Source organism: Xanthomonas sp. BRIP62411, assembly GCF_003993525.1.
GTDB lineage: Bacteria > Pseudomonadota > Gammaproteobacteria > Xanthomonadales > Xanthomonadaceae > Xanthomonas > Xanthomonas euroxanthea.
Window position 1 is genome coordinate 115344 of record NZ_QEZI01000005.1, and the last position, 115343, is coordinate 230686.

A 115343-nucleotide genomic window follows, 5' to 3' on the forward strand; every position below is an offset into this window, starting at 1 on the left:
CAAGCTGCAGAACGTCACCGTGCAGGATGGCAAGGCGTTCGTCATGGGCACCACGCCGGGCTTCCGTGCGGCGGTGGATCTGAACCAGCCTGCCCCCACGCTGGAGCAGACCAGTGCGCAATTGCTGGCTGGCCAGGCTTCGCAGCAGCGCGCTCAGGACGAGCAGCAGAGGGTCGCGATCGGCGGCCGCTGAGGGCTCAACGGTGCAGCAAGAAAAAACCGGCCAGGTCTCTGGCCGGTTTTTTTGTGCGTGTCCTTTCGGCATTGCCGCCGAGAGCGATGCGGCAACCGTGCCTCGGCACACACGCATCAGCGCGTTGCTTTCGCCATTCGCCGTTGGCCGATTGCCTGCCACCGGAGATCGACACACCTTCCAGACGTCGGTTAGACACGGCCTGCAGCGCTGATGACGTCCCACACGCAGCGCCACGTCGGGCGCTCTGCGATGCCCTCCACATCGCAAAGTGGCGCGGCGCACAGAACGCAACACAGCTGTAACTTTTCCTACTGCGCTGTCATGGACTGTGCAAGTTTATCTGCAGGCACCTGTTGCCAGTCGCGATCGGCCGTGATGCGTGTCGCCGCCGATCTTTGCATTGCACGTTTTCGGGGAGAGAGTCGTCATGCAAGTTCATGTCCTGGGCGCGGCGATCTGCTGCGCGCTATCGTTGTCTGCTGTCGCCACTGCCGCGGATCTTTCCGCAAATGCCGCGGTGTCGCGCGCGCAAACCTTGTTGGGCAATCACGCTGCGGCGCTGGCCAACCGTGCAACGGCCGATGCGTTTGTCGCGCGCGACAGCATCGTCGATGCCGACGGCACCGAGCATGTGCGCTTTGATCGCACCTATCAGGGCCTGCCGGTCATCGGCGGCGATGTGGTGGTGCATTCGCGACGCGGAGTGATGCGTCAGTTGAGCCAGAGCATGGACACCAGCGTGCGCCCGAGCATCGTGCCGGGCATCGATGCGGACACGGCTATGCGTGCGGCCGGTGCGCAGTTCGATCTGGCACCCGATGCGGCGCCGCGCGCAAGCCTGGCCTTGTATGCGCGTCAGGGGGCACCGCGTCTGGTTTATGAAGTGATCTACAGCGGCATCAAGCCCGACCAGACGCCGACCGAAATGCATTACATCGTCGATGCAGTCAGTCAACGCATTCTCGAGTCCTGGGACACGGTGCATACCGCCTGCGCGGGCGGCACCAGTGCGGCCGGCACCGGACGTTCGCTGTATGCAGGCAGCGTGGCATTGGCAACGACGCGTTGCAGCAGCGGGTATGAATTGACCGATCTGAGCCGCGGCAGCGGCGCCACCTACAACATGCGCAACAGCACCTCCGGCAACGGCACGCTGGTCACCGATGCCGACAACACCTGGGGCAGCGGCGCCAATAGCGATACGGTGACTGCGGCGGTGGATGCGCATTACGGCGTCGCATTGACCTGGGACTATTTCCGCACCGCCCATGCGCGCAGCGGCATCGCCAACGATGGAGCCGGTGCACGCAGCCGGGTGCATTACGGCAGCCGCTACAACAACGCGTTCTGGCAGGACAGCTGCTTCTGCATGACCTTCGGCGATGGCGACGGCAGCACGTTCACGCCGTTGGTGTCGGTGGATGTGGCCGGTCACGAGATGACCCACGGCGTGACCAGCCGCACCGCGCGCCTGGTGTATTCGGGCGAGTCGGGCGGCTTGAACGAAGCCACCTCCGACATCATGGGCGCGATGGTGGAGTATTCCGCCAACAACAGCGCGCAGCCGGGCAATTACCTGATCGGCGAGAAGATCATCCCCGGCAACAGCAGCGGGACGCTGGCGCTGCGCTACATGTTCAAGCCCAGCCTGGATGGCGACTCGCCCGATTGCTACAGCAGCAGCCTGGGCTCGCTCAACGTGCATTACAGCTCGGGCGTGGCCAACCATTTCTACTATCTGCTGGCCGAAGGCGCGGTGGTGCCGAGCGGCTTCGGGTCGGGCACCAGCTGGAACGTGACGCCGGCCGGGTTGGTCTGCAACGGCAACACGGCATTGACGGCGATCGGCCGAGCGGCAGCCAGCCGCATCTGGTACCGCGCGTTGACGGTGTACATGACCTCCTCGACCAACTATGCGGCCGCACGCCGGGCGACGTTGAGCGCGGCCACCGATCTGTACGGCAGCAGCTCCACGCAGTACCGCGCGGTTGCCGCAGCGTGGAGCGCCGTGTCGGTCAACTGATGGATGCCGCTCCCTGTCACGCGCGCTACGCGTGGCAGGGGCGCGTCTGCCACTGTGCCATCCGCGCGCGTATGCTTGGGTCATTCCTGGGAGGGAACATGACCGAACGCACCAAGACCGCGCGACCGATCGACCGCTATTTCGCCAGTTATTCCGACGACCATCGCAACGCGACCAATCAGCAGATCCATGTGCTGGCGGTGCCGGCGATCCTGTGGTCGGTGGTGGGCCTGCTGTGGTGCATCCCGGTCGGCGGCACCTGGTTCAGCAGCGGCGTATGGGCGGCGTTGTCGATGTTCGCGGCCTGGTCTTACTACAACCGCTTATCGCGTCCGCTCGGGCTGGGCATGCTGGGGATCTTCTTTTTCTTCGGCTGCCTGTGCCGGTTGATCGAAGGCAGGCTCGGGCTCAGCGGCCTGTTCACCACGGCGCTGACAGTGTTCGTGCTGGCCTGGATCGCGCAGTTCGTCGGCCACCGGATCGAAGGCCGCAAGCCGAGCTTTCTAACCGACCTGACCTATCTGCTGATCGGGCCGATCTGGGTGCTGGCCAAGTTATATCGTCAGTTGGGTTGGCGGTATTGAGCACGGCCGACACGCCCAGCGCACAGCCCGGTGCCGGCGTGGTCATGCGTTGAAGCGGCGTATTACGACTGCGCGCCACGCAGCGCTGCATGGCACACAGGTGCACCTGCGGGGTATCACTCGCCGATGCCGAGCTCTTCGGGCAGCGGACGAAAGGCGCGTGGCGCGTAGCCGAAGTCGCGACGCGCCGGTTCCAGGTCGAACACCAGGTCATCGCGCATGCGCTGCAATGCGGCCGCATTGATGCCACGCAGGCGCCCCAGCCGCTGCGCGGCAGTGAGGGCAAGGCCGAACAGGCCGGGCGGCACCTGATACAGCCGCGCCGGTCGCGGCAGCGCCGCCAGCACGCGCTCCACCATCTGCGTATAGGCCAGCACCTCGCCGCCGCCGACGGCATAGCTGCGCTGCTGTGTCGCCGGCTGGGTGAGCACCGCCAGCGCGGCGCTGGCCAGATCGTCCACATGCACCGGCTGGCGCAGCCCGGTTGCGTTGGCCGGCAGCACGAAGGCGCCGGTGCGCTGCGCCAGCCCGGCGATCTGGGTGAGCGTGCGGTCGCGCCCGGCCCCATAGACCAGCGTCGGGCGCAGCACCGTCGCCGTGGCACCACGCGCCTGGGCTGCGGAGAACAGCGCCTGTTCGGCATGTGCCAGGCGCTGTGCGACATCGCGCTCGGCCGCGTCGATCGAATGTTCCTTGACCTCCAGGCTGGTGGAACCGAACGCCACAATGCGCGGAGCGCGCACCGGATTTTCGGCATACCAGCGCGCGAAATGGTCCAGCGGGCCGCAGCTGAAGATCACCTCGAAGGCCTCGCCTGCGGCAGCCGGCGTGGCCAGGTCGCCCTGCCGCCAGATCAGCCCGGAGCGCGCCGCGCGCGGCTGGCGCGACCATGCCGTCACCTGCCAGCCGCGGCTGAGCAGCCGCGTCAGCAGGCGTTCGCCGATCTGACCGCTGCCGCCGAACACCAGGGCGCGCGGCGCAGAAACGGCAGGGGACGGAGCGGGATCGGCAGCGGTCACGGGGCTCGGATGCGGTCTGGGTGATCCCAGCATAGCGAGTGACACGCAGCGGCGCGATGCTGCTGCGTTGGCGATTTGCGCATGCGCGCAGCCACGGCGTTGACGCGGGCGTCAGTCAACGGTTTGTTAAGCTCTCTGGCCTGCTCGCGAATCTTGTGTTCCCTGCATGCCTTTTCCGCTGGAAATCCTGCTCGCGCTGCCATTTGTGATGGCGGCCGCCACTGCGCTGCTCTGGCGCGTCTCCCGTTCGATCACTGCGTGGTTGGCTGCGGCCGCGCCGTTGGGCGGGCTGCTCATCCTGGCAACGCTCACACCGGCCGTGCTGCGCGGCGAGGTGGTCGGCAGCCAGCACGCGTGGTTGCCGCAGATCGGCCTGATGTTCTCGCTGCGGCTCGATGGCCTGGCGTGGATGTTCGCGTTGCTGGTGCTGGGCATCGGCGCGCTGGTGGTGCTGTATGCGCATTACTACCTGAGTGCACGCGACAGCGCCTCGCGCTTCTTCGCCTATCTCATGCTGTTCATGGGCGCGATGCTCGGCATGGTGTTGTCGGGCAACCTGCTGTTGCTGATGGTGTTCTGGGAGCTCACCAGCATCAGCTCGTTCCTGTTGATCGGCTTCTGGTCGCACCGCAAGGACGCGCGCGAAGGTGCGCGCATGGCCTTCGTGCTGACGGCCGGTGGCGGCCTGGCGCTGCTAGGCGGCATCCTGATGATCGGCGGCATCGTCGGCAGCTTTGAGCTGGATGCGGTACTGGCGGCCGGCGATCTCATTCGCGCCAGCCCGCTGTATCCGTATGCGTTGGGATTGGTGCTGCTGGGCATCTTCACCAAGAGCGCGCAGTTCCCGTTCCACTTCTGGCTGCCGCACGCGATGGCCGCGCCCACGCCGGTGTCGGCGTATCTGCATTCGGCCACGATGGTGAAGGCCGGCGTGTTCCTGCTGGCGCGCCTGCATCCTGCCCTGGCCGGCACCGATCTGTTCTTCTATACGGTCACCAGCATCGGTGCGATCACGCTGCTGCTTGGCGCCTGGCACGCGATCTTCCAGCACGACCTCAAGGGCGTGCTGGCGTACTCGACCATTTCGCATCTGGGCCTGATCACGATGCTGTTCGGCCTGTCCACGCCGATGGCGGTGGTGGCCGGCGTGTTCCACATCCTCAACCATGCGGTGTTCAAGGCCTCGCTGTTCATGGCCGCCGGCATCATCGACCACGAAACCGGCACGCGCGACATGCGCAAGCTGGGCAATCTGCGCCGCCTGATGCCGGTCACCAGCGCGCTGGCGATCACCGCCTCGCTGGCGATGGCCGGCGTTCCGCTGCTCAACGGCTTTCTGTCCAAGGAAATGTTCTTTGCCGTGGCGCTGGAAACCGACGCGCCGCAAACGATGCGGGTGTTGGCCAGCATCGCCGCCCTGCTGGCCGGCCTGCTCGGCGTGGCCTACAGCCTGCGCTTCGTGCACGACACCTTCTTCGGCCAGGGCCCACGCGATCTGGACACCACCCCGCACGAGCCGCCGCGCTGGATGCGGATTCCGGTGGACGTGCTGGTGCTGATCTGCGTGGCCGTGGGCATCGTGCCGGCCTGGACCATCGCGCCGGTGCTGCGTGCCGGTGCCAGCGCCATCCTTGGCGAACGCCTGCCCGACTACAGCCTGGCGCTGTGGCACGGCTGGAACTGGCCGCTGGCGATGAGCATCGCCGGCATGGTGGGCGGTACCCTGTTGTACATGGCGCTGCGCCGCACGCTGGACATGTACGCGATCCAGAACCGCTCGCCGGGCAAGGCGCTGTTCAACTGGAACCTGCGCGCCCTGTTCGCCGGCACCGTGCGCATGACCGATGCGGTCACCAACGGCAATCTGCAGCGCATGCTGATGCTGCTGGTGCTGAGCGCGGTCGTGGTGGCGCTGGTGCCGTTCCTGCAGGGCGGCGCCTTGCCGGCCTGGCCGGCGCCCACCCCGCTGCCGCTGCTGGGCTGGGCGATCTGGCTGCTGATGATCGCCTGCGCCCTGGGCAGCCTGTTCCTGTACAAGCAGCGCCTGCTTGCCGTGCTGGTGCTGGGTGGCACCGGCCTGGCCGTCAGCATGACCTTCGTGTTCCTGTCGGCACCGGACCTTGCGTTGACCCAGCTGCTGGTGGAGATGGTGACGCTGGTGCTGATGCTGCTGGCGATGAATTACCTGCCCGAGCGCTCGGTGCCCGAACCTGCGCGCCTGCGCAAACTCCGCGATGCCGGCATCGCCGTGGTCGGGGGCGCCGGGCTGGCTGCGTTGGCCTACACCTTGATGACCCAGCCCAGCCACACGGTCGCCGGCGAGCTGCTGCAGCGTGCGCTGCCGGAAGCCTACGGGCGCAACGTGGTCAACGTGATCCTGGTGGATTTCCGCGGCTTCGATACCTTCGGCGAGATCACCGTGTTCGCGATCGCCGGACTGGTGGTGCACGCGCTGCTGCGGCGCTCGCGCATGGCACCGGAGCGCACCATGCCCGGCCCGCCGATCAAGTTGCCGGTGCCGGCCGACCTGGCGCAGATCATGTTCCCGCTGACGCTGACGGTGTCGTTGTTCCTGTTCCTGCGCGGCCATAACGCGCCCGGTGGCGGTTTTATCGCCGGGCTGGTGCTGGCGGTGCCGTTGCTGATGCAGTACGTGATCCAGGGCACCGCGTCGGTGGAATCGCGCTTCGGCTTCGACTACATCCGCCTGATCGGCATCGGCCTGCTGTGCGCGCTGGTCAGTGGCGCCGGTGCACTGGTCTTCGGCATGCCGTTCCTGAGCAGCGGGCATCTGGAGATTCCGTTGCCGCTGCTGGGCGATCTGGAACTGGCCAGCGCGCTGGGCTTCGATATCGGCGTGTATCTGGTGGTGTTCGGCGCGGCGATGTTGATGCTGTCGATGATGGGCACGATCAAACCCTCGCGTACGCGCAGCTCGCAGCGCGGCGAGATCGACCCCACCCAGCGTTCGACACGCACCGCGGAGCAGCATTGATGGAACTGGCAGTGGCAAGCGCGATCGGCGTCCTGACCGCATTGGCGATCTACCTGTTGCTGCGCGCGCGCAGCTTCGACGTGATCCTGGGCATGACCTTCCTGTCGTATGCAACCAACCTGCTGATCTTCGCCGGTGGGCGGCTGCGTAGCGGCCAGGCGCCGGTGCTGCGCGAGGGCGTGCCGGCCGACCTGATGCACTACACCGACCCGTTGCCGCAGGCGCTGGTGCTGACCGCGATCGTGATCGCCTTCGCGATGACCGCCGTAAGCCTGGTGCTGGCGATCCGCAGCCGCAGCGACAACGGCAGCGACCATGTGGATGCGCATGAAGACGCCACCACCGGCGTTGACACGCGCGAGGCACGGCGATGAATCATCTGCTGATCCTGCCGATCCTGATCCCGATGCTGGGCGCATCGGCGTCGCTGTTCGTCGAACATCGCCGCTATGGGCCGCGCGTGCAACGCACGGTGGCGTGGACGAGCATGGTGTTGCTGGCGGTGTCGGTGATCGCCCTGTTCGCGCGCGCCGCCGACGGCCAGGTGCTGGCGTACCTGCTCGGCGACTGGCCGGCGCGCATCGGCATCGTGCTGATGGGCGACCGCCTGTCGGCGTGGATGCTGTTAACCACCTTGATCCTGGGCGCGGCCTGCCTGCTGCATGCCTGCGCGGGCTGGGACCGGCGCGCGCCGCATTTCCATGCCTTGTTCCAGTTCCAGTTGATGGGCTTGAACGGTGCGTTCCTGACCGGCGACATCTTCAACCTGTTCGTGTTCTTCGAGGTGATGCTGATCGCGTCCTACGGCCTGTTGCTCAGCGGCGGGCGCGGGCTGCAGATGCGTGTGGGCCTGCATTACGTGGTGTTCAACGTGTGCGCATCGACCCTGTTCCTGATCGCGCTGGGCCTGCTGTTCGGCGTGTTCGGCACCTTGAACATGGCCGAGCTGTCGCAGCGCATCGCCACGTTGCCGGCGCAGGACGTGCCGCTGGCCAAGGCCAGCCTGGGCCTGTTGCTGCTGGTGTTCTGCAGCAAGGCCGCGTTGCTGCCGCTGTACCTGTGGTTGCCGGAGACCTATTCGCGCGCGCCGGCGGCGGTGGCGGCGTTGTTTGCGATCATGACCAAGGTCGGGCTGTACGCGACGCTGCGCGTGTCGGCGCTGTGGTTCGGCGCCGGTGCCGGCGCGCTGCAGGGCTTCGGTCGCCACGCATTGCTGTGGCTGGGCATCGCCACGCTGTTGATGGCCGCCTTCGGGGTGATGGCCGCATCGCGGCTGCGGGTGATGGTGTCGTATCTGGTGGTGTTCTCGGCGGCGACGTTGTTCATCGCCTTCTCGCTGGACGATGCCGGCGCATTGGGCGCGGGGCTGTACTACCTGCCGCACAGCAGCTTCGTGGCCGCGGCGTTGTTCATGGTGTCGGACCTGATCCGGCGTCGCCGCGGCAGCGCCAGCGACCGCAAGGAGGTGGTCGCGCCGCTGCCGCGGCGCGGGATGCCCGGTGCGATGTTCATGGTCGCGGCGGTGGCGGTTGCCGGGCTGCCGCCGTTGTCCGGCTTCCTGGCCAAGGCCGCGTTGCTGCAGCACGTGCCCGCCGGCCTGGTCGGGCCGGTGTGGGTCGCCATCCTCGGCAGCAGCCTGCTGGTGGTGATCGGCCTGACGCGTGCCGGCGTGCGCCTGTTCTGGCGCGTGCCCGAAGCGGTGCAGGATGTCCCCGCGCTGCAGCCGCAACGCCGTGCGCGCATGCGCCCGGTGGAGACCGCCGCCACGCTGCTGTTGCTGGGCGGGCTGGTGGCGATGACGGCCGGTGCCGGACCGTTGATGCGCTACACCGACGCGGCCGGCGTGCAGCTGCGCGATCCCGGCGCCTACGTGGAACAGGTGCGCGCCACCACGCCGCAACGGAGGCAGCCATGAGCACGCGCATGCCGCTGCGCAGCCGGCTGCTGCCCTCGCCCTCGCTGAGCGTGACGGTCTTCATTTTCTGGCTGTTGCTCAGCGACAGCTTCGGGCCGCAGCAATGGGTGCTGGGCCTGCTGCTGGGCTGGGTGGTGCCGATCTTTGCGGCGCGCCTGGACCGCGAGTTCGCCCGCATCGGGTCGCTGCGCTCGGTGCCGCGCATGTTGCTGGTGGCCGCCGGCGACATCGTGCGCTCCAACCTCAAGGTGGCCGGCCAGGTGCTCGGCCCGGAGTCGCGCATCCACCCCGGTTTCATCTGGGTGCCGCTGGACATCGCCAACATCCACGGCATCGCCGCGCTGACCAGCATGATCACCCTCACCCCCGGCACGGTGTCGGCGGCGCTCTCGGATGACCGCAAGTATCTGCTGGTGCACGTGCTGCACCTGGACGACCCGGACGCCCTGATCGCCGAGATCAAGACCCGCTACGAGAAGCCCCTGATGGAGATCTTTCCATGACCGGCCACATGTTCATCGAATCGACCATCGTCATCTGCATGCATGCGGTGGGCCTGGCCATGCTGATGGCGCTGTGGCGCCTGCTGCGCGGGCCAAGCGTGCCCGATCGCATCCTGGCGCTGGACACCCTGTCCATCACCGCCATCGCCGAGCTGATGCTGCTGGGCATGTACCTGGATTCGCCGATCTACTTCGAGGCCGCGCTGGTGATCGCGATGCTGGGCTTCGGCAGCACCGTGGTGCTGAGCAAGTTCGTGCTGCGTCGGGACATCGTCGAATGATCGCGCTGACCGAATATCTGCTCAGCGCGCTGTTGCTGGTCGGCACCTTCTTCATCCTGATCGGCGCGTTCGGCCTGGTGAAGCTGTCGGACTTCTTCAAGCGCCTGCATGCGCCGACCAAGGCCAGCACGCTGGGGGTGGGCTGCGTGCTGCTGGCATCGGTGGGCTATCACCTGTTCCTCGGCGTGGACCCGCAACCGCGCGAACTGCTGATCACCGTGTTCCTGTTCATCACCGCACCGATCAGTGCCCATCTGATGGCCAAGGCCGCGTTGTCGCTGATGATGGAAGACCGCCCGGAAGTGCCCAACCACGGCGACATGAAAAAGGAAGGCCTGCCCACGCCGCAGACCCAAGGCGATGTCGGCGAGAACGCCGACACCGCCAGCCAGCACGCCGGGCCGGACAAGCATCCGCACTGAGGCTTCCTGCTGCCGCGTCGGCCGCCACCGCCGTGCTGGCCCCGGCGCGGTTGCAGCCGGTCAGCGACAGCAGTGCGCGCATCAAACCGGGCAATCCGGTGGTCATGCATGGCGTCCCTACGGGTCCGCCACAGCCCAACGGCGCACATCGCGGCGGCGTGCAGAACGCCAGCGCGCCTTGCAGCGTGCCGATGTCATCGGCGCTTCATTGGCTGCGGGCAAGCTGGGCGCCTCGCAGGACCGCCGCCATGACCCCACGCAAGACCGAGCTCGCCCTCACCGCGCTGCAATCGCACCGCAGTCCCCTCACCTTGCTGCAGCGACGCGCGCTGATCCTGGCAGACGGGCAGCGCGATCTGGCAACCCTGGCAGCACTGCTGGGCGGCGACGGCGCCGCCTTGGTGCAAGGGCTCTGCGCGATGGGCTATCTGGCCTTTGGCACGCCTGCAGGCGACGCGACAACGCCACTCGCGCCCCCGGCCGCTGCGCTCGCTCCCGTCGTTGCGGGCGATTGCGTGCCGCCGCCAGCTGCACCACCGAGCGAGGAGGACCTGCAACGCCAGCGTCGCCGCGCGGCCACCAACGCGCGGCTGTACCTGCTCGACATCCTGCAGCTGCAACGCAACCCGGTGGCCGTGGTGCTGCACCGGCAGCTGCACGCCGCACGCACCGAAGACACCATCAGCGCCGCCATCGCCGAGGCGCTGCGCGCGTTGCCGCAGATCACCTCGGCAAGCTATGCCGAGCGCGTACGTGCACGGATCGGCGAGCTGCTGCCGGATGCGTTGCAGGCTGCCTGACCGGCAACTGACACCGACATGGCGTGGATGGCATGATCGGCCAGCGGCAACGGATGCCTTGCAGTTGGCGTGATCCGACAATCGCAGCCGGTACCGTGCAGGCTGCTCGAGCACGCGCCTGCGACTGCTGCGTTGCGGACGGCACGTTTCCGACAACCACGCCTCTGCCGTGCCGTACTGCCTGCTCAGCCCCCCGGCTGGCGGCCTGAGCTACGGTGCATCACCTGACCTGGGCGCCTGGAACGCTGCGCGCAAGCCGGACCAGCATTGCTGGTAGTCGCCCTGCCGATGCGCGGCCTGCAATGCCTGCTGCGTGGGGCGCAGCACCGCGCGCGTTTCGAACATGAAGGCCATGGTGTCGGCGATCACGTCCGGGCGCGTCAGGTCGGCATGCGAGGCCTTGTCGAAGGTCGCCGCATCCGGGCCGTGCCCGCTCATGCAGTTGTGCAGCGAGGCACCACCGGGCGCGAAGCCGTCAGCCTTGGCATCGTAGACGCCGTGCACCAGCCCCATGAACTCGCTGGCCACATTGCGATGGAACCACGGCGGGCGGAAGGTGTGCTGCGCCACCAGCCAGCGCGGCGGGAAGATCGCAAAATCCATGTTCGCCGTGCCATGCGTGTCGCTGGGCGAGGTCAGCACGGTGAAGATGCTCGGGTCCGGATGGTCGAAGCTGATCGAACCGATGGTGTTGAAGCGGCGCAGATCGTAGCGATACGGCGCGTAGTTGCCATGCCAGGCCACCACGTCCAGCGGCGAGTGGCCGATGTCCGCGCGCCACAGATAGCCCTGGAACTTGGCCACCAGTTCGAACGCGCCTTCGCGCTGCTCGAAGGCCGCATGCGGCGTTTCGACATCGCGCGCATTGGCCAACCCGTTGGAGCCGATCGGCCCCAGGTCGGGCAGCCGCAGCAATGCGCCGAAGTTTTCGCAGACATAGCCACGCGCCTCGCCATCGGGCAGCTCGACACGGAAGCGCACGCCGCGCGGTATCACCCCGATCTGCTGCGGCTCCAGTTCCAGCACCCCGAGCTCGCTGTGGATGCGCAGGCGCCCCAGCTGCGGCACCAGCAACAGCTCGCCATCGGCATCGTAGAAGAAGCGATCGTGCATGGAGGCATTGGCCGCATACAGATGCACGGCAACGCCGGACATCGCCTCCGGCCCGCCGTTGCCGGCCATGGTGTAGAGGCCATCGACGAAGTCGGTTGGTGCCGACGGCAGCGGCAACGGGCTCCAGCGCAGTTGATCCGGCGGCACCGGGCCGCGCCCGAAGTCGTTGTGGAAGTGCGTCTGTGCGATCAGCGAGAACGCGCCATGCACCGCCGCCGGGCGGATGCGATACAGCCAGCTGCGCCGGTTCTCGCTGCGTGGCGCGGTGAACGCGGTGCCGGACAACTGCTCGGCATACAACCCGTGCGCCACGCGCTGCGGCGAGTTCTGCCCCACCGGCAAGGTGCCGGCCACCGCTTCGGTGGCGAACGTGTTGCCGAAACCGGTCATGTACTGCGGGGTGTTATGCATGGCATGCGTCCGGATCTTGGCCCTCCCTCCCCGGATGCAGAAGGTTGGGATTGAGTTGAATCAGGCCTTTCCTACCGAAGAAGAGCTAAGGCCTGGCGGATTAAGCCCCTCTCCTCGTGGGGAGAGGGGCTTTAACGACGTGCGTCTTCGTTACTTTGTGTTGTCGGAAAAACACCTTGCCTGAGCGCGCTTGATTGCGACCACTTGCCGCCCGCTTCGTTGGATCCGTACCGGAACCACATCCGACGTTACGGGCAGCCAGGCTGGACATCGCAACACTTTGCACCACTCAAACCCGCACCGACCCAGTTAACCGCACCAACCACAAATCCCGAATCCCGAATCCCGAATCCCGAACAGCGAATCCCCAATCCCCGCCCTCAAAGCACCCCACGCTTCATCTGATCGCGCTCGATGCTCTCGAACAGCGCCTGGAAGTTGCCCTCGCCAAAGCCCTCGTTGCCCTTGCGCTGGATGATCTCGAAGAAGATCGGGCCGATGCAGTTGGTGGTGAAGATCTGCAGCAGCTTGCGCTGCTTGGTGTCCACATCCGCATCGATCAGGATCTTGTTGCGCCGCAGGCGTTCGACATCCTCGCCGTGGTCGGGGATGCGCAGGTCCACCACGTCGAAATAGGTGTCCGGCGTGTCCAGGAAACTCACCCCCGCCGCGCGCATCTTTTCCACCGAGCTGTAGATATCGTCGGTGAAGCAGGCGATGTGCTGGATGCCTTCGCCGTGGTAGGCGTCCAGATATTCGTTGATCTGGCTCTTGGGGTCGGAGGATTCGTTGAGCGGGATGCGCACGATGCCGTCCGGGGCAGTCATCGCCTTGGACACCAGGCCGGTCTTGGCGCCCTTGATGTCGAAGTAGCGGATCTCGCGGAAGTTGAACAGGCGCTCGTAATAGTCCGACCAGCGCTGCATGTTGCCGAAGTAGAGGTTATGGGTCAGGTGGTCGATGAAGGTCAGCCCGAAGCCGGCCGGCTGCGGGTCGGCGCCTTCGATCGGCTCGTAGTCGGCGTCGTAGATGCTGCCCGCATCGCCGTAACGGTCCACCAGGTACAGCATGCAGTCGCCGATGCCCTTGACCACCGGGGCCGGGACAGCGCGCGTGTCGGCCTTGTCCTGCACCGCTTCGCCGCCGTTGCCCAGCACGGTCTGCAGCACCGTTTCGGCCGGGGTGCGGAAGCGGATCGCAAAGCCGCAGGCGCTCGGGCCGTGCGCGGCGGCGAAATCGGCGGCAAACGAATCGGGCTCTCCGTTGAGCAGGAAGTTGACCCCGCCCTGGCGATAGACGGTAATGGCGCGGCTGCGGTGACGCAGCACCGCGCTGAAGCCCATCTTGCGGAAGTAGTCGTGCAGCTGCGCGGCCTGGCCGGCGGGCGCGGCGAATTCGACGAACTCGAACCCGTCGATCCCCATCGGATTGTCGAAGGTGGTGACCTGCATGCCCAGGTTCGGGCGGGTTGCGGTACTGCTCGGTTGTGCGCTCATCGTCGTTTCTCCACGCTAGGCCGTCCGCAGGGCTATGCGGGGTGGCAGAAGACCCGCGAGAATGCGCAGGCCACCCAAGGTTTGTAGTTGCAAATGAAACCAAAATCAAGACACAGTGCAACATGAGCGATCTCGACGCCCCTACCCCGCCGCCACATCCTGTGCTGCTCAACCTCGAGCAGTTCCTGCCGTATCGCCTGAGCGTGCTGTCCAACCGCATCAGCAGCAATATCGCCAAGGTCTACGGTGATCGTTACGGCATGGCCATTCCCGAGTGGCGGGTGATCACCATCCTGGCGCTGTATCCGGGTTCCTCGGCCAGCGAGGTCTCCGACCGCACCGCGATGGATAAAGTTGCAGTCAGCCGCGCCGTGGCGCGCCTGCTGGAGCGCGGCTTCATCCGCCGAGAAACCCATGGCGACGACCGCCGCCGCTCGATGCTGGCGCTGTCGCCGGCCGGGCGCCAGGTCTACGAGACCGTCGCCCCGCTGGTCAACGAGATGGAACAGCGGCTGATGTCGGTGTTCAGCGCCGAGGAACAGCAGATCCTGGAGACGCTGATCGACCGGCTGGCCAAGGACGGGCTGCCGCGCATGGCCGGCAAGGACTGATAAAAAAACCCCCGCAGTGCGGGGGTTTTTGCATGCCACGGCAACGACGGGTCAGGCCTGCGGCGGCGCCCACTGCTTGAGGAAATCGAACAGTTTCCTGCGGTCGAAGCCCTCGCCCTTGCGCAGTTCCGGGCCGGACTGGGTGGTCAGCAGCTTGCCGTCGTTGTCCAGCACCAGCAGCGACGGGTAGTCGTTGAGCTGGGCGAACTGCGACAGGAACGCGGCGTTCTCGTTGGTCGCATCGCGATTGACCTTGACCACCACGAAGTGCGCATCGCGGAAGCTGCGCAGCTCCGCATCGCCGCCCATCAGCTCGTCCAGCGCCTTGCACGGCTCGCAGGCCGCATTGCCGACGTTGAGCACGATGCGCTTGCCGCCGCGCTTGGCCTCGACCTTGGCGGTCTCCAGATCGGCGGCCGGATCGCGCGAGGGGTCGTATTGCGCATTGAGCGCCGCCGCCGCAGCGATGTCCGCCGCGGTGGGCGTATTGCCCGAGGACACCGGCTGGCTGGGGTCGGCGCTGGGCGGCTTCTGCATCGAGGTGTCCAGCGGCCGCGGCGCCTCCTGTTGCTCGGTGGGCTGCCCGCAGGCGCTCAACAGACCTGCCAGCAGCAGGCCACAGACAGTGGGTTTGATCGGCATTGCAGTTCTCCTCACTTCACACCATGCATCAGTTTGTTGATCAACGGCGCGATCAGGAACAGCACCGCGCCAGCGCCCAATAGCGCCCAAAACCCGAAGGTATACCCGCTCAGGGCCGAGGACACGCTCATCCCTTCGCTTCCGCTGACATGCCCGGCAAAGATGCCCGACAGGTTGTTGCCGATGCCGGTAGACAGAAACCAGCCGCCCATTCCGAAACCGACCAGACGCACCGGTGCCAGCTTGGTCACCATCGACAGGCCGATCGGCGACAGGCACAGCTCGCCTACCGACTGGATCACGTACACCATGAACAAGGTCCAGAACGGCACCTTGCCAGCATCGTTGACCAGGCTCGACAGTGCAAACATCAGCAGCAGGAACGCCAGGCCGTTGAACAGCAGGCCCAGGCCGAACTTGCGCGGAATCGACGGATTGAAGCGGCCGGCCTTGACCCAGATCCAGGCGATGATCGGCGCCAGGGTGATGATGGCAATCGAGTTCACCGACTGGAACCAGGCGGTCGGGAAGGTCCAGTCGCCGAAACCGCGGTCGACGATATTGTCGGCCAGGAAGGTGAACGAGCTGCCGGCCTGTTCGAAGAACATCCAGAACAGCACGTTGAAGGCGAAGATGATCAGCATCGCGATCACCTTGTCGCGCTGCACCTTGCCTTCGCGGATGCCTTCGACCAGCAGCATCACCGACAGGCCGACGAACAACACGGTCAGCACGATCTGCAACACGTCTGCACCGACGGCGAGCAGGAGGTACACCACCGGGATCGCCAGCACGCAGCCGACCAGCACCATCAGCACCCGGCCGATGCCCTGCGCGTTCGGCGCCGGTGCGCCGATGCCCTTGAGCTGCGCGCGGCCGATCCAGAACCACACCAGGCTGATCAGCATGCCCGCACCGGAGGCCATGAACACCATCTTGTAGGACGGCATGGCCTGGGTGCCGAACACCTTTTCAGCCAGCAACTGGGTCAGCACCGGCGAGATCATCGCGCCGAGGTTGATGCCCATGTAGAAAATGGTGAAGCCGCTGTCGCGGCGCGGATCGGCCACCGAGTACAGCTTGCCGACCATGGTGGAGATGTTCGGCTTGAACAGCCCGTTGCCCACCACCACGGTGGCCAGGCCGATCTCGAACATGGTGTGGTCGGGAATGGCGATCAGGAACAGGCCGGTGGCCATGACGGCCGCACCGACCAGGATCGAGCGTTGGTAGCCGAGCACGCGGTCGGCCACGTAGCCGCCGAAGATCGCCGCCGCATACACCAGCGCCAGATAGGCGCCATAGGTGCGTCCGGCCGGCGCCTGGCCGGTGGCATCGCCGCTGAAGAACTGCGCCACGATGTACAGCACCAGCGCCCAGCGGATCCCGTAGAACGCGAAGCGTTCCCAGAATTCGGTCATGAACAGCATCCACAGCGGCCGGGGATGGCCGAGCAGCGTGGGGAACTCGGGCGGTGCAGGCGGCGGCGGGGTGGCGGAAGTCGGCGCGGTAGCGTCAACGCTCATGGAATGTCCCTTGCGTATTCAGGAATGGCTGGGTGCCCAGGGCGTACCCCGGGAGACGCGCGAGGATCACTTAGACGTCATGTACGCGTCAAATTCGCAGCACTCCTCGACCTGATGGCGGCCACTGGAGCGCCACCGGCCTCAACTCCAGCGAGCCACTACCGCCCCGCCCGCTTCCGCTGGCCCGCTCAGCCGTTCTCCGGCTCATCGCGGCCACCCTTCATCGGCTCGCGGCTTTCCATGCCCACCGACGTGCGCACGTCGAACAGCTCCGGGAAGAAGGTCAGCGCCAGCGCCTGCTGCAGGAATCCCACGCCGCTGGAGCCACCGGTGCCACGCTTGAAGCCGATCACCCGCATCACCGTGCGCATGTGGCGGAAACGCCATAGCTGGAACTGGGTTTCCACATCGACCAGGTCCTCGCACAGCGAATACTCGCGCCAGTAGCGGTCGGTGTTTTCGTAGATGCGCTCGAACACCGGGCGCAGGCTGTCGTCGGCCACATGCGCGCAGGTCCAGTCGCGCCCCTGGTATTGCGGCGGGATGGCATGTCCGAAGCGCGCCAGGTAGCGCAGGAATTCCTCGTACAGGCTGGGCGCTTCCAGCACCTGGCGCAGCCGTGCCTGCCCCTGCGGGTCGTACGCGAACACCTGCAGCATCTGCGGGTTCTTGTTGCCCAGCAGGAACTCGATATAGCGGTACTGCAGCGACTGGAAGCCGGACGAGGGCCCCAGCACATCGCGAAACCCCATGTACTCGCTCGGGGTGAGCGTCTCCAGTACCGACCACTGTTCGGTGAGCTGGCGCAGCACCTGCTTGCTGCGCGCCAGCACCTTGCGGCACTGCCAGACCTGATCGTTCTGCAGATGCACCATCGCCGCGCGCAGCTCGTGCGCCAGCAGCTTCAGCCACAGCTCGGAGGTCTGGTGCTGGATGATGAACAGCATCTCGTCGTGGTGCGCCGGCTCGGACAGGGGCTGCTGCGCCGACAGCAGCTGGTCCAGCCGCAGGTAGCCGCCGTAGGTCAGCCGCCCCTCCAGATCGGTATGGATGCCGGGTTCCAGGTCACGCAGGTTCTTGTCGACGGGCATGGCAGTGCAGATGGATCGGGCCGGTCAGGGTAGCTCAGTGGCGGGGATTGGGGATTGGGGATTGGGGAATCGGGAGCGGAGATTGGATATCGACGGCCTGGCGGCTGAGGGCGGCGCTGGAGGCTGGGTCTTCGACACGTGATCTCCGGTGTGTGTCGCATCGTTCTACCGTGCAGACCTTCTGGCTGGACCGACGCCCTTCCGGATTATTCCTTGTGCAGCGCGCGGCCTCCCTGCATGTCGTTGCAGCGCGCCTGCATGGCGCTGTAGCGAGCCTTTGCCGCAGCGCCCGATCTGACTGGGTGACCGCCGGCTCACGCGGGCAGCCTGACAACCCGGTGGCGTACGCGACTGGTACTTCACACCTGAAAAAGCCAACCGCTTTCGACTGCGCAGTCGCAGCAACTGCGCCGGTGTCACCGTATCGTCAACCTAGGTCTGCAAATTCATGCAGAATCGAACGGCGCTGCCGGCCAGGGACGTGGCCGGACCAGGGGAGCGTTTCACGTCTCACGGATCAGGGGACTCTCATCTCATGCATGTGTTGCAGCGTCGTGCAGCCTTACTTGTCTGTGCGCTGGCGGTTGCCGGCCACGCCAACGCCCAGGTCGTCATCAGCCAGGTCTACGGCGGTGGCGGCAACAGCGGTGCCACCTTCCGCAGCGATTTCATCGAGCTGCACAACATCGGCAGCACCACGGTCAGCCTGGACGGCTGGTCGGTGCAGTACGCCTCGGCCGCCGGCAGCAGCTGGCAGGTCACCCCGTTGGCGGGCAGCGTTCCGGCCGGCGGCTACTACCTGGTCAAGCAGGCCGACGGCAGCGGCGGCAGCGTTGCGCTGCCCACGCCCGACGCCACCGGCACCATCGCCATGGGCGGCGGCGCCGGCAAGGTGGCGCTGAGCAACAGCGCCTCGGCGTTGAGCGGCGCCTGCCCCACCGGCAATGCCGATCTGGTCGGCTATGGCAGCACCGCCAGCTGCGCCGAAGGCAATGCGCCCACCCCGGCGCCCAGCAATACGCTGGCGGTGCTGCGCGGCGGCGATGGCTGCACCGACACCGACAACAACGCGGCCGACTTCGCCACCGGCACGCCGGCTCCGCGCAACGCCGCCAGCCCCGCACGCCTGTGCAGTGGCGGCGGCCAGCCGATCGCCACGCTGGCCGATGTCAGCCAGGCCGAGGGCAACAGCGGCAGCCGCAGCCTTGTGTTCACGCTGAGCCTGAGCCAGCCGGCCGGTGCGGGCGGGGTGAGCTTCACCGCGGCCACCGCCGATGGCACCGCCGTCGCTGGCAGCGACTATGTCGCCCTGCCCGCGTCCAGCGTCCGCATCGCCGCCGGCGAGCGCAGCGCCAGCATCAGCGTGGAGGTGCTGGGCGACACCACGCCCGAGCCCGACGAGACGTTCGCGCTGCAGATCAGCGGCCTCACCGGCGCGTTGCCGGCCACGCTGAGCGCCACCGGCACCGTCCTCAACGACGACTTCAGCCTGCTGCCGATCCACGCCATCCAGGGCAAGGGCGCACGCTCGCCGCTGGAAGGCCAGGTGGTCGCCACCTCGGGCATCGTCACCGCCCGTCGCAGCGCCGGCTTCTTCCTGCAGGCAGCAGATGCGGAAACCGATGGCGATGCGGCCACCTCCGAAGGCGTCTACGTCTACACCGGCAGCGCACCGCCGGACGCCGCTGCCATCGGCAACCGGGTGCGCGTGCAAGGCACGGTGCTTGAGTACGTGCCCACCGCCGACCCGACCCAGCCGCCACTGACCGAGATCGGCGGCAGCCTGACCGTGCTGCTGGATTCCACCGGCAATCCGTTGCCGATGCCGGTGGCGTTGAGCGCGAACTTCCCCAACCCGAACGGTGCCTTTGATCAGCTCGAAGCGCTGGAAGGCATGCGCGTTACCGCCGCCAGCCTCACCGTCAATGCGCCCACCGGCGGCAACGTCAACGAGACCAACGCCACCGCCACCAGCAATGGCGTCTTCCATGCGGTGGTCACCGGCGTGCCGCGTGCCTTTCGCGAGCCCGGCGTGCAGTTGCCCGATCCATTGCCGGCCGGCTCGCCTGCCGGGGTGCCGCGCTGGAACACCAACCCGGAAGTGATCGCGGTCGGCAGTGCCGGCGTCGGCGCCGAGCGTCTGGACCTGGCATCGGGCTGCGTCGTGCAGGATGTCACCGGCCCGCTGGACTACAGCTTCCGCCGCTACACGCTGTATCCGGAACGCACCCCGCAGGTGAACTGCAACGGTGCCGACCAACCGCGCCCGGCACCGCGGCCGCAGGCCGACGACGTGGCCGTGGCCACCTACAACATGGAGCGCTTCTTCGACGACCAGAACGACCCGGCGACCGGCGAGCCGGTGCTCACTCCGGCTGCGTTCCAGGCCCGCCTCAACAAGGCCTCGCTGGCGATCCGCAACTACCTGCACACGCCCGACATCCTGGGCACGGTGGAAGTGGAAAGCCTCGGCGTGCTGCAGACGTTGGCTGCGCGCATCAACGCCGATGCCATCGCTTCCGGCCAGCCCGATCCGCAGTACGTGGCCTACCTGCAGGAAGGCAACGACGTCGGCGGTATCGACGTGGGCTTCCTGGTCAAGACCGCTGCGGTGTCGGCCGGCGTGCCGCGCGTGGAAGTGGTGTCCATCGCCCAGGAAGGCAAGACCACCACCTGGACCGAACCGGGTGGCGCGGTGAGCCTGCTCAACGATCGCCCGCCACTGGTGCTCAGTGCCAAAGTGCACCAGCCCGATGGCCGCGTGCTGCCGCTGACCGCCGTCGTGGTGCATCAGCGCTCGCTCAACGGCGCCGAGACCGACGATGCGGCCGGCACCCGCATCCGCGCCAAGCGCCAGGCCCAGGCCGAGTACCTGGCGCGCCTGCTGCAGACGCGCCAGCAGCTCGACCCGGCCGAGCAGGTGCTGGTGATGGGCGACTTCAACGCCTTCGAGTTCAATGACGGCTACGTGGATGCGATGGGTACCGTCACCGGCAGGCCGGCGCCGGATGCGCAGACCGTGGTGGGCGGCGATGGCGTGGACCTGGTCAACCCGGACTACACCGACCTGACCTGGTTCAACACGCCCGACCAGAGCTACTCGTACGCCTTCGACGGCAACGTGCAGTCGCTGGACCACATCCTGGCCAACGAGGCGCTGATGCGCGCACCCAACATCGCCTCGCTGTCGGTGGGCCATGCGCGCATCAATGCCGACTTCCCCGGCACCGCGCGCAACGATGCCAATACGCCCACGCGCTTGTCCGACCACGACCCCACCGTGGTGCTGTTGCGCATGGCGCCCGCGCGACGTGCCGACCTGGGCGTGATGGTCAGCGCGGCACGCGCACAGGTCACCGAAGGCGAGCGCATCGACTTCAGTGTGGATGTGGAGAACCGTGGGCCCGACAGCGCAGCGTTCGCAGCGGTGGCACTGGCCTTCGATGCCGCGGTGCGCCCACGGGTCACCGCGGCACCGGGCTGGAACTGCCAGCCGCCGGAAACCGGCGCCCAGACGGTGGTCACCTGCACCATCGCTGCGCTGGCATACGGCAATGCACAGCGCTTTGCGGTGCAGGTCGACGCTGGCGCGGAACTGGCAGGACGCAGCCTGACCCTGGCCGCCTCGGTTGCCTCGCAAACGCCCGACCCGCAGCCGGACAACAACACCGACACCGCCGCAGTGACCGTGCAGCCGCAGTTGCGCAGCGATCTGGCGGTGCGCCTGGAAGGCCCCGCCACGCTGCCAACCACTGCCTTCAATGCCACCTACCGGGTATTGCTGGACAACCGCGGCAACGCAGCGGCCACCGGTGCCAGCGTGCGGATCGAAGGCAACACGGTGTCGGCGCTGTCGCTGCTGGTGCCGCCCAGCGGCTGGCGCTGCGCCAGACAGCTGCAGGCGCTGCGCAGCGCCAGCTTCGTGTGCAGCACCGCCGCGGCGCTGCAACCGGGGGCGCAGGCCACCTTCCAGCTGACCGTCGCGGCCAAGCCGATCCCATCCGGGCGCGCGGTGCGCGTGCAGGCCAGCGCCACATCGACCTCGCCCGATGCCAACCCGGCCAACGATTCGGCGCTGATCGTCACCCCGATCGGTGGAGGCGCCGACCGCCGCTGATCGCAGTGCACCACGTCGCAATTCTGTACTGCGACAAAGGGCGCGGCCTGGTCCGCGCCCTTTTTTTTGTGCAAGCCAGCATCATTGTGTGCTGCGGTGCAGGACAGCTTTTTGCTGTGTGGTCCTTAACATCGCAACTCATATCATTTGAAACTTCTTGGTGAAGGTGTCGCCGCAATGAGCGTAGCCGCGCAGTTCGAGATCGAATATCTGCAATACATGGACGCGGACGGCCAGATCGTCCGCGACGACCTGCCGGCCGACGCCGCCAACCCGCAACAGCTGCTCGCCCTGTTCAAGCGCATGCTGTTCGTGCGCACCTTCGACAGCAAGTCGGTCGCGCTGCAGCGCACCGGCAAGTTGGGCACCTATGCGGCCTGCCTCGGTCACGAAGCCACCCACGTGGGCATCGGCGCGGCGATGCGCAGTGGCGATGTGTTCGCGCCCAGCTATCGCGAGTACGGCACCATGTTCGAACGCGGCGTGCGCCCGCGCGATGTGCTGCTGTACTGGGGTGGCGACGAACGCGGCAGCGACTATCCGCGCGATGCCGATGCGGCGATCGACTTCCCGATCTGCGTGCCGATCTCCACCCAGTGCCTGCATGCGGCCGGTTCGGCGCTGTCGTTCAAGCTGCGGGGCAAGCCGCAGGTCGCGGTGGCCTGCTGTGGCGATGGCGGCAGCTCCAAGACCGACTTCTATGCCGCGCTCAATTCGGCCGGCGCCTACAAACTGCCGCTGATCCTGTGCGTGATCAACAACGGCTGGGCGATCTCGGTGCCGCGCTCGGCGCAGACCGGTGCGCAGACGCTGGCGCAGAAGGGCCTGGCCGGCGGCCTGCATTGCCTGCAGGTGGATGGCAACGACCTGATCGCGGTGCTCGAAGCGATGCGCCAGGCGCGCGCGCGCGCATTGGCCGGCGACGGCGGCACGGTGATCGAGTTCCTGACCTATCGCCTGTCCGATCACACCACCGCCGACGACGCGCGGCGCTACCGCGGCGAAGAAGAGGTCAAGCAAGGCTGGGCGCGCGAGCCGCTGCTGCGCCTGCGCCGCTATCTCACCGCGCAAGGCCTGTGGGACGAGGCGCAGGAAACCGCATGGAAGGCCGAATGCGGTGCGCGCGTGGACGCAGAGGTCAATGCCTATCTCAACACCCCGGTGCAGCCGGTCGAAGCGATGTTCGATTACCTCTACGGCGACCCGCCGGCCGAGCTGCTGGCCCAGCGCGCCGAGGTGATGGCGCAGGAGGCCCGCCATGGATGAGCTCAACCAGTCACACCTGGCTGCGACACAGCAGGCCAGTGCCCCTTACAACGCCGCAGCCACGCGCGGAGAGAGTGCCATGAGTTCGCCCATCACCCTGATCGAAGCCATCACCCAGGCGCTGGCCTGGGAACTGGAACACGACCCTGCGGTGCTGGTGCTGGGCGAGGATGTCGGCGTCAACGGCGGCGTGTTCCGTGCCACTGCCGGCCTGCAGCAGCGCTTCGGCAGCGAGCGGGTGCTGGACACGCCGCTGGACGAAACCACCATCGCCGGCCTGAGCGTCGGCCTGGCCGCGCAGGGCATGAAGCCGGTGGCCGAAGCGCAGTTCGACGGCTTCGTGTATCCCATGGTCGATCACCTGATCTGCCATGCCGCGCGCCTGCGCAACCGCACCCGCGGACGCCTGCATTGCCCGATGGTGCTGCGGGTGCCGTGGGGCGGCGGCATCCGCGCGCCGGAACATCACAGCGAAGCCAACGAAGCCATCTTCACCAACGTGCCCGGCCTGCGCGTGGTGTTGCCGTCCTCGCCGCAGCGCGCCTACGGTCTGTTGCTGGCCGCGATCCGCGACCCGGATCCGGTGATCTACATGGAGCCCAAGCGCATCTACCGCCAGTACAAGGAACTGGTCGCCAACGACGGCGAAGCGCTGCCGCTGGATGTGTGCTTCGTGCTGCGCGACGGTACCGACGTCACCCTGGTCACCTGGGGCGCGCAGGTCAAGGAAGCGCTGGAAGCGGCCGACAAACTCGCTGGCGAAGGCATCAGCGCCGAAGTCATCGACGTGGCCACGCTGCGCCCGCTGGACTTCGACACCATCGCCGAATCGGTGGCCAAGACCGGCCGCTGCGTGATCGTGCAGGAAGCCCCGCGCACCGCCGGCTTCGGTGCGGAGATCGCCGCGCAGCTGGCGGAAAAATCGATGTACGACCTGCTCGCACCGGTCGAACGCGTCACCGGCTACGACACGCATATCCCGCTGTTCCGGCTGGAAATGAAGTACCTGCCGAGCGTGGAGCGCATCGTCACCGCTGCCCGTCGGGCGGTGGCTGCCGGCTGACATGCGCGCCCGTCTGCTCTGCGATTACCGCGCCGCGTACGCCAACCCGATCCGCTTCCACGCTGGCCAGCACGTGACCATCGGCGTGCGCGACGAGGAATGGCCGGCCTTCGCCTGGGTCAACACCGGCGACGGTCATGCCGGCTGGGCCCCGGTGGCCTGGCTGCGCCCCCTGGGCGACGGCCAGGCCGAAGCCCTGCGCGACTACGATGCACGCGAACTCGACGCCCAACAGGGCGAGGACGTGTTGCTGCATTACGAACATGGCGGTTGGTGGTGGTCCGAGCGTGCCGATGGCATGCAGGGCTGGCTGCCGGCTGCCGACCTCGAACTCCTCGACGACACCACGCCGCCACTGCCTGCGGCGCAAGAGAACCTGCCATGAGCGAAGCCAAGAATTTCCACCTGCCCGACCTGGGCGAAGGCCTGCCCGATGCCACCATCGTCGAATGGTTCGTCAAGGAAGGCGATAGCGTGCGCCTGGACGATCCGCTGGTCTCGATGGAGACCGCCAAGGCGGTGGTCGAGGTGCCCTCGCCGTTCTCCGGCACCGTGACCAAGCTCGCCGGTGCCGCTGGCGATGTGATCGTGACCGGCGCGATGCTGGCGCAGTTCGCGCTGGACGCCTCGCAGCCGCAGCGCGCCGACGGCCAGGACACCGGCCACTCGCATGGCCCTGCACCCACGCACACGCCCAGCACCGGCGACAGCGCGGCCGGCCCGACCGCGCGCGTGGTCGCCTCCGACAACGGTGGCGAGATCGCCGACGCCGACGCCAGTGGCCAGAGCGAGCGCGACGACGCCGGCACGGTGGTCGGTGCGATGCAGAGCTCCAACGCGGTGCAGAGCGAACAGGCGATTGCCGTCGGCGGCGTGCGCGCGATGCCGGCGGTGCGTGCGCTGGCGCGCAAGCTGCGGGTGGACCTGGCACAGGTGCGCGCCACCGGCCCGGACGGCACGGTGACGATGGCGGATGTGAAGCAGGCCGCAGCCGCGGGCACCGCGCGGCTTTCAGCCGGCGCGCAGGGCGTGTCGGCCTCTTCGGCCAGTGGCCGAGGGACCGCCGCTGGCGGCGGAGCGACCGCAGGCAACAACGCGCACCAGTCAGACGGTAGCGTGCATCCTTCGGACAACAGCGCGAACCATTCGGACGGCGGCGCGCGTTCCCTTCTCCCGCCTGCGGGAGAAGGTGCCCGCAGGGCGGATGAGGGCACCATTGCCCGCTCGCCGCTGTCGGCCAGCGGCAAGCCGATGCGCACCCAATCGCCCGGCACCAGCGTCAAGGGCCAACCCGAACAGCTCAAGGGCGTGCGTCGCAACATGGCGCGGGTCATGGCCGATGCGCACAGCAAGGTGGTACCGACCACGCTCAACGACGATGCCGACATCCACGCCTGGCAGCCCGGCAACGACGTCACCGTGCGCCTGGTGCGCGGCATCGTGCGTGCCTGCCAGGCGGTGCCGGCGCTCAATGCCTGGTTCGACGGCGAGGCACTCAGCCGCACCCTGCACCCCCAGGTCGATATCGGCATTGCGGTGGATACCGAAGAAGGCCTGTTCGTGCCCGCGCTGCGCAATGCCGACATGCTGGACGCACACGGCATCCGCGAGAGCGTCAACCGGCTGCGCCAGCAGGTGGAAACCCGCAGCATCGCCGCATCGGAACTCAGCGGCTACACCATTTCGCTGTCCAACTTCGGCATGTTCGCCGGCCGCTACGCCACTCCGGTGGTGGTGCCGCCATGCGTGGCCATCGTCGCCGCCGGGCGCGCGCGCTACCAGCTCACCCCGGTGATGGGCGGCGTGGAAACCCACAAGGTGATGCCGCTGTCGCTGACCTTCGACCACCGCGCCGCCACCGGCGGCGAAGCTGCGCGTTTCCTGCGTGCGCTGCTGGACGATCTGGCGCTGGCCAACTAACGCGCGGACAGCAAGACGACCGGCGCCCACCGCCAGGTGGGCCCGGCAGGTCTTGCGGATCTCATTCGCACGCGACCGGGTCGGCGCTTGCAGTGCACGCGCTGCTTGGGAACCGTTGGCGGCAGGCCACCATGTCGCCATCCATGGATGAAGTCGCGACGTGTCACACGATCGGTTGAGGGCGCCGCGCAGTCGACCCACCGTTTTTTTTCAAGCATCTGACCGCGGCGGAATGACGCCTTGGTCGAAGTAGTGGTCGCTTTGCGTCGTGCCCCGATGAGGCTTGAACACTGCGGATGGATCAGTTGCAGAGCAGCCGATCTGCGGGATTTCTGCAGGGCCCTCGCCTGCCCACCATCGCGGGACACGCCGTGAATCCGTCCATGGAGGCTCTTACGCGGCATCCATGCCGCGTAAGGTCCCGCGACGGTGAGCGGGCAAGGACCTGTCGAGATGGTCGGTGTGTCTAGTTGCAAGCAGTACATGATGCGCACGACGTGCGCTGGTCGGATCACCAGGCGTTCGCTCAACTCCCACCATTGCGCCGTCGCAAGCCGAGCGGCAGACAAGCCTCCTACACGCAACCTGCAAACGTCTCGTCTGCCACGCAAGCCGAGCATGCTTTCAGGAAAGCTGCCGACCAACTGTCTGGTGCGGTGTCCTTGCCGGTTGCGGGACCGTGTGGCGGCATGGATGCCGCCACCGAGGCCCCAGGGATGGATTCACGGCGTGTCCCGCAAGCGGTGAGGACACGGCGACCTCGACTCACCAAGCTTTTGACTCAAGCATCCGATCGCGACTGAACAAAACCACTGTTCCAGGTTTCGACTGCTTTATGCGGTGTGCCGCGATGGACGTGGACGGTGGAAAAATGAGCTGCAGAACAGCGGACTGCGGCCTGGCTGCAGGCCCTTGCCCACCCACCGACGCAGTGCCCGCGGCGGCCCCGCATGGGTCTCACCGACCATTGCAGTGCAAATGCCTGGATAATCGGTCCATGTCATTTGCCCATCTTTCGCTGTCGCCGCAGCTGCAGCCATTCTTCGACACCGCGCTGGCACGCGCCGGCCACCACACGCCCACGCCGATCCAGCAGCAGGCGATTGCGCCGATGCTGCAGGGCCGGGATCTGATTGCGATGGCGCAGACCGGTTCGGGCAAGACATTGGCCTATGCGCTGCCGCTGCTGCAGCAACGCTGCCTGGCGCCGGATGTTGCCCCGCGCGTGCTCGGCGCGCTGGTGCTGGTGCCCACGCGCGAACTCGCCGCGCAGGTCGAAGACACCTTGCGCCAACTGGCCGCGCATCTGCCGCGGCGGCTCAAGATCGTTGCGGCCACCGGCGGCAGTTCGATCAATCCGCAGTTGCTTGCCCTGCGCGGTGGTGCCGATATCGTGGTCGCCACGCCCGGCCGGTTGCTGGACCTGGTGGATCACAACGCGCTGCGCCTGGGTGAGGTTGCCACGCTCGTGCTGGATGAAGCCGACCGCCTGCTCGAACTGGGCTTCGGCGCCGAGCTCGATCGCATCCTGGCCCTGCTGCCGGCGCAACGGCAGAGCGTGCTGTTCTCGGCCACGTTTCCGCCCGGCATCGCCTCGCTGGCCAAGCGTCGCCTGCGCGACCCGCTACGCATCACCGTCGATGCCACCCCGGAAGCTGCGCCTGCGATCGAACAACGCGCGATCGCCGTCGATGCCGGCCAGCGCACGCAGTTGTTGCGCCACCTGCTGCAGGAGCATGGCTGGTCGCATGTGCTGGTGTTCGTCGCCAGCCGGCATACCGCCGAGAAAGTTGCCGAAAAACTCACCAAGACCGGCATCAACGCGCAACCGCTGCATGGCGAACTGAGCCAGGGCCGCCGCGAGCGTACGTTGCATGCCTTCAAACAGCGCGAGGTGCAGGTGCTGGTGGCCACCGATCTGGCCGGGCGCGGCATCGATATCGATGCGCTGCCGGCAGTGCTCAATTACGACCTGCCGCGTTCGACGGTGGACTACACCCACCGCATCGGCCGCACCGCGCGCGCAGGCGCCAGCGGCCTTGCGATCAGCTTCATCACCGCAGAGAGCCAGCCGCAATGGCGCCTGATCGAAAAACGCCAGGGCCTGCGCGTGCCGACCAGCGTGGTTGCCGGTTTCGAGCCGACCCTGGCGGCAACTGCGCCTGCGACGCAGACGCCAAATGTCGGCGCGCGCGCTCCGGACGACAACGGCGGCATCAAGGGCAGGCGGCCGAGCAAGAAGGACAAGCAACGCGCAGCGGCGGCGACGCAGGCTGGCAAGCCCGACTGACAGCAGGGAGTGCCACCTGACGCGCCGTCGTCACGCGAAGGTGGACGGTGCGACGATGCCTCAGTCCTGCTCGAAATCCAGCTCGCCGCCCGGCGCGTTGTCGCCATCCGCACGCGGGGTACGCTTGCCGGGCTTGCGCAGGATTTCCACGAAGAACTGTTCGCCACCTTCGCTGGTGAGCGCATTGATCGAGCGGATCAGCTCGGCCGGCGGCAGCGGCGCGGCACTGGCCTCGTCCGCCCCGAAGCGCATGTCGAAGTCCCAGTAATCCGCGCCTTCGGGCAAATCCTTGCGGCGCTCGCGGCGGATGTACTTGCGGATATCGTGCTTGCTGGACTCCAGCAGACGATCGCGGTTCTTGCCTTCGAGGTTGAGCTGATAGGTCTTGCGCATGGCGACATCGGTTGGGAACTGGCCGCCTATTGTGAGGCCATGCGGCCAGTCTGGGTGAATCGCCGGCCATTGGCGTGGACCGAGCAGGCACCTGCGTGTGCATGCGCTCGATTGCGTGGTCGCGTTCGTGCCGGGATGCACGCCGATGCCAGGCAGCACCATGTGCAAGCTTCTGCCACCTCAACTCGTCATCACGCACACGTGCATCAGCCGCAGTCCCTCACCCCACCGTTGCCGTTGCCGGCGCCAGCGCTTGCGTGCCCGCGACGAACGCCTGCTCGGCCGCAATCACCTCATCGGCGTGGTCCTGGCACCAGTGCAGCAGCGCCATCATCGGCGCTTCCAGGGTGTCGCCCAAGGGCGTGCGCCGGTATTGCACGGCCACTGGAGACGAGGAAATCACTTCCCTGCTGATCAAGCCGATCCGCTCCAGCCGCCGCAGCGCTTCGGTCAGCGACTTGTGCGTCACCCCGTCCAGTTGCCGCTTGATCTGATTGAAGCGCGTCGGCCCGTTGCACAGCACCGTCATGATCATGATCGACCACTTGTTGGCGATCGGCTCCAGCACGGTGCGGATATCCGAGATGCGATAGAGGTCGCAGGGCGCAGCGGTTTCCTCGGCCATATCTAGTTACCTCAAAGTGCGTAATTGAAACTAAGTATAGGATGGATATCATCTCGCCGGTACCGAAAACCGACTGGACGCGGTATCGCCGCGTCCAATCCCGTATCGACAACCAGCGAGAAACTGTCCATGTCAACGAATGAGCTCCACGGCAAAGTGGCCCTGATTACCGGCGCCTCCAGCGGCATCGGTAGCGCAACGGCCAAGAAACTCGCAGCGGCAGGAATGAAGGTGGGCCTTGCCGCACGTCGCATCGACCGGCTGCAGGCATTGAAGGCAGACATCGAGCAGGCGGGCGGCCAGGCCGTCGTGCTGGAAATGGATGTCGCCAGCAAGGACTCGGTCACTGCCGGCGTCGCAGCACTGATCGCCGCTTACGGCGCCATCGATGTGCTGGTCAACAACGCCGGCATCATGCCGCTGTCCAGCATCGATGATTTCCACACCGACGAATGGGAACAGATGATCGACGTCAACGTGAAAGGCGTGCTCAACGTGGCCGCCGCGGTGCTGCCGCAGATGATCAAGCAGCATTCCGGCCATGTCTTCAATACTTCCTCGATCGCCGGGCGCAAGGTCTTTGGCCAGGGATTTGCGGTGTACTCGGCAAGCAAGTTTGCGGTGACCGCGTTCACCGAAGGCCTGCGCATGGAAGTCGGCAAGAAGCACAACATCCGCGTCACCAGCATTCAGCCGGGCATTGTTGCAACCGAGCTTCCGGCACAGACCACCAGCGCGGAATATCAGGCAATGATGGCCGGTTATGCCGGCACGGTGCGGATGCTGGATCCGATGGATATTGCCGACACCATCCTGTTCGCAGCGCAGGCACCGGCGAACGTCAATATTGCCGAAGTGTATGTGGTGCCCACCGACCAGGTGTAACGGATGCTCGACCACTCCATGCAGCCGGCTCCCCGGCGGCATGGGGCACGCGACGCTTCGGAGCAGCTAGCAAACCCCCTGTGCGCACCGCCACCCGGGCGAGGTCGGTGCTCGAAATCGGTGCGTTGGTCATCGCTCGGCACGCGGTTGACCTAGCCGCCGCTGCCAAGCGTTGAGGGGTCGCCTCACATGGGTGGGGCGACACACGCAAGGCCGGCGATGGACAGGCAGTGCGTGGCGATTGCAGGCACCACCCGCATCTGCCCGCGCCGCGCAGTGCTTGTCGATGCGCAAGGTGTCACGCATCCACCCGCAGGCGCGCTACGTGCGTCAGCTCAGCCCAAGCTGCTTGCGCAAACTGCCATCCACCGCACTGGCGGGCATGAACCGGCGCAATTTGCTCAGCAGCGATGCCTGGCCGGGCGGGGTGCGACGCATGCGCCACTTACCCAGTGCGGCCTCCACCACGGTGGTGGCCACGTCCTGCGGTCCCGGCGCATTGTCGATGTAGCCGGTGACCGCACGGCCAACCATGTCACGTTCGCGGTCGTACTCGGCGATGGTGCTCTGCGCCACCGGCGAATTGCTGCCCAGGCTGGTCTTGGTGTACGCCGGCTCCACCAGCGTCACCCGGATGCCGAACTGGCGCAGCTCGTGGTCCAGCGTTTCCGACAGCCCTTCCACCGCGTGCTTGGAGGCGGCATACACCCCCATGTACGGTGCCGGCAGGAAACCCAGCACCGAGCTGACATTGACGATGCGCCCCCGGCGCTTGTCACGCATGTGCGGTGCCACTGCCTGGACCGTGCGCAGAATGCCCAGCACGTTGGTATCGAACAGCACGGCAGCTTCTTCGGGGCTGGTTTCCTCCACTGCGCCGATAAGGCTGCTGCCTGCGTTGTTGACCAGCACATCGATGCGGCCGCTGCGGCCGACGATACCGTCGACGGCGCGCCGCACCGAGGCAGCGTCGCGGATATCCATCTCGACCAATTCCACATTGGCCAGCGGCGCGGCGCCGGAAAGCGCGCGCACGCTGCCGTAGACGGTGCAGCCGCGCTGGGCGAAGCGCTCTGCGGCAACGCGGCCGATGCCGGAGGACACACCGGTGATCAGCACAACGGACTGCTGTTGCATGGTAGTTCCTTTATCTATGAGAGGAGAGCGGCCGGCCAGGTGCGCAGCCGTTGGCGGCGTGCGGATCGAACGCGAGGATGACAAGCGCCCTGTAGCGAAAGGCGACGGCAGCATGGCCGCCGTCGCCCATGGCGCTCAGGCGTGCTGCGCAACCGCCGGGGTGCTGCTGCCGTTACCGTTGCCGGTATCGGGGCGGATCTTGAACCAGATCGAATACATCGCCGGCAGGAACACCAGCGTCAGGATCGTGCCGGCCAGGGTGCCGCCGATCAGCGTGTAGGCCAGCGTGCCCCAGAACACCGAGTGCGTGAGCGGGATGAACGCCAGGATCGCCGCCAGCGCGGTCAGGATCACCGGCCGGGCGCGCTGCACGGTGGCTTCCACCAGGGCATGGAACGGGTCCAGACCCTCGGCCTCGTTGTGGTGGATCTGCCCGATCAGGATCAGCGTGTTGCGCATCAGGATGCCCGACAACGCGATCAGGCCCACCAGCGCATTGATGCCGAAGGGTTGCTGGAACAGGATCAAGGTCGGCACCACACCGATCAGGCCCAGCGGGCTGGTCAGGAACACCATCACCATCGCCGAGATCGAGCGTACCTGCAGGATGATGATCAGCAAGGTGGCCGCCAGCATGATCGGGAACAGCGGCAGCATCGCGGTGGTCGCCTTGCCGGATTCCTCGATGGAGCCCGCCTCCTTGATCTGATACCCGCTGGGCAGCTTTTCGATGATCGGCTGCAATTGCTTGGTGATCACGGCCGAGACATCCGGCGGCTGCAGCTGGTCATCGACATCGCCGCCCACGGTGATCGTCGGCACCCGATCGCGACGCCGCATGATCGGCTCTTCCATCCGTACATCCACCTTGCCCACCTGCGCCAACGGCACCCGCTGGCCATTGGCGCCGGCCAGGGTGAAGTCGGCGATGCGCGCCGGATCGAAGCGCGTGTCGCCGGCCGAACGCGCCATCACCTGCACGCTGCGGATATCTTCGCGCACCAGCGTGACCGGCACGCCACTGAGCAGGAACTGCAGTTGCTGGGCCACGGCGGTCGAGGTCAGCCCCACTGCCTGCAGGCGGTCCTGGTCCAGGGTGAAATGCAGCGTGGGGGTGCGCGTGCCCCAGTCGGTGTTGACGGTGCGCAGCATCGGGCTGTCCTGCATCACCTGCCTGACCTGCGCGGCGATGCCACGCAACACCTGCGGGTCCGGCCCGCTGACCCGGTACGCCACCGGGAACTGCGAGTACGGGCCGAAGGTGAGCTGGGTGACACGCACGCGTGCTTCGGATGCGAGGCCTTCGGAAATGGCCTTGCGCAAACGCAGCTTCAATGCATCGCGCTGGTGCTGGTCATCGGTGCGGATCACGATCTTGGCAAACGAGGGGTCCGGCAACTCCGGGCCCATGGCCAGGAAGAAGCGCGGCGCGCCCTGCCCGATGTAGGCGGTGACGATCTTGGCTTCGTCCTGCCTGGCGAGCCAGGCTTCGACCTTGGCGGTGGCCGCGCTGGTCTGGTTGATCGAGGTTCCGTACGGCATCTGCACTTCGACCAGGACTTCGGGGCGATCGGAGATCGGGAAGAATTGCTTCTTGACGATGCCCATGCCAACGATCGCGAGCACGAACAGCCCCACCACCGAGCCGGCCACCAGCCATTTGCGCGCGATGACGCGCCCCAGCGCAGCGCGGAAGCGGTTGTAGCGCGGCGTGTCGTACATCGCGGCGTGGCCGCCTTCGATCTTCTTCAGGTCCGGCAGCATCTTGACGCCCAGATAGGGCGTGAACACCACCGCCACCACCCACGACACGATCAACGCAATGCCCACGATCCAGAACATGTTGCTGGTGTATTCGCCGGCGGTGGAGGCGGCAAAGCCGTTCGGCATGAAGCCGACGGCGGTCACCAGCGTGCCGGACAGCATCGGCGCGGCGGTATGGCTCCACGCATAGGCCGATGCGGCGACGCGGCTGTAGCCTTCCTCCATCTTCACCACCATCATCTCGATGGCGATGATGGCATCGTCCACCAACAGGCCCAGCGCCAGGATCAACGACCCCAACGTGATGCGGTCGAAGTTCTTGCCGGTGGCCAGCATCACCACGAACACCGCCGCCAGCGTCAACGGCACCGCCGCCGCCACCACGATCCCCACGCGCCAGCCCATGCTGACGAAGCACACCAGCATCACCACCAGCAATGCGACGAAGAACTTGGTCATGAACTCGCCGACCGATGCGTCGATGTTGACCGCCTGGTCGGTGACCTTGCTCAGGGTCATGCCCAGCGGCAGCTCGGCATTGATCGCGCTGACTTCGCTGTCCAGCGACTTGCCCAGATCCAGCCCGTTCCAGCCATCGCGCATGATGATGCCCAGCAACAACGCCGGCTCGCCGCCGCTGCGGATCATGAAGGTGGACGGATCCTCGTAGCCGCGCTTGACCGTGGCGATATCCGACAGCTTCAGGGTGCGGCCCTGCACCACCAGCGGGGTGTCGCGAATCTTCTGCAGGCTGTCGAGCGCACCATCCAGGCGGATGAACACCTGCGGCCCGCGCGTTTCCACCGAACCAGCCGCATTCAAGGCGTTCTGCGCATTGAGCGCGGCAAACACGTCCTGCGGGCTGATGCCCAACGTGGCCAGGCGCTCGTGCGAGAACTCGACAAAGATGCGCTCGGGCTGTTCGCCGATGATGTTGACCTTCTTGACGCCCGGCACATGCAACATGCGTTGGCGCAGGGTCTCGGCATCGCGCGCGAGCAGGCGTTGCGGCTCGCCCTTGGCCTTGAGGGCGAACAGCGCAAAGGTGACGTCGGCATATTCGTCGTTGACCATCGGCCCGATCACGCCGGCCGGCAGGTTGCCGACTTCGTCGCCCACCTTCTTGCGTGCCTGGTAGAACTGCTCCTGCACCTGGCTGGGCGGCGTGCTGTCCAGCAAGGTCAAGGTGGTGAACGCAAGGCCGGGGCGCGTATAGGTTTCGCTGCGGTCGTACCAGCGCAGTTCCTGCAGGCGCTTTTCGAGTTTCTCGGCCACCTGGTCCTGCATTTCCTGCGGCGTGGCACCCGGCCAGGCAGTCACGATGGTCATCACCTTGACGGTGAAGGCCGGGTCTTCGGCGCGGCCCAGCTTGAGAAATGCGACCAGGCCGGCCAACGAAATCAGGAAGATCAAAAACAGCGTGATCGAGCGCTCGCGTACCGCTAGTGCCGAGAGATTGAATCGGCCCTCGCTCACGGCTGCGCTCCTGCCGCGGACGCGGTTTTGGCGCCGGTCGCGCTGCCATCGGCAGGCGCGATCGTGTTGGCGACCCGCACCCGTTCGCCGTCGCGCAACAGGTGCGCGCCCAGCGCCACAATGCGCTCGCCACGCCCCAGCTTGCCGGCGACATTGGCATGGTCATCGTCCAGGCCCAGCACCGTCACCGGCCGCCAGCTCACCCGGGTCGGGTTGCCGGCGATGACCCACACGCCCGGCCCCTTGCCGGCATCGAACACCGCGGCCAGCGGCACCTGCAGGCCGGCCTGGGTGCCGGTGGCGGTGCCGGCAGGCACGCGGACGCTAACGGTGGTGCCCAGCGGCGCCTGCGCCAGCGCGCCGTTGAGCACGTACCGCGCCTCGAAGGTGCGGGTGAGCCGGTCTGCGCTCTCGGAGAGCTGGCGCAAGGTGGCCGGCACGCTGACCGCGGCGTTGCCGAACAAGGTGGCCTGGGCCACCGAGCCAACCTGCGGGCGCAGGGTTTCCGGCAACTGGATCACCGCCTCGCGCGGCCCGGCATGCGCCAGGCGCACCACCGGCTGCCCGGCAGCAACCACCTGGCCCGGCTCGACCAGGGTCTCCATCACCACGCCGTCGGCATCGGCCAGCAGGTCGGTATAGCGATTGGCATTGCGCGCGACATCGGCCTGGGCCTGGGCGGCGCTCAACTGCGCCCTGGCCGCATCGGCGGCCGCCTTGATCTGGTCGTAGGCCGAGGCGGAGATGGCGCCGGTGCCGCGCAGGTCGCGATAACGGGCTTCATCTTCGGCGGTCTGCAGGGCACGGGCGCGGGCAGCGGCCACTGCGTCCTGCTGCGCACGCGCGGCCAGTTGCAGGTCCACCGGGTCGATGCGCATCAGCGGCTGCCCACGCTTGACGCGCTGGCCGGCATCGACCAGCCGCTCGGACACCTTGCCGGCGACGCGGAAGCCCAGGTCGCTCTGCACCCGCGCGGCGACGGTGCCGGAGAAACTGCGCGCGCCTGCGTCGGCGTACGCGACGGTGGCCACCCGGACCAGCGGCGCGGCGGTCCGCGGGTCAGCAGGAGCATTGCCTCCGCAGGCGCTCAGCGCCAGCGGCAGAACACACAGTAGGGCGAAGGGAATCGGGAGGCGCGGCAGCATGGTCGTCTCAAAGCGAGCTGTTGATGGCTCGCATCTTGAGACTTGTGACCAAATCAGTCAATAGTCACAAACGAACTAGGGCGCCAGACTGCGCAGTACCAGACTCGACAACAGCGCCGGGACCTCTTCGGCGTACTCCAGGCTGTGCTGCAGCAGCAGCGGATTGATGTATGGCCGCATCACCAGGTAGATCGCCCGGCTCGCCTCGTCCAGCGGCGTCTTTCGCTCGAAGTCACCACTCAAACGCCCCTCCACCAGGATCTCCTGCAGCAGCGCCTGCAGCTGCGCTTCGTAGACGAGGACCGTGGGCCACCGCTCGATCGAGGCAGACGTGGCAATCTCGTACAGCTTCGGTCCGCGTGCGTGCAGGCGCAGGCTTTCGTTGACTACCACCTTGAAAAGACTGCGTAATTTCTCCTGCGGCGTTGTTGCCTGGGCAACGGCCGCGGCCGTCTCGAGCTTGATTTCCTGCAGGCACTGGCCACAGATGACCTCGCCGATGGCCTGCTTTGAGGCGAAGAACTTGTAGATGTAGGCCTTGGAGAATCCAATCTCCTTTGCCAGATCGGACACGGCGGTCTTTTCGTAGCCATAGCGACTGAAGTGGTCGGCTGCTGCGGCCACGATCTGGTCGCGCACGTCGTGATCGACCGGGCCCCGGCCCGCAACTGGGTAACTGGATGCTTTGTTCATTTGGACAGCTTAGCGCTGTCGTCCCCGACTTACAAAAGTGACCATTTCGTATTACAGTCACTCACCGTTTCGCCACTTTGGTCTCCTCATGCCACTCCGCACCCTTGCAGCGCTTATTGCCGCCAGCCTCGCCGCAGGTTGTGCGGTCGGCCCCGACTACGCCCGCCCGGACGCGCCCGTGCCGGATCGCTACCTTGGCCAGGCCGCCGTGGCTGAACGCCAGGCCACCGTGCAGGCCGACCTGGCCACCTGGTGGACCGGCTTCAACGACCCGGACCTGAGCCGCTACGTCACCCAGGCGCTGGCGCAGAACCTGGACCTGGCCCAGGCCACCGCACGCGTCACCCAGGCCCGCGCCGGGCTGACCGCCGCCACCGCCGCGCTGCTGCCTTCGGGCAACATCAGCGGCAACGCGACCCGCGCCTACCAGTCGCTGGAAACGCCGCTTGGCCAGGTGCTCAGCAGCACGCCCAACTTCGACCGCTATGCCAGCACCTACGAAGCCAACCTGGGCGCGAGCTGGGAACTGGATCTGTTCGGCGGCCTGCGTCGCGGGCGCCAGGCCGCCCTGGCCGACTACCAGGCCAGCGAAGCCGGTGCCGCCGCCACCCGCCTGGCGGTGGCGGCGCAGACCGCCGATATCTACATCAGCATCCGCGGCCTGCAGGCCCGGCTGGAGGTGGCCCAGCGCCAGGTCGCCACCCAGCAGGGGCTGGTGTCGATGGTGACGCTGCTGCATGGCAAGGGACTGGCGCCCGAGTTGCAACTCCAGCAGGCGCAAGGCGCGCTTGCGCAGGCGCAGGCGTCGGTGCCCGGCATCGAAAGTGGCCTGGTCGCGGCGATGAACGCCCTGGACGTGATGTTGGGTGTGCCGCCCGGCACGCACCGTGCGGAACTGGCCGCCACCAAGCCGATTCCGCTTGCACCGCAGATCGCCGCCACAGGCACGCCCGGCGACCTGCTGCGCCGCCGCCCCGATCTGATCGCCGCCGAACGCAGGCTGGCAGCGTCGAACGCGCGCATCGGCGTGGCGATGAGCGAGTACTACCCCAAGTTCTCGCTCAGCGGCCTGCTCGGCAGCGCCACGGCCATCTCCGGCGGCAACCTGTTCACCGGCGATGCCGCGCAGTCGTCCGGTGTGCTGGGGCTGCGTTGGCGGCTGTTCGACTTCGGCCGCATCAATGCGCAGATCGCCCAGGCCAAGGGTCAGGAAGCCGAGCAACTGGCGGCGTATCGCCTGGCGGTCCTGCGCGCCACCGAGGACGTCGAAAATGCATTCACCGCGCTGGTCAAGCGCGAGCAGCAGGCGGCGGTGCTGTCGCAGGGAGTGGAGGCGCTTGGCAAGGCGCGTGGCGCCTCGGCGCTGGCCTATGAGAAAGGCGCGGTCAGCCTGATCGAAGTGCTGAATGCCGACGACACGCTGCTGCGCGCGTCCGATGCGCAGGTGCAGGCGCGCACGGATGCAGCGCGCAGCGCAGTGGCCACCTTCAGGGCACTGGGCGGAGGCTGGCAATCCAGCGCCGCCGAGGCGGTGGCAGTGCAGCAGTCGTCACCGCGGTGACGTGACCCAGGCAAGACCCGAGCATGCAATCGCCAGCCGCGGCGATTGCATGGCATCGGCACGCGACCCGACCGCTGCAGGCCGCAGGGCAACGCGATGGCGCTGCACTGCAGCCTGCAGCCTGCAGCCTGCAGCCGTCACGGTGCAACGCGCTCAATCGGCGTGGAAGCGGATGCCTTGATTGATCGTGCATTGATACGCCAGCACCGGCCCACGTTGCTGCAGGCCCGGCAGGTCGTACATGTAGGTGGTGAAACGCACGCTGCCATCCGGGCGCAGTTGGTAGCGCATGAACTGCTGGATCGGCTTGCCGTCGTTGGCCACGGTGAAGTGCGAACCGGAGAACGCGGCGGTGCCGTCTTCGGTGATGCGGTACGCGTCGATATGGCGGCCGCCACGGGTCTGCGTGACGGGCGTGCCTTCTTCGGGTGTGCAGCGGCCAAGGTCGGTGGTCAGGCTGACGTCGTAGCCGGATTCCAGGGCTGCGAGCACTTCAGCACGCGTATTGAGCGATTCGCTGGCCCAGGCGGGCAGCGCACAGGCGCACAGCGTGGCGAGCAAGGTGGCGGGAGCAAGACGGGGCATGGCGGACTCCAGGCGGACGGGGGAATCAAACGCCCTGGACGGTCATCTGCCCAGGGCGATCACCATGACCTAGTCCTGTCTGCACCGCTGCGCTTCGCTACGCATCACGCGGCATGATTGCGCTGTTTGGCGAAGCCCGCACGCAATTGCCGGATGGGGGCTATGCCCGTGCGCGCAGAGGCTGCTTGCAGCGTGATCGGGCGTCTTCCGCGCCGGAAAAAAATGACAGGGCGAAGACGGCAGTTGGCAGTCGGCAGTCGGTATGCGCATCACGCAAGTGTCTGATGCACGCGTAACGCGCTGCGCGGGTGCCGGTCACGCCCCAGTCGCGGCCAGGTCCGCTCCTACGGCTGGCGCGTCGACCGGAATGACCTTTTTCAGAGAATCTTTAACCACACGAGGCTGCGCGCGTACCCTCATCCGGCGCGGGCGCGTCACCTTCTCTCGATGGGAGAAGGGCTAGAACCCGCGATCGTCGAAGCTTCAACGCCCGGCCGTCCGTAAAGACGTCGGAATGAACGCACATCTCGCTACAAACGCCCATTGACCTCGCGCGGCACCTGTTCCGGCTCTGGCTGTAACGCCGGCATCGCCCCCAGCAACAGACGTTCTGCCAGGGCGCGCGTGGCCACGCGCAACTCCGGCACGGCGGTGATTTCCCAGTAACGCCCGCGCAACAGCGGGCCCACGCAATACAGCCCCGGCACGATCTGCCCGGCACCGTCGCGCACGCGCAGTTGCGCATCGGTGTCCACGCCCAGGCCCAGCGGGTCGGCACGCAGCAGCCCGGCTTCGCGCATGCCGGCGATCAGCGGGTCACTGGTGCGGTCGATATCGGTATCCAACCCTGTGGCGCGGATCACCGCATCGTAATGAGCGGTCTGCGCGTCGGCCGATCCACGCGGGCGGATCACCGCTTCCACGCCATCGGGCACCCAACGTGCACGCAGCAGCCGCGCTGCAACGATCTGCAGCTGCCCCGATTCCTGCAATCGTGCCAGCTGCTCCGCCGCGCCTGGCGCAACCCGATGCCGCGCCACTTCCCAATACGGGCGCAGATGGCGCAGGAAACGCGCACGCTGCGGCAACGCCAGCCGCTGCCACAGCGGTTGCAGATGCGGGCGCAAGGCATCCACCACGCGTCGCCAGTCGTCGACCACGGCGCTCAGCTGACGCACGCCGCGCAGCAGGCCGCGCAGGTCGGCATCCTTGAGTGCGCGCTGCAGATGCGGCGGCAACTCCAGCGCCGCGCCCGGCTGGCGCAGATGCGCCTGCGGCGCCAGGCCGCGCCGCGAAATCGCCAGCAGGCGACCGCGATGCCCGCGCGTGTGCAGGGTCAATGCCACGTCCACCATGGTCAGCCCGGTGCCGACGATCAGCACGTCGTCGTCCGGCGCCAGGCGCGCCAGGGCATCGCCCTGCCACGGCCAGCCGATATAGCGCGGATGCACGCTCAGCCGCGGGCCGATGCCGGCCAGCGCCTGCGGCTGCAATGCGCCCACCGCCAGCACCACCCGGTCGCTGTGGAAGGCGTCGCCATTGGCCAGGAATACGCGGAAGCCCTGGCGTGCACGCTCCACCGCCACCGCTTCCTGCGATAGCCGCACGATCGACGCCTGCGCGCCGCTGACCGCGGTATCCAGCTCGCTGCGCAGATAATCGCCATAGGCAAGCCGCGGCAGGAATTCCAGCCGCCCGCTATCGCCCAGGTGCAAGGTGTCGGCGAAGGCGCCTGGCGCCTGCGCATCAATTCCCAGGTCCTTGGCGCGCACGTTGAGCAGGTGCTCCGGCCGTGCGGCGCCATAGGCGATGCCGCTGCCGAAGGTGTCGGCCACGCCGACCAGGGTGATGCGCACCTGCGCATCGGCCGTCTGCGCCAGTGCACGGACCAGCGCGGTGCCGCAAAAGCCGGCACCGATGACGGTGATATGGGTTTCCATGTGCAACTCCCACTGAATGACCCGCACGTTTTGCCCGCAGCGCGATGCAAGCGTGTAAACAAATGGTTAGTAGCGAACAACCGAAAACGCATGAGCTGATCATGCTTGGTGATGAGGCTTGCGTCGCAAGCTGCGCGCACACCGTGTTGCACGCAGATGACAGCGCACGCGACCGCAGACAGGTGCCGGTGCATGGCTTCCAAGCTGGCGCGTAGCGCAGTGCTGCGCACCGCCATTAGGGTGACTGACAAAACGTAGCGAGCAATCGCTCGGGGCGTGTGGACGGCGCGCTCAGAACCTGAGTCCACGCGTGGCACATGGCAATTCCGGGCACCGGCCGGCGCGCGCCTGGGGATGAGCGCAGTAGATCGCCAGCCCGCTATGCGCGCTGGCCAGCGCCTCGTTGGCAGAAGCGGTGGAAGAGTGGAACGGACAGCAGACATTGCGATGATGCATTCAACACTGCAACGGCACCGGGCACCGCGTCATGACCGGGCTGCTCGATAATATCGGTTTCCGATCGAGTGTCCGCCATGTCCATTTCCGCAGCACCCACGCAAATTTCGCCGCGCAATCAACGCGTGCTGATCGCAGGCGGCAGCCGTGGCATCGGCCTGGCCATTGCCGACGCGTTCGTGCGCAACGGCGCGCAAGTCTCGCTGTGCGCACGCAATGCCGATGGCCTGGCACAGGCCGCACAGGTGTTGGCACCACATGGCAGGCCGGTCCATACCTTCGCCTGCGACCTGTCGGATGCTGCGCAGATCGAGGCCTATGTGCAGGCCGCAGCACAGGCGCTGGATGGCCTGGATGTGGTGATCAACAACGCCTCCGGCTATGGACACGGCAACAACGATGCCAGCTGGCAGGCCGGCCTGGAGATCGACCTGATGGCCGCAGTGCGCTGCAATCGCGCCGCGCTGCCCTACCTGCGCAGCAGCGCTGCGGCGGTGATCCTCAACATCAGCTCGATCAATGCGCAGCGCCCCACGCCACGCGCAATCGCCTATTCCACCGCCAAGGCGGCGCTGAATTACTACACCACCACGCTGGCCGCCGAGCTCGCCCGCGAGCGCATCCGCGTCAACGCGATCGCGCCCGGTTCGATCGAGTTCCCCGACGGGCTATGGGCGCGGCGTCGCGACGCAGAGCCGGACCTGTATGCACGCATCCGCGACAGCATCCCATTCGGCGGGTTCGGGCAGGTGCAGCACATCGCCGATGCGGCGTTGTTTCTTGCATCGCAACAGGCGCGCTGGATCACCGGGCAGGTGCTGGCGGTGGATGGTGGGCAGTCGTTGGGGGTGTGAGTGGCGTGCGTGTGCTAGCGAAGACCCCTCCTGTTGCAGATGCATTTGTAGGAGCGTGCCTGCGCGCGCCGGAGCTTTATCGGTAACGCCTCATCGCGCGCCAGCGCGCTCCTACGAAACAGCGGACAACCAGGCCTCTATTCTGCTGCACGTGTATCTGTAGGAGCGTGGCTGCGCGCGATGGCGCTTTATCGGTAACGCCTCATCGCGCGCCAGCACGCTCCTACGAGACAGGCGACAACCAGTCCTCCATTTCGCTGCACGTGCAGTTGTAGGAGCGTGCCTGCGCGCGACGGAGCTTTATCGGCAACACCTCATCGCGCGCCAGCGCGCTCCTACGAGGCAGCCGACCCGACGCTCCATCTGACTGCCTCGCGACGCGGCCGCGAGGCGGGAACGACGGCGACCTTAGTCAGCCAACTCCGCCGCCTCGACACTGTGCTCCCCTCGCGCCGGTGCCAGCGCGGCGCCCACCATGGCGGCGGCGATGCGTTCGGCCGGGTTGAGGCGGAAGCGGCGTGGCAGCAGCGGACCGAGCGCGCCCAGCACGAGGCTGCCGATGTGTTCGCCGGTGCGCCGCTGCTCGCGTTCGCCGCCGATCAGCCCCGGGCGTACGAAGGTGAGCGAGGGAAAGCCGACCGCGCGCAGGTCGCGTTCCAGCTCGCCCTTGACGCGGTTGTAGAAGATGCGCGAGTGCGCATCGGCACCGGCGGCCGAATTCAGCACGAATACCGAGGTGCCCTGCGCGCAGGCCGCGCGTGCCAGCGCCATCGGATAATCGTGGTCGATGCGGTAAAACGCCTCGCGCGAGCCGGCCTGTTTCATCGTGCTGCCCAGGGCGCAGATGGCCGCTTCCATGCGCGGTGCGGTCCAGTGGTCCAGGCGATCGAAATCGATCACCTGGTTGCGCAGCTTGGGGTGGATCTGGGACAACGGCCGGCGCGTGATCGCCACCACGCCGGTACAGCGCGCATCGGCCAGGAGTTGTTGCAGGACATGTCTACCGACCAGACCGGTGGCCCCTGCCAGCAACACATCCATCAGATCACCCCCGCCATCAGCGCGCGCCCTCGGAGACGATGCGCGCGCTGCTGGCGATGCGATCGCGCTCCACTGCGAGCAAGGTCAGCGAGTGCGCCGGGGCCTTCCATTCGCTGCCGCCGGCCACCACGCGGCCGCCGTGGCGCGCGGTGTCGACCAGCACGCGCCAGTGCTCGTCATGCATCGCCGGCAGCGTGAACGACACGCTGGTGGAGGCGGCATTGATCAGCATCAGCAAGGTCACGTTGGCGGCGATCTCGCGCAGGCCGGTGGTCGGCGAGCGGCCATCCAGCCGCAGCATCAGCGCGCGCGCTTCCGGGTCGTGCCAGCTGGCTTCGTCCATCTCGTGGCCGTCCGGCGCCAGCCAGGTGAGATCCTTCAAACCCAGCGCTTCATCGAACTTGCCATCGAAGAAGCGGGCGCGATGCAGCAACGGATAGCGCTGGCGGATGCGGATCAACCGCCGCACGAACGCAGCCTGATCGGCGGCGGCGGCCTTGGTGGCAGCAGTCCAGTCGATCCAGGTCAGCTCGTTGTCCTGGCAATATGCGTTGTTGTTGCCGTTCTGGCTATGGCCGAACTCATCGCCGGCCAACAGCATCGGCGTGCCTTGCGAAAGCAGCAACGTGGCCAGCAGGTTGCGCATCTGCTGACGGCGCAGCTGCTTGATGGCCGGGTCGTTGGTGTCGCCCTCGACACCGTAGTTGGCCGAGATATTGTGGTCGCTGCCGTCCCTGCCCTCTTCGCCGTTGGCGAAGTTGTGCTTGCCTTCGTAGCTGACCAGATCGCGCAGAGTGAAGCCATCGTGCGCGGTGACGAAATTGACCGATGCGGTGGGGCGACGCCCACTGTGGTTGAACAGGTCCGCCGAACCGGTCAGGCGCGTGGCCAGTTCGGCCAGCTGGCCGCCGTCGCCACGCCAGAACGCGCGCACGTTGTCGCGGAACTTGTCGTTCCACTCCACCCAGCCCGGCGGGAAATTGCCCACCTGGTAACCGCCTGGACCGATATCCCAGGGCTCGGCGATCAGCTTGGTCTGGCTCAGCACCGGATCCTGGCGCACCGCGTCGAGAAAGCTGCCCGATGGATCGAAGCCGTAGCGCTCGCGCCCGAGGATGGTGGCAAGGTCGAAGCGGAAGCCATCGACATGCATTTCCTGCACCCAGTAACGCAGCGAGTCCATCACCATGCGCAGCGCGCCGACATTGGTCAGGTCGAAGGTGTTCCCGGTGCCGGTGTCGTTGATGTAGAAGCGGCGATCGTCGGCCAGGCGGTAGTAGCTGGCGTTGTCGATGCCCTTGAACGACAGCGTCGGCCCAAGCTCGTTGCCTTCGGCGGTGTGGTTGTAGACCACGTCCAGCAGCACTTCCAGCCCGGCGTGATGCAGCCGCGCCACCATCTGCTTGAACTCGGCCACGGTGCGCGTGGACATGTAGCGCGCCTGTGGGGCAAAGAACCCCAGGGTGTTGTAGCCCCAGTAGTTGCGCAGGCCTTTTTCCAGCAGGTATTGATCGTCGACGAAGGCGTGCACGGGCAGCAGTTCCACCGCGGTGACGCCGAGTGAGCTGATGTGGTCGATCAGCTCGTCGGTCTTCAGGGCCGAGAACGTGCCACGATTTTCCGGCGGCACCGACGGGTGCAGCATGCTCAGCCCACGCACGTGCGCCTCGTAGATCACCGTGCGGTTCCACGGCGTCTGCGGTGGGCGATCCTGGCCCCAGGTGAAGGCCGGGTCGATCACCGCGGATTTGGGCATGAATGCGGCACTGTCGCGGCGATCGAAGCTCAGATCCTTGTCGCGGTGGCCAATGGTGTAGCCGAACAGGTGCGGCGCCCATTTGAGCTCGCCGACGATCTGCTTGGCATACGGGTCCAGCAGCAGCTTGTTGTGGTTGAAGCGATGCCCGGCATCGGGCGCATAGGGTCCATGCACGCGATAGCCGTACAGCTGGCCGGGGCGTGCGTCGGGCAGATAGCCGTGCCAGACCTCGTCGGTGTATTCGGGCAGCGCCAGGCGCTCCTGCTCGCGGCCACGCTCGTCGAACAGGCACAGCTCCACCCGGGTGGCGTTGCGCGAATACAGCGCGAAATTGACTCCCAGGCCATCCCAGGTGGCGCCGAGCGGGTTGGGACGGCCTTCGCGGATGCGCGAGCGCTGAGTGAACTTGCGGGTGGCCATCGGTAACTCCTGAGAACGGTGAACTCAAAACGCTGAGCGAATGCGGCTGCCTGCGTGCCTGTGCACGCTCACCCTGACATGGCGCAGCCTGCAGGGTGAACCATGCAAGGTGACAGAGTGACCGTTACTGGCGTGCACTCGCCGGCGGGCCGGCCTGCTCGGCGGCGCGCTCTTCGGCATCCACCAGGCGCTCGGCCATGGCCCAGTGCCGATCTGCGTGGCCGTCCGGGCGGCCTTCGGCCTCCCAGATCTCCTGTGCCAACTGGCGAAGCCGCGCCTGCCGTTCCGTGTCGTTCATTGCGTACGTTCTCTTAGGGGGTCAACAACACTGCCACTGGCGCACGTGCAAACAGCGTGGATATCGCCACGCGGCCGCCTTGCGGCTGCACCGTGCTGCCATCGAGCACATTACGGTAACTGGCCTGCGGCAATGCCAACGCCGCCTGACCCCAGCTGGCCGGCGGCACCAGCAGCGGCAGATCGCCATCGCCCACGTTGCCGGCACCCAGCCGCGTGACTGCCACCACCAGCGACTGCCCGCGGTACTGGCGGCGGAACGCCAGCACCTGCGCATCGCCGCTGCCGGTCGCGGTCAGGGGCTGGTAGTCGCCCTTGGCGAACAGCGCCGGATGTTCGGCCCGGAACTGCAGCAGCAGTGCGGTCAGACGTGCCTTGACCGCACCATCGCGCCAGCTGCGCAGCAGCGTGTTCCAGTCGCGTGCCTGCGCCAGCCACTGCTGGCGCTGCGCGTAGTCGACCGGGCGGCGGTTGTCCGGGTCCACCAGCGACAGATCCCAGCCTTCGGTGCCCTGGTACAGGTCGGGCACGCCCGGCACGGTCAGGCGCAAGGTGGTCTGCACCAGCGCGTTGCGCGCACCGGCCGCGGCGATGTGGTTGCTGGCGCGCAGCAGCGCCCGCCGCAGCGGCAACCCGGCGCGGCTGCACAGCACCTGCTCCACGGTGGCCTGCACGGCCTGTTCGTAGGCCGGCGAGCCATCGGTCCAGCTGGTGTGCAGCTTGGCCTCGCGCACGGCCTTGAGCAGCCACTGCGCAATGCGCTCGGCGTACTCGGCCAGCGGCTCGGTCTGGTCGGCACCCAGGCCGATCGGCCAGGCGGCCACCAGGGTCTGCCAGAGCATCTGCTGGTCGCCGCCGGCCAGTGCCGGTGCCTCGAGCGTCTCGGCCAAGGCATCGAACCGGGTGCTCTGCTCGATCCACCAGCGCGGTTGCTCGGACAGCACCGCCAGCCGCATGCGCAGGTCTTCGCCGCGCTTGTGGTCGTGCGTGGCGGTGGCCAGCAACGCGCGCGGGAAGTGCTTGGCGCGTTCGAGATTCTGCGCGTGGAACTCGGCCGCCTCGTTGGCGAAGTGGGTCGGATGGCTGCCGACCTCGTTGCGCGACAACAGCACGCCGTGCCGGTAGAACGCGGTGTCTTCCACCGACTTGGCATTGAGCGGTGCGGACAACTGCTCCACGCGACGACGCAGGATGCGCCGCAGGGCGACCTGCGCGCGGTCGGCGCCGGCATCGTCGAGCAGCCAGCGTTCGATCGCATCGACGGCCGCAACGATGGACTCCGGCATGCCCTCGCGCGCACGCGCGGCGGTGGCGCGCAGGCGCTCGGCTTCGCTGCCGGTCACGCCCTTGGCACCGGCATAGGTGCGGTACACCGGGAACCAGCGCAGCAACACGCACAGGCCGCGCGCAAGCATCTGCGGGCTGAACTCGCGCGTGGGCGGGTCCAGCCGCGCCAATGCCGACAACGCACCGACGGCGCGATTGAATTCGGTCTGCAGCGGGCCACGCAGGATCTCGTCGCGGGCGGCGCGTTCTTCCTGTGCGAAGTCGCCACTGCGCCCGCTCACCTTCTGCCAGGCACGCGCCAGCGGCTTGAAGCCGCCCGCGTCGTGCAGCACGCCGCCGACCTGGTCCATGAAGTCGTAGCCGGTGGTGCCATCGCAGGGCCAGTCGGCCGGCAGGTGCTCGCCGTGCGCCAGGATCTTTTCCAGATACAGGCCCAGCGTGCCGGGCTTGAGCCCGCGGGTGCGGCCGGCCGCATCCAGCCGGCTGCGCAGCTTGCGCACATAGCCGGTGGGATCGGTCAGCCCGTCCACATGGTCGATGCGCAGGCCGTCCAGATGGCCCTCGGCCACCAGCCGCAGCGGCAGCGCATGCACCGCGTCGAACACCGCCGGCAGCTCCACCCGCAACGCCACCAGCGAGGTGATGTCGAAGAAGCGACGGTAGTTGAGCATGTCGTTGCCCACGCGCCACCAGTTCAGGCGGTACGGCTGGCGCTCGATCAGCTTGTGCAGACGGCCATCGCCGCGCTTGGCGCCGTCGTTGTAGTCGCGCAGCCATTGCGCACGCGCGGCCTTTTCCGGCACCTCCAGCGTCTGCGGACGGATCGGGTACCGCTGGTCGTAGTGCGCCAGTGCCGCGCTGCCGTCGTCCTCGACCACCAGGGTGATCAGGCCTTCGGCCAGTGCGGTGGCATACGGGCGGTCCAGCACCGCCAGCCACAACTTGCCGTCGCGCCCGGGCGCGCGCCAGTCGATGTCGAACCAGTCGGCATGCTTGGCGCTGCGGCCGTTGCGCAGCACATCCCACCACCACGCGTTGTCCGCATGCGTGGCCATGTGGTTGGGCACGATGTCGGCGATCAGGCCCATGCCGTGCGCGCGCGCGGCCTGCGACAGGGCGATGAGCGCGTCTTCGCCGCCGAGCTCGGGATTGACCACGGTCGGGTCGATATTGTCGTAGCCGTGCGTGGAGCCGGGCACTGCGGTGCCGATCGGCGACAGGTACAGATGGCTGATGCCCAGCCCGGCGTAGTACGGCACCTGGGCGAGCGCATCGTGCAGGGTGAAGCCGACATGCAGCTGCAGGCGGGCGGTGGCGCGAAGCTCGATCATGGATGCGGTTCCGAAACGGCCGCGACGCGACGCGCCTCGGCAAAGCCCTGCAGCGCCGTACTCAGGCGCGCATGCGGCAAGGGATCGGGCAGGCGTCGACGCCAGTTGGGATGGACCTCGACGGTACCCGGCAGATTGGGTTGTTCTTCCAGCGCCAGCGCATCTTCCACCGGCAGCAGGGCCAGTGGCGACACGCTGGTGGCGGTGAAGCGCAGCGCGCCCAGCAGCGGGTCGTCCGCAGCGCTGAGTCCGGTGTGTTCGACCGCTGCATCCAGGCGTGCCACATCCTGGATCCGGGCCGCGGCATCGTCCTTGGCCTGCGCGGGCTGGATCAGGTCCAGCCTGCGCCGCCAGTCGATATCACGGCCTTCGCGCCAGCCGGTCAGCGTCGGCAGATCGTGCGTGGTGGTGGTGGCCAACGCGTCCGGCCGCCACAACGCCGGCGAGACGAAGGCGCCGTCGTCGTCGCGGGTGAACATCAACACATCGATGCCCATCACTCCGCGCCGCGACAGTTCCTCGCGGATGCCGGGCGGCACCACGCCAAGGTCTTCGCCGATCACGATCGCCCGGTGCCGCCACGATTCCAGCGCGAGCAGATTGAGCAGGTCGTGCAGCGGATAGGCCAGATACGCGCCTTCGTTGGAGCTGGCCCCTTCGGGCACCACCCACAGCCGCATCAAGCCCAGAATATGGTCGATACGGATGCCGCCGCGGTCGCGCAGCACCGCGCGCAGCAGCGCGATGTACGGCGCATAGCCGCTACGCCGCAATGCGGTGGGCGAATACGCACCGATGCCCCAGTGCTGGCCGTCGGCATTGAAGGCGTCGGGCGGCGCGCCCAGCACCAGGCCACGCAGCACGGTGTCGGCGGCCGCCGCGGCTTCGGCGCCATTGGGATCGAAGCCGACCGCCAGATCGGCGATCAACCCGATCTTCATGCCGCGCTCGTGTGCCTCGCGTTGCGCATCGGACCAGCTGCGCGCCGCCAACCATTGCGTGAACACGTGCAGTTGCGGATCGCCATCGCCGAAATCCTGCGCGGCAAACCGCGCAAAGCCTTCCAGCGCCGCGCCGCCCTCGCTGCGGAAGGCGAGCAGATCGGGGTGATCGGCGGGCACGCGGGTGTACAGATGACGCAGCAACTGCCACTTGGCCTGCGCGGAGGCCGGCCAGTCGATCAGGGCGCCGTGGTGCAGCGTATCGAAGCGCTCGCGCAGGCCGGGCACCTCGTTGATGGCCTCCAGCGCGCGCTCGCCCAGCACGCGCACCGGCGCGGCATGCAGCGGATCCAGGAAGCGCCGGTCGCTGGGCGAATACGGGCTGTAGCCGCCAGTGACCGGGCGCGCGGCATGCACCGGGCTCAGCGCCAGCGCATCGGCACCGGCCAGTGCGGCATGCCGCACCCATTCCACCGTGCCCGCAGCATCGCCAATGCCGGCATCGTCGATGCTGCGCGCCGAATACACCTGCAACGCCATGCCCCAGGCACGCGGTGCCGGCAGGCCACAGGCATCGGCCACGCTGAAACAGCGTTGCGGGGCAACCGCGACCTGCTGGGTCAGGTTGCCGATCTGCAGCGTCCAATAACCGAAACGCTGCGGCGCACGCACCTGGCCCTGCGCATCGGCACGCGCCGGCTCGCTGGCGCCGCTGTCGTCCACCCAACGGCCGCTGGCGTTGGCGGCAACCGACACCGGCAACAGCTCGGCCACCTGCACGGTCAGCAGCGGCGCCGGCTCGGTGGCTTGCGCCTTGCAGCGACGCAGGCTGTCTTCGCGTTGCGTGGCGGTGCCGGCAGGCAATTCCAGCGCGGTGAGCACCGCATGCAGCGATGGCTCGGCCACCTGCCGCGGCTGGTCGCTGGCATCCACCCAGTCCACCATCACCCCGGCCGCGCCGGCCAGCGCATGCAGATCGCTTCTGCTCAGATCGCGCGTACTCATGCGCGCGCCTCATGCCAGGCGATGAAGCCATCGACCGGCAACTGCTGCGCGTCGGCGGCGACGTTTTCGGCATGCGCCACGCGTCCGCGCAGCGGCGGCATCGGCACCGCCGCGGCACCCACGTTGAAGGCGACATGCCACAGCCCGTCGGGCAATTCCCAGCTGGCGGTCACTGCACCGTCGGCCAGCACCTCGGCGCCCACCGCGCGCGCCTGTGCCAGCCCCGGGACCAGCCACTGGCGGCGTACGCCCAGCAGCGCGGTGAACCAGGCTGTCCACTGCACGCCATCGCCGCGGGCGGCGTCTTCGATCGGCGCGCGCGAGGCAGCAAAGGTGTCGTGGCTGTTCGGATCGGGAATGGTGGCGCGCTGCGCTTCGTCGGCGAATGCGGCGAAGTGCGCAAATTCACGGCGCCGCCCTTCGCGCACAGCATCGTCCAGCGGCGGGCCGAAATCGGTGAAGAACAGAAATGGCTGTTCGGCGCCCCACGGCTCGCCCATGAAGAACAGCGGAATCATCGGCGTCAGCGTCGTCAGCGCCAGCGCAGCGCGCAGGCGCTGCGGCGAGACCAGCACGCTCAGCCGCTCGCCGCGCGCCCGGTTGCCGATCTGGTCGTGGTTCTGCGCGAAGACCACGAACTTGTGCGGCGGCAGCGCCCCGCTCGGCTCGCCACGCACATGCCCGCGCGGGTCCGGCTCGCCCTGGTAGGCGAAGCCTTCGCCAAGCACGCGCGCCAGGTGCTCGGTGGGCTTGTCGGCGAAGGCGGCGTAATAGCCTTCGGCTTCGCCGGTCAGCAGCACATGCAGGGCGTTGTGGAAATCGTCGTCCCATTGCGCGGTGTAGCCGCGTTGCAGCTGCGAGGCCTGGTTGGCCTCGTTTTCCAGCACCAGGTGCACGTGGCGGCCGGCCGGCAGGCTGGCCTGCACGGTCTGCCGCAAGGTATCCAGGAACGCGTTCGGCGTGATCGCATGCACCGCGTCCAGGCGCAGGCCGTCAAAGCCGTATTCGTGCAGCCACATCAGCGCATTGTCGAGAAAGTAACGCTGCACCTGCGGCTTGCGGAAATCGATCGCCGCGCCCCACGGAGTGGGCTTGTCCTCGTTGAAGAACGGGGCGGCATAGCTGTGCAGATAATTGCCGTCCGGGCCGAAGTGGTTGTAGACCACATCCAGCAACACCATCAGGCCGTGTCCGTGCGCGGCGTCGATCAGCGCCTTCAACTGGTCCGGCGTGCCATAGGCTTCCACCGGCGCGTACGGCAGCACGCCGTCGTAGCCCCAGTTGTGCGCGCCCGGGAATGCGCTCAGCGGCATCAGCTCGATCGCGGTGATGCCCATCGCCGCCAGCTGCGGCAATTGCGCCTGCACGCCGGCATAGCCGCCGCAGGTGCCGACATGCAGTTCGTAGATCACCACCTCGTCCCACGGCCGTCCCTGCCACTGGGTGTTCTGCCAGGCGTAGCCGTCGGTTGGCTGCACGGCGCTGGGGCCATGCACGCCCTCGGGCTGCCAGCGTGAGGCCGGATCCGGCACCGGTTCGCCACCATCGACGCTGTAGCGATAGCGCGCATCGGCCGCGCAGTCGATCGCCGCACTGAAGAAGCCATCCTGCGCGGCCTGCAACGCGACGCGCGCGCCGTCGTCGAAGACCACCTCCACGCTCCTGGCATCCGGTGCCCAGAGCGTGAAGCGCACCTGTCCCTCACCCGCTGGCCATGCGCCCCATGCCGGCGTGGTGTCATTGCGCTCGTTCATTGCTATTTCTCCGCTTGCAGATAGATCGTGGCCAGCGGCGGTAGGGTCAGGCGCAGGCGTTGTGCGTGCCCGTGCATGCCCATCGGCTCGGTCGCCAGGCGACCGCTGTTGCCGAGGTTGCTGCCACCGTAATGGGCACTGTCGGTGTTGAGGATTTCGCGCCAGCCGCCGGCACGCGGCACGCCGACGCAATAGTCGTGGTGCGGTTGCGGAGTGAGGTTGCTCACCGCCAGCAAGGGTGCGCCGCCCTCGGGATCGTGGCGGATGAACGCCAGCACGCTGTTGCGCGCGTCGTCGGCCACGCTCCAGTCGAAGCCGTCGGCACGATGCGTGCCGCGATACAGCGCCGGCACCCGTCGCAATGCGGCATTGAGATCGCCGACCAGTTGCTGCACGCCGCGATGCGCGGCCCCGTCGAGCAGATGCCAGTCCAGCGACTGATCGTGATTCCAGTCGTTCCACTGGCCGAATTCGGCGCCCATGAACAGCAGCTTGTCGCCCGGATGCGCCCACATCAGCGCCAGATACGCGCGCAGGTTGGCAAAGCGCCGCCAGTCGTCGCCGGGCATCTGCCCGAGCAGGCCACCGGTGCCGTGCACCACTTCGTCGTGCGAGATCGGCAGCACGAAACGCTCGGAGAACGCGTACACCAGACCAAAGGTGAGCTGGCTATGGTGCTGCGCGCGCTCGGCCGGATCGCGCTGCATATAGTGCAGCGTGTCGTGCATCCAGCCCATGTTCCATTTGTGGGTGAAGCCCAGCCCACCCTCGCTGATCGGCGCGGTCACGCCTGGCCAGGCGGTGGACTCTTCGGCGATGGTTAGTACACCGGGAAAGCGCGTGGCAATCTCGCTGTTGAGCTGGCGCAGGAAGGCAACGGCTTCCAGATTCTCGCGGCCGCCATGCGCGTTGGGCACCCACTCGCCTTCGGCACGGCCATAGTCGCGATACAGCATCGAGGCCACTGCATCCACGCGCAGGCCGTCCAGATGGTAGTGGTCGATCCACTCCAGCGCGCTGCCCAGCAGGTAGGCGGTCACTTCGGGCCGGCCGTAGTTGTAGATCAGCGTATTCCAGTCGCGATGCATGCCCTCGCGCGGGTCGGCATGCTCGTACACCGCCGCGCCGTCGAACTGCGCCAGGCCGTGCGCGTCATCGGGAAAGTGCGCGCTGACCCAGTCCAGGATCACGCCGATGCCGGCGCGATGACAGGCGTCGACGAACTGGGCAAAGCCGTCCGGGCTGCCGTGGCGAGCCGTCGGCGCATACAGCCCCAGCGGTTGGTAGCCCCAGGAGCCGCCGAATGGATGCTCGGTGATCGGCAGCAACTCGATATGGGTGAAGCCGAGCTGCTGCACATAGGGAATCAGCTGTGCGGCCAGCCCTGGCCAGTCCAGCGGCTGGTTGTGCCCATCGCGTCGCCAGGACGCGGCGTGCACTTCATAGATGGACAGCGGCGCCGGCGCGGCACTGGCATCGCGCGCGGCCATCCAGGCCGCGTCGGTCCAGCCGAACGCTGCCGCGCCCGGCACCACCGAGGCGGTGGCCGGCGGCAATTCGCTCTGGCGCGCCACCGGGTCGGCCTTGAGCAAGACGCGGCCATCGGCAGCGGTGATGGCGTACTTGTAACGCGTGCCGGCTTCCACGCGCGGCAGGAACAGCTCCCAGAATCCGCCGATGCGCTGGCGCATCGGATGCCGGCGCACGTCCCAGCCGTTGAAATCGCCCACCACCGCCACGCGCTGCGCATGCGGCGCCCACACCGCAAAGCGCACCCCCGGCACATCGTCGCAGCGCAGGTGCCGGGCACCCAGGGCGCAACGCAAGGCCTGGCCGTCGCCGGCAGCGATCTGCAGCAGGATCGATTCGTCCAGCGTGGCAGCAAAGGCGTAAGGGTCTTCGATCTCCTGCACCACGTCCGGCCACACGATGCGCAGCCGATACGGTCCTTCGACCGCCAGCACGCCCTCGAACACGCCATCGACCGGGCCGGCCTGCATGCGCGCCAGCAACTTGCCGCGCGGATCGATCAGGCCCATGGCCTCGGCACCGGGCGCCAACACGCGCACCAGACGGCGGCCGTCGGCCTGGACATGCGGGCCCAGGACCGCGAATGCATCGGCAGGCAGGCCATCGGCCAGCGCCTGCACGCTCTGCGCTGAATCCGAGATCCCGTCCATGGTCACCGCCGTCGTTTCCGTCTCCTGCCCCTGCACGCCCAGCCGTTCGCTCATGACACCGTCGCAAGCGCGGGAGCGGTTGCGGCGGTGCGTTCGTACAGCGAGAGGTACTTCTTGCCCGCCACATCCCAGCCACTGGGACGCAACATCGCCGCGCGGCGCATCGCCGACAGCAGGCTGGGCAGGCGGAAGGTACGGAATGCGCGCTCCAGGCAACGGCGCAAGGCCTCGGCGCTGGCGTGCTGGAACAGGAAACCGGTGACGCCGTCATCCACCGTGTCGATCAGGCCGCCGGTGGCGTGCGCGATCGGCAGGCAGCCAAAGCGCTGCGCGTACATCTGGCTCAGGCCGCACGGCTCGAAGCGCGACGGCATCAGCAGGAAGTCGGCACCGGCAAACATGCGCCGCGCCAGGCCTTCCTCGAACCCGATGAAGGCACCCACCTGGCCGGGATAGCGCCGGGTCAGCTCGGCGACCTGCTGCTCGATCTCCGGCTCGCCGCCGCCGATCACCGCGATCTGGCCGCCGGCGGCCACGATCTGCGGGGCGACTTCGCAGATCAGGTCCAGGCCCTTCTGGTGCACCAGCCGCGACACCACCGCAAACAGCGGGCCGGTGCTCTCGCGCAGCCCGAAGGCCTTGCGCACCTGCGCGGCGTTGGCCTGCCGGCCCTGCCACTGATTCACGCTGAAATGCGTGTCCAGATATTCGTCGGTGCGCGGGTCCCAGCTGGCGTCGATGCCGTTGACGATGCCGGTCAGCGCGCCCTTGGCGGCGCGACCGGCCAGCAGGCGGTCCAGGCCACAGCCCTGCGCCGGGCCGGTGATCTGCTGGGCATAGCTGACGCTGACCGTGTTGACGTGGTCGGCATGCACGATGCCGCCACGCAGGAACGACATCTGCCCGTAGAACTCCAGCTCGGCCACGCGCTCGGCGGGGATGCCCAGCGCAGCGGCCATCGAATACGGCACCAGGCCCTGGTAGGCCAGGTTATGGATGGTCAACAGGCACGGCGTGGTGCCGCCGGACCAGCGCACATAGGCGGCAGCCAGCGCGCACGGCCAGTCGTTGAGGTGCAGCAGGCGCGGCTTCCAGCCCAGCCCGGCGTGGCCGGCGGCGATCTGCGCGGCGGCATGCGACAAGGTGGCAAAGCGGATCGCGTTGTCTTCGAACTCCGACCCGCTGGTGCTCACATAAGGCGACCCGTCACGCTCGAACAATTCCTTGGACAGCAGGATGTAGATCGGCAGGCCGTCCGATTGCACGATGCGGCCGATGTCGCAGGCCGGCAGTGCCGCATGCGCCAGTACCCGGCCGACGATCTCCACCTTGCCCGCGCGCGCCAGCACTGCGCGGTAGCCGGGGATCAGTACCCGCACGTCGTAGCGATGGCGCAGCGCGCGCGGCAGCGCCGCCGCCACATCGCCCAGGCCGCCAGCCTTGATGAAGTCCGCCATCTCCGACACCACGAACAAGGCGCCGCGGGTATCGGCCGGCGACACCGGCAGACGTTCGTGATGGCGAATGAAGCGCCCGCGTGCATCACGCGGCCGCCCGCTCTTCTTCAGAGTGGGGAGCAACGTACTGCGCTCAAAGCGTGCGGTAGTGGCGTGAAGCGGCATCATGGCAACCATCTAAACGTCCGTCGTAAAGTGGGTGGAGACGGAAAACAGCGAAGCGACAACCATCATCTGCCGACTCAGCCAGACGACCTGCTACGAATGAGGAGCGGGGCCAACGCGCGTACTCCACGTCGTCCTTGAGATGAATCTACACCCCGGGCAAATAAAATATGCGTGAATACGTGCTGACTTTTCTGCGACACCGACATTCCCTTGCGCATGGTCGCGTGTACGTCCCGGCATAAGCGGCGCGTCGCCGTGTGATGACATCCCCGCCGTGGTGCGTGGTTGTTGAAACGCACCGGAAGCAGGCGCTGGCAGCGGCGCCCGCCCTCACCCGCCTGACTCGTTCAGTCACATGTCGTCATCGCCTTTCGACCATCGCCGGCCATCGTGCGCGCAGGCTGGAACTGCGCAGAGCTGTCCGGACCGCTTAAGCAAGACGCTTGCACGCCGATAACCAGCGGTAGCATCACGACTTTCCGAGACCCCGGCGCATGGCAGACCAGCCTGAACTTCCAAGCCGCCCACGTGGCGGGCTGCGCCGCCTGCTGCCCTGGGGTGGCGCGGACAGCGCACGGCCGGCCGCCGCCCTGCCCAGCGTGATCGGCGGCGGGCACGGCGGGCACGGCCTGGCCGCGCATCAGCTGGTGCCGGCCAAGAACAAGTCCGGCGCGCACGACCCGGCTGCCGCCACCGCCCTGCTGATGCGCCTGTTCTCGCATGCCGCGCACCCGGAGGCCTTGCTGCTGGCCTTTGCCGAGGGCATCACCAGCCTGCATGGCGAACTCGGCGACATGGGCGTGCGCCTGAGCGCGGCCTATGCGGCCGGCGACTGGCCCGGCTACGGCCGCGCCTTGCGGCAATTGATCGACAAGTACATCCGCACCATCGATACCGGCGACTCGCTGGCCGAAGGGCGCACCGAAGCCGAGCAGCTGCGCGACCTGCTGCGTCACGCACTGGGCAATGCCTTGGCCACGCTGCTGCAACGCAGCCCGGAGCTGGCCGAAGAAGCGCAGACCCTGGCATCGGCGCTGCGCCACTGGCGCCCCGGCCATGAACTGATCACCCTGGACCAACGCTTGCGCGAACTGAGTCATCAGATCGGCCTGCGTGCCGAAGATGCCAGCGAGCAGCAGAACCTGTTGCTGGGCCTGTTCGACCTGTTGCTGGAGAACGTGGGCGAACTGCTGGACGATCGCAGCTGGCTGCAGGGGCAGATCTCGGTGGTGCGGCAGCTGATCTCCGGGCCGCTGGATGTCGGCTCGATCGAGCAGGCACGCGGCACCCTGCGCGAGGTCATCTACAAGCAGGGCCTGCTCAAGCAAGGCATTGCCGACTCCAAGACCGCCATGCGCGAGATGATGGTGTCCTTCGTCGACCGGCTCGATGGCATGGCCACCAGCACCGGCGAGTACCACGATCGCGTTGCCGGCTATTCGCAGGCGATCGGCGACGCTCGCAGCATTCCCGACCTCAATCGCCTGCTGCAGGACGTGTTGCAGGACACCGCCGGCGTGCAGGCGCAGGCGCTGGCCGCGCGCGACGAGCTGCTCGCCGCACGTCGCCAGGTCGAGGACGCCGAGCAGCGCATCGCCCTGCTGGAACAGGAACTCAAGGACGTGGCCGGCCTGGTGCGCGAAGACCAGCTGACCGGGGCGCTGAACCGCCGCGGCTTCGAAGAGCTGTTCCAGCGCGAAGCCGCCCGTACCCAGCGCGGCGGCCAACCCTTGTGCGTGGCGATGCTGGATCTGGACGACTTTCGCCGCCTCAACGAGACCCACGGCCATGCCGGCGGCGACGCCGCGCTGCGCCATACGGTGGACGTGGCCAAGTCGGTGCTGCGCACCACCGATGCCATCGCCCGCTTCGGCGGCGAGGAGTTCGTGTTGCTGTTGCCGGATTCCACCATCTTCGAAGCCAGTGCGGCGGTGATCCGCCTGCAGCGCGCGCTGGCGCAACGCTCGCTGTTGCACGACGACGTGCGCCTGTTCGTCAGCTTCAGCGGCGGCGTGGCACTGCGCCATCTCGACGAAACCCAGGACGATGTCATCCGCCGTGCCGACCGCGCCATGTACGAGGCCAAGTCGGCCGGCAAGAATCGCGTGGTCAGCGCCGACTGAGCGCAACCGTCGGCGGAACGCAGGGGGGCATCTACCCCGCCTGGAGCGGTGAAGACCGCCGCCCGGTGCGCTCCTCGGCACAGGGTGGCGTGGCCGTGCAGGGCGGTGGCGTTGGCGCGGCGGCCCGAGCAGAGCCGTGTCGACAGCGATTTCCGCCGGCTATGGCGTGCCGGCTGATCCAGCACGCGGGGCGATCACGGCGCGCCGGTGCGGGCGCCCATCCCGCGCCCGGCCCGCCGCCGCGCGGATCAGTGCGCCGCCGGCTTGCCGCGCAGCTTCTGGAACAGCATCACCGCGCCCAGCACGACCGCACCGGCCACCACGCCCACCAGCATGTTGCCCAACGCATCGACCAGCCAGCCCATGCCGCCGGCCGACGTGGTCAGGTCCTGCACGGTGTGGTGCAGCGCCGGGATGTTGTGCACCAGGATGCCGCCGCCGACCAGGAACATCGCCAGCGTGCCGGCCACCGACAGGAACTTCATCAGCCACGGAGCGGCCACCAGGATGCCGCGCCCCAGCGCAGCCAGGGCAGCGCCCTTGTTGGTCAGGTACAGGCCCAGGTCGTCCAGCTTGACGATGGCCGCGACCAGGCCGTACACGCCGATGGTCATCGCCAGCGCGATCGCCACCAGCACCGCGACCTGCTGGCCGAACGACACCCCCGCCACCACGCCAAGCGACAGCACGATGATCTCCGCCGACAGGATGAAGTCGGTGCGGATCGCGCCCTTGACCTTGTCCTTTTCCAGCGCCACCACGTCCACGCTCTCGTCGGCCAGCGCGCGGGTGCGTTCGGCATGCCGCTGCGCTTCGTCTTCCTCGTTGTGCAGGAACTTGTGGGCCAGCTTCTCCACGCCCTCGAAGCACAGGTAGGCACCGCCGATCATCATCAGCGGCATCACCAGCGGCACGTTGTAACCGCGCCCGCGCAGCCAGGCCTCCAGGGCGCTGATCGCCAGCGCCGCCGGCACCAGGATCACCTTGTTCATCAGCGACCCCTTGGCCACTGCCCACACCACCGGCAGCTCGCGGTCGGCAGTGACGCCGGTGACCTGCTGCGCATTGAGCGCCAGGTCGTCGCCAAGCACGCCGGCGGTCTTCTTGGCCGCGACCTTGGTCAGGATGGAAACGTCGTCCAGCAGTGTGGCGATGTCGTCGAGCAGGGTGAACAGGCTGGCACCGGCCATGCGGGGGTCCTTCGTGAGTGGCGGTGGATTCTCGCCGATCCTGCGCCGGTATGGGGTGATGGCAGGCCGTTGCCGGCTGTTGGCGACCGTTGCTGCGCGATGCCGCCGCCCGCCAGCCGGACGATCCGGCCGTGCCCGCCGGCCCTGGGCCGCGCACCGCAGCGCCTTGGCCACATGGCTGGATTCACCGCCTGACGACCCGCCGCTGGCCACACTCGCCCCCTTGCACGACCGCCGGAGATGGCCTTGAGTCCGAACGACCCGTACCGCACACCGGCCCAGGCCGCGATCCCCGCCGACACCGGCGTGGTGGGCGGCATGAGCCGTCGCACGCAGATCCTGCGCCTGTTGCTGCGGTATCGCGGGTCGGGCGTATTCGCCGGCATGAACCTGGATCCGGCCGCGATCAACGAGTACGAAGTGCCCGCCGAAGGTACGCCCGACCAGTTCGTCTCCGACCTGGAAGCGCTCGGCCCCACCTTCGTCAAGCTTGGCCAGATGCTGTCCACGCGTCCGGACATCGTGCCGCCGGAGTTCGCCACGGCGCTGGAGCGCATGCAGGAGAACACCAGCTCGGTGCCGGTGGAGCGCATCCGCCAGATCATCGAGGAAGAACTCGGCGTGTCGGTCAACAAGGCGTTCTCGTTCTTCGACCCGGTGCCGCTGGGCTGCGCCTCGCTGGCGCAGGTGCACCGCGCCGCCCTGCGCGACGGCACCCCGGTGGCGATCAAGGTGCAAAAACCCGAAGTCGCCGCCCAGGTCCGTTCGGACCTGGACGTGCTCAAGAGCTTTGCCACCGCCGCCGACCGCCTGACCGGCATCGGCCGGCGCGTGCGCTTTGCCGACTGGCTGGGCGAGTTCGGCAAGACCCTGCGCGCCGAGCTCAATTACGAAGACGAGGCCGAGACGCTGGCGCGCTTCGGCAAGCATCTGAAGCCATTTCCGCTGTTGTGGATTCCGCAACCCGTATGGGACCTGAGCAGCCGCAAGGTGCTGACCATGCAGCTGGCCGAAGGCGTGCGGGTGGACAAGATCTCCGGCCTGCGCCGCACCGAGCAGCCGATGGACAACCTGGCCGCGGAGCTGGTCAAGGGCTACCTGGACCAGATGTTCGTGCATGGCGAGATCCATGCCGACCCGCATCCGGGCAACCTGCGCGTGCTGCAGGACGGGCGTCTGGCCATCTTCGACCTGGGCATGGTCGCGCATGTGCCGCCGCGCCTGCGCGAGCGCTTGCTCAAGCTGCTGTTCGCCGCCGTCGACGGGCGTGGCGAAGAAGTCGCCGAAGAGACCATTGCGCTCAGCACGCGCCTGGAGGATTACGACGAGGACCGCTACCAGCGCGAAACCGGGCAGATGATTGCCCGATATGCCGCCCACGACACCACCTCCGAAGGTCGCGTGGTGCTGGATCTTGTGCGCATCGCCACCTCCAATGGCTTGCGCACGCCACCGGAACTGAGCCTGCTCGGCAAGACCTTGTTGAACCTGGAAGGCGTGTGCCGCGCGCTGTCGCCGCACCTGGACACGCGCCGCATCGTCGAACGTCATCTGCAGCATGTGATGCGCGCGCGGCTGAAAAAGTCTCTGTCCGCCGCCAATCTGGCCAGCGAGGCGATGGAACTGCAGCACCTGGTGCGCGAAGGACCGCGCCGCATGTCCGAGATCCTGTCGCTGGCGGCGGAAAACCGCCTGCAGATGCGCGTCACCGGGCTGGAAGAATCGCATCTGATGGAAAGCCTGCAGAAGATCGCCAACCGCGTGGCGGCCGGCATCGTGACCGCGGCATTGATCATGGCCTCGGCACAGATGATGCGCATCGAAACCGGCTTGAAGCTGTGGGGCTATCCGGCCATCGCAATGGTGCTGTTCCTGCTCGGCGTGGTGCTGGGCCTGGGCATCGTGCTCAGCGCCCTGCTGTTCGACCGCCGTGTGCGTGCGCGCGAAGAACGCGGGCATCGATAGCATTCCAACAGACCCCACCTCCGCGTAGGAGCGCACCCGGGCGCGACATCGCTTGCCAAGACAGCCGCGTCAAACCGTCAAGCCGTCAAAGCAGATCGGGTGGTGCGGGGTGATAGCCACGTCGCCCATCTGCGAGAAGCGCGCCAAATGCGCAATGCAGATGCCGCCGATTTCTGGCGAACGCCACCGCGACCAGGGGAGCGTCAACGCGCGCAATCCGCCACGCTGTGGGGATGGCTTAACGCGAACAAACATTTCAGTCAGCTTCGGCGCGGCATAGTCCGTCATCCGGGTGTCACATTGGGTGTGGCGCACAGGACATGGCGAGCAAGGCGTCCGGTACGCGCTCGCATCATTCCCCCACGGACGCTGCCGCATGCATTGGATGTTGTTGTTTTCGCTGTTGCTCCTGCTTTGGCTCTTGGTCGCCTCGCCGCGTCTGGCGTGGCTGAAGGCCGGTCTGTTGTCGTTGCTGCTGCTGTTGCTCAGTGCCTGGGGCCTGGTGGATCGGCTCAGCGGCGATGGCATCAACGCCGCCACGCTGTATCACCTGCGCGCGGACATGGACGGTGCCGGCGTCAGCGATTTTTCCGCCTATATCGCCGTGTTTATCGGCATGGTGCTGCTGTCGCTCAGTCCCCTTGTGTTGCTGAAGGTGCGGCGTTTCCGTCGCCCGCGCGGAGGCAACGCGGTGTTTGGCGCCTTCGTGATGATGTTGCTGGTCAGCATCGCGGTCAGCCCCTTGTACCGCGACGGCAAGCGCCTGTACTACCAGTTGCGCCCCGTGGATTACGCCACCGTGGTGCCGGAATACCTGGTGCCGCAGCAGCCCTTGCAGAAGCGCAAGAACATCGTGTGGATCTACGGCGAGAGCCTGGAACGCACCTACTTCGATGAAAAGGTGTTTCCCGGCCTGATGCCGAACCTGCGCGCGCTGGCCAGCGAGGCAGTGGACGTACGCAACCTCACCTCCACCGAAGGCAGCGGCTGGACCATCGCCGGCATGGTCGCTTCGATGTGCGGCGTGCCGCTGACCACCGCGCCCGGCGATGAAAACAGCATGGGCCGCATGGGCCTGTTCCTGCCCGAAGCACGCTGCCTGGGCGACTATCTCAAGGATCAGGGCTACCGCAATCACTATGTCGGGGGTGCCGATGCCAGCTTTGCCGGCAAGGGCAGCTTTCTGTCCAGCCATGGTTTCGATGTGGTGCACGACGTCAGCTACTTCCGCGACAAGGGCGTGGCGCCCAAGCACTTTTCCGCCTGGGGGGTGCACGACGATGTGCTGCTGGACGATGCCTGGGACAGCTTCCAGACGCTGTCGCGCGCCGGCCAGCCGTTCATGCTCACCACGCTGACCATGGACACCCACCACCCCGCCGGCCATCTGCCGCTGGCCTGCAAGGGCCAGCACTACGACAGCGCACTGGGCGACATCGGGCTGCTGCATGCGATCAAGTGCAGCGACCGGCTGATCGGCGAGCTGGTCACGCGCATTCGCAACAGCCGCTACGGCAAGAACACCATCATCGTGATCGCCTCCGATCACCTGGCGATGCCCAACGATCTCAGCGACGTGCTCGCCAAGCAGAAGCGCGAAAACCTGCTGCTGTTCCTCGGCAAGGACATCGCTCCGCAACAAGTGGTCACGCGCGCGGGCAGCACGCTGGATTCGGGTGCAACGCTGTTGCAGCTGCTGGAACCGGGCATGCGCACGCTGGGCTTTGGCCGCTCGCTGCTGGCCAGCGACGCGCCTCCCAGCGCCAGCGTGGCGGCCAGTCGCGACAGCGGCAAGGACTACCCGCGCTATCTCGCCTACGCGCGCACGCTGTGGACCGGGCGCAGCACACGCATGCTGCGCATCAACGGCAATGGCGATGTGGTGGTGGGCGTGCAACAGGTGCGCCCGCCGGTGCTGCTGGAATACGACGACGACACCAATCTCAAAACCGTCTATCTGGAAAACACCTCGCGCCAGTTCGATCGCACCCACACCGAGGGCACGCTGGCGTATGTGGATCGCTGCACGGCGTTCGAGGACGGTTCGGCCGATGGCGATTGGTGCGCATTGGTGGTCGACCGCCACCAGAGCATGAAGCTGTATCGCGATCCGGACCTGACCCGCGGCATCGCCGTGGACGCGCCGCTGGAGGCCAGCCAGCAAGGCCCGCGCCCCCGCGTGCGCCAACCGATCATGCTCACCCAGACTGCCCGCAAGACCGAGGCCGGTCGTTACATGCTGGAGCTGTACGCCAAGCGCCGGCCGACGCGGGCCTTCTGGGTGGAAGCCGTCTCGTCAGAGCGCAAGGTGGTGCTGGCCCAGCAGTGGGTGGTGCCCGATGCGGCCGGTCGCATCCGCATGCCGGTGGGCCTGGAACATGCGGTGGACGATCTGGAGATCCGTGCCTGGCTGGACTACACCGAAGATGTCAGCGTGGACGATCTGGCCCTGGTGAAACAGAGCCAGGTCGCGGATCGCTCTTGAGCCTGGCCATCGTCTCGGTCTCGGTCTCGGTCGAGGTATGTGGATGAGGTAAGGGCAAAGGCAAAGGCAAGGCCGAAGCCCAAGCCGAAGCCGAAGCATGCGATGTGCGGCCTGGCTGCAGGGCCCTTGCCCGCCCACCATCGCGGGACACGCCGCAAGTACGTCCATGTAGGCTCCGGCGCGGCATCCATGCCGCTCAGGGTCCCGCGACGGTGAGCGGGCAAGGGCCAGTCGAGACGGTCGGTGTGCACGGTAAGAGCGGCGCTGGATGCGTCGTACGCTCATGACGTATCGGCTCCATGTCTGATGCACACCGCACGACAGGCAGCTTTTCAAATGAGCGACGACCGACTGTCTGGTGCGGTGTCCTTGCCGGTTGCGGGACCGTGTGGCGGCATGGATGCCGCCACCGATCCCCCAGCGATGGGTTCACGGCATGTCCCGCAAGCGGTGAGGGCGCCGCGCCCTCGACCCTGCGAGTTTTAGCTGCACCGCCAGCGCAGGACACGCCGCGCATCGTGCACGGGCCGGCTCAGTCTTCCGATGCCGGCGTGCCATCGCCCGGATCGCGCGCCACCGCAGCACCTGCGCGGCTGAAGCGGATTTCCTGCGGCGACTGCAGCGCAATCCCCGCCGTTTCCATCCGCTGCAGCAGCGCGAAGAACAGCTCGCTGCGCACCCCATACGAATCGCGCGGGCTGCGCACGTAGGCGAACGAATTGAAGTTGACGTGCCCGCCGGCCAGCGAATCGATGAACACCGAGGGTGCCGGGTCGGCCAGCACCTTGGCGTGCTCGGCGAACAGGTCAAGCAGCATGTTGCGCACCTTTGCCACGTCGGTTTCCAGCGGCACCGAGAACTGCAGTTGCACCCGGCCCATCGGGTTGGACAGCGTCATGTTGCGCACGCTCTTGGTGATCAATTCCGAGTTGGGCACGATCAGGGTGGAGCGGTCGCCGACCTGGATCTCGGTCGCACGCACGCTGATCTTGCGTACATCGCCCTCCTGATCGCCGATGCGCACCCAATCGCCGATCTTCACCGGCCGCTCGGCCAGCAGGATCAGACCCGACACGAAGTTCTGCGTGATCGCCTGCAGACCGAAACCGATACCCACCGACAATGCACTCAACACCAGTGCAAGCCGCTTCAGATCCAGGCCCAATGCGGTCAGGCCCCACACCACCACGATCAGCCAGCCCAGATAACGCGCCACGGTGCTGATGGAATTACGCGCACCGTCATCGAGCTCGGTCTTGGGCAGATAGGTGTTGAGCAACCACTGCTGCACCACGTGCACCAGCCCCATGCCGAGCAGGAACACGCACAGCGCCCTGAACACGTCGCCCGGGGTGATCACCAGCTCCTTGCCGATGGTGATGCCGTGGGCGATGTTCTCCGCCCAGTCGGTGACCACGCTGATATTGGCGCCATACGGCGTCAGCAGCACCGCGATGCCCAGCAGCACCAGCAACACCCGTGTCGCGGCAGAGATCAGCAGCCCGAGCTGCACCAGGCGTCCGCTGCCGATGCTGAGCGCATGCGACAACGCCCGGCTGAAACGGCCGTCCGGCTTGAACAGCCAGGTCATCAGATCGTCGGTAAAGACCACCAGCAGGCCGAGCAGACTGCACACCAGGGTGATCCAGATGATCTGCCGCTCCACGAACAAGGCCAGATTGAGATAGCCGAACAGGGCTGCGATCAACGCGAAGATCACCGCCAGATGACCCAGCAGGCGGATCAGCACGATGAAGCCGCCACCGCGCGTGACCACCGGCGGCGGCGCATCGCTGTCCGGATCGGCCACGCCGGCATTTGCCGCGTGCGCGCGCAAGGACAGGGTCAGCCCGGCCAGGGCCGACAGGATCAACCCCGCATACAGCAGCGCCGCCACCGCATCGGTGGCGGCGGTCAACGCCGGACTGCTGCCGGCCACCTCGTTGATCTTGATCGCCATGCCGCTGAACCAGATCACTGCTGCGGTGGCCAGGCAATGCACGCGCAGGCGGTCGACGGTGGCATCGTCCAGCGGGAACAGGCGCCAGCTGGGCTGGTGTTTCATCAACAGGCTGGCACTGAGCGAACCGACGAAGGCAGCCACCACGCTGATGGCGACAAACCCGGTCAGCAGCTGGTCCAGGTCATCGGGCAGCTCGCCGAGCGCGCGGATCCCTTCGACCAGCACGAATGCCGCAATCCCCAGGCTCAACGTGCCGACCAGCAGAAACCACAAGGCCAGCCCCGAGCGCCGCAGGCGTCCGCCGGGCGCACGCGAGGCCGCATAGCGACGCCCCAGGTGGCGCAGGAAGATGCGCAGCGGCAGTGCCAGCAACAACGCGACCACGGCAGCGGTGATCAGCCCGCCCACGCCATTGGCCGCCACACCTGCCTGCACCAGCTGCACCGTCTTGTCGGACAAGGCCTGCAGGCGGGCACGATCGTCCGGCCACTGCTGCCCGATCTGATGCCATAACGTCGGCGACAACGGCGAGGCCACCCGTGTGGAGAGCTGCACGCTGAAGCGTTGCACGCGCTCGCGTTCGAGCCGGTCGGCCAGGTCCTTGGCGTTGGAGGCCAGCAGCGTGGCCCGGATGAACTCGGCATTGAGCTGATCGCGCTCCTTGGTCAGCGCCTTGCGCTGTTTGACCAGGTCGGCCGGTTCGTTTTGCGCCGCGACACCAAGCCCCTCCAAGCGCCCGTTGAGCTCCTTGAGCGGTTGCTCCAGCGTGCGCACCAGATCCTGCGCCTGCCGCTGCGCGCCGGCGACGTCCTCGGTCAGCTTGCCCAGCTGCTCGGTATCGGCCTTCTCCATGCCCGCGTCGGCCTGGGACAGCACCTTCTGCATGCTGTCGAGCTGCGTCTGCGCGGTCTCCAGCAGGGTGTCGTCGTCCTGCGCGATGGCGGCACCCACGCACACCATCCACAACGCGATCAGCAACAGCACACGCTGCAACACGCCGCGACGGGCATCCAGGGCAACTCGGAATTCGGACACAGGCAGACATCGGACAGGCGCACACCAGCGCGGTGCCGGCATCTTAATCCACCGCCCGCAGCCGGGCAGTTCGCCGCTGCCGTGAGGGTTCAGCCTGGCAGAGCTCGCCAGGCGTGACGGGTGCTGCGCGATTGGAGGCGCGTTGGCGATCGCGGTTACGGCGCCGGCCGCCGCAGCGGGTGCACCGCCGGGCCATCCCGACCTGTGCATGAACGTGGTGCAGCTTGTCACCTTGCGGCAACGGTGCGCTGTCGCAGAATCGAGTCACCGCTACGGCAGACGCAGCGGATGACCGCGAAGGAGACACTCTATGCAGATTCAGATCCAGACCGACAAGCACGTGCCGCATGACCCCTCTGTCGTGCAGCATGTCGAGAAGACCTGCTCCGCCCAGCTGGCGCATTTCGCCAGCGACATCACCCGCGTCGACGTGCATTTGCGCGATGAAAACGGCCAACGCGGCGGCGCAGCGGATCGAACCTGCAGCATCGAGGCGCACGTCGCCGGCCTGCCGCCGATCGCGGCCACCAATAGTGCCGAAACCACCGCCTCGGCCGTCACCGGCGCCGCGCGCAAGCTGCGCACCGCCATCGAACACGCACGTGGCAAGCAGCACGCCAAGGCCACCACACCGCCGCCGGACGTGCTCTGATCCGAGCCTGCGCAGGGTGGCGCTCCTCGCCCCCTGCCAAGCGACGCATCGCTGGCCTCACAGTGCAACGCCGCGTCGATACTCAGGCCGGCGCGCAACCCTGATAGAAACGCCATCGGCCCGCTGCAGTGACACTGCAGCGGGCCGATGGCGTTTTGCTTTTGCGTTGGAGCTGCTCGCCACGCTGAGCCTGGACATGGTCGTGTTGCGACGTGGCTGTCGAAAGTGCCGCGGCCCATGCAGCGCGCAACGCTCGAGGGCCACCTGATCGTCCTCTTCGCCTCGACAGTAATTAATTGACCCGTCATCTATATTTCCACACACTAGTTCGACTGGCGGCCGCGAGGCCACTCACTCGCAGGAGAAGAATGATGGGCAGACTGCAAGGCAAAGTCGCAATCGTCACCGGTGCCGCACAGGGCATGGGCGCGTCGCATGTGCGCAATTTCGTTGAAGAGGGTGCGCACGTTGTTTTCACTGACATCAATGCCGAGGGAGGGCATGCACTGGCCTCCGAGCTGGGCAAGCGTGTTCGCTTCGTCCAGCAGGACGTCACGAGCTGGGACGCATGGCAGAACGTGGTGGCCGAAGCGGAAGCGGCATTCGGCAACGTCACGATTCTGGTCAACAATGCAGGGATCCTGGGCCCCATTGCCAAGACTGCGGATATCTCCGAAGAAGATTTCCTCAAGGTCTGTGCGATCAACCAGAATGCCGTTTACCTTGGCATGAAGGCGGTCATCCCCTCCATGCTGAAGGCGAAGGTGGGATCGATCGTCAATATTTCCTCGATCGCCGGAATGGCAGCCAATTACGGATTCCCGAGCCTGGCCTATGTCGGCAGCAAGTTCGCCGTGCGCGGAATGAGCAAGGCGACGGCAATCGAATATGGCGCAGACAACATCCGTGTGAACTCGGTCCACCCGGGCTTCATCCAGACCCCGATGATGGTGGAAGGGACGGACGAAAACGGTGGTGATGCCGTTGCCCAGATCCCACTGGGACGCATCGCCAAGGCCAGCGAGGTCAGCAACCTGGTTCTGTTCCTGGCGTCCGACGAATCGTCCTACATCACCGGGCATGAGCATGTCGTCGATGGTGGACTGCTCGCCCAGTAAGCTTGCCCGTGTCAGGACGCGTGGGGACTTCGCTGCCACGCCTGGTTCAGCCGGCATCGTTCCTGGGCGCTGATCGGCGGGATGACGTTGCCAAGCAACGTGTGAGCAGTGAAGTGCACCAGCACATCAGGGGCGGCGACGTGGTGGCAGTGATGGAACGCTTGCGCCACCACCGTGACTGCCGCGCCGCCTCCGGTACGGCGTGCAGCTGCACGGGTTTTGTTGGGCGGCGTCCAGCAATCGCGCGTCGAGACGCAAAATTTCAGAGTAATCCACCGCCAATCTAGCGTTGGACTATACTCATGCGGCACGGTCCGGGCCGGTTCACAGGCCGTTGGTTCGCATTCGATGACAGGTGAAAAATCGCATGAAGAAAACGCTGATGTTCATGACATTTGCCACCTGCATCGGTGTCTTCGCAGGAATGAGTTCCGTCAACGTCGCACGTGCACAGCAGCGGGCCAGCCACGCCCCTGATCCGCTGCACGCCAAGGTGTTGGCACGTTACGAGGCGATTAACGCTAGCCTGGCCGAGGCGCGCAAGGCAGGCAAGCTGTCCAATGCCCAGGCTGCGGAGATCGAGAAGAAGCTCAGCTGGGTCCGCACCGATTCCGCAACGAGAGCGAAGCAGCAGGGATTCGTCAGCGCGGGTGAGAGCGCCAGCTACAACAGGACCCTGGACGAGGCCGAGCAGGCAATCCGCCGTGGCACGAGTGGCAGCAAGCATTAGGTCCGCGGCGTCCTCCAGCATCCGGGCGCCAGGGCAGTCAGTCGCCAGCAAGCGACGAAAGTACAGACGCATGGACTGATCAGGTGGGTGTGGGCCGGTGCGCGGAATCGGCACGCGTCAGTCGTGCACGCCGGTTTCCGTGTACCGTCCGCATCCACCCTGACGAGCGCTTGTTACCTCTTGTCAGTCGCTCATGGCGATAGGACTCGCACGCACATTTCATACTGACCTGCTTACAGTCTGCTTCCGTAACGGGGCCGCACTGGCTTCCATCTATCCCGACGTCAGCGTCCGAATTGGAGTGGTCATGAAGCTAGGTCTCTTGTCAGCGCTTGCGCTTTCACTTACTGCGTGTACGGGCGCCCCCGTCGCCAAGGAACACAAGATCGACGATGGCGCCCTGCCCAGCGCAGAGGTCAAGGCATTCGAGCGTGCCCAGGCGCGTTATCACTACAAGGACGCGCGTTTTGAATGGGATGCCAGCAACTGCGCGGTGTATGAAGGGACTGCCCCGGACGGCAAGCGTCAACAGCAGCCGTTGACCAAAGAAGACGGCTCCCGTTTTTGTAGCGCCCCCTGACAGCCGAGTGCTTCCGGCCTATCCGAGCGCCGCCGGTGACGCATCCAGCTCCACGGTCCTGCGCCTGCGCTTGTCCATCCCGCTCTCACGACGGTCGCAGCACGGACGCACGACGAATCGATTGAACGGCGAGAAGCGGATGGGATTTAATTGATGCATCGACAGCGGACCAGCGCTTCATGCCTCGGCGCGGATCAAGCTAAGGTATCGGGGAAACAGGCGAAACCCGGACGCGTCGTCCCGGCCGCATCAGCAATGGGACTTACGGGATATGTCATTTCACGAAGGCGAAGATTGGCGAACGACGCTGACCTGGACCGTGCTGCCTGCCGGGCGCGCCTGGCAACGCGCAGCAGGAATCGCCCTGGCGCAACTGGGCGTTTCCCTGTCCATCGCGGCGGTTCTTCTTGTGATCGCCCGGCTGGGCGATGGTATCCGGCAGAAAGACGTGGCCGAGGAATCGGCGCTGGATCCGGCCGCCATTGCGCGATCGGTCACCCAACTCGAACGGGACGGTTTGCTCAAGCGGCGCAGGGACCTGTCCGATGGCCGCGCCAAGACCCTGCACCTGACCGAACGGGGTCGTGCGGTGTCGCTCAAACTGGGCGAGGCGCTGGACGGCCTGCGAAACGAACTGATCGCCGGCATGGACGACACCGAAGGGCGCATTGCGGTGCGCGTACTCCGTAACCTGGAGAGCCAATGCCTGGCATTCTCCGCTGGAGACCTTCATGCCGGAACGTCCGAGGCCTGACCGACCGCGTGACGTGTCGGTAAGAAGCAATCTTTTGCGGGAAGCGGCTAGGTGCTTGCCAAGGAAGCGTCCCGAGGTAGCAGCTGATCAAGCGCTGCAGCGGTGCCTTACCGATGCGACCGATGCACCGCTGCCCGAAGGTGTCGACCAGCGGTGATACGACTGGAGAAAGCGCCCCCGGCTCTCGTGAGTCCGCCAACCCGCGTTTGCTCGGTCGAATCCACCAGCTGCACCCGGACCACCCGGGTACACACGTAGCGCAAATGCACGACTATCTGGATCCATCACCATGAAGATGGCCATTGTTCGTGCATTGAAATCATTTCAATGGGCCTGCCCGGATTTCCGCGGACCAGCAACAATAAACCCCCGATTTCTCGAGGGTTTATTGGCATCCCGGGACAAGCCTGGAACGTGAATTGGTGCGCCCGGAGGGATTCGAACCCCCGACCAATGGCTTCGGAAGCCACTACTCTATCCGGCTGAGCTACGAGCGCCTGGTCGGGCATTATGCCAGAACCGCCGCCGCGCGCGTGACCCCGCAGCGCAGGTCTGCCGAACGACCGGGCACCACCGCGTTGCCGACCTGGGCTCGCCCGGATGCTGCGCCCACTCCTGCCCGGCCTGGCGCGGCACCGGGCAGCCGCCTGGGGGCCCGGACGATGCACTGCGCGATCACCGGCCAGCGCATGACCGCGGCCAGGCCGCACTGCTACCCTTTGCAGCATGAGCAAGCATGGTGTTGAACAGCTGCCGACAGCGCCCGCGCTGACCTGGCCGCAGCGACTGGGGCAGTACTGGAAGCTGGTCCGCGGCGATCGTCCGATCGGCAGCCTGTTGTTGCTGTGGCCCACCTGGTGGGCATTGTGGCTGGCTGCCGATGGCCTGCCGCCGCTGTGGACGCTGTTCGTGTTCACTGCCGGGGTCTGGCTGACCCGCTCGGCCGGCTGCGTGATCAACGACTACGCCGACCGCTGGCTGGACCCGCATGTAGAGCGCACCAAGTCGCGGCCGCTGGCCACCGGGGCAGTGTCCGGGCGCGAGGCGCTGTGGGTGTTCGTGGTGCTGATGCTGGTGGCGTTCGCGCTGGTGCTCACGCTCAACTGGCTGACCGTTGCGCTGAGCGTGCCGGGCGTGTTCCTGGCCGCCAGCTACCCCTATCTTAAACGCCATACCCACCTGCCCCAGGTCTATTTGGGCATGGCCTTCGGCTGGGGCATCCCGATGGCGTTCGCCGCGGTGCAGGGCAGCGTGCCATGGCTGGCCTGGCTGCTGTACGCGGCCAACATCCTGTGGGCGACGGCCTATGACACCTGGTACGCCATGGTCGACCGCGAGGACGACATCCGCATGGGCAGCAAGTCCACCGCCATCCTGTTCGGCAGGTTCGACCTGCTCGCGCAGGGCCTGCTGTATGCGTCGATGTTTGCGGCACTGGCACTGGTCGGCCTGCGTGCCGGTCTCGGCATCGCGTACCTGGCAGGGCTGGGCGTGGCCGCGCTGCTGGTAGCCTACGAATTCCGGCTTGCCCGCCACCGCGAACGCGGCCCCTGCTTCCGTGCCTTCCTGCACAACAACTGGGTAGGCCTGGCGATCTTCGTCGGCATCGCCGCCGCCCTGGCAATGCGCTGACCCGCAGACGGGCAAACCACCTCGGCTTAAGCCCCGCTCCCCGCGGGAGAGGGGTTGGGGTGAGGGTACGGGCGAAGCTCCATGGTGCAGCTCACAACCCCCAGCCCAGCCTCACGGCACCCGCGCGCACACCCACGCATCTACCCGCTGCACGCCGGCCCGACGCAAGGCCTGCGCGGCCGCATGCAGCGTCGCACCGGTGGTCATCACGTCATCCACCAATGCCACATGCGCCGGCAACGCGCCACCCGCGACGAAGGCGCCGCGCAGGTTGCGCTGGCGCTCGGCCGCATCCAGCTCCGACTGCGGCGCGGTCGCGCGGACCCGGCGCAGCAAGGGCAGGCAGGGCAACCGCAGCGCGCGCCCGAGCGGTCTGGCCAGCTCCAGCGCCTGGTCGTAACCGCGCTGGCGCAGGCGCTGCCGATGCAGACTCACCGGCACCAGTGCCTGCGGACGCGGCAGGCCCGCACACGCCTTGACCATCAACTCGCTGAGCAGACGCCCGGCGGCCAGATCCTGACGAAACTTGAAACGTCGCAGCAGGCCATCCACCGGCCAGCGATAGGTGAAGCACGCATGCACGTGCTGCAGCGGCGGCCGATGCTGCAGGCATTGCCCGCACAGCAGCGCTTCATCGGAGGCGGACAACGGCGTTGCGCAGCACAGGCAGGCGCGCCCGTGATCGGGCAAGGCCGCGCGGCACCACGGGCAGAGATCGCCATCGGCAGTGCCGGCCTCGGCGCATACCAGGCACACGTTCGGCAGCAGCAGCCGCAACACCCGTCGCGGCCAGCTGTAAACCGAATGCACCTCATCGAAGTTGACAGCTTCTCGCATGCTCACCAGACTGCCTGGCTTCCAAGCCGCTGACTGTCAGGAAACCCCGATGTCTGTTGTCGTACGCCATGACTGGGATCGCAACGAGCTGCAGGCGCTGTTCGATCTGCCGTTTCCGGAGTTGCTGCACCGCGCCGCCAGCGTGCATCGCGAACACTTCGATCCGGCGGAAGTGCAGGTCTCCACGCTGCTGTCAGTCAAGACCGGCGGCTGCCCGGAAGACTGCGCGTACTGTCCGCAGGCGCAGCGCTACGACACCGGCGTGACCGCGCAGAAGCTGATGGAAACCGACGAAGTGGTTGCCAAGGCGCGGCAGGCCAAGGCCGCCGGCGCCTCGCGCTTCTGCATGGGCGCGGCCTGGCGCTCGCCCAAGGAGCGCGACATCCCCAAGGTCGCGGCGATGATCCGCGAGGTCAAGGCGATGGGGCTGGAGACCTGTGCCACGCTCGGCATGCTCGACGCCGGCCAGGCGCGCGCGCTCAAGGATGCGGGGCTGGACTACTACAACCACAATCTGGATACCGCGCCGGATTACTACGACTCGATCATCCACACCCGCCAGTATCAGGACCGCCTGAACACGCTGGAGCATGTGCGCGATGTCGGCCTGAAGACCTGCTGCGGCGGCATCGTCGGCATGGGCGAAACCCGCGAGCACCGTATCGGCCTGCTGCTGGCGCTGGCCACGCTGCCGGCGCATCCGGACTCGGTGCCGATCAACCAGCTGGTGCAGGTTGCCGGCACGCCGTTGCACGGCACTCAGCAGCTGGATCCGTTCGAATTCGTGCGCATGATCGCCGTGGCCCGCATCACGATGCCGCATTCGATGGTGCGCCTGTCCGCCGGCCGCGAAGCAATGAGCGACGAGCTGCAGGCGCTGTGCTTCCTGGCCGGTGCCAACTCGATCTTCTACGGCGAAAAACTGCTGACCACCGGCAACCCGGACACCGAACGCGACCAGGCCCTGTTCCAGCGCCTGGGCCTGCGCCCGATGCAGATCACCGTCGACGCCGCCGACCATGACCACCCAGGCACCGTGCATGCGGAGATCACCCGTAGCACGGCCTGCGAGCACGCTGCCTGACCGCGAAGCGAGCACCCGGCACCGATCGTCGGTGCCGGCTGGGCGCGCCGGGCGCGGCAGGCTACGCTAGCGCACCTTTCTGCCGCTGAATGCCCCCATGGCTCGCCCCGATCTGCACGAACGGATTTCGTCGCTGCGCACCTTGCGTGTGGCCCAGGAACGGGTGCGGGTACGGCGGCTGGTGGGCCGGCGCGATGGCGTGCGGCTGGAGATCGATGGCCGCTGGCTGACCGGCTTCTGCTCCAACGATTATCTGGGCCTGTCGCAGCAGTTCGAAGTGGTCGCTGCGTTGCAGGACGCCGCCGCGCGCGATGGCGCCGGCGCCACCGCCTCGCACCTGATCTGCGGCCACCACACCGCGCACGAAACGCTGGAACGCGAGATCGCGCAGTGGCTGGGTTATCCGTCGGCCCTGCTGTTCGGCAGCGGCTTTGTCGCCAATCTGGCGGTGCAGCAGGCCCTGCTCAGCGAGGACGACGATGTCTGCGTGCAGGACCGGCTCAACCACGCCAGCCTGCTCGATGCCACGCGCCTGGCCGGCTGCCGGCTGCGCCGCTATCCGCACCTGGATGTGGAAGGCGCGATGCGTCAGCTCAAGGGCGCGCCCGAGGGCGCGGCGATGCTGGCCAGCGATGGCGTCTTCAGCATGGATGGCGATGTGGCCCCGCTGCGCGCGCTGAGCCTGGTGGCGCGCATGCAGGAGGCGCTGTTCTACGTCGACGACGCACACGGCGTGGGCGTGCTCGGCCCGCAGGGGCGCGGCTGCGTGGCCGATGCCGGACTGGGCGTGGCCGAGGTGCCGCTGCAGTTGGTGACCCTGGGCAAGGCGCTCGGCGGCTATGGCGCGGTCGTTGTCGGCGATGAAGCGCTGGTACGCCATCTGGCCGAAACCGCGCGCCCCTACATCTACACCACCGCGTTGCCGCCGGCGCAGGTCGCTGCAACCCTGGCGGCGGTGCGCCTGGCGCGTCGCGACGATTGGCGGCGTGCCAAGCTGGTCGAGTCGATCGGCAGTTTCCGCGATGGCGCACGCCGGCACGGCTTCGAACTGATGGCCTCGGATACGCCGATCCAGCCCTTGCTGTGCGGCGAAGAAGCCACGGTGATGGCAATGTCCGCCGCGCTGGAACAGGCCGGCTTCCTGGTTGGCGCGATTCGCCCGCCCACCGTGCCCGAAGGCAAGGCGCGTCTGCGTGTGACCTTGTCCGCGCTGCATACGCCGCAGCAGGTGCAGGCCTTGATCGAGGCCATCGTGCAGGCGCGCGATGTGGTCAGTCGGCAGCCACTGCGCGCGTCGGCCTGAAGGCGACGATCAAGCCACCTGCCCAGCAGCCGGGCAGCGCCGCCGGTGCTCGGGGTGGCACGGATCGCTCGACTGAAACCGCAGCGCTGCGCGCACAATCCACACCCAGCTGACACCTGATGGATCACTGGCATTGCCACTGCCGCGATCAGGATCATGTGCGCACGCAACGGAGCTGCTTCGAATCCCGGGTCAACGCGCCACGTACAGGCGCCATGCGCCGACTCGAGACTCACCGCTGCTCGGGCACGGATCTGCGCGCAAGGATCTGCGCGCACCGACTGTCGCCGATCGGCGACAATCCCCGCATGCATATCGATGTCATCGGCCACGGGCCCGCGCTGGTTCTTCTGCATGGTTGGGCATTGCACGGCGGCGTGTTCGCGCCGCTGGTGGAACGCCTGGCCGCGCACCATCAACTGCATCTGGTGGACCTGCCCGGGCACGGTTTCAGCCGCGAGGACAGCACGCCGCTGGCGCTGCCGGACGTGGTCGCCGGCATCGCCGCGGCCACCCCGCCGGCGGTGTGGGTCGGCTGGTCGCTGGGCGGGCTGTTCGCACTGCATGCCGCAGCCACCCAGCCGAAGGTGCGCGGGCTGGCGATGATCGCGGCCACGCCGCGTTTCGTGCGTGGCCCCGAGTGGCCCGACGCGGTCGAGCGCGAGGTGTTCGTGCAATTCGGCCAGGACCTGGCGCGCGATTATCGCGGCACGCTGGAGCGCTTTCTGGCGCTGGACACGTTGGGCTCGGCGCATGCCCGCGCCGAGTTGCGCAGCCTGCGCGAGACGCTGGTGGCGCGCGGCGAACCGGCGGCCGCAGCGTTGCAGCAAGGTCTTGGCCTGCTGAAACGCACCGACCTGCGCCGCGCGCTGCCGCAACTGACACGCCCCAGCCTGTGGATTGCCGGCCAGCGCGACAGGCTGGTGCCGGCGGCCGGCATGCAGGCCGCCGCGGCGCTGGCTCCGCACGCCCAGGCATTGACCATTGCCGGTGGCGGCCACGCACCGTTTCTTGGCCACGCCGACCAGGTCGCCGAGGCGCTGCAACGCTTCGTTGCGTCCGTGCCGTGAACCGATCGTCGATCATGCGCCATCGCTGATCGAGGAAACACGCATGGATCTGGGAATCGCCGGACGCTGGGCATTGGTGTGCGCCGCCAGCAAGGGCCTGGGATTGGGCTGCGCACGCGCGCTGGCCAGCGAAGGCGTCAACGTGGTGATCGTCGCGCGCGGCCGCGATGCCCTGGAGCAGTCCGCCGATGCGCTGCGCGCACTGCCGGGCGCCGGCGAAGTGCGCAGCGTGGTGGCCGATATCGCCACCCCGCAGGGACGCCGCGATGCCCTCGCCGCCTGCCCGCAGGTGGATATCCTCATCAACAACGCCGGTGGCCCGCCGCCCGGCGATTTTCGCCAGTGGGAACGCGACGACTGGCTGCGCGCACTGGATGCCAACATGCTGGCGCCGATCGAGTTGATCCGCGCCAGCGTCGATGCGATGCGCGCACGGCGCTTCGGCCGCATCGTCAACATCACCTCCAGTGCGGTGAAGGCGCCGATCGACATCCTGGGCCTGTCCAATGGCGCGCGCGCCGGCCTTACCGGCTTCGTCGCCGGGCTGGCGCGCAGCACGGTCGCCGACAACGTCACCATCAACAATCTATTGCCCGGCCAGTTCGCCACCGACCGCCTGCGCGGCAACTTCGCGGCGATCGCCCAACAGCAAGGCCTCGGCGCCGAAGAGGTTGCCGAGCGCAAGCGTGTGGGTATTCCGGCCGCACGCTTCGGCGAGCCGGACGAATTCGGCGCGGCCTGCGCGTTCCTGTGCAGCGCGCAGGCCGGCTACATCACCGGGCAGAACCTGCTGATCGACGGCGGCAGCTATCCCGGCACGTTCTAGGACGCGCCGGCCATGCCGATGGGTGTGGCCAATGCGGTGGCCGACGCGCCCTAGGCGGACGTTGCGGGCCGATGGTTGTGGCAACTGCGGCGGACGTTCCGGTTGCCTCCGGCCACGACGCGCGCGTCGAGACACCTTGCCGGTCCATTGCGGTCGCCATGCTGTCGCTGGCGGACCGACCGCTTGCACTGCTCCGGGCCGATTGCCTGTCCGCGCCACACATCGATTCCCTCCGCCCCGGCCACAGGCGACAATAGCGCCGCTCATGAACAGTACTTTCGACCCCCGCCACGTCCGGCGCGCCTTTGCGCGTGCCGCCAGCAGCTATGCCGCCGCCGCCGCGCTACAGCGCGAAGCCGAAGCGCGCCTGCTCGAATCGCTCGACTACCTGGGCGACCAGGTGCCCAAGGTGGTGCTGGATGTCGGCGCCGGCCCCGGCCATGCCAGCGCCGCGATCAAGAAGCGCTGGCCCAAGGCGCAGGTGATCGCGCTGGACCAGGCCATGCCGATGCTGCGCCAGGCGCGCAAGGCGGCGGGCTGGTGGAAGCCGTTCGCGCAGGTCTGCGCCGATGCGCGCGCCTTGCCGGTGGCCGACGGCAGCGTGGATGTGATCTTCAGCAACCTGTGCCTGCAGTGGGTGGAAGACCTGCCGGCAGTATTCGCCGGTTTCCGCCGCGCGCTGCGGCCGGGCGGCCTGTTGCTGTGCTCCACCTTCGGCCCGGAGACGCTCATCGAATTGCGCGAGGCCTTCGCCCAGGCCGACCCGGCCCCGCATGTCAGCCGCTTCCCGCCGATCGCCCAGTTCGGCGATGCCTTGCTGATGTCCGGCTTCCGCGACCCGGTGCTGGACCGCGACCTGTTCACGCTGACCTACAGCGACCTGCCCGCGCTGATGCGCGAGCTGCGCGCGATGGGCGCCACCAACGCGCTCAGCAATCGCCGCGCCACCCTGACCGGGCGCGGCCGCTTTGCCGCCGCCAGCGCCGCCTACGAGCCGCTGCGGCGACCGGACGGCACCTTGCCCAGCTCCTGGGAAGTGATCTATGCCCATGCCTGGGCACCGGCACCGGGCGCGCCCATCCGCGAACAGGGGCATGACGTCGCCAGCGTGCCGGTGGCCTCGATTCCGATCCGCCGCCGCATCGACTAGCGACGGTGCAGATCGCCGGCGGCAACGCAGCCGTTGCCGGCGAGACACACAGTTTTGCGACCACACCAATGCCGACCTGTCAGGCTCGGTCCCGACACCCGGTAGAATTCAGCAGTCAACGGCCGCAGGTTCCTGTTGCGGCTCACCTTGTTCAATGCCTCAACCAGCGTGGCTCGCACTACGTCGCAAGCGATCGCCAGGTGGCTGCAGACGGCGCGCAGGAACCGCCGTGTACGCGTGATACATGCAGGTTCCGAGCACCGCCAGCGCCCGCCCGGCCGTTTGTCGTTTTGATCGCCGCGCTGACGTTTGCGGCCCCCGCCCCCCAATTGGTCTTCCCAATGTTGAAGTGGCTCATCATCGCGCTGTTCATCGCATCAGCGCTTTACATCCATTACCGCGGTCGCGTGCGGCACCGGCTCAGCCGGCAGCTGCTGGACCATTCCACCTTCATGGCGCCGATCAACACGCTGATGTATCTGTGTTCGCGGGTGCCGACCACACCGTTCATCGATCCCGGCAAAGAATTCCCGGAGCTGGCGCCGCTGCGCGCCAACTGGCCGCTGATCCGCGATGAAGCGGTGGCGCTGCAGCAGATGCAGAAGATCCGCGCCGCCGACGGCTACACCGACATCGGCTTCAACTCGTTCTTCCGCCGCGGCTGGAAGCGCTTCTATCTGAAGTGGTACGGCACCGCGCACCCGTCGGCGTCCGAGCTGTGCCCGCAGACCACCGCGCTGCTGAAGTCCATCCCCACGGTCAAGGCCGCGATGTTCGCCGAGTTGCCGCCGGGCAGCGAACTGCGCCCGCACCGCGACCCGTTCGCCGGGTCCATGCGCCTGCACTTGGGCCTGGCCACGCCCAACGACGACCGCTGCTTCATCGACGTCGACGGGCAGCGCCACAGCTGGCGCGATGGCGAATGGACGATGTTCGACGAGACCTACATCCACTATGCGCGCAACGACACCGACCAGGACCGCATCATCCTGTTCTGCGACATCGAGCGCCCGATGCGCTGGCGCTGGGCCGCGGCGGTGAACCGCTTCGTCGGCCGCAGCCTGCTCTCGGCCGGTGCCTCGCCCAACCAGGAAGGCGACAAGACCGGCGGCATCAACCGCGTGTTCCGCTACTTCTATGCCGCGCGGCTGAAGGCCAAGGCGCTGAAGGAGCGCAACAACCCGCTGTACCAGACGCTCAAGTGGGGCATCTTCATCCTGGTGGTGGTCGGGATCGTGCTGCTGTAACCCGGACCACCGCGCAGGAGCGCGCTTGCGCGCGATGGGGCGTTACCGGTAACGCCCCATCGCGCCCGGGTGCGCTCCTGCGCAGGTCTGGCTGCCCATGCCGATCGGTCCAGGCAGGGTGCACCGCGTCATGCCGCAACGCCGGAGTCATGCCACAACACCGGACCCACCACGTAGGAGCGCACCTGGGCGCGACCAGGCATTGCGGTAACGCCTCATCGCGCCCGGGTGCGCTCCTACGCAGGCTGGCCCGCGCCGATCGATGCACTCAGCGCGCCACCTGCGCGATCCATTCCTGCAGGTTGTAGTAATTGGTGACGCGGGTGATCCTGCCGTCGTGCACAGTGAAGAATGCACCGCCCGGCAGCACGTAGGTCTGCCCGTTGGCCTCCGGCAGGCCTTCGTCGGTGGTGTGGTAGACCCCGTGCACCACGTACTCGGCACCGACCCGCGTGCCGTCCTCGTTGGCGGTGACCACGACATCGCGCAGCTGCTCGCGGTAGCTGTCGTTCATGCGTTGCAGGAAGGCGGCAAATGCCGCCCGGCCGATCTCGCGGGGGCCCTGATTGAGGTCGTGCGCGACATCGTCGGCCAGGAACGCCAGCATGGCATCCCAATCGCCGCGGTTGAAGGCGTCGTAATAGGCCTGGACCAGGCCGATGGCGTGTTGCCGATTGCGCTCGCTCATGCTCGCACCTGCCGCTGGGAAAGCCGCATCATAGAGCGCGTGCTGCGCTTGGACACGCCTGCCATGCAGCACACCCGGCCTCAGGCGCCCTGCACCACCAGATCGCGGTGGAAGTAATAGACCTCCTGCAGCAGGAAGCGCCAGCTGGTGTGGAAGCTGCGAAAGCGCGTGCTGGGCGTGGAGGAGGCCAGCGCGTCCACCCCCAGCTCCTGGCTCAACCGCAGCGCGCGCGCCATGTGCAAGGGGTCGCTGACGATGATCGCCCGGTGCATGCCGTGACGGTCCATCAGCGCGCGCGCCTGTTGCAGGTTCTGCCGGGTGGTGCGCGAGACCGTCTCGATCACGATCGCTTCCGGCGGGACGCCGTGGCGTAGCGCATAGCGCCGCGCCACCTGCGATTCGGCAAAGCGCGCGCCGTTGCCGAAGCCGCCGGTGAACAGCAGCCGCGGCGCGTAGCCCTGCGTGTACAGGTCCAGCGCATGCCGGATGCGCTCCTCGAACACCGGCGAGGGGCGCGCGTCGTAGGCGGCCGCACCCAGCACGATGATCACGTCGGCCGGCGCGGCCTGGTCGCGATCGCCGACCCAGACGATCCAGCCGGCCACGCCCACCAGCCAGATCAGCGCCAGCATGCACAGGCGCCAGCACCAGCCCCACAGACCGATCCCACGCGAGCGCCTGCTCACGCCGCGGCCCAGGGCAGCGCGTCCAGGTCGACATTGCCGCCGGACAGGATCAGCCCGACCCGCCGCCCGGCAAAGCGTGCCGGGTCGGCCAGCACCGCCGCCAGCGCAATCGCCGAGGACGGCTCCACGACCTGTTTGAGGACCTGCCAGATCAGCCGCATCGCCTGCACCACCGCCGCATCGTCCACGGTGATCACCTGTGCGCCGGCGGCCTGCAACAGCGCGAAATTCGGCGCGCCCAGGGTGCCGCGCAGGCCGTCGCAGAGCGTGTCGGGCACGAAGTCGACCAGGCGCTCGCCAGCCGCCAGCGAGCGCGCGGTATCGGCCGCCCCGCTCGGCTCGGCCAGCACCAGCTTGCAGCCCGGCGCCGCTTGCAGCGCCAGCGCCGTGCCTGCCGCCAGCCCGCCGCCTCCGACCGGTGCCACCAGCACGTCCAGCCCGCCGCTCTGCCGCAGCAGCTCCAGCGCGGCGGTGCCCTGCCCGGCGATCACGGCCGGGTCGGTATACGGATGCACCAGCGTCGCGCCGCTGCCGGCCTGGACCTCGGCACACATCTGCTCACGCGCCGCGATGGTGGGCGCGCAACGCCACAGCGTGGCGCCGTGACGGGAAATATTGGCCAGCTTGGCGGCCACCGCGCCTTCGGGCACCACCACATGGCAGCCGATCCCGCGCGTGCGCGCGGCAAGCGCCAGTGCGGCGCCGTGATTGCCGGACGAATGGGTGACCACACCGCGTGCGGCAAGCCCGGCCGGCAATGACCACACCGCGTTGCAGGCACCACGGAACTTGAATGCGCCGCTGCGCTGCAGGTGTTCGGCCTTGAAGAACAGCTGCGCGCCGCAGAGGGCGTCCAGGCTGTGCGCGGTCAGCAGCGGTGTCGGCGCGCACTGCGGCGCGATGCGCGCAGCGGCTTGCAGGACGTCGGAATGGGCAGGAGGGACCGTCTCGATCATGCCTGCAAGATTAACGTATCGTCCCCGCCTTCACGGCTGCAGGCGCACTGCCCGCGCATGCTGGATCGATGAAGAAGCGCCACATTGCGGCACAGTTAAGGACCGATTCAAAGCATCGGCTCGAAAGTGACACCATGGTTGCAGGAGGGCACCATCGATGAAATTCCGTCTGATCTTCGCCGCCGGGCTGTTGGCCCTGGGCGGCTGCGCAACGTACGACTACACCGGCGCTGGGTCGGGCGGCTATTACCGCGGCGCGCCCGCGGTGCAGTACCGCTACCCGCCGGGGTACTCACCGTATTCCTACGGCAGCCCGTACGGCTACCCCTATGGTGCCGGGTCGATCGGGCTGTACGACTACCCGGTGTATCCGGTCTACCGCGGCGGTGGCGGCTATTACTACCGCCAGAACGATCGACGCCCGCAGTACCGGCCGCCGCGTCCGAATGGCTCGTTCTACGGCCCGCGTCCGAACGGCCCCCGCCCCAACGGGCCGCGCCCGCAGCAACCCAACCGCCCCCCGGCGACCGGTGCGCCGCCGTCGCGGCCGCCGCCACGCATCGGTGCACCACCGAGGGTGATCCGTGAGATTCAACGGCAGACCGCACCCCGCAACACACGCCAGCAGATTCCCTGAGTGGCTGACTGCGACGTGGCCCACAAATGATGATGTTGGGGGCTTGCGTTCAGCCGGCACTTGGTCGCAAGCTAGGTGCTCTGTGTGACCCGCCACGTCATTTTTTGACCTGACTCGCTTCACTGACCGACTTATGTCGATGTCCGACAGGGAAATCTGGATCCCCCCTGTTCCGGCCCTGTCGGATATCGGCGCCTCCAATGCATAAAGCCCCGGCATGCCGGGGCTTTATGTTTTTGTCTTCCGCTCTGCCGTACCTGTGGGCATCCCAACCCGGAAGGCGGGCTTGCGGCCGGCATGGATTCCGGAAAAAAAATAAGGGTCGGCAGTCCCCCGACTACCGACCCTTACGCGACCCCGTCGCACGCGTAGCTGGCCCCTGTTCCAATTCCAGCCTTGCGCCCATGTCGCAATGCCACGACGGGTGCAGTAGGGATATCCGCACGGAACATGCCAACTTGAGGGTCAGCATTCGATAATGTGATGTAAGTCACACTTTTACTGGTTTCGTGACCTCAACCGCCCTTCAGCCGATACTTTCGCGGCCGCCAACCTTCTTCTGCTCCTGGTCCACGCTCATGTCCGACTCCTTCTATCGCTACGACGTCATCGTGATCGGCGGCGGCCATGCCGGCACCGAGGCGGCGCTGGCGTCCGCGCGCGCCGGTGCCCGCACCTTGCTGCTGACCCACAACATCGAGACGGTGGGCGCGATGAGCTGCAACCCGGCCATCGGCGGGATCGGCAAGGGCCATCTGGTCAAGGAGATCGACGCGCTGGGCGGGGCGATGGCACGCGCGGCGGATCAGGCCGGCATCCAGTGGCGCACCCTCAATGCCTCCAAGGGGCCGGCGGTGCGCGCCACCCGCTGCCAGGCCGACCGCAACCTCTACCGCAATGCGATCCGCCGCATCGTCGAGACGCAGTCCAACCTGACCGTGTTCCAGGCAGCGGTGGACGATCTGATCATCCACCACGGCGCTGCCGAAGCCGACAGCGTGCGCGGCGTGGTCACCCAGACCGGGCTGCGTTTCGAAGCGCCGGCGGTGGTACTGACCGCCGGCACCTTCCTGGCCGGCAAGATCCATGTCGGCGAAACCCAGTACGCGGCCGGGCGCATGGGCGACCCGCCGGCCACCACGCTGGCCGCGCGTCTGCGCGAGCGGCCGTTTGCGATCGACCGGCTCAAGACCGGCACCCCGCCGCGCATCGACGGGCGCACGCTCGACTACGGCGTGATGGCCGAACAACCCGGCGACGATCCGCTACCGGTGATGTCGTTCATGGGCCAGCTCGGCGATCACCCGCGCCAGGTCAGCTGCTGGATCACCCAGACCACCGAGCAGACCCACGACATCATCCGCAGCGCACTGCATCGCTCGCCGCTGTATTCGGGGCAGATCGAAGGCATCGGCCCGCGTTACTGCCCGTCGATCGAAGACAAGGTGGTGCGCTTTGCCGAGAAGACCAGCCACCAGATCTTCGTCGAGCCCGAAGGCCTGGACGTGGCCGAGATCTATCCCAACGGCATCTCCACCTCGCTGCCGTTCGACGTGCAGCTGGCGCTGGTGCGCTCGATCCACGGGTTTGCGCAGGCGCACATCACCCGCCCCGGCTATGCGATCGAATACGACTTCTTCGACCCGCGCGGGCTCAAGGCCTCGCTGGAAACCAAGGCAGTGGGCGGGCTGTTCTTCGCCGGCCAGATCAACGGCACCACCGGCTACGAGGAGGCCGCCGCCCAGGGCCTGCTCGCCGGCCTCAATGCCGCGCGTCATGTGCAGGGATTACCGGCGTGGTCGCCGCGCCGCGACGAGGCCTATCTGGGTGTGCTGGTGGACGATCTGATCACCCACGGCACCACCGAGCCGTATCGCATGTTCACCAGCCGCGCCGAATACCGGCTGCAGCTGCGCGAGGACAATGCCGATGCGCGCCTGACCGGCGTCGGCCGTGCCATGGGCCTGGTCGACGATGCGCGCTGGGCGCGGTTTGCGGCCAAGCAGGAGGCGGTGCAGCGCGAAAGCGCGCGCCTGTCGCTGCTGTGGGCGACCCCGGGCAATGCGCTGGGCCGCGAAGTGGCCCAGACCCTGGGCGTGGCAGTGAGCCGCGAAACCAACGTGCTGGACCTGATCAAGCGCCCCGAACTCAACTACGCCACGCTGATGCGCGTGCCGACCCTGGGGCCGGGCGTGGACGATGCGCAGGTGGCCGAGCAGGTGGAGATCAGCGTCAAGTACGCCGGTTACCTGGATCGCCAACGCGACGACATCGCGCGCCAGCAGCGCCACGAAACCACGCCGATTCCGGAAGGATTCGATTACGCCGGCGTGCGTGGGTTGTCGATCGAAGTGCAGCAGAAACTCGAACGCGTGCGCCCGCAGAACATCGGCCAGGCGCAACGCATTCCCGGCATGACGCCAGCGGCGATCTCGCTGCTGCTGGTGCATCTGGAACGGGCGCGCCGCAGCCAGGTGGCGTGAGTGCCCGCCGAGGCGCTGACACGTTGATGTCGGCGTCCTGATCGCCCCATCGCTTTACACGCCGAAAATGCGTGGATGCTTGTCAACCGATGTCATGGCGCGACTCCATGTCGCCGCACGCGAAGCAATGCGCCGGTATCGCACGGGCGATGCCGGGAAGCTTGATGGAGGTCGCGACCGAGTTGGTATGCTCCGGCACCACTGACGACGTCCTGACCATGAACCCACTGCGCGCGCTGCTGTCGGCAACCTACCGAATCGCCTGCCCCGCCCTGCTGCTGATGCTGGGCGGCACCTCGCAAGCGGCCGCGCAGACCGAGGAAGACGGGCGTTACTGGCTGAGCGTGTATGCCCAGGGCAAGCTGCCGGTCGAGAACCTGTACTGGAGCATGGATGTGCATCCACGCTGGCGCGAAGAGGGCGAGCAGTTCGACCAGTTGATCCTGCGTCCCGCGGTGTTTTACCGGTTCACTCCCAAGGCCAGTGTCTGGATGGGTTACGACACCATCATCAGCCACCCGGCCGGGCAATCCTCCAACCGCGAAAACCGCTGGTGGGGCCAGTTTCAATATCAGTTCGATCCGATTGCCAACATCACCATCACCAGCCGCACCCGCCTGGAGCAGCGTCACCGCGAAGGATTCAGCGACGAAGGGTATCGGGTGCGCCAGATGATCAGAGCGGTCCGGCCCAGTGCGTGGTCTGCGCAACTGTCGTGGGTGGCGTTCAACGAACTGTTCGTCAATCTCGATCAGACCGAATGGGGTGCGCGACGCGGCCTGGACCAGAACCGCGTCTTCGTCGGCATCAACTGGAAGTTCAACGACGTTGCCAATGTCGATGTCGGCTATCTGAACCAGTTCGTCAATACCAGCACGGTGGACCGCGAAAACCATGTGCTGATGACCACCTTCCGCTTCAATTTCTGAAGCGTGATGGGCGGCCGCAAGGCTTGCGCGGCCACCGGCTCGGCCGGGGCTTCCCGACGCCGGCGACCTGCATGCGCGAGTGGCTGCAGTGCCGCGGCAGCGCGCGCATGCACGCCTGCCGCACGCATGCCTTACGCCGCCCTGCGCTCGACGGCAGGCAGCAAGCGCTGGCGCAGTAGCAGCGCCGCCATCTCCAGCGTTTCGTCGGCGGCGCGCAGGACCCCGCCCATGTTGATGAAGCCGTGGATCATGCCGGGAAAGCTGTGCAGGGTGACTTCCACGCCGGCTGCGCGCAGACGTTCGGCATAGCCGCGTCCTTCGTCGTAGAGCATGTCGCGGTCGCCCACGATGACCAGTGCGGGCGCAACGCCGGCCACCTCCGGCACCAGCATCGGCGAGACGCGCCAGTCCTGTGCAATGGCAGGATCGGGCAACAGATGCCGGTTGAAGAAGCGCACCGCCTCGGTGGTCAGTGGCGGCAGGCCGGCGTTGTGCGATCGCGACGGATACTGCCCGTTGTCCTCGCGCGCATCGGTCAGCGGATATACCAGCACCTGGCAGCGCAACGCGATCCCGGCGTCGCGCGCGGCCAGCGCCGCGACCGCGGCCATCGCCCCGCCGATACTGTCGCCAGCCACTGCCAGGCGCCGTGCATCGGCACCGACCGCATCGGGCTGGGCTACCAGCCAGTGCAGGGTCGCCAGCACGTCCTCCACGCCGGCCGGCGCGGGATGTTCCGGCGCCAGGCGATAGTCGACCGCCAGCAGCTGGCAGCCGGCACGCACCGCCAGTTGCCGGCAGACATCGTCATGGGAGTCCAGGTCGCCCACCACACCGCCGCCGCCGTGCACGAACAGGCAGGTCGGTGCAGGGCCGCCGGCTAGCCCTGGTGGGCGATACAGGCGCAGGCGCACCGGGCCGGCTGCGGTATCGGCCTGCAGATCGCGCACCTCGGCCATCTCCACGCGTGGAAAACCCATCTGCGCGCCGAGTGCACGCATCATTGCGCGGGCACCCTCGAGCGGCAGGGTTTCCATCGGTGGTTGAGCCGCGTGTTGAAGCTGGGCAAACAGGCGCGCGACATCGGGATCAAACGACATGACGGACTCTCCACGAGACGATGGCTGAGCCTGCCAGATACTTATGGTCAATCACCATCGACCGTCATCAATCATTTCAATGGCGTTGCCGACTGTGCGCCACAGCGCCGCAAAATCCGGTGCTGCCGACGCATGCAGCCGCAGTGGCGGTGTACAGCAAATGGTCGACGCGATCGGGCATCGCCGGTTTTTTGCTGCGCTGCAACGCACCTACGCGCCTGCCCGGCGCGCACCTGTTCGATCTCCCTGCGCGCTGCATGCCGGCAGCGCTGTCGCTGTGCCGCCGCTGTCGCACCGACGCGCGCGCCAGGGCAGCGGCAGTCTAGTCGTCGTCCTCGGCAGCGGCCTCGCGGCCCTGCTGACGGATGAGGTTTTCCTGGCGCGCGTCTTCGATCGAGGCGCGGATGGCACGCACGTCGGCGCGGCGGGTGTCGAACTTGAAGCGTCCGGTCAGCACGCTGTCCGGGCGCAACTCACCCTTTTCGAACAGCGCCCACATCTCTTCGCCGTAATGGGTTTCCAGCAGTTCCGGGGCGAAGCGGCCGAGGCAATCGCGCAGGTTGTGCACATCGCGCAGCAGCATGTCGCGGGCGGCGTTGTTGCCGGCGGCGCTGACCACCTGCGGGAAGTCGATCAACACCGGGCCCTCGGGCGAGACCAGCACGTTGTATTCGGACAGATCGCCGTGCACCAGGCCCAGCGACAGCATCTTGACCACGTCGCCGATCAGGCTGGCATGGAAGCTGCGCGCCTGTTCCGGTTCCAGGTCCACCTCGCCCAGCCGCGGTGCGCTGTGGCCGGCCTCGTCGGTGACCAGGTCCATCAGCAGCACGCCATGGAAATAGCCGCGCGGCCTGGGCACGTGCACGCTGGCATCCATCAGCTGATAGAGCACCTCGGCTTCGGTGTTCTTCCACGCGGTCTCGGCTTCGCGCCGGCCGAACTTGGTGGCCTTGCCCATCGCGCGCGCCTGGCGGCTGCCACGCACCTTGCGGCCTTCCTGGTACTGCACGCGCGCCTGGAAGCTGCGTTGCGCCATGTCCTTGTAGACCTTGGCGCACAGGATGTCGGCGCCTGTGCTGACCACGTAGACGGATGCTTCCTTGCCGCTCTTCAGTGGTCGCAACACTTCGTCGATGATGCCGTCGTCGATCAGCGGTTGCAGGCCCTTGGGGGTTTTCATGGACTAAGGGGACCGATCCGAAACAAACCAGCAACGATTATGCGGCAACCAGGGTGAAGCGCTTACATGTCCGGGCACAAGCTGCGACCGGGCGCATGCATCGGCGTGAGCGCTTACCATGCATGGACCCCTCCAGCCCGCGATCCGATGCCCGAGCCCGCCTCCAGCCGACGCAAACGCCCCACCGCCGCGGCCACCGCCGGTAGCGAACGCGGCCTGCCGCACGAGTTAATGCAGCAGATCGCCGCGGCCCAGGGCGACCCGGACTTCATGACCTCGCTGGGCCGCGGGCTGGTGGTGCTGAGCGTGTTCGCCCAGCACGCGCGCGAGGTGACGATGTCGCAGATCAGCCTGGAGACCGGCATCTCGCGCGCGGCGGTGCGGCGGGTGCTGCACACCCTGGCCAGGCTGGGCTATGTCGGCGAGCAGGGCCGCGGCTACGTGCTGCTGCCACGCGTGCTGGGGATCGGCGGCGCCTATGCGGCGTCTTCGTCGATGACGGCGGCGGCGCAGCCGGTGCTGGACGGGCTGCGCGACCAGTTGCACGAATCCTGCTCGCTGGGCGTGCTGGACGGCGACGACCTGCTGTACGTGGCGCGCGCAGAAACGGTGCGCATCATGTCGATCGGGCTGCGCCCGGGCACACGCCTGCCGGCCTATTGCACCTCAATGGGCCGGGTATTGCTGGCCGCCCTGCCCGGCGACACCTTGCAGGCGTACCTGGAGCGCACCACGCTGCGCCCGCGCACCGACCGCACCGTGACCCAGGCATCGGCATTGCTGGAGGTGCTGGCACGTACGCGCCGCGAAGGCATGTGCCTGACCGACCAGGAACTGGAAATCGGCCTGCGCTCGATCGCGGTACCGGTGCGCAACCTGCGTGGCGAGGTGATCGCCGCGCTCAACATCGGCGCCCAGGCCGGGCGCGTGAGCCTGCAGACGATGCAGACGCTGCTGGAGCCGTTGAAGCAGGCGGCGCAGCGGCTGGGCGCGTTGTTGAGCTAGCGGGCTGCCGGCGCGCTCAGCGTGGCCGGCGCAGGAAACTCACCACCGCATCCACCCAGGCGGCGTGGGTGTCCTCGACATGTGCCACGTGATCGGCGTGCGGCAGCGTGACCCAGCTGCGGTCTTGGCTGCGCAGACGTGCGTACAGGTGCGCGTTGTCGGACTGGGTCGCGATGGGATCGTCGACGCCGCGCAGCAGCAAGACCGGCAGCGTGGTCACCTGCTCCGGCTGGAAGGCGAACTGCTCCATCGCGCGCCAGTCGGTGCGCACCGGGTCGGCCGACACCGCCTGCGCCACGTAGGCCGCACGCACGCCGGGCGGGGCGGCGTTGGCGGTGATGAAATCCTCGCCGGCCGCCGCGGCCGTGGTGCGCGCACGCACTGGCTGCGCGGGCGCCGGGGTGGTGTCTGGGGCTGCGTCGACATCGTCCGGGAAGCCGTACAGCACCAGCGCCGACACTGCCTGCGGGTGTTGCTGGCCGATCAGCAGCGCCACCCGCGCGCCATTGGAATAACCGAGCAACGCCGGCGCCGGCAGCTGCGGGTGCTGACGGGCCACCCAGGCCAGCACCGCACTGACGTCGGCCACTGCGCGCGCGGGCGTGTTCCAGCCGCTGGGATCGCGCGCACTGCCGCCATAACCGCGCAGGTCCACCGCGTAGGCGGCATAGCCGGCCTGCGCCAATGCCGCCAGCACCGAGCGCGCATCGCGCGGTTCGTCGGGAACCTGCAGGTCGAAATTGGGCAACGCACTCCAGGTGCGCCCATGCACCAGCAGGATCGTGCCGCGCGGCTGCGCCGGCACGCGCGACCACACCGCCAGCGTCTGGCCATCGTCGGTGCGCACCTGCGCCAGGCGGGTCCCGGGCCCGGGATGCGGTTGTGCCTGCAGCCCGGAGGCGGCGAGCAGCAGCAAGAGCAGGCAAACGGTACGCAGCAGCATCGGCAACCTCGTGGGGAATGTCCTGTGCGAACGGAAGCGGTTGTCCGTCGCCGCATGTCCATCATCCCGTCGTCGATGGGCGATGTCATCACCGGCCGGTGTGCTCACGGCGCCGCCAGCACGCAACCAGATGCATTGCATCTGCGTTCTTGCCGCCACCTGCGCTGCTGGCCTAGCAGCGGCACGCCATACGAACCGATCGCGGTGCATCGCCGCCTGGCGCGCCAGCGACGCGTGCCTGCTGCACTCGCGCGTCGCCGTTGTTGTCAGCCTTCGCTTGCCGGCCCTGCGTCGCCCGCCTGCTCCTCGAGGATGGGCTTGGCCAGCGCAAAGGCATGGTTGGCGGCCGGCACGCCGCAATAGACCGCGGCCTGCAGCAACACTTCCTTGATCTGCTCGGGGGTGACGCCGTTGTTGCGCGCGGCGCGCACGTGCAGCTTGAATTCCTCGTCGTGGCCCAGCGCGACCATCATCGCCAGGGTCAGCAGCGAACGGGTGTGTGCGGGCAGGCCATCGCGGGTCCAGATGGTGCCCCAGGCGTAGCGAGTGATCAGCGTCTGGAACTCGTCGGTGAACGCGGTGCGTGCAGCCAGCGAGCGCTCGACATGCGCATCGCCCAGGACGCGTCGGCGCTCGCGCAGACCTGCCTGGTAACGCTCGTCTTCGTGCATCGGAATCTCTCCTGCGTGGGAATGGGGAATGGGGAATGGGGAATCGGGAATGGGGGATTCGGGATTCGGGAATGGTCGCTGCAGATCCGCAGCGGCTGCAGGTAGATGCTGACGTGTCAGCTGGAGTGGTGGCCATCGACGTTGCCGACCTGGTGCGGCAGGCATGGGTCAGCTGGGCACAGATGCAAGCTAAGACCGGGAATGCCGAGCGTCGCACCTGCCGGATCGAGGTGCCGGCTTCGCGTGTGGGGCAACTGCCGGGCTGGGCGTGCGAGGGTCACACGTGGTCGGCCTGCAGAAAGCCCAGCACACGGTCGTTGAAGGCGGCCGGCGATTCGAGGTTGCAGATATGTCGGCCGGGCACCTGCGCGTAGTGGCCGCGTGGGGCGGCATAGGCGATCTCGCGCAGATCGGCCGGCGGACAGACCGGGTCGTCGTCGCCGGCCAGTGCGAGCAGTGGCAGTTCCAGGGTGTCGAGCGCGCCGCGGAAGTCGGCGTCGGCCACCGCCTGGCAGCAGGCGATATAGCCCTGCGGCGAGGTCGAGACGAAGGCGGCCACGATCATGTCCAGGCGCTGCGCATGGCGGGTGGCAAATGGCGGTGTGAACCAGCGCTGCAAGGTCGCATCGACCAGCCCCGGCAGGCCTTCGCTGCGCACCTGTTCGATCCGCGCGTTCCAGCTCTGGCTGCTGCCGATCTTCTGCGCGGTGGCGCACACCACCAGCCGGCGCAGGCGCTGCGGCGCATGCAGGCCCAGCCATTGGCCGGTGAGTCCGCCGATCGACAGGCCGCAGAAGTCGCTCTGCGCGATCTGCAACGCATCCCATAGCGCCAGCACGTCCTGGCCCAGGTCGGCAACGCGATACGGGCCGGGCGGCGTGTCCGAATCGCCATGGCCGCGGCGGTCGTAGCGCAGGATGCGGTAATGCGGCGCAAACGCGGCGATCTGCGCGTCCCACATGTGCAGGTCGGTCCCCAGCGAATTGCAGAAGGTCAGCCAGGGGCGGCCTTCGGTGCCGTCGAGACGGTAATGCAGGCGATGCGTGGGCAACTGGAGATAAGCCATCGGAGCACCGTCAGCGGGATGAGGAACCGGCCAGCACGCGATCGATCCAGACCGAGGACATGCCGCGCCAGCTGTCCACATCGAACACCGCCTGCAGTTGCGCCTGCGTGAGCACCGCGCCTACCTGCGCGTCGTCACCGAGCACCTCGCGCAGATGGCGCTGCTGCGCCTGTGCACGCGCCACCGCGCGCTCGACCAGCGCATGCGCCTGCGCCTTGCCGAGCCTTGGTGCCAGCGCGAACACCGCCGCCTCGGCATACAGCGCGCCGCCATGGCTGTGCAGGTGCGCGCGCATGGCGGCGCGATCCAGTTGCAGGTCGGCCAGGCAGGCCTGCATCTGCGCCAGGCTGCCGGCGGTCAGGCACACGATCTGCGGCAAGGTCTCCCATTCGGCATGCCATTGCCCGGCGGCACGCTCATGCGGCTGCGCCATCGCGCTGAACAGGGTCGCGACCAGGCCGGGCACGCGCGTGGCGGCAGCAACCGCGGCGACGCTGGAGACCGGATTGCGCTTGTGTGGCATCGCCGAGGAGCCGCCCTTGCCGGCCGCGGCCGGCTCGAACACTTCGCCGACTTCCGACTGCATCAGCAGTACCACGTCGCCACCGATCTTGCCCAGGGTGCCGGCCAGCAGGCCGAACGCACAGCCAACCTCGACCAGGCGATCGCGGGCGGTATGCCACGGCAACGCGGGCAGCGGCAGCGCCAGCGTGGTTGCCAGTGCCTGGGCGACAGCGAGACCGCGCTCCTGCAACGACGCCAGCGTGCCGGCCGCACCGCCGAACTGCAGCACCAGGCCATCGCGCTGCAGGGCCTGCAGGCGGTGGTGCGCGCGCTGCAGCGCATCCAGCCAGCCGGCGACCTTGAGCCCAAGGGTGACCGGCACCGCCTGCTGCAATAAGGTACGACCAGGCAGGCCGGTGTTGCGTTCGCGGTCGGCCAGCGCAGCCAGCTCGGCGCACAGGCCTTGCAGGCGCGGCAGCAGCAGGTCGAGCGCGGAACGCAGCTGCAGCACGGTGCCGGTGTCGATGACGTCCTGGCTGGTGGCGCCCCAGTGCACCCAGCGCGCGGCCTGCGCATCGTGGGCGGCCACGCGCGCGGTCAGCGCCTTGACCAGCGGAATGGCGGGGTTGCCGGCAAGTCCGGTGGCCTGGGCCAGCGCGGCCAGATCGTAATGCTGCACGTCGCAGGCGGCCGCAATGGCCTGGGCGGCCTCGGCGGGAATCACGTCGCATTGCGCCTGCGCGCGGGCGAGCGCGGATTCGAATTGCAGCATCGCCTGCACGCGCGCCGCATCGTCGAACAATGCGTCGCAGGCAGGTTCGCCAAACAGGGATCCCAGCAGGGAAGACGTCGCAGTCATGCATGGCCTCTGGTGGCGTGCCGGCAGCATGGCACCGATGCGCGGGAGTGCCAACTGGCGTGCGCGGTGGGGCGTGGTGCAAACGCAGGTGTGCGTGGCGTGCACACGTATTTGTCTGGCATGGTCATGCGCGCGGCCTGCGTGTTTCGCCAATGCAACTGACGCTGCGGATCACGGCGCCGCGCGCCGGTCACGTGCCGATCGCGACGGGTCATCGACGGCATCGCGCGTTGCCACGTGGTTGCTTGCCGTGCAGCGTCTGCACGCGGATGCAGACGTCGTGCTCATGCGGACACATCGCAGCAGCCAACAGCGCGCCGACGATGCGATCAATAGTGGAAGAACACGGTTTCTGCATCACCCTGCATATGAATGTCCCACACGTAGTCGCTGCCGCTACGCAACTGGGCCAGCAGCGTACCGCGACGTTCTGCCGGCACCAGGGCCAGGATGGGATCGCTGCCCAGCTGCGGGTCGTCGGCGAAGTACAGCCGCGTCGACACGCCGCGCAACAGGCCGCGCATGAACACCAGCACGGTCAGATGCGCGGCCTGCGGCACGCCGCCGGGGCCGGCGACCCGGCCCGGCTTGACGGTGCTGAAGGAAAAACGCCCCTGCGCGTCGGTCGGCACGCGGCCCCAGCCATCGAAGCCGGGATCGTGCGCCTCGCAGCGTGCGTCGGCGGCATGCGCATAGATGCCGGCCGCATCGGCTTGCCACAGTTCCAGCACCGCATCGGCCACCGGGCTGCCGGCGCCGTCGAAGACGCAACCGCTGACCCGCACGTGCGTGCCTGCGGCCTGCGCAGGCGCGAGCTGCTGGCGATACAGCGGCTCCAGCCCGAGCCGGTAGTACGGGCCGACGGTCTGCGACGGGGTGGCGTGCAGGCTCATCGATTCACTCCCAGACCGTTTGCTTACGGCCGCGCAACACGATGTCGAAGCGGTAGGCCAGCGCGTATTCGCTCACCGCGTTTTCCCAGTCGAAGCGGGACACCATGCGTTCGCGTGCCAGCGCATCGTCCACGCAGTTGTAGATCGGGTCGTGCGCCAGCAGCGGGTCGCCGGGGAAATACATCTGGGTGATCAGCCGCTGCCCGATGCCATCGCCATGCAGCGAAAAATGGATATGCGCCGGCCGCCAGGCGTTGTAGTGATTGCGCCACGGATACGCGCCCGGCTTGATGGTCTTGAACGCGTAATGGCCGTGGTCGTCGGTGAGCACCTGGCCGGTGCCGCGGAAGTTGGGGTCCAGCGGTGCGTCGTGCCGATCGCCGGCATGTTGATAGCGGCCAGCGGCATTGCATTGCCACACCTCGACCACGCTGTTGCGCACCGGCTTGCCGTTTTCGTCGAGCACGCGGCCGGACACGATGATGCGCTCGCCCAGCGGCTCGCCCGCAAAGCCGGCAGTGAGGTCGGCCGCATGCGCGCCCAGGGTGAGCCGATTCAACTGCGGGCCGGTGACTTCCGACAGCGTGGCCGGGATCTCGATTGGCGCGCGCGTAGGCCCGCGCAATGCGGTGGATGCGTAGGGCGGATGCAGGTAGGCCGGCTGCGTGCCGATCCGCGGCCGGCGATAGCCGAGCAGCGGATCGATCGGTGTGTCAGAGCTGGGGTCGCGCATGCGGGATCTCCATCGGTGGCGCTGCGGCAGGATCAAGACGTGGGTGTGCGGTCACGGCAGCGGCGGTTGCAATCGGCGCACTACACGCGCTCGATTGCCAGCGCCACGCCCTGCCCCACCCCGATGCACATGCTGGCCAGCCCGAGCCGCCCGTCGACCGCTTCCAGTTGCCGCAACAAGGTCAGTGCCAGCCGCGCGCCGCTCATGCCCAGGGGATGGCCCAGCGCGATGGCGCCGCCATTGGCGTTGACGTGCGCGGCATCGTCGGCCAGGCCGAACGCGCGCGTGCAGGCCAGCACCTGCGCGGCAAAGGCTTCGTTGAGTTCGATCGCATCGAACTGCGCAATGCCCAGGCCCAGGCGTGCCAGCAGGCGCTGCGTGGCCGGCACCGGGCCGATCCCCATGTAGGCCGGCTCCACACCCGCCGAGGCGAAGCCGAGCACGCGCGCGCGCGGGGTCAGCCCATGCGCGTGCACGGCCTGCTCGGATGCCAGCAACATGGCGGCAGCGCCATCGTTGAGACCGGACGCATTGCCGGCCGTCACCGTGCCGGGCTGGCGGAACACCGGCTTGAGCTTGGCCAGCATCTCGGCGGTGGTGTTCGGGCGTGGATGCTCGTCGCGATCGACAGCGGTCGCCTCGCCCCCTTTGCGTGCGGTCACGGGCACCGGGGTGATCTCCCCCTCGAAAAATCCCGCTGCCTGTGCGGCGGCGGCGCGTTGCTGGCTACGCAGCGCGAACGCATCCTGGTCTTCGCGCGCGATGGCGTGGCGCTGGGCGACGTTTTCGGCGGTTTCGCCCATCAGCTCCACGCCATAGGCACCCTGCAGGCGCGGATTGACGAACCGCCAGCCCATCGTGGTGTCTTCCAGCTGTTGGGTGCGGGCAAACGCGCTCTCGGCCTTGCCCATGACCCAGGGCGCGCGGGTCATCGACTCGACCCCGCCGGCGATCGCCAGCCCCAGTTCGCCGGCACGGATGCCGCGCGCCACCGTGCCGACCGCGTCCAGCCCGGAACCGCACAGGCGATTGAGCGTGCTGCCCGGCACCGAGCTGGGCAAGCCCGCCAGCAGCAGGCTCATACGCGCGACATTGCGATTGTCTTCGCCCGCCTGGTTGGCGCAGCCCAGGTAGACATCGTCGATCAGCGCCGGTTCCAGCTGCGGATTGCGTGCCATCAACGCGGCGATCGGGACCGCGCCCAGGTCGTCGGCGCGCACCCCGGCCAGTGCGCCGCCGTAGCGGCCGATCGGCGTGCGGATGCCATCGATCAGATAGACCGCGCTCATGCCTCGGCTCCGGCTGCCTGTTTGCCGTGCGCCGCGTCGGTGCGTGCCTGCAGCGCGCGCAGTGCCTGCAATTCCGCGGCACTGGGCGGCGTGGTCTGCGCCAGAGCGTCGGCAAAGCGGATCGACCAGCCGGTGGCGGCGCGCACCTGCTCGCGGGTGCTGCCGGGATGCAGCGCGGTGACGGTGAGTTCGCGGGTCACGGGGTCGGGCTCCATCACGCACAGGTTGGTGACGACCACGCTGGGGCCGGCGCCGGGCAGGCCGGCACGCTGCCGCGCATCGCCACCGTCCAGATGCCCGACCGTGGTGACGAAGTCCAGCGCGGGCACGAAGCTGCGTGTGGATTGGCGCATGATGATGAACACCTGCTTGGCGCTGGCCGCGATCTCCGGTGCCCCGCCTGCGCCGGGCAGCCGCGTCCTGGGCGCCGCGTACGGGCCGATCACCGTGGTGTTGAGGTTGGCATGGCGATCGATCTGCGCCGCGCCCAGGAAGCCCACGTCCACGCGGCCACCCTGCAGCCAGTAGCGGAAGATCTCCGGCGTGGAGACCACGGTGTCGGCGGTGTCGGCCAGTTCGCCGTCGCCGATCGACAACGGCAGCACATCCGGGCGCGCGCCGATCGGGCCGGATTCGTAGATCAGGGTGGCATCCGGCGCATGCGTCAGCCGCGCCAGGTTGGCGGCCGTGGACGGCAGGCCGATGCCGACAAAGCACACCGCGCCATCGGGCAGGCGCCGCGCCGCCGCCACGGTCATCATCTCGTTGGTGCTGTAGTCGCTCATGCGGCCACCTGCAGCAGCAGCGAGTGCGCGTACACGCGCTGGAACGCTGCGAAATCGTCGGTGTCGAGAATGTGCGTCTGGATCCAGGCCTGGAAGCGTGCGCGGTCGCGCGCGATCGCATCCCAGGCCAGATAGAAGCGGTTGTCGCGGGCGTAATAGCCATGCGCGTACGAGGGCGCGGCGCCCCCGGGCACGTGGCAGACCGCATCGACCACCCAGCGCGGCAGGATGCAGGCGTTGGGCGGCGCCTCCAGCGTGTCGACGATCTCCTCCACCGTGACGATCACCTTGCGCGCGGCCAGCGCGGCCTCTTTCTGCACGCCCAGGATGCCCCACAGCAGCACATTGCCGCGGCGGTCGGCCTGCTGCGCATGGATCACGGTGACATCGGGGTTGACCGCCGGCGTGGTGGCCAGCGTCTCGCCGGTGTAGGGGCATTGCAGGAAGCGGATGCTGTCGTTGACGCGCGGCAGGTCCGAGCCGACGTACCCGCGCAGCACCGCGAACGGCAGGCCCGAGGCACCGGCCACGTAGGCATTGGCCATGTCGGCATGGCTGTGTTCGCGGATCTGCAGCGGCTGCGGCCAGCCGTGTTCGACCGCATCGCGCAACCGGTGCAGCGAGCCGACGCCGGGATTGCCACCCCAGGAAAACCGCAATGCCGATGCGCAGCCGGCGCCGATCAACTGGTCGTAGATCAGGTCCGGGGTCATGCGCACCAGGTGCAGGTCGCGCTTGCGCTGGCGGATCACCTCGTGGCCGGCCGCATGCGGAATCAGATGGGTGAAGCCTTCCATCGCCACGCAGTCGCCATCGGCGATCAGCTGGGACACTGCTTCTGAAAGGGGGACGATCTGGGCCATTGCCTGGGTCCTGCGCAGCGAGCGTGTGGTCACGTTAGGCGCAGCTGCACGGCCCGGTCAATGCGATTATCGGTGCATTAATTCGATAATCGCACAATTTCGTTGCGCGACTGACGCTCCAACATTGTCTCCGGTGTATACATAACTTCGCTTGCAAGCAGACGCCAGCGCTGGCATGGGCGTCAACTGGTTGCCAGCCGGCGCCCCACTGCCGATCCGCACCCCAGGTTGTATACAAACCCCAGGAGTCACGGTCATGTCCCAGTCCAAGCAGCTGTTTCCCCTCAACGCGTGGTATGCCGTCGCCTGGGACCACGAGATCAAGCACGCGCTGACCCCGCGCAAGGTCTGCAACCTGGATGTGGTGGTCTACCGCAGCACCGCCGGGGCGGTGATCGCGCTCGAAGATGCGTGCTGGCATCGCCTGGTGCCGCTGTCGATGGGCAAGCTGCGCGGCGACGATGTGGTGTGCGGGTATCACGGGCTGGTCTACAACAGCCAGGGCCGCTGCGTGCACATGCCCTCGCAGGAGACCATCAATCCCTCCGCATGCGTGCGCAGTTTTCCGGTGGCCGAGAAGCATCGCTATGTGTGGATCTGGCCGGGCGACCCGGCGCAGGCCGACACCCGCCTGATTCCCGACCTGCACTGGGCGCACGACCCCGCCTGGGCCGGCGATGGCCGCACCATCTACGCCAAGTGCGACTACCGGCTGGTGCTGGACAACCTGATGGACCTGACCCACGAGACCTTCGTGCATGGCTCCAGCATCGGCCAGGACGAGATCGCCGAAGCGCCGTTCGAGGTGATGCATGGCGACCGCTCGGTGGTGGTGTCGCGCTGGATGCGCAATATCGACGCGCCACCGTTCTGGGCCAGCCAGATCGCGCGCCATCTGGATTACCGCGGCAAGGTCGACCGCTGGCAGATCATCCGCTTCGAAGCGCCCGGCACCATCGCCATCGATGTCGGCGTGGCCATCGCCGGCACCGGCGCGCCGGAGGGCGACCGCAGCCAGGGCGTCAACGGCTACGTGCTCAATACCATCACGCCCGAAACCGACACCACCTGCCACTACTTCTGGGCGTTCATGCGCAACTACGCGCTGCACGATCAATCCCTGACCACGCTCACCCGCGCAGGCGTCACCGGCGTGTTCGGCGAGGACGAGGCGGTGCTGGAAGCGCAGCAACGCGCCATCGACGCGCATCCGGATCACACCTTCTACAACCTCAACGTCGATGCCGGCGGGATGTGGGCACGCCGCGTGATCGACCGGCTGATCGCCCAGGAACAGCGCGCGCAGGAACTGTCGCTGCGCATGGTGGGCTGAGGCAGCGCGCCGGGAGCTCCGTATGTCGCCCACCACTCCGTTTCGCAGCAGTGCCGCGCAGACCACGCGTGCGCTGCTGTCGCTACGCGAACTGATCCTCGACGGCACCCTGCCCGCCGGAACGCGCCTGTCCGAGCTGGCGGTGGTGCAGCGGCTGGGCATGTCGCGCACCCCGGTACGCGCGGCGTTGCAGCGGCTGTGCGAGGAAGGCCTGGCCAGCGCACTGCCGGGCGGCGGCTATGCGGTGCAGGCCTTCAGCGAACGCGACGTGCACGATGCAATCGAGCTGCGCGGCACGCTCGAAGGCCTGGCCGCGCGCATCGCGGCCGAACGCGGCGCATCGGCCGCGGCACTGGCCCAGGCACGCCAGTTGCTGGACACGCTCGACGGCATCGTCGGCCCGCCGCTGCAGGCCATCGACTTCAGCGCGTACGTGCAGGCCAATGCGCAATTCCACGCGCTGCTGGTGGCCATGGCCGGCAGCGATGTACTGGGCCGCGAACTCACCCGCGTGCTGCAGCTGCCGTTCGCCTCGCCCAACAGCCTGGTCATGGCGCAGACCACCAGCACCGAGGCGCGGCTGATCCTGACCCTGGCGCAGGACCAGCACCGCGAAATCATCGCCGCCATCGAGGACCGCCAGGGCGCGCGTGCCGAAGCGCTGATGCGCGAACACGCACGGCTGGCCCATCGCAATCTGCGTCACGTGCTGCAGACCCCGGCGGCGATCACCCGGGTGCGCGGTGGTGCATTGATCGGCCGCGCCCATCCCGCCACCGCTGGCAGCAGCCAGCCCGCCCTTCTGCCTGGAGTTCCCCATGCGTAAAGACACCCAGTGGCACCGCGCCCATGTCGTCAGCATCGCCGATGCCTGCGAGGGCGTGCGCGAGATCGTGCTCGACCCGGGCACCGCGGCACGCGGCTTCGAGGTCGGCAGCCATCTGGATTTTCGCCTGCAGCTGCATGGCCGCGCCGACGTGCGCTCGTACTCGCTGGTGGGCGAGCCGCGTGCCGACGGCTATTACCAGATCGCGGTACGGCAGATGCCCGACAGCCGTGGCGGCTCGCGGCACATGTGGACGCTGCAGCCCGGCGATGTGGTGGAGATCTCCCCGCCCAGCAACAACTTCGCGCTGGATGAAGGCGGCGAGGAGATCCTGCTGATCGCCGGCGGGATCGGCATCACCCCGATCATCGGCATGGCGCAGCGGCTGGCGCGCCGCCACCGCGCGTTCCGCCTGCTCTATGTCGGACGTACGCGCCGTGCAATGGCCTATGTCGACGAACTGGAAGCGCTGCTCGGCGAGCGCCTGCAACTGCACTGCGACGATGATGCCGGCCGGCCGGAGCTTGCTGCCGAGCTGGCGCGGCTGTCGCCCACTGCCGAGGTGTACGTGTGCGGCCCGCTCGGCATGCTCGAAGCGGTGCGCCAGCACTGGCACGCGGCCGGGCGTTCGCGCGCACGGCTGCATTTCGAAACCTTCGGCAACAGCGGGCGGGTGCCGGCGCAGGCCTTCGTGGTCAAGCTGCCCGGGCTCGGGCTGGAAGTGCCGGTGGCCGAGAACGAATCGATGCTGGATGCGCTGGCCGACGCCGGGGTGGAGCTGATCGCCGAATGCCGGCGTGGCGAATGCGGGCTGTGCGCGGTCGAGGTGCTGGACAGCGCGGCCGATATCGATCACCGCGATGTGTTCTTCAGCGACGAACAGCGCCGCGAGAACCGCAAGCTGTGCGCCTGCGTCTCGCGCGCGGTGGGCGGCAGCATCAGCATCGATACCGGCTACCGGGGCGAGCTGGGCTGAGCGCGGCCATCGACACGCCGGCGCTCACGCGGCGCGTGTTTGCATCCTCACGCGCATGCGCGATCATCTGCGCATGGAGTCGACTCACTACAGGACGGTCCCGGCGCCGGCACTCAACCCGCGCCAGGAACAATTGGTGGCATTGGTGCGGCAGCAGGGCTTTGCCGAGGTGGAAGGGCTGGCGACGCGCTTTGAGGTGACGCCGCAGACCATCCGGCGCGACCTGACCCTGCTGTGCGATGCCGGCGTGCTGCGCCGCTATCACGGTGGCGTCAGCATGCCCTCGAGCGTGGAAAACCTGGCCTACACCGCGCGCAAGGCGCTGCAGGCGCGCGAGAAACAGCACATCGCCGCACAGGTCGCCCGCTTCATCCCCGACGATGCCTCGCTGTTCATCAACCTGGGCACCACCAACGAAGAGGTCGCGCGCGCCTTGCTGCAGCACCGCGGCCTGCGCGTGATCACCAACAACCTCAACGTGGCGGTGATGCTCAGCGCCAATCCCAGCTTCGAGGTGATCGTGGCCGGCGGCGTGGTGCGCGGGCGCGACCAGGGCGTGACCGGCGAGGCGACGGTAGAGCTGATCCGGCAGTTCAAGGTGGACTTTGGGGTGATCGGCATTTCCGGCATCGACCTGGATGGCACCTTGCTGGACTTCGACTACCAGGAAGTACGCGTGGCCCAGGCCATCATCGAACACTCGCGGCAGGTGTTGCTGGCCGCCGACCACAGCAAGTTCGGCCGCAACGCCATGGTGCGACTGGGCGCAATCGCCCAGGTGCACGACTGGTTCACCGACCGGCCGCCGCCGCAGGAGCTGGCCGCCGTGCTGGCCGAGGCCGGCACCCGCGTGCACCTGGCCGCGCCCGGCAACGCCGGCTGAGCCGATTGTTCGTTTGTGTGCGTTTGCGCAATGCACACCCCGATTGAATCGCCCGATCGATCCACCCTGGCGATCGAATTTGAGTTCCCGATAGGCTCAAACATTAGAACGTCGCCCGCAGCCCGGGCGTCGCAGCTCTTCACGTTCCAAAAAGGTTTGATGTTCGAATATGTTCGAACATGACAACTTGGGTTCGCTCCTGCGCGCCCGGACGGAGACACCAATGGGCGAGACATACGATCTTCTGGTGATAGGCGGCGGCATCAACGGGGTCGGCATCGCCCGCGATGCGGCCGGGCGTGGCCTGTCGGTGTGCCTGTGCGAGCAGGACGACCTGGCCGCGCATACCAGCAGCGCCAGCACCAAGCTCATTCACGGCGGCCTGCGTTACCTGGAGCAGTACGAGTTCGCGCTGGTCGGCAAGGCGCTGGCCGAGCGCGAAGTGCTGCTGCGGCTGGCCCCGCACATCATCTGGCCGCTGCGCTTCCTGCTGCCGCATCAACCGCATCTGCGCCCGGCCTGGATGATTCGCGCCGGCCTGTTCCTGTACGACCATCTTGGCGGCAGCAAGCGCAGCCTGCCGCGCTCGCGCCGGCTGTCGCTGCGCACGCACCCGGTCGGCCAGCCGCTGCAGGAATCGCTGCGCACCGGCTTTGTCTATTCCGATGCCTGGGTGCAGGACGCGCGGCTGGTGGTGCTCAATGCGATGGACGCCGCCAGGCGCGGTGCCCAGATCCGCACGCGCACGCGCTGTGTCGGTGCCTGGCGCGATGCGGGCTTCTGGTACGCCGAACTGGAAGACCGCGACGGCCGCCGCCGCACCGTGCAGGCGCGCGCGCTCGCCAATGCGGCCGGGCCGTGGGCGGTGTCGTTCCTGGACAAGGTGGCCGCGGTGCCGCACAAGCACGCACTGCGGCTGGTCAAGGGCAGCCATATCGTGGTGCCAAAATTGTTCGACCACGACCATGCGTACATCTTTCAGCAACCGGATCGGCGCATCGTGTTCGCCATTCCGTACGAGCACGACTTCACCCTGATCGGCACCACCGATGTGGACTACCAGGCCGACCCCGCCGCACCCAGCATCGATGCGGCCGAGGTGCAGTATCTGTGCGAGGCGGTGAACCTGTATTTCCAGCAGCAGATCAGCCCCACCGATGTGGTGTGGAGCTATAGCGGCGTGCGCCCGCTGCTCGACGATGCCGAAGACAACGCCGCCGAAGTCACCCGCGATTACCAGCTGGAAGTGCTCACCGACGGCGCACCATTGCTCAACGTCTTCGGCGGCAAGCTGACCACCTATCGCAAGCTGGCCGAAGAAGCGGTCGACCGCCTGACCCAGGCGCTGGGTGCACGCAAGCCGGCGTGGACCGCGCGCGGCGATGCATTGCCCGGCGGCGAACAGCGCGATATCGCCAGCCTGCTCGAACGCGTGCGCACGGCACGCCCGTGGCTGCCGGCACCCACCGCGCAGCGGCTGGTGCGCAACTACGGCACCTGCGCGGAGCAGCTGCTGGGCGATGCACAGGATATCGCGGCATTGGGCACGCACTTCGGTGCCGATCTGTACCAGGCCGAGGTGGACTACCTGTGCGCCCACGAGTGGGCCGCGACCGCCGACGACATCCTGTGGCGCCGCAGCAAACTCGGTCTGCGCATCGACGCGGCCGGGCGCGCGCGCCTGGAAGCGTACCTGCAGACGCAATCAGTCCGGCAGGCGGATGCCGTGCCGGCCTGATCGAACCGCGTTGCCGGCGAGGACGGGTCGTTCGGCAACGTATCCTGGCGCATTCGCCGGCATCATCCTGAGTCACGTGGAGGGCACCCCCAGATGAGCATTACCCAGCACCCCTGCGCGCCGATGCGCGCGTCGCACCATCCTGCCTGCGTCGTCGCCATCGGCACGGGGTCGCGCGCATGAGCCGCCAACTGGTGGGTGAGTTGATTTCCGAAGCGGTGGCGATGTTCATCATCATCGCGCTCGGCGATTCGGTCGCGGCCATGTACGTCCTCTACGACCCCAGCCCGTACCAGAACGCCTATTGGGGCGTCTGCATCGCCTGGGGCCTGGCGGTGACGCTGGCGATCTATGTCACCGGCTCGGTGTCCGGCACGCATGCCAATCCGGCAGTGACGCTGGCGCTGGCATTGTTCCGCGGGTTCTCCTGGAAGAAGGTGCTGCCGTACTGGGGCGCGCAGGTGATCGGTGCGTTCCTGGGCGCGGCCATCGTCTACCAGTTGTATGGCCCGGTGATCGACCACTACAACCAGGTGCAGCAGCTCACCCGCGAAGCCGGTGGCGCCGCCGGAGTGTTCTTCACCGCCCCCGGCCTTGCGGTCACGCCGATGCATGCGCTGGTCGACCAGATCATCATCACCGCGTTCCTGATCTTCGGCATCTTCGCCATCACCGAGCAGTTCAATGAAGCTGCGCCGACCGCCAATTCCGGCGCGCTGATGATCGGCCTGCTGGTGGCCACGCTGGGCGCATCGATGGGCTATCTGGAAGCCTGGGCGATGAATCCGGCGCGCGACTTCGGCCCGCGCCTGTTCGCCTACCTTGCCGGTTGGGGCGAAGCCGCTTTGCCGGCCAAGGACAACTACTGGTGGATCCCCATCGTCGGCCCGTTGATCGGCGGCCCGATCGGCGCGCTTGCCTACCAGTGGCTGATCCTGCCGTTCCTGCCGGCACGCGTGCGCCACCTGCAAGGCGGCAAAGCGCCGCTCGATCCGCGCTGACTGCGATGCTGCACGACTGACAGCACCGCGCCGCTGTGGAGCAGGCCCCGGTTTCCTTGGCCTCTCGAACAGCGGCGTGCATTGCCCACTTTCTCGCCGTGCGCCAGCGCCGGCATTGTTCGAGGAATCTCCGATGGAAAAGCAATACGTCCTTGCGATCGATCAAGGCACCACCAGCTCGCGCGCGATGCTGTTCGATCGCAACGGCAAGGTGGCCGGCGTGGCGCAGCGCGAATTCGGCCAGATCTTTCCGCAGCCGGGCTGGGTGGAACACAATCCGCGCGAGATCATGACCAGCGTCTACACCACGATCACCGAGCTGCTCAACAATGCGCAGATCGATGCGCGCTCGATCGCCGGCATCGGCATCACCAACCAGCGCGAGACCGCGGTGGTGTGGGACAAGGCCACCGGCCAGCCGATCTACAACGCCATCGTCTGGCAATCGCGGCAGACCAAGGACATCTGTACGCAACTCAAGGAGGCCGGGCACGAGCAGATGGTGCGCGACAAGACCGGCCTGCTGATCGATGCGTATTTTTCCGGCACCAAGGTCAAATGGATCCTCGATCACGTCGACGGCGCCCGCGAACGCGCGCGCAACGGCGAACTGGCCTTCGGCACCATCGACAGCTGGCTGATCTGGAATCTCACCGGCGGCAAGGTGCACGTCACCGACTACACCAATGCCTCGCGCACCTTGATGTACAACATCCACACGCTGGAATGGGATGCCGAGCTGCTGGCCATGCTCGACGTGCCGAAGGAGATGCTGCCGGAGGTGCGCTCGTCCAGCGAAATCTACGGCATGACCCAGACCCAGTATTTCTATGGCGAGCAGGTGCCGATCGCGGGCATCGCCGGCGACCAGCAGGCGGCGTTGTTCGGCCAGGCCTGCTTCGAACCGGGCATGGCCAAGAACACCTACGGCACCGGCTGCTTTGCGCTGATGAATACCGGCGACAAGGCGGTCGCGTCCAAGGCCGGCCTGTTGACCACGATTGCCTGGGGCATCGACGGCAAGGTCGAATATGCGCTGGAAGGCTCGATCTTCGTCGCAGGATCGGTGGTGCAATGGCTGCGCGACGGCCTGCGCATGCTCGGCAAGGCCAGCGACTCGCAGGCCTATGCCGAACGCGCCGGCGACAACGACGGGGTCTATCTGGTGCCGGCCTTCGTCGGCCTGGGCGCGCCGTACTGGCGCAGCGATATCCGCGGCGCGGTGTTCGGGCTGACCCGCGGCACCACCAAGGAACATTTCGTGCGCGCGGCGGTGGAATCGATGGCGTACCAGACCCGCGACGTGTTGACCGCGATGCAGGCCGATTCGGGCATCGAACTGAAGGAACTGCGCGCCGACGGCGGCGCGATCGCCAACGATTTCATGGCGCAGTTCCAGAGCGACATGCTCAACGTGCCGGTGCTGCGCCCGGAAGTAGCCGAAACCACTGCGCTCGGCGCGGCCTATCTGGCCGGCTTGGCAACCGGGTTCTGGAGCAGCCGCGAAGAGATCGCCAAGCAGTGGGCGGTGGATCGCCGCTTCGAGCCGACCATGGCCGAGGACAAGCGCGAACAACTGTATGCCGGCTGGCAGCAGGCGGTGGAAGCGACGATGGGCTTCCGCATCAGCTGACCGCTGCCATCAAGACGACGACGCCCGCCATCAGGCCGGCGTTGTCGTTTTCGTCAACCACGTGCATGGTTGTTACTCCCTGCACGGATCACGCATTGCAGAGCTGCACGCTGCAGCCCTGCAACGCAGCAGCGATTACTGCCCGCCGGTATTGGCGCGGCCGGCAATGGTGTCCGGATCCCAGTGCTCCTTGATCAGGCCCTTTTCGATGCGGAACATGTCGAACCAGGTGGTGGTGTAGGTCTTGCTCGGATCGCGCGGATCCGGCAGCGTGCGCACCGACACCAGCGTGACCAGGTCACGGTCGGCGGTGATGGCCACCAGCGGCAGCTGCACGCGTTCCTGCACCGGTGTCGGCGGCACGAACGCGGTCAGGAACGCGATGAAGGCATCGCGGCCGTTCGCCACGTTCGGGTTGTGCTGGATGTAGTTCTTGTCCATGTATTTCGGCGCTTCCTGCACCTGCCCGGCCTCGAACACGATGCGCCAGAAGTCGTAAACCAGCCGCTTGTTGACAGTCTCCGGCCAGGTGGAGCCGAGCAGCATCTTCTGGTGGTTGGGATTTTCGGTCACCGCGGTCTGCGCGAACGCAGCCACCGGCGCTACCAGCATGACCAGTAGCAAGGCGCGGGAGAACAGCTTATTCATGGAAGACTCCTTATGTGGAGACGGGCGCTACGCTGGCTGGAACGCCAGCACGGTGCGCCGCTGATTGGGGGAATGACGCGCCTTGGCATACAGGGTTTCTACGCGTCGCCACCAGCCTAACGGCCGCGTCTGCTCGCCCGCTAGCCGCCCTGGAGTGCACCAGGGCACTTCCGGCATTGGTGGTAATCCGACGGTAACCACTGCAGCCGAATTCTCAGGCGCACACGAGGGATCTCCGGCATCGGTCATGGCCACACTTACTCCGGCAGTTCCACCAGTGGCAGGCCGGCATAGTTTTCAGCCACCGTCGCGCGCCCTGCCTCGCTGCCCAGCAGATACTCCAGTTCCGCGGCATGAATGCGTGCGGTGAACGCGTCCTGGTCGGCGAAGGTATGCAGCAAGGTGGTCATCCACCATGAAAACCGTTCGGCCTTCCAGACGCGTTGCAGCGCCAGCGCCGAGTACCGTTGCAGCACCTCGGCGTCGCCACGCGCGTTCCAGCGCTCGAACAATTGCGCAAGCAGGCCGACATCGGCCAGCGCCAGATTCAAGCCCTTGGCGCCGGTGGGCGGCACGATATGCGCCGCGTCGCCGGCCAGGAACAGGCGCCCGTACTGCATCGGCTCGGCGACGAAGCTACGCAACGGCGCAATGCTCTTTTCGATCGATGGCCCGGTGATCAATTGCGCAGCCAGCGTCTCGGGCAACCGCGCACGCAATGCATCCCAGAACGCCTGGTCGCTCCATGCCTCTACCCGCGCATCGGCCGGTACCTGTACGTAGTAGCGCGAACGCGTCGGCGAGCGCATCGAACACAACGCGAAGCCGCGCGGGTGCTGCGCGTAGACCAACTCGTCGTGGACCGGCGGGGTGTCGGCAAGCACGCCAAGCCACCCGAAGGGATACACCCGCTCGAACAGGCGCAGTCGCTCGGGCGGAATGCTGGCGCGGCTGATGCCATGGAAGCCGTCGCAGCCGACGATGTAGTCGCAGTCGATGCGCTGGCGCCGGCCTTCATGGGTGAACTCCACCGCGGGTGCGTCGCTTTCCACCCCGCACAGCGTCACGTCCTGCGCGCTGTAGTACGTCGGCGCAGCGCTGCGTGCACGTGCCTGCATCAGATCGGCAGTGACCTCGGTCTGGCCGTAGACGGTGACGCTGCGTCCGCAACCGCGCAGCAGGTCGATCCGCTCCCGGCGGCCATCCAGCGACAGTTCGAAGCCGTGATGCGGCAGGCCCTCGCGCTGCACGCGTTCGCCAACCCCTGCCCGCTGCAACAGCGCCACACTGCCCTGTTCCAGCACGCCGGCACGAATCCGCCCCAGCACGTGGTCCGGCGTCTGCCGCTCGATCACCACGGTGTCGATGCCGGCCCGTAGCAACAGCTCGCCCAGCAACAGGCCGGACGGGCCGGCGCCGATGATCGCGATTTGGGTGCGCATGCAATGCTCCTGCCCCAGCTGACGGATGCAGGCCAGTGTGGGTAGCCAAGCGCGTGCAGTGAAGGGATGATTGCGCGCAGTGCTTGGACTTTTCGACGATGCCCAGACGCGCGCACGCCATTGCTGCAGCCACCGCGGTGCCCGCCTTCGGCCTGTACGGCGAGCAGCACGCCGACACACCCGAGTTGTTGCATTGGGAGTCGATTGCCGCACGCAGCCGGCTACATGACTGGCACATCACTCCGCACCGGCACGAGGACCTGGCACAGTTGTTGTACGTGCAACGCGGGCCGGCGACGCTGCAGCTGGATGGCCGCAGCCAGCGCCTGCGTGGCGCGCGCGTGATCTGGCTGCCGCCGCTGTGCGTGCATGGCTTCGGGTTCGATCCGCGGGTGCGCGGCCACATCATCACCTTGTGCATGCCGCTGGTGCGCGGCGCCTTGAGTGCTGCACCACTGTTGCAGACTGCCCTGACCATCCCGCAGGTCCTGCACGCACAACGCGCACGCGGGCTGCTCGACGTGCTGTTCGCCAGCATTGCCGACGACCATGCCTGCCGACGCGTCGGCCATGAGGCCGCATTGCACGCCGCCGCAGCGCAGTTGTTGATCTGGACCGCCCGCACGGCGCTGGAACACGCGCAGGATGCCGCTGCGGTGAGTCCGTATGCCGACCCGGCACTACGCCATCTCCGCGGCTATCAGGCCTTGATCGACGAGCATTACCGTGCGCATTGGCCGATCTCCCGCTATGCCGAGCAATTGGGCCTGACGCCGGGCCATCTCAACGCGTTGTGCCAGCGACTGGCCGGCGCCTCGGCACTGCAATTACTGCAGCGCCGCATCATGCTCGAAGCCCGCCGCAGCCTGCGCTACACCAGCCTGAGCGTGCAGCAGATCGCCGCCGACCTTGGATTTTTCGACGCTGCGTATTTCAGCCGCTATTTCGTACGTCACGCCGGCTGTTCGCCGACGCGCTTTCGCGCTGGCGATTAAGAGCGGCCGATCCGTGGGCTGGTTGCAGGGTTTTCAACAAAGTAACCAGCGGACTGTCCGGTGCGGTGTCCTCGCTGATTGCCGGACCGTGTGGCGGCATGAATGCCGCCACCGAGCCCCCAGGGATGGGTTCACGGCGTGTCCCGCAAGCGTTGAGGGCAGCGCGCACTCGGTGCTGTCAGTTTGCTGCAGGGTCCTTGCCCGCCCACCATCGCAGGACACGCCGCAAGTACGTCCATGTAGGCTCCGGCGCGGCATCCATGCCGCTCAGGGTCCCGCGACGGTGAGCGGGCAAGGACCCAGGCGAGATGGTCGGTGTGCAAGGCTAAGAGCCGTGCTGGATGCGCCTTGTTCGACCATGGAGCATCGGCTCCATGTCTGATGCACACCGCACGAGAGACAGCTATTCAGATGAGTGCCGGCCAACTGTCTGGTGCGGTGTCCTTACCGGTTGCGGGACCGTGTGGCGGCATGGATGCCGCCACCGAGCCCCCAAGGACGGGTTCACGGCGTGTCCCGCAAGCGGTGAGGGCACCGCGCCCTCGACGCCGCGAGTGTGCTGCTTGGCCCTTGGCGCAGTCGGTCGCCCACGCCGATCAGAACGGGTATTGCGGCACTTCGTTCTTGATCGTCAGCCACTGCCAGTGGGTGTACTGCTCCCAGTCGGCCGGCCCGCCGACACTGGTGCCGTTGCCCGAGGCACCGGTACCGCCGAAGGGGTTGATGACTTCGTCGGACACGGTCTGGTCGTTGATGTGCAACAGGCCGGTATGGAGCTTGTCGCCCAGGTTCATCGCGCGCGACACCGATGCCGACAGGATGCCGGCGGCCAGGCCGTACTCGCCATGGTTGGCCAGTTCCGCGGCTTCTTCGTCGGTGTCGAACACGGTGATGTTGATCACCGGCCCGAAGACTTCCTCGTCGAATGCACGCATGCCCGGACGCACATTGGACAGCACCGTCGGCGCATAGAACAGGCCTTCGTTGCTGGCACCGGCTTCCACCACCGCACCGGCGGCGACGCTGTCGTCCACGATATCGATCACACGCTGCAGCTGGCGCTGGTCGATGATCGGACCCAGTGCCACGGTGCCGCTGACCGGATCGCCGACAGGCAGATGCCTGGCCTTTTCAGCCAGCCGCTGGGTCAGCGCATCGGCAATACTGCGCTGGACCAGCACGCGGCCGGTGGCCATGCAGATCTGCCCTTGATGCATGTAGGCGCCGAACGCCACGGCAGAGGCCGCCCTGTCCAGATCGGCGTCGTCGAGCACGATCACCGCGTTGTTGCCGCCCAGCTCCAGCGACACCTTCTTCAGGTGCCGGCCCGCGATCTCGCCGATGCGTCGCCCGGCAGCGGTGGAGCCGGTAAAGGCAATCATCGGGACATCCGGCGATTCGACCAGCGCCTGGCCGATGGCGGCATCGCCGTGCAGCACGTGCAACAAGCCCTTCGGCAGGCCCGCTTCCTCCAGCACCTGCGCGATGACCACGCCGCCGGTGTACGGCGTGCGCGGGTCAGGCTTGAGCACCACCGCATTGCCCATCGCCAGCGCCGGAGCCACCGACCGCAGCGACAGGATCAACGGAAAATTGAACGGGGAAATCACCGCGATCACGCCCAGCGGCAGATGCCGGGCCAGGCTGAGCTGGCCGGCGCCGGTGGGCAGCACCTGGCCGACGGCCTGCAGCGGCAGCGCCGCCGCCTGCTGATAGAACACCACCGACTCGTTCACTTCGCGCTGGGCCTTGGGCAGGATGCCGCCGGTTTCGCGCGCGATCAGCAGCGCCGCTTCCGCACTGCGCGCTTCCATCAGCTGCGCGGCACGGTGAAACACGGCAGCGCGCTCACGCGGCGTCGTGGCTGCCCAGGCACGTTGCGCTTTTTTCGCCAGCGCCACGGCAGCGGCGACATCGGCCAGATCGGCCTTGCCCACTTCGTGCAGCAGCTTGCCGGTGGCCGGTTCGATGATCTGCGCGGTGCCGCCGTTGCCGGGCACCCAGTCGCCATTGAAGATACAGCCATGCCACGCCGGGACGGACGACGCGGCAATCGCGGTGTTGGGGAGAGCGTTCATGGTCTAGCCTCCTGCTGAGGGGGTGGTGTTACAGGGTGGTGGACGCCAGCCCGCCATCGACCGGCAAGGTGATGCCGTTGATCCAGCGCGCAGCATCGGAGGCGAGAAACACGATGGCCTCTGCCACCTCGTCGGCGTACGCCGGACGCGTCATGCGCTTGGCGTCTTCCTTGACGCGCTCCTCGCCGAGCATGGTGACGAAATCGCCGAGAATCGGCGTAAACACCGGTCCGGGCGCGACGTTGTTGACGCGCACGCCATGCTCGGCGAACCAGGTCCGCGACTGCAGTAGGGTCCATACGATCAGCGCTTCCTTGAAGTACTGGTAGCAGGTGTCGTGGCTCACCGGATGCGCCTGCAACCACGCAGTGCCGGACGCAAAGCTGTCGGTGGCGGCCAGTTGCTTGTGCAGCTCCAGGCGTTGCGGCCATTCGGCGCCCAGGATGGAGGCCACGTTGATGATGGAACCGCCAGGCGTCATGCGCGGCAGCAGCGCCCGGCTCAAATGGCGCAGACCCAGGTAGTTGACGCGCGCCACGACCTCCAGCGGTGCGGTGCCGGGAACGCCGGCCACGTTGGCCAGCGCGTCGATGCGCTCCGGCAAGGCCTGCACCAGCACATCGATGGACGCCGGATCGCCAAGATCGGCCTGGTGGAACCCGTGCAGCGACATCTGCACCGGCGTGCGATCGACGCCGATCACCCTGGCGCCATGGAAACGGGCCAGGCGCGCCACTTCGGCACCGATGCCCGATGCCACGCCGGTGACCACGATCGTCTTGTTCTGCAAATTCATTGCCACTCTCCGAAGAGGCCGGCCGTACCGGCGCTAGAACACATGGACGTACTGCAGGTTGACGTTGTTGCCGGAGGCAGCGTTCTTGACCTCCACCGGCAGATACACATTGGCAAACAGCATGTTGTTGGCATCCATCCGCCATACACCGCCGGGGCCGGCATAGAACACGCGTTGGCGGGTGTCGGCCACGCGCTGCCCGTTGGTGCGGTTGTCGCGGAACTGGGTGAGGTAATAGGCATTCACGCCAAGGCGGATGTCGGGCACCACTTCCCAGGATGTTGCGAAGTTGATCCAGCCCGCATCGCCGGCCTGGCCGTTGCGGAACGCAAAGCCCGGCGGCAGGTTCGGACGCCGCTCGCTGCGGAAGTTGTAGATGTAGTTGATGCGTGCGCTGACTTCCCAGTTGGGCGTCGGGAACACGGTGAACGCGTATTGCGGCACCAGCGACCAGTAGCCGGCGCCCTGATTGAGGTCGCGGTCGCGGTCGAACTTGCCGGTCGGCGCGATCGCATTGATTTCGAAACGCTGCGAAAACACCGGCCTGCCATTGCGGATCACCGGCAGCATCTGCAGATAGGGGCCAAAGGTCAGGTCACCCACACCGGCGCCGTTGTCGCGCAAGCTGGCAATGCTGTTGCGCCCGAACGAGGCATCCAGGTTGATCAGCGGCAGCAGCGTGTTGATGCCAACCGCGCCGCCAAAGAGCTGGTACGGCGTGACATAGGCGACCTGGGTCAGCAGCAGGGTCGAATCGATGCGTGGGCGATCGAACACCGGCACGTCGTTGCCGCGGGAATCCTTGACCGCATCCAGTGAGCTCTGACGCAGATAGGTGATCACCGCCCAGCCGGGCGTGGTGCGGGTGAAGCCGTCCAGATAGCTGGTACCGCCGGTATTGATGCCGTTGGTCAGCGTCGTACTCTGCGGCAGGTTCTGCGCCGCGGCGGTGCCGGCAGCGAGCAGCGCCACCGTGGCAAGCGCTGCGCGGCGCAGCCCCGACGCGCGGGAAGACAACCCAGACAGGACCGATCGATAGTTCACTGCAAACATCTCCAGCACGGGGAGGGACAGCGGACACTGCGGCGGAACAACGGTCAGGCAGGCGCGATCGACACGCCGGCGACGGCGCGTGCAAAGGCCAGGTGGAAAGCGGGCCGTGCGCCTGCACGGCAGCTGCGGATCAGGCGGTGTCCAGACGGTCCAGCCGGTCGAGCGCGCGCAGCAACGGCGCCTCGCTGCTGCCAAGCACCACGCTGAGTTGCTGTTCCATCCGCAGCACTTCGGCCTCGGCGGCGCTCAGCAGGGTCACACCGGCGGTGGTCAGCGACAGGTGCTGCATGCGTCGGTCCTGGCGTCCCCGCACCTGCCGCAGCAGCCGGCGCTTGACCAGGCGTGCCACCACGATCGCCAGGTTGGGCGCCGACACGTGAAGCACATCGCCGATCTGGCGTTGGTTGATGCCCGGGTTTCCGTCCACCAGCATCAGCAGCGAGAAGTCCACCGGCTTGAGATCGAACGCTGCCACGCAGTCCTGAAACATCCGCCGCACCAGCAACTCGGTGCGGGTGATGCGGTAGCCCAGCAGCCGCAGCAGGCGCGCCTGATCCACCGTGGTGACGGCATCCGGCGGCAGGGCGGCATTGGCAGTGACGGACATGACGGTTCTCGCAGCGAAGACGACGGGCGGACCGGTGCGCGCAACGCACACTGCCCGCAACGCCGGTCCGCGGCGTGAGCTGCATTGTAGACGCGCTCAGGCATGCCGAGGGGGGCGTGGCCCCGTCGTGCAGGCAGGCCACAGCATGTAGGTGCCGGTCCAGCGCCAGCACAGGGCGGCCGTCTGCGGCGGCAGGCAGGTGTGGGAAGCGACGGTCATCCAGGCACGGCTGAGACATGGGTTCCAGGTTGGCAAGTGATTGCGTTCCGGAATAGTTATGGATCATAACTACATTGCCAAGCTGCAGCGCAGCATGGTCGCGCTCGCCAGGCTGACCAATGCGCCTGGTGGTGGTGCGGCAACCGGCTTGCGGCCGGCGCGCCGGGCACGGGTGCGTGCGGTGTGCCGGGCCTGGCAGCGGTGGCGGCAAGCACGAGGACAACGCTGCGGTTGTCACCACGCGACGCTTGCGCATCCAGCCCAATCACCCAGCGGGATTCCTCAACTGGCGTGGCGCTCGCTCGATGCATCTGCGTGCCAGCTAGGCCAACTGCTAACTGGTGGCCTACGGGTTACGAATTACCGATTACGGCAACCATAGCTTCTCGAGGTCGCGGAAGCCCCAGTCGGTGGGGCTTTCCATCTGTGCGATGCGGTCCTGGCAATCCGGCCGCGACAGATCGATGTCCTGCACCAGCACATGGCTGCGCAACTTGGCCGAATAGAACACGCGGACCTTGGGCTTGAGCAGCGCATCGGCGGTCTGCTCGATCACCACCGCCAGTCTCTGCGACTCCAGCCGCACCAGCGAGCCGACCGGATAAATCCCCAGCCGGCGCACGAAGGCCTGGAACACCACCGGGTCGAAATGCCCCTGCCACGACGCCATGCGCTTGAGCGATTCGGCCGGATCCCAACCGCGCTTGTAGGGGCGGTCGGAGCTGATGGCGTCGTACACATCGCACACCGCGCCCATCCGCGACATCAGTGAGATGTCCTCGCCCACCAGGCGGTTCGGGTAGCCGCTGCCGTCCATTTTCTCGTGATGGTGCAGCGCGATCTCCAGCACCACCGCGTTCTGCACGCCGCCGGCCACCAGCAGGCGATGACCATCCAGCGGATGCTGGCGCATGACCTCCATTTCGTCGTCGGTGAGCTTGCCCGGCTTGTTGAGGATGTCCAGCGGCGTCACCGCCTTGCCCATGTCGTGCAGCAGGCCGCCCATGGCCGCCTCGACGACCTGCCCTTCGGGCAAGCCGAGCTGGCGCGCCAGCCCGCTCATCAGGCCGGCCACCGCCATCGAATGCAGATAGGTGTAGTCGTCGGCGGTCTTGAGCCTTGCCACGCTGATCAGGGCCTGCGGATGCCGCAGGACCGACTCGTTGATGGCTTCCACCAGCGGCATCGCCGCCTCGGTGTCGACGGTACGTCCAAGCCGCACGTCGCGGAACATCGCCTCGACCGTGTCGCGCCCGTCTTCGAAGATCTTGCGTGCGCGCACCACTTCGGACTCGATGCCGACCTGCGCGGTGACGCTATTGGTGCGCGCGGTGCGCGTGGCGGTGGGCGGTTCGGGCGTCGGTGGTGGTGATGGTGACGGTACCGCCAGCTCGGGCTCCGGGTCGGGTGCGTCCGGCGCCGCCGTTTCCAGATCCAGGCCACGCGCGGTATCGATCACCAGTTGCTCGATCCGGCTGCCATGGATCTTCTCCACGTCATCCGAATCGACCAGGAACGAGGTCTTCCAGAACGGATGGTGCACCCACGCGCCCAGCAGCTTGTAGACATACATGCCGGGGCGGAGTTGATCGGAGTCGATGGTTCTGAGCATGCCGGCGCTGATCTGCAAATGGTCCGCGGAAGAGCCCGCCACAACGAT

At 67.3% G+C, this 115343-nt stretch carries 94 protein-coding genes, 1 tRNA gene and 2 other RNA genes (1 of these 97 only partly in view); 47 read left to right on the forward strand and 50 right to left on the reverse strand.

Annotated elements, in window-relative coordinates; all coding sequences use genetic code 11:
* From EO139_RS02450 to EO139_RS02460, 3 genes are all read left to right on the forward strand, one after another.
* On the forward strand, positions 1-193 hold the end of the coding sequence (locus EO139_RS02450; RefSeq protein ID WP_119129422.1) for a peptidoglycan-binding protein. 1565 nt of this gene lie to the left of the window's left edge; only the last 193 of its 1758 coding nucleotides appear in the window; the start codon falls outside the window, past its left edge; the stop codon is at positions 191-193.
* A 430-nt stretch (positions 194-623) separates the two neighbouring features.
* Positions 624-2219, forward strand: coding sequence for a M4 family metallopeptidase (locus EO139_RS02455; RefSeq protein ID WP_119129421.1), 1596 nt, complete (start codon positions 624-626; stop codon positions 2217-2219).
* A gap of 98 nt (positions 2220-2317) precedes the next feature.
* The gene (locus tag EO139_RS02460; RefSeq protein ID WP_119129420.1) at positions 2318-2803 is read left to right on the forward strand and encodes an Mpo1-like protein; all 486 of its coding nucleotides are present in this window, start codon (positions 2318-2320) and stop codon (positions 2801-2803) included.
* Between the two features lie 116 nt (positions 2804-2919).
* Here the strand turns inward: EO139_RS02460 and EO139_RS02465 are convergent, their stop codons facing one another.
* Positions 2920-3822, reverse strand: a complete 903-nt coding sequence (locus EO139_RS02465) for an NAD-dependent epimerase/dehydratase family protein (RefSeq protein ID WP_164739686.1) — start codon at positions 3820-3822, stop codon at positions 2920-2922.
* Between the two features lie 166 nt (positions 3823-3988).
* Between EO139_RS02465 and EO139_RS02470 the strand changes: the two genes are divergently transcribed.
* From EO139_RS02470 to EO139_RS02500, 7 genes are all read left to right on the forward strand, one after another.
* Positions 3989-6817, forward strand: a complete 2829-nt coding sequence (locus tag EO139_RS02470; protein WP_126969202.1) for a monovalent cation/H+ antiporter subunit A — start codon at positions 3989-3991, stop codon at positions 6815-6817.
* A complete protein-coding gene (locus EO139_RS02475; RefSeq protein WP_016901335.1) occupies positions 6817-7191 on the forward strand; it encodes a Na+/H+ antiporter subunit C in 375 nt (124 codons plus the stop codon). Before EO139_RS02470 ends, EO139_RS02475 begins: the two co-directional genes overlap by 1 nt.
* Positions 7188-8732 carry a monovalent cation/H+ antiporter subunit D gene (locus EO139_RS02480; RefSeq protein ID WP_126969203.1) on the forward strand — a complete coding sequence of 515 codons (1545 nt, stop codon included), beginning with the start codon at positions 7188-7190 and terminating at the stop codon, positions 8730-8732. The genes EO139_RS02475 and EO139_RS02480 overlap by 4 nt, the downstream gene beginning before the upstream one ends.
* The gene (locus tag EO139_RS02485; protein WP_119129415.1) at positions 8729-9235 is read left to right on the forward strand and encodes a Na+/H+ antiporter subunit E; all 507 of its coding nucleotides are present in this window, start codon (positions 8729-8731) and stop codon (positions 9233-9235) included. The genes EO139_RS02480 and EO139_RS02485 overlap by 4 nt, the downstream gene beginning before the upstream one ends.
* Positions 9232-9516 (forward strand): K+/H+ antiporter subunit F, encoded by a 285-nt coding sequence (locus tag EO139_RS02490; RefSeq protein WP_016901330.1) that lies wholly within the window; start codon positions 9232-9234, stop codon positions 9514-9516. The genes EO139_RS02485 and EO139_RS02490 overlap by 4 nt, the downstream gene beginning before the upstream one ends.
* The gene (locus tag EO139_RS02495) at positions 9513-9938 is read left to right on the forward strand and encodes a Na+/H+ antiporter subunit G (protein ID WP_115675773.1); all 426 of its coding nucleotides are present in this window, start codon (positions 9513-9515) and stop codon (positions 9936-9938) included. The genes EO139_RS02490 and EO139_RS02495 overlap by 4 nt, the downstream gene beginning before the upstream one ends.
* Before the next feature lie 248 nt (positions 9939-10186).
* Complete coding sequence (locus EO139_RS02500; RefSeq protein WP_119130642.1) at positions 10187-10738, forward strand: hypothetical protein; 552 nt, start codon at positions 10187-10189, stop codon at positions 10736-10738.
* 210 nt (positions 10739-10948) lie between these two features.
* Here the strand turns inward: EO139_RS02500 and hmgA are convergent, their stop codons facing one another.
* Positions 10949-12262: a homogentisate 1,2-dioxygenase gene (gene hmgA / locus EO139_RS02505; RefSeq protein ID WP_126969204.1), complete on the reverse strand. Its 1314-nt coding sequence runs from the start codon at positions 12260-12262 to the stop codon at positions 10949-10951.
* A gap of 380 nt (positions 12263-12642) precedes the next feature.
* The gene (gene hppD, locus EO139_RS02510) at positions 12643-13758 is read right to left on the reverse strand and encodes a 4-hydroxyphenylpyruvate dioxygenase (RefSeq protein ID WP_164739687.1); all 1116 of its coding nucleotides are present in this window, start codon (positions 13756-13758) and stop codon (positions 12643-12645) included.
* A gap of 122 nt (positions 13759-13880) precedes the next feature.
* Here hppD and EO139_RS02515 point away from each other — a divergent pair, with 122 nt between their 5' ends.
* Positions 13881-14369 (forward strand): MarR family transcriptional regulator, encoded by a 489-nt coding sequence (locus EO139_RS02515; protein ID WP_104583473.1) that lies wholly within the window; start codon positions 13881-13883, stop codon positions 14367-14369.
* Between the two features lie 51 nt (positions 14370-14420).
* Here EO139_RS02515 and EO139_RS02520 read toward each other — a convergent pair whose 3' ends face one another.
* The 3 genes from EO139_RS02520 to EO139_RS02530 all read right to left on the reverse strand — a co-directional run bounded on the left by EO139_RS02520 (position 14421) and on the right by EO139_RS02530 (position 17628).
* Complete coding sequence (locus EO139_RS02520; RefSeq protein ID WP_104583472.1) at positions 14421-15011, reverse strand: thioredoxin family protein; 591 nt, start codon at positions 15009-15011, stop codon at positions 14421-14423.
* A gap of 11 nt (positions 15012-15022) precedes the next feature.
* Positions 15023-16537, reverse strand: a complete 1515-nt coding sequence (locus EO139_RS02525) for an oligopeptide:H+ symporter (RefSeq protein WP_104583471.1) — start codon at positions 16535-16537, stop codon at positions 15023-15025.
* A gap of 188 nt (positions 16538-16725) precedes the next feature.
* A complete protein-coding gene (locus tag EO139_RS02530) occupies positions 16726-17628 on the reverse strand; it encodes a tryptophan 2,3-dioxygenase family protein (protein WP_126969205.1) in 903 nt (300 codons plus the stop codon).
* 535 nt (positions 17629-18163) lie between these two features.
* Here EO139_RS02530 and EO139_RS02535 point away from each other — a divergent pair.
* The 6 genes from EO139_RS02535 (at position 18164) to EO139_RS02565 (ending at position 28284) form a co-directional block, all read left to right on the forward strand.
* Positions 18164-21745 carry a lamin tail domain-containing protein gene (locus EO139_RS02535; protein ID WP_126969206.1) on the forward strand — a complete coding sequence of 1194 codons (3582 nt, stop codon included), beginning with the start codon at positions 18164-18166 and terminating at the stop codon, positions 21743-21745.
* A 177-nt stretch (positions 21746-21922) separates the two neighbouring features.
* Entirely contained in the window at positions 21923-23011 is a 1089-nt protein-coding gene (gene pdhA, locus EO139_RS02540) for a pyruvate dehydrogenase (acetyl-transferring) E1 component subunit alpha (protein WP_104649134.1), read from the forward strand.
* Complete coding sequence (locus EO139_RS02545; RefSeq protein ID WP_164739688.1) at positions 23004-24074, forward strand: alpha-ketoacid dehydrogenase subunit beta; 1071 nt, start codon at positions 23004-23006, stop codon at positions 24072-24074. The genes pdhA and EO139_RS02545 overlap by 8 nt, the downstream gene beginning before the upstream one ends.
* 1 nt (position 24075) lies before the next feature.
* Entirely contained in the window at positions 24076-24459 is a 384-nt protein-coding gene (locus EO139_RS02550; protein WP_104649133.1) for an SH3 domain-containing protein, read from the forward strand.
* On the forward strand, positions 24456-25994 hold the full coding sequence (locus EO139_RS02555; protein WP_126969208.1) for a dihydrolipoamide acetyltransferase family protein: 1539 nt from the start codon (positions 24456-24458) through the stop codon (positions 25992-25994). Before EO139_RS02550 ends, EO139_RS02555 begins: the two co-directional genes overlap by 4 nt.
* A 997-nt stretch (positions 25995-26991) precedes the next feature.
* Entirely contained in the window at positions 26992-28284 is a 1293-nt protein-coding gene (locus tag EO139_RS02565) for a DEAD/DEAH box helicase (protein WP_126969209.1), read from the forward strand.
* 60 nt (positions 28285-28344) lie between these two features.
* Here the strand turns inward: EO139_RS02565 and EO139_RS02570 are convergent, their stop codons facing one another.
* Together EO139_RS02570 and EO139_RS02575 are read right to left on the reverse strand one after the other, a co-directional pair.
* Positions 28345-28677, reverse strand: coding sequence for a DUF6172 family protein (locus EO139_RS02570; RefSeq protein WP_104649192.1), 333 nt, complete (start codon positions 28675-28677; stop codon positions 28345-28347).
* 220 nt (positions 28678-28897) lie between these two features.
* Positions 28898-29302 carry a helix-turn-helix domain-containing protein gene (locus tag EO139_RS02575; RefSeq protein WP_104649130.1) on the reverse strand — a complete coding sequence of 135 codons (405 nt, stop codon included), beginning with the start codon at positions 29300-29302 and terminating at the stop codon, positions 28898-28900.
* Between the two features lie 129 nt (positions 29303-29431).
* On the opposite strand from EO139_RS02575, the gene EO139_RS02580 reads away from it, so the two are divergent.
* On the forward strand, positions 29432-30187 hold the full coding sequence (locus EO139_RS02580; RefSeq protein WP_164739689.1) for an SDR family oxidoreductase: 756 nt from the start codon (positions 29432-29434) through the stop codon (positions 30185-30187).
* 330 nt (positions 30188-30517) lie between these two features.
* Here EO139_RS02580 and EO139_RS02585 read toward each other — a convergent pair whose 3' ends face one another.
* The 4 genes from EO139_RS02585 to EO139_RS02600 all read right to left on the reverse strand — a co-directional run bounded on the left by EO139_RS02585 (position 30518) and on the right by EO139_RS02600 (position 36402).
* Entirely contained in the window at positions 30518-31324 is an 807-nt protein-coding gene (locus EO139_RS02585) for an oxidoreductase (RefSeq protein WP_104586297.1), read from the reverse strand.
* 135 nt (positions 31325-31459) lie between these two features.
* Complete coding sequence (locus EO139_RS02590; protein WP_126969210.1) at positions 31460-34564, reverse strand: efflux RND transporter permease subunit; 3105 nt, start codon at positions 34562-34564, stop codon at positions 31460-31462.
* A complete protein-coding gene (locus EO139_RS02595) occupies positions 34561-35709 on the reverse strand; it encodes an efflux RND transporter periplasmic adaptor subunit (protein WP_126969211.1) in 1149 nt (382 codons plus the stop codon). The genes EO139_RS02590 and EO139_RS02595 overlap by 4 nt, the downstream gene beginning before the upstream one ends.
* 75 nt (positions 35710-35784) lie before the next feature.
* Positions 35785-36402 (reverse strand): TetR/AcrR family transcriptional regulator, encoded by a 618-nt coding sequence (locus EO139_RS02600; protein ID WP_119129403.1) that lies wholly within the window; start codon positions 36400-36402, stop codon positions 35785-35787.
* Between the two features lie 88 nt (positions 36403-36490).
* On the opposite strand from EO139_RS02600, the gene EO139_RS02605 reads away from it, so the two are divergent.
* The gene (locus EO139_RS02605) at positions 36491-37963 is read left to right on the forward strand and encodes an efflux transporter outer membrane subunit (protein ID WP_119130341.1); all 1473 of its coding nucleotides are present in this window, start codon (positions 36491-36493) and stop codon (positions 37961-37963) included.
* Between the two features lie 153 nt (positions 37964-38116).
* On the opposite strand, the gene EO139_RS02610 is transcribed toward EO139_RS02605, so the two are convergent.
* The 3 genes from EO139_RS02610 to EO139_RS02620 form a co-directional block, all read right to left on the reverse strand.
* Positions 38117-38548, reverse strand: coding sequence for a VirK family protein (locus tag EO139_RS02610; RefSeq protein WP_104534466.1), 432 nt, complete (start codon positions 38546-38548; stop codon positions 38117-38119).
* 530 nt (positions 38549-39078) lie between these two features.
* Positions 39079-40488: an FAD/NAD(P)-binding protein gene (locus tag EO139_RS02615; protein ID WP_164739690.1), complete on the reverse strand. Its 1410-nt coding sequence runs from the start codon at positions 40486-40488 to the stop codon at positions 39079-39081.
* 242 nt (positions 40489-40730) lie between these two features.
* A non-coding RNA gene (locus tag EO139_RS02620) (sX9 sRNA) lies at positions 40731-40807 on the reverse strand.
* Positions 40808-41021: 214 nt separating this feature from the next.
* Between EO139_RS02620 and EO139_RS02625 the strand changes: the two genes are divergently transcribed.
* Positions 41022-41798, forward strand: coding sequence for an SDR family NAD(P)-dependent oxidoreductase (locus EO139_RS02625; RefSeq protein ID WP_126969213.1), 777 nt, complete (start codon positions 41022-41024; stop codon positions 41796-41798).
* Between the two features lie 408 nt (positions 41799-42206).
* Here the strand turns inward: EO139_RS02625 and EO139_RS02630 are convergent, their stop codons facing one another.
* From EO139_RS02630 to glgA, 8 genes are all read right to left on the reverse strand, one after another.
* Positions 42207-42839: an NAD(P)H-binding protein gene (locus EO139_RS02630; RefSeq protein WP_115675759.1), complete on the reverse strand. Its 633-nt coding sequence runs from the start codon at positions 42837-42839 to the stop codon at positions 42207-42209.
* A 16-nt stretch (positions 42840-42855) separates the two neighbouring features.
* Positions 42856-45018, reverse strand: coding sequence for a glycogen debranching protein GlgX (gene glgX / locus EO139_RS02635; protein WP_115675758.1), 2163 nt, complete (start codon positions 45016-45018; stop codon positions 42856-42858).
* Between the two features lie 124 nt (positions 45019-45142).
* Positions 45143-45316, reverse strand: a complete 174-nt coding sequence (locus EO139_RS02640) for a DUF2934 domain-containing protein (RefSeq protein WP_104649120.1) — start codon at positions 45314-45316, stop codon at positions 45143-45145.
* 13 nt (positions 45317-45329) lie between these two features.
* The gene (gene treY, locus EO139_RS02645) at positions 45330-47933 is read right to left on the reverse strand and encodes a malto-oligosyltrehalose synthase (RefSeq protein WP_126969214.1); all 2604 of its coding nucleotides are present in this window, start codon (positions 47931-47933) and stop codon (positions 45330-45332) included.
* Complete coding sequence (gene malQ, locus EO139_RS02650; protein ID WP_164739691.1) at positions 47930-49879, reverse strand: 4-alpha-glucanotransferase; 1950 nt, start codon at positions 49877-49879, stop codon at positions 47930-47932. The genes treY and malQ overlap by 4 nt, the downstream gene beginning before the upstream one ends.
* Positions 49876-51633: a malto-oligosyltrehalose trehalohydrolase gene (gene treZ, locus EO139_RS02655; RefSeq protein ID WP_126969215.1), complete on the reverse strand. Its 1758-nt coding sequence runs from the start codon at positions 51631-51633 to the stop codon at positions 49876-49878. Before treZ ends, malQ begins: the two co-directional genes overlap by 4 nt.
* Before the next feature lie 2 nt (positions 51634-51635).
* Positions 51636-53867: a 1,4-alpha-glucan branching enzyme gene (locus tag EO139_RS02660; protein ID WP_126969216.1), complete on the reverse strand. Its 2232-nt coding sequence runs from the start codon at positions 53865-53867 to the stop codon at positions 51636-51638.
* Positions 53864-55447, reverse strand: a complete 1584-nt coding sequence (glgA, locus tag EO139_RS02665) for a glycogen synthase GlgA (protein ID WP_164739275.1) — start codon at positions 55445-55447, stop codon at positions 53864-53866. Before glgA ends, EO139_RS02660 begins: the two co-directional genes overlap by 4 nt.
* A gap of 485 nt (positions 55448-55932) precedes the next feature.
* Here glgA and EO139_RS02670 point away from each other — a divergent pair, with 485 nt between their 5' ends.
* Positions 55933-57561 (forward strand): GGDEF domain-containing protein, encoded by a 1629-nt coding sequence (locus tag EO139_RS02670; protein ID WP_104585683.1) that lies wholly within the window; start codon positions 55933-55935, stop codon positions 57559-57561.
* A 248-nt stretch (positions 57562-57809) separates the two neighbouring features.
* Here EO139_RS02670 and EO139_RS02675 read toward each other — a convergent pair whose 3' ends face one another.
* The gene (locus tag EO139_RS02675; protein ID WP_104649116.1) at positions 57810-58751 is read right to left on the reverse strand and encodes a DUF808 domain-containing protein; all 942 of its coding nucleotides are present in this window, start codon (positions 58749-58751) and stop codon (positions 57810-57812) included.
* A 240-nt stretch (positions 58752-58991) separates the two neighbouring features.
* Here EO139_RS02675 and EO139_RS02680 point away from each other — a divergent pair, with 240 nt between their 5' ends.
* On the forward strand, positions 58992-60716 hold the full coding sequence (locus tag EO139_RS02680; RefSeq protein ID WP_104585679.1) for an AarF/UbiB family protein: 1725 nt from the start codon (positions 58992-58994) through the stop codon (positions 60714-60716).
* Positions 60717-60785: 69 nt separating this feature from the next.
* On the opposite strand, the gene EO139_RS02685 is transcribed toward EO139_RS02680, so the two are convergent.
* Positions 60786-61004 carry a hypothetical protein gene (locus tag EO139_RS02685; RefSeq protein WP_164739678.1) on the reverse strand — a complete coding sequence of 73 codons (219 nt, stop codon included), beginning with the start codon at positions 61002-61004 and terminating at the stop codon, positions 60786-60788.
* A gap of 88 nt (positions 61005-61092) precedes the next feature.
* Here EO139_RS02685 and EO139_RS02690 point away from each other — a divergent pair, with 88 nt between their 5' ends.
* Positions 61093-63201, forward strand: coding sequence for a phosphoglycerol transferase I (locus tag EO139_RS02690; RefSeq protein WP_104649114.1), 2109 nt, complete (start codon positions 61093-61095; stop codon positions 63199-63201).
* Positions 63202-63733: 532 nt separating this feature from the next.
* Here EO139_RS02690 and EO139_RS02700 read toward each other — a convergent pair.
* Positions 63734-66157: a DUF3772 domain-containing protein gene (locus EO139_RS02700; RefSeq protein ID WP_164739697.1), complete on the reverse strand. Its 2424-nt coding sequence runs from the start codon at positions 66155-66157 to the stop codon at positions 63734-63736.
* 352 nt (positions 66158-66509) lie between these two features.
* Between EO139_RS02700 and EO139_RS02705 the strand changes: the two genes are divergently transcribed.
* The 5 genes from EO139_RS02705 to EO139_RS02730 all read left to right on the forward strand — a co-directional run bounded on the left by EO139_RS02705 (position 66510) and on the right by EO139_RS02730 (position 70033).
* Positions 66510-66851, forward strand: coding sequence for an HPF/RaiA family ribosome-associated protein (locus EO139_RS02705; protein WP_104585671.1), 342 nt, complete (start codon positions 66510-66512; stop codon positions 66849-66851).
* Between the two features lie 371 nt (positions 66852-67222).
* On the forward strand, positions 67223-67969 hold the full coding sequence (locus EO139_RS02710; protein WP_104649190.1) for a glucose 1-dehydrogenase: 747 nt from the start codon (positions 67223-67225) through the stop codon (positions 67967-67969).
* Positions 67970-68336: 367 nt separating this feature from the next.
* Positions 68337-68699: a hypothetical protein gene (locus tag EO139_RS02720; RefSeq protein WP_126969220.1), complete on the forward strand. Its 363-nt coding sequence runs from the start codon at positions 68337-68339 to the stop codon at positions 68697-68699.
* Between the two features lie 307 nt (positions 68700-69006).
* The gene (locus EO139_RS02725) at positions 69007-69279 is read left to right on the forward strand and encodes a hypothetical protein (protein ID WP_126945059.1); all 273 of its coding nucleotides are present in this window, start codon (positions 69007-69009) and stop codon (positions 69277-69279) included.
* Between the two features lie 319 nt (positions 69280-69598).
* Positions 69599-70033, forward strand: coding sequence for a MarR family transcriptional regulator (locus tag EO139_RS02730; protein ID WP_197944248.1), 435 nt, complete (start codon positions 69599-69601; stop codon positions 70031-70033).
* A 420-nt stretch (positions 70034-70453) separates the two neighbouring features.
* Here EO139_RS02730 and EO139_RS02735 read toward each other — a convergent pair.
* Positions 70454-70530 (reverse strand) — tRNA-Arg (locus tag EO139_RS02735).
* 229 nt (positions 70531-70759) lie between these two features.
* Between EO139_RS02735 and ubiA the strand changes: the two genes are divergently transcribed.
* Positions 70760-71665: a 4-hydroxybenzoate octaprenyltransferase gene (ubiA, locus tag EO139_RS02740; protein ID WP_104649108.1), complete on the forward strand. Its 906-nt coding sequence runs from the start codon at positions 70760-70762 to the stop codon at positions 71663-71665.
* Positions 71666-71776: 111 nt separating this feature from the next.
* Here ubiA and EO139_RS02745 read toward each other — a convergent pair whose 3' ends face one another.
* Positions 71777-72502: a ComF family protein gene (locus EO139_RS02745; protein WP_206515109.1), complete on the reverse strand. Its 726-nt coding sequence runs from the start codon at positions 72500-72502 to the stop codon at positions 71777-71779.
* Positions 72503-72551: 49 nt separating this feature from the next.
* Here EO139_RS02745 and bioB point away from each other — a divergent pair, with 49 nt between their 5' ends.
* From bioB to bioC, 5 genes are all read left to right on the forward strand, one after another.
* Positions 72552-73586 carry a biotin synthase BioB gene (gene bioB / locus EO139_RS02750; protein ID WP_104585661.1) on the forward strand — a complete coding sequence of 345 codons (1035 nt, stop codon included), beginning with the start codon at positions 72552-72554 and terminating at the stop codon, positions 73584-73586.
* A gap of 97 nt (positions 73587-73683) precedes the next feature.
* Positions 73684-74889 (forward strand): 8-amino-7-oxononanoate synthase, encoded by a 1206-nt coding sequence (gene bioF / locus EO139_RS02755; RefSeq protein ID WP_126969222.1) that lies wholly within the window; start codon positions 73684-73686, stop codon positions 74887-74889.
* Positions 74890-75197: 308 nt separating this feature from the next.
* Positions 75198-75959: a pimeloyl-ACP methyl ester esterase BioH gene (gene bioH, locus EO139_RS02760; protein ID WP_126969223.1), complete on the forward strand. Its 762-nt coding sequence runs from the start codon at positions 75198-75200 to the stop codon at positions 75957-75959.
* A 43-nt stretch (positions 75960-76002) separates the two neighbouring features.
* A complete protein-coding gene (locus EO139_RS02765; RefSeq protein ID WP_126969224.1) occupies positions 76003-76785 on the forward strand; it encodes an SDR family oxidoreductase in 783 nt (260 codons plus the stop codon).
* Positions 76786-77050: 265 nt separating this feature from the next.
* Positions 77051-77935: a malonyl-ACP O-methyltransferase BioC gene (gene bioC, locus EO139_RS02770; protein WP_047124575.1), complete on the forward strand. Its 885-nt coding sequence runs from the start codon at positions 77051-77053 to the stop codon at positions 77933-77935.
* Between the two features lie 170 nt (positions 77936-78105).
* Here the strand turns inward: bioC and EO139_RS02775 are convergent.
* Positions 78106-78181: non-coding RNA, sX9 sRNA (locus tag EO139_RS02775), on the reverse strand.
* A 95-nt stretch (positions 78182-78276) separates the two neighbouring features.
* On the opposite strand from EO139_RS02775, the gene lpxO reads away from it, so the two are divergent.
* Positions 78277-79182: a lipid A hydroxylase LpxO gene (gene lpxO, locus EO139_RS02780; RefSeq protein WP_016903250.1), complete on the forward strand. Its 906-nt coding sequence runs from the start codon at positions 78277-78279 to the stop codon at positions 79180-79182.
* Between the two features lie 268 nt (positions 79183-79450).
* On the opposite strand, the gene EO139_RS02785 is transcribed toward lpxO, so the two are convergent.
* The 3 genes from EO139_RS02785 to EO139_RS02795 all read right to left on the reverse strand — a co-directional run bounded on the left by EO139_RS02785 (position 79451) and on the right by EO139_RS02795 (position 81512).
* On the reverse strand, positions 79451-79870 hold the full coding sequence (locus EO139_RS02785; RefSeq protein ID WP_115675733.1) for a nuclear transport factor 2 family protein: 420 nt from the start codon (positions 79868-79870) through the stop codon (positions 79451-79453).
* An 80-nt stretch (positions 79871-79950) separates the two neighbouring features.
* On the reverse strand, positions 79951-80568 hold the full coding sequence (locus tag EO139_RS02790) for a YdcF family protein (protein ID WP_104649188.1): 618 nt from the start codon (positions 80566-80568) through the stop codon (positions 79951-79953).
* On the reverse strand, positions 80553-81512 hold the full coding sequence (locus EO139_RS02795; protein WP_104649102.1) for a pyridoxal-phosphate dependent enzyme: 960 nt from the start codon (positions 81510-81512) through the stop codon (positions 80553-80555). Before EO139_RS02795 ends, EO139_RS02790 begins: the two co-directional genes overlap by 16 nt.
* Positions 81513-81669: 157 nt before the next feature.
* On the opposite strand from EO139_RS02795, the gene EO139_RS02800 reads away from it, so the two are divergent.
* The 3 genes from EO139_RS02800 to EO139_RS02810 all read left to right on the forward strand — a co-directional run bounded on the left by EO139_RS02800 (position 81670) and on the right by EO139_RS02810 (position 85561).
* Positions 81670-82149, forward strand: a complete 480-nt coding sequence (locus EO139_RS02800) for a hypothetical protein (RefSeq protein WP_047124571.1) — start codon at positions 81670-81672, stop codon at positions 82147-82149.
* Positions 82150-82727: 578 nt separating this feature from the next.
* On the forward strand, positions 82728-84632 hold the full coding sequence (gene mnmG, locus EO139_RS02805; protein WP_126945071.1) for a tRNA uridine-5-carboxymethylaminomethyl(34) synthesis enzyme MnmG: 1905 nt from the start codon (positions 82728-82730) through the stop codon (positions 84630-84632).
* A gap of 281 nt (positions 84633-84913) precedes the next feature.
* Positions 84914-85561, forward strand: coding sequence for a DUF2490 domain-containing protein (locus EO139_RS02810; RefSeq protein ID WP_164739300.1), 648 nt, complete (start codon positions 84914-84916; stop codon positions 85559-85561).
* Positions 85562-85692: 131 nt separating this feature from the next.
* Here the strand turns inward: EO139_RS02810 and EO139_RS02815 are convergent, their stop codons facing one another.
* Both EO139_RS02815 and EO139_RS02820 read right to left on the reverse strand, forming a co-directional pair.
* Positions 85693-86661 (reverse strand): alpha/beta hydrolase, encoded by a 969-nt coding sequence (locus EO139_RS02815; RefSeq protein ID WP_126969226.1) that lies wholly within the window; start codon positions 86659-86661, stop codon positions 85693-85695.
* A 322-nt stretch (positions 86662-86983) separates the two neighbouring features.
* Positions 86984-87844, reverse strand: coding sequence for a PA4780 family RIO1-like protein kinase (locus EO139_RS02820; RefSeq protein ID WP_115675730.1), 861 nt, complete (start codon positions 87842-87844; stop codon positions 86984-86986).
* Between the two features lie 147 nt (positions 87845-87991).
* On the opposite strand from EO139_RS02820, the gene EO139_RS02825 reads away from it, so the two are divergent.
* Positions 87992-88849, forward strand: a complete 858-nt coding sequence (locus EO139_RS02825) for an IclR family transcriptional regulator C-terminal domain-containing protein (RefSeq protein ID WP_126969227.1) — start codon at positions 87992-87994, stop codon at positions 88847-88849.
* A 16-nt stretch (positions 88850-88865) separates the two neighbouring features.
* Here EO139_RS02825 and EO139_RS02830 read toward each other — a convergent pair whose 3' ends face one another.
* The 9 genes from EO139_RS02830 to EO139_RS02870 all read right to left on the reverse strand — a co-directional run bounded on the left by EO139_RS02830 (position 88866) and on the right by EO139_RS02870 (position 97455).
* Positions 88866-89792 (reverse strand): alpha/beta fold hydrolase, encoded by a 927-nt coding sequence (locus EO139_RS02830; protein WP_164739692.1) that lies wholly within the window; start codon positions 89790-89792, stop codon positions 88866-88868.
* Positions 89793-90058: 266 nt separating this feature from the next.
* Positions 90059-90463 carry a 4-carboxymuconolactone decarboxylase gene (gene pcaC, locus EO139_RS02835; RefSeq protein WP_126969228.1) on the reverse strand — a complete coding sequence of 135 codons (405 nt, stop codon included), beginning with the start codon at positions 90461-90463 and terminating at the stop codon, positions 90059-90061.
* Between the two features lie 277 nt (positions 90464-90740).
* Positions 90741-91529 carry a 3-oxoadipate enol-lactonase gene (gene pcaD / locus EO139_RS02840; protein WP_126969229.1) on the reverse strand — a complete coding sequence of 263 codons (789 nt, stop codon included), beginning with the start codon at positions 91527-91529 and terminating at the stop codon, positions 90741-90743.
* Between the two features lie 10 nt (positions 91530-91539).
* Positions 91540-92922, reverse strand: coding sequence for a 3-carboxy-cis,cis-muconate cycloisomerase (locus tag EO139_RS02845; protein WP_206515110.1), 1383 nt, complete (start codon positions 92920-92922; stop codon positions 91540-91542).
* A gap of 299 nt (positions 92923-93221) precedes the next feature.
* Entirely contained in the window at positions 93222-93785 is a 564-nt protein-coding gene (pcaG, locus tag EO139_RS02850) for a protocatechuate 3,4-dioxygenase subunit alpha (RefSeq protein WP_126969231.1), read from the reverse strand.
* A gap of 4 nt (positions 93786-93789) precedes the next feature.
* Positions 93790-94518 (reverse strand): protocatechuate 3,4-dioxygenase subunit beta, encoded by a 729-nt coding sequence (gene pcaH, locus EO139_RS02855; RefSeq protein ID WP_126969232.1) that lies wholly within the window; start codon positions 94516-94518, stop codon positions 93790-93792.
* A gap of 80 nt (positions 94519-94598) precedes the next feature.
* Entirely contained in the window at positions 94599-95807 is a 1209-nt protein-coding gene (gene pcaF, locus EO139_RS02860; RefSeq protein ID WP_104650584.1) for a 3-oxoadipyl-CoA thiolase, read from the reverse strand.
* Complete coding sequence (locus tag EO139_RS02865) at positions 95804-96592, reverse strand: CoA-transferase subunit beta (RefSeq protein WP_126969233.1); 789 nt, start codon at positions 96590-96592, stop codon at positions 95804-95806. The genes pcaF and EO139_RS02865 overlap by 4 nt, the downstream gene beginning before the upstream one ends.
* Complete coding sequence (locus tag EO139_RS02870; protein WP_126969234.1) at positions 96589-97455, reverse strand: CoA-transferase; 867 nt, start codon at positions 97453-97455, stop codon at positions 96589-96591. The genes EO139_RS02865 and EO139_RS02870 overlap by 4 nt, the downstream gene beginning before the upstream one ends.
* Positions 97456-97711: 256 nt before the next feature.
* On the opposite strand from EO139_RS02870, the gene EO139_RS02875 reads away from it, so the two are divergent.
* The 7 genes from EO139_RS02875 to glpK all read left to right on the forward strand — a co-directional run bounded on the left by EO139_RS02875 (position 97712) and on the right by glpK (position 105845).
* Positions 97712-98788, forward strand: coding sequence for an aromatic ring-hydroxylating dioxygenase subunit alpha (locus tag EO139_RS02875; protein ID WP_104583851.1), 1077 nt, complete (start codon positions 97712-97714; stop codon positions 98786-98788).
* Between the two features lie 22 nt (positions 98789-98810).
* Entirely contained in the window at positions 98811-99614 is an 804-nt protein-coding gene (locus EO139_RS02880; protein WP_104650581.1) for a GntR family transcriptional regulator, read from the forward strand.
* A complete protein-coding gene (locus tag EO139_RS02885) occupies positions 99607-100590 on the forward strand; it encodes a PDR/VanB family oxidoreductase (RefSeq protein ID WP_126941560.1) in 984 nt (327 codons plus the stop codon). Before EO139_RS02880 ends, EO139_RS02885 begins: the two co-directional genes overlap by 8 nt.
* A 55-nt stretch (positions 100591-100645) precedes the next feature.
* Positions 100646-101473: a DeoR family transcriptional regulator gene (locus tag EO139_RS02890; RefSeq protein ID WP_104650580.1), complete on the forward strand. Its 828-nt coding sequence runs from the start codon at positions 100646-100648 to the stop codon at positions 101471-101473.
* Between the two features lie 223 nt (positions 101474-101696).
* Positions 101697-103211, forward strand: a complete 1515-nt coding sequence (glpD, locus tag EO139_RS02895) for a glycerol-3-phosphate dehydrogenase (RefSeq protein ID WP_126969235.1) — start codon at positions 101697-101699, stop codon at positions 103209-103211.
* Positions 103212-103390: 179 nt separating this feature from the next.
* A complete protein-coding gene (locus EO139_RS02900; protein WP_104650579.1) occupies positions 103391-104212 on the forward strand; it encodes an MIP/aquaporin family protein in 822 nt (273 codons plus the stop codon).
* A gap of 133 nt (positions 104213-104345) precedes the next feature.
* Positions 104346-105845, forward strand: coding sequence for a glycerol kinase GlpK (gene glpK, locus EO139_RS02905; RefSeq protein ID WP_104583856.1), 1500 nt, complete (start codon positions 104346-104348; stop codon positions 105843-105845).
* A 135-nt stretch (positions 105846-105980) separates the two neighbouring features.
* Here glpK and EO139_RS02910 read toward each other — a convergent pair whose 3' ends face one another.
* The gene (locus tag EO139_RS02910; RefSeq protein WP_104583857.1) at positions 105981-106493 is read right to left on the reverse strand and encodes a nuclear transport factor 2 family protein; all 513 of its coding nucleotides are present in this window, start codon (positions 106491-106493) and stop codon (positions 105981-105983) included.
* Between the two features lie 257 nt (positions 106494-106750).
* Positions 106751-107935, reverse strand: coding sequence for a 4-hydroxybenzoate 3-monooxygenase (gene pobA / locus EO139_RS02915; protein ID WP_126969236.1), 1185 nt, complete (start codon positions 107933-107935; stop codon positions 106751-106753).
* A 98-nt stretch (positions 107936-108033) separates the two neighbouring features.
* Here pobA and EO139_RS02920 point away from each other — a divergent pair, with 98 nt between their 5' ends.
* Complete coding sequence (locus EO139_RS02920; protein WP_126969237.1) at positions 108034-108930, forward strand: helix-turn-helix domain-containing protein; 897 nt, start codon at positions 108034-108036, stop codon at positions 108928-108930.
* Positions 108931-109526: 596 nt separating this feature from the next.
* On the opposite strand, the gene EO139_RS02930 is transcribed toward EO139_RS02920, so the two are convergent.
* The 5 genes from EO139_RS02930 to EO139_RS02955 form a co-directional block, all read right to left on the reverse strand.
* The gene (locus EO139_RS02930; RefSeq protein WP_115675716.1) at positions 109527-111008 is read right to left on the reverse strand and encodes a benzaldehyde dehydrogenase; all 1482 of its coding nucleotides are present in this window, start codon (positions 111006-111008) and stop codon (positions 109527-109529) included.
* Between the two features lie 28 nt (positions 111009-111036).
* Complete coding sequence (locus EO139_RS02935; protein WP_126969239.1) at positions 111037-111804, reverse strand: coniferyl-alcohol dehydrogenase; 768 nt, start codon at positions 111802-111804, stop codon at positions 111037-111039.
* A gap of 33 nt (positions 111805-111837) precedes the next feature.
* Positions 111838-112857: a transporter gene (locus tag EO139_RS02940; RefSeq protein ID WP_241235897.1), complete on the reverse strand. Its 1020-nt coding sequence runs from the start codon at positions 112855-112857 to the stop codon at positions 111838-111840.
* 130 nt (positions 112858-112987) lie between these two features.
* Positions 112988-113464 carry a MarR family transcriptional regulator gene (locus EO139_RS02945; RefSeq protein WP_104583863.1) on the reverse strand — a complete coding sequence of 159 codons (477 nt, stop codon included), beginning with the start codon at positions 113462-113464 and terminating at the stop codon, positions 112988-112990.
* A gap of 586 nt (positions 113465-114050) precedes the next feature.
* Positions 114051-115295 (reverse strand): HD-GYP domain-containing protein, encoded by a 1245-nt coding sequence (locus tag EO139_RS02955; protein ID WP_126969241.1) that lies wholly within the window; start codon positions 115293-115295, stop codon positions 114051-114053.
* Positions 115296-115343: the final 48 nt, after the last annotated feature.

What these genes read in the sequence shown, in the direction of transcription:
- EO139_RS02495 (WP_115675773.1), top strand. Translation starts at nt 9,513, where the DNA reads ATGATCGCGCTGACCGAATATCTGCTCAGCGCGCTGTTGCTGGTCGGC.
- pcaC (WP_126969228.1), bottom strand. Translation starts at nt 90,463, where the DNA reads ATGCACGAAGACGAGCGTTACCAGGCAGGTCTGCGCGAGCGCCGACGC.
- EO139_RS02480 (WP_126969203.1), top strand. Translation starts at nt 7,188, where the DNA reads ATGAATCATCTGCTGATCCTGCCGATCCTGATCCCGATGCTGGGCGCA.
- EO139_RS02940 (WP_241235897.1), bottom strand. Translation starts at nt 112,857, where the DNA reads ATGTTTGCAGTGAACTATCGATCGGTCCTGTCTGGGTTGTCTTCCCGC.
- EO139_RS02525 (WP_104583471.1), bottom strand. Translation starts at nt 16,537, where the DNA reads ATGAGCGTTGACGCTACCGCGCCGACTTCCGCCACCCCGCCGCCGCCT.
- EO139_RS02475 (WP_016901335.1), top strand. Translation starts at nt 6,817, where the DNA reads ATGGAACTGGCAGTGGCAAGCGCGATCGGCGTCCTGACCGCATTGGCG.
- bioB (WP_104585661.1), top strand. Translation starts at nt 72,552, where the DNA reads ATGTCTGTTGTCGTACGCCATGACTGGGATCGCAACGAGCTGCAGGCG.
- bioH (WP_126969223.1), top strand. Translation starts at nt 75,198, where the DNA reads ATGCATATCGATGTCATCGGCCACGGGCCCGCGCTGGTTCTTCTGCAT.
- EO139_RS02550 (WP_104649133.1), top strand. Translation starts at nt 24,076, where the DNA reads ATGCGCGCCCGTCTGCTCTGCGATTACCGCGCCGCGTACGCCAACCCG.
- EO139_RS02600 (WP_119129403.1), bottom strand. Translation starts at nt 36,402, where the DNA reads ATGAACAAAGCATCCAGTTACCCAGTTGCGGGCCGGGGCCCGGTCGAT.
- EO139_RS02585 (WP_104586297.1), bottom strand. Translation starts at nt 31,324, where the DNA reads ATGCAACAGCAGTCCGTTGTGCTGATCACCGGTGTGTCCTCCGGCATC.
- EO139_RS02710 (WP_104649190.1), top strand. Translation starts at nt 67,223, where the DNA reads ATGGGCAGACTGCAAGGCAAAGTCGCAATCGTCACCGGTGCCGCACAG.
- EO139_RS02930 (WP_115675716.1), bottom strand. Translation starts at nt 111,008, where the DNA reads ATGAACGCTCTCCCCAACACCGCGATTGCCGCGTCGTCCGTCCCGGCG.
- EO139_RS02870 (WP_126969234.1), bottom strand. Translation starts at nt 97,455, where the DNA reads ATGGCCCAGATCGTCCCCCTTTCAGAAGCAGTGTCCCAGCTGATCGCC.
- EO139_RS02900 (WP_104650579.1), top strand. Translation starts at nt 103,391, where the DNA reads ATGAGCCGCCAACTGGTGGGTGAGTTGATTTCCGAAGCGGTGGCGATG.
- ubiA (WP_104649108.1), top strand. Translation starts at nt 70,760, where the DNA reads ATGAGCAAGCATGGTGTTGAACAGCTGCCGACAGCGCCCGCGCTGACC.
- EO139_RS02605 (WP_119130341.1), top strand. Translation starts at nt 36,491, where the DNA reads ATGCCACTCCGCACCCTTGCAGCGCTTATTGCCGCCAGCCTCGCCGCA.
- EO139_RS02865 (WP_126969233.1), bottom strand. Translation starts at nt 96,592, where the DNA reads ATGAGCGACTACAGCACCAACGAGATGATGACCGTGGCGGCGGCGCGG.
- EO139_RS02745 (WP_206515109.1), bottom strand. Translation starts at nt 72,502, where the DNA reads ATGCGAGAAGCTGTCAACTTCGATGAGGTGCATTCGGTTTACAGCTGG.
- EO139_RS02580 (WP_164739689.1), top strand. Translation starts at nt 29,432, where the DNA reads ATGTCAACGAATGAGCTCCACGGCAAAGTGGCCCTGATTACCGGCGCC.
- pcaG (WP_126969231.1), bottom strand. Translation starts at nt 93,785, where the DNA reads ATGAGCCTGCACGCCACCCCGTCGCAGACCGTCGGCCCGTACTACCGG.
- EO139_RS02690 (WP_104649114.1), top strand. Translation starts at nt 61,093, where the DNA reads ATGCATTGGATGTTGTTGTTTTCGCTGTTGCTCCTGCTTTGGCTCTTG.
- hmgA (WP_126969204.1), bottom strand. Translation starts at nt 12,262, where the DNA reads ATGCATAACACCCCGCAGTACATGACCGGTTTCGGCAACACGTTCGCC.
- EO139_RS02595 (WP_126969211.1), bottom strand. Translation starts at nt 35,709, where the DNA reads ATGCTGCCGCGCCTCCCGATTCCCTTCGCCCTACTGTGTGTTCTGCCG.
- EO139_RS02555 (WP_126969208.1), top strand. Translation starts at nt 24,456, where the DNA reads ATGAGCGAAGCCAAGAATTTCCACCTGCCCGACCTGGGCGAAGGCCTG.
- pdhA (WP_104649134.1), top strand. Translation starts at nt 21,923, where the DNA reads ATGAGCGTAGCCGCGCAGTTCGAGATCGAATATCTGCAATACATGGAC.
- bioF (WP_126969222.1), top strand. Translation starts at nt 73,684, where the DNA reads ATGGCTCGCCCCGATCTGCACGAACGGATTTCGTCGCTGCGCACCTTG.
- EO139_RS02890 (WP_104650580.1), top strand. Translation starts at nt 100,646, where the DNA reads ATGCGCGATCATCTGCGCATGGAGTCGACTCACTACAGGACGGTCCCG.
- EO139_RS02530 (WP_126969205.1), bottom strand. Translation starts at nt 17,628, where the DNA reads ATGCCCGTCGACAAGAACCTGCGTGACCTGGAACCCGGCATCCATACC.
- EO139_RS02630 (WP_115675759.1), bottom strand. Translation starts at nt 42,839, where the DNA reads ATGGATGTGTTGCTGGCAGGGGCCACCGGTCTGGTCGGTAGACATGTC.
- EO139_RS02800 (WP_047124571.1), top strand. Translation starts at nt 81,670, where the DNA reads ATGAAATTCCGTCTGATCTTCGCCGCCGGGCTGTTGGCCCTGGGCGGC.
- pcaD (WP_126969229.1), bottom strand. Translation starts at nt 91,529, where the DNA reads ATGGCTTATCTCCAGTTGCCCACGCATCGCCTGCATTACCGTCTCGAC.
- EO139_RS02615 (WP_164739690.1), bottom strand. Translation starts at nt 40,488, where the DNA reads ATGGAAACCCATATCACCGTCATCGGTGCCGGCTTTTGCGGCACCGCG.
- EO139_RS02810 (WP_164739300.1), top strand. Translation starts at nt 84,914, where the DNA reads ATGCTGGGCGGCACCTCGCAAGCGGCCGCGCAGACCGAGGAAGACGGG.
- pcaF (WP_104650584.1), bottom strand. Translation starts at nt 95,807, where the DNA reads ATGAGCGCGGTCTATCTGATCGATGGCATCCGCACGCCGATCGGCCGC.
- pobA (WP_126969236.1), bottom strand. Translation starts at nt 107,935, where the DNA reads ATGCGCACCCAAATCGCGATCATCGGCGCCGGCCCGTCCGGCCTGTTG.
- EO139_RS02685 (WP_164739678.1), bottom strand. Translation starts at nt 61,004, where the DNA reads ATGACGGACTATGCCGCGCCGAAGCTGACTGAAATGTTTGTTCGCGTT.
- EO139_RS02675 (WP_104649116.1), bottom strand. Translation starts at nt 58,751, where the DNA reads ATGGCCGGTGCCAGCCTGTTCACCCTGCTCGACGACATCGCCACACTG.
- EO139_RS02885 (WP_126941560.1), top strand. Translation starts at nt 99,607, where the DNA reads ATGCGTAAAGACACCCAGTGGCACCGCGCCCATGTCGTCAGCATCGCC.
- EO139_RS02705 (WP_104585671.1), top strand. Translation starts at nt 66,510, where the DNA reads ATGCAGATTCAGATCCAGACCGACAAGCACGTGCCGCATGACCCCTCT.
- EO139_RS02765 (WP_126969224.1), top strand. Translation starts at nt 76,003, where the DNA reads ATGGATCTGGGAATCGCCGGACGCTGGGCATTGGTGTGCGCCGCCAGC.
- EO139_RS02830 (WP_164739692.1), bottom strand. Translation starts at nt 89,792, where the DNA reads ATGCTGCTGCGTACCGTTTGCCTGCTCTTGCTGCTGCTCGCCGCCTCC.
- EO139_RS02955 (WP_126969241.1), bottom strand. Translation starts at nt 115,295, where the DNA reads ATGCTCAGAACCATCGACTCCGATCAACTCCGCCCCGGCATGTATGTC.
- EO139_RS02490 (WP_016901330.1), top strand. Translation starts at nt 9,232, where the DNA reads ATGACCGGCCACATGTTCATCGAATCGACCATCGTCATCTGCATGCAT.
- EO139_RS02875 (WP_104583851.1), top strand. Translation starts at nt 97,712, where the DNA reads ATGTCCCAGTCCAAGCAGCTGTTTCCCCTCAACGCGTGGTATGCCGTC.
- EO139_RS02660 (WP_126969216.1), bottom strand. Translation starts at nt 53,867, where the DNA reads ATGAGCGAACGGCTGGGCGTGCAGGGGCAGGAGACGGAAACGACGGCG.
- EO139_RS02520 (WP_104583472.1), bottom strand. Translation starts at nt 15,011, where the DNA reads ATGCCGATCAAACCCACTGTCTGTGGCCTGCTGCTGGCAGGTCTGTTG.
- EO139_RS02625 (WP_126969213.1), top strand. Translation starts at nt 41,022, where the DNA reads ATGTCCATTTCCGCAGCACCCACGCAAATTTCGCCGCGCAATCAACGC.
- EO139_RS02880 (WP_104650581.1), top strand. Translation starts at nt 98,811, where the DNA reads ATGTCGCCCACCACTCCGTTTCGCAGCAGTGCCGCGCAGACCACGCGT.
- EO139_RS02825 (WP_126969227.1), top strand. Translation starts at nt 87,992, where the DNA reads ATGCCCGAGCCCGCCTCCAGCCGACGCAAACGCCCCACCGCCGCGGCC.
- EO139_RS02920 (WP_126969237.1), top strand. Translation starts at nt 108,034, where the DNA reads ATGCCCAGACGCGCGCACGCCATTGCTGCAGCCACCGCGGTGCCCGCC.
- pcaH (WP_126969232.1), bottom strand. Translation starts at nt 94,518, where the DNA reads ATGCGCGACCCCAGCTCTGACACACCGATCGATCCGCTGCTCGGCTAT.
- EO139_RS02815 (WP_126969226.1), bottom strand. Translation starts at nt 86,661, where the DNA reads ATGTCGTTTGATCCCGATGTCGCGCGCCTGTTTGCCCAGCTTCAACAC.
- EO139_RS02460 (WP_119129420.1), top strand. Translation starts at nt 2,318, where the DNA reads ATGACCGAACGCACCAAGACCGCGCGACCGATCGACCGCTATTTCGCC.
- glpD (WP_126969235.1), top strand. Translation starts at nt 101,697, where the DNA reads ATGGGCGAGACATACGATCTTCTGGTGATAGGCGGCGGCATCAACGGG.
- glpK (WP_104583856.1), top strand. Translation starts at nt 104,346, where the DNA reads ATGGAAAAGCAATACGTCCTTGCGATCGATCAAGGCACCACCAGCTCG.
- EO139_RS02910 (WP_104583857.1), bottom strand. Translation starts at nt 106,493, where the DNA reads ATGAATAAGCTGTTCTCCCGCGCCTTGCTACTGGTCATGCTGGTAGCG.
- EO139_RS02545 (WP_164739688.1), top strand. Translation starts at nt 23,004, where the DNA reads ATGGATGAGCTCAACCAGTCACACCTGGCTGCGACACAGCAGGCCAGT.
- EO139_RS02725 (WP_126945059.1), top strand. Translation starts at nt 69,007, where the DNA reads ATGAAGCTAGGTCTCTTGTCAGCGCTTGCGCTTTCACTTACTGCGTGT.
- EO139_RS02610 (WP_104534466.1), bottom strand. Translation starts at nt 38,548, where the DNA reads ATGCCCCGTCTTGCTCCCGCCACCTTGCTCGCCACGCTGTGCGCCTGT.
- EO139_RS02565 (WP_126969209.1), top strand. Translation starts at nt 26,992, where the DNA reads ATGTCATTTGCCCATCTTTCGCTGTCGCCGCAGCTGCAGCCATTCTTC.
- EO139_RS02795 (WP_104649102.1), bottom strand. Translation starts at nt 81,512, where the DNA reads ATGATCGAGACGGTCCCTCCTGCCCATTCCGACGTCCTGCAAGCCGCT.
- EO139_RS02470 (WP_126969202.1), top strand. Translation starts at nt 3,989, where the DNA reads ATGCCTTTTCCGCTGGAAATCCTGCTCGCGCTGCCATTTGTGATGGCG.
- hppD (WP_164739687.1), bottom strand. Translation starts at nt 13,758, where the DNA reads ATGAGCGCACAACCGAGCAGTACCGCAACCCGCCCGAACCTGGGCATG.
- EO139_RS02640 (WP_104649120.1), bottom strand. Translation starts at nt 45,316, where the DNA reads ATGAACGACACGGAACGGCAGGCGCGGCTTCGCCAGTTGGCACAGGAG.
- EO139_RS02455 (WP_119129421.1), top strand. Translation starts at nt 624, where the DNA reads ATGCAAGTTCATGTCCTGGGCGCGGCGATCTGCTGCGCGCTATCGTTG.
- EO139_RS02500 (WP_119130642.1), top strand. Translation starts at nt 10,187, where the DNA reads ATGACCCCACGCAAGACCGAGCTCGCCCTCACCGCGCTGCAATCGCAC.
- treY (WP_126969214.1), bottom strand. Translation starts at nt 47,933, where the DNA reads ATGATCGAGCTTCGCGCCACCGCCCGCCTGCAGCTGCATGTCGGCTTC.
- lpxO (WP_016903250.1), top strand. Translation starts at nt 78,277, where the DNA reads ATGTTGAAGTGGCTCATCATCGCGCTGTTCATCGCATCAGCGCTTTAC.
- EO139_RS02575 (WP_104649130.1), bottom strand. Translation starts at nt 29,302, where the DNA reads ATGGCCGAGGAAACCGCTGCGCCCTGCGACCTCTATCGCATCTCGGAT.
- EO139_RS02845 (WP_206515110.1), bottom strand. Translation starts at nt 92,922, where the DNA reads ATGCTGCCGGCACGCCACCAGAGGCCATGCATGACTGCGACGTCTTCC.
- malQ (WP_164739691.1), bottom strand. Translation starts at nt 49,879, where the DNA reads ATGAGTACGCGCGATCTGAGCAGAAGCGATCTGCATGCGCTGGCCGGC.
- EO139_RS02720 (WP_126969220.1), top strand. Translation starts at nt 68,337, where the DNA reads ATGAAGAAAACGCTGATGTTCATGACATTTGCCACCTGCATCGGTGTC.
- EO139_RS02670 (WP_104585683.1), top strand. Translation starts at nt 55,933, where the DNA reads ATGGCAGACCAGCCTGAACTTCCAAGCCGCCCACGTGGCGGGCTGCGC.
- EO139_RS02485 (WP_119129415.1), top strand. Translation starts at nt 8,729, where the DNA reads ATGAGCACGCGCATGCCGCTGCGCAGCCGGCTGCTGCCCTCGCCCTCG.
- glgX (WP_115675758.1), bottom strand. Translation starts at nt 45,018, where the DNA reads ATGGCCACCCGCAAGTTCACTCAGCGCTCGCGCATCCGCGAAGGCCGT.
- EO139_RS02935 (WP_126969239.1), bottom strand. Translation starts at nt 111,804, where the DNA reads ATGAATTTGCAGAACAAGACGATCGTGGTCACCGGCGTGGCATCGGGC.
- EO139_RS02820 (WP_115675730.1), bottom strand. Translation starts at nt 87,844, where the DNA reads ATGAAAACCCCCAAGGGCCTGCAACCGCTGATCGACGACGGCATCATC.
- EO139_RS02785 (WP_115675733.1), bottom strand. Translation starts at nt 79,870, where the DNA reads ATGAGCGAGCGCAATCGGCAACACGCCATCGGCCTGGTCCAGGCCTAT.
- glgA (WP_164739275.1), bottom strand. Translation starts at nt 55,447, where the DNA reads ATGGTTGCCATGATGCCGCTTCACGCCACTACCGCACGCTTTGAGCGC.
- EO139_RS02535 (WP_126969206.1), top strand. Translation starts at nt 18,164, where the DNA reads ATGCATGTGTTGCAGCGTCGTGCAGCCTTACTTGTCTGTGCGCTGGCG.
- treZ (WP_126969215.1), bottom strand. Translation starts at nt 51,633, where the DNA reads ATGAACGAGCGCAATGACACCACGCCGGCATGGGGCGCATGGCCAGCG.
- mnmG (WP_126945071.1), top strand. Translation starts at nt 82,728, where the DNA reads ATGTCCGACTCCTTCTATCGCTACGACGTCATCGTGATCGGCGGCGGC.
- EO139_RS02945 (WP_104583863.1), bottom strand. Translation starts at nt 113,464, where the DNA reads ATGTCCGTCACTGCCAATGCCGCCCTGCCGCCGGATGCCGTCACCACG.
- bioC (WP_047124575.1), top strand. Translation starts at nt 77,051, where the DNA reads ATGAACAGTACTTTCGACCCCCGCCACGTCCGGCGCGCCTTTGCGCGT.
- EO139_RS02515 (WP_104583473.1), top strand. Translation starts at nt 13,881, where the DNA reads ATGAGCGATCTCGACGCCCCTACCCCGCCGCCACATCCTGTGCTGCTC.
- EO139_RS02680 (WP_104585679.1), top strand. Translation starts at nt 58,992, where the DNA reads ATGGCCTTGAGTCCGAACGACCCGTACCGCACACCGGCCCAGGCCGCG.
- EO139_RS02570 (WP_104649192.1), bottom strand. Translation starts at nt 28,677, where the DNA reads ATGCGCAAGACCTATCAGCTCAACCTCGAAGGCAAGAACCGCGATCGT.